The sequence below is a fragment of the Pseudomonas sp. 2995-3 genome (genome assembly GCF_002742565.1).
In the GTDB taxonomy this organism is placed as follows: Bacteria; Pseudomonadota; Gammaproteobacteria; order Pseudomonadales; family Pseudomonadaceae; genus Aquipseudomonas; species Aquipseudomonas edaphica.
This window is the reverse complement of sequence record NZ_LJSB01000176.1, coordinates 113,058-228,400: the sequence shown is the minus strand read 5'-3', so window position 1 is coordinate 228,400 and position 115,343 is coordinate 113,058. Positions and strand designations below refer to the sequence as shown.

The 115,343-nt window shown below is 58.9% G+C and carries 95 protein-coding genes and 1 other RNA gene (2 of these 96 cut by a window edge); 46 read left to right on the top strand and 50 right to left on the bottom strand.

Going from position 1 to position 115,343, the window contains the following annotated elements:
• From cysM to AOA62_RS13035, 4 genes are all read right to left on the bottom strand, one after another.
• Positions 1–884: the 5' portion of a cysteine synthase CysM gene (gene cysM / locus AOA62_RS13050; protein WP_017134870.1), read on the bottom strand. The gene continues 19 nt to the left of window position 1, outside the view; the window shows 884 of its 903 coding nt (coding positions 1–884); the start codon lies at positions 882–884; its stop codon lies beyond the left edge, outside the window.
• A gap of 105 nt (positions 885–989) precedes the next feature.
• Positions 990–6,983 (bottom strand): NEL-type E3 ubiquitin ligase domain-containing protein, encoded by a 5,994-nt coding sequence (locus tag AOA62_RS13045; protein WP_099548852.1) that lies wholly within the window; start codon positions 6,981–6,983, stop codon positions 990–992.
• Positions 6,984–7,045: 62 nt separating this feature from the next.
• Positions 7,046–7,645 (bottom strand): tRNA-uridine aminocarboxypropyltransferase, encoded by a 600-nt coding sequence (locus tag AOA62_RS13040; protein ID WP_017134868.1) that lies wholly within the window; start codon positions 7,643–7,645, stop codon positions 7,046–7,048.
• A 6-nt stretch (positions 7,646–7,651) separates the two neighbouring features.
• The gene (locus AOA62_RS13035) at positions 7,652–8,545 is read right to left on the bottom strand and encodes a LysR family transcriptional regulator (RefSeq protein WP_017134867.1); all 894 of its coding nucleotides are present in this window, start codon (positions 8,543–8,545) and stop codon (positions 7,652–7,654) included.
• Positions 8,546–8,774: 229 nt separating this feature from the next.
• Between AOA62_RS13035 and speB the strand changes: the two genes are divergently transcribed.
• The 4 genes from speB to AOA62_RS13015 are packed head-to-tail and all read left to right on the top strand — an operon-like array spanning position 8,775 to position 13,179.
• Complete coding sequence (gene speB / locus AOA62_RS13030) at positions 8,775–9,725, top strand: agmatinase (RefSeq protein ID WP_017134866.1); 951 nt, start codon at positions 8,775–8,777, stop codon at positions 9,723–9,725.
• Positions 9,725–10,144 carry a nuclear transport factor 2 family protein gene (locus AOA62_RS13025; RefSeq protein ID WP_017134865.1) on the top strand — a complete coding sequence of 140 codons (420 nt, stop codon included), beginning with the start codon at positions 9,725–9,727 and terminating at the stop codon, positions 10,142–10,144. Before speB ends, AOA62_RS13025 begins: the two co-directional genes overlap by 1 nt.
• A gap of 21 nt (positions 10,145–10,165) precedes the next feature.
• Positions 10,166–11,767, top strand: coding sequence for a cytosine permease (locus AOA62_RS13020; protein WP_099548851.1), 1,602 nt, complete (start codon positions 10,166–10,168; stop codon positions 11,765–11,767).
• A 29-nt stretch (positions 11,768–11,796) separates the two neighbouring features.
• Positions 11,797–13,179: a sodium:solute symporter gene (locus AOA62_RS13015; RefSeq protein ID WP_017134863.1), complete on the top strand. Its 1,383-nt coding sequence runs from the start codon at positions 11,797–11,799 to the stop codon at positions 13,177–13,179.
• A gap of 196 nt (positions 13,180–13,375) precedes the next feature.
• Here AOA62_RS13015 and AOA62_RS32470 read toward each other — a convergent pair whose 3' ends face one another.
• Positions 13,376–13,498, bottom strand: coding sequence for a PA1414 family protein (locus AOA62_RS32470; RefSeq protein ID WP_017134862.1), 123 nt, complete (start codon positions 13,496–13,498; stop codon positions 13,376–13,378).
• A 142-nt stretch (positions 13,499–13,640) separates the two neighbouring features.
• A complete protein-coding gene (locus AOA62_RS13010) occupies positions 13,641–14,534 on the bottom strand; it encodes a LysR family transcriptional regulator (RefSeq protein WP_017134861.1) in 894 nt (297 codons plus the stop codon).
• Between the two features lie 104 nt (positions 14,535–14,638).
• Between AOA62_RS13010 and AOA62_RS13005 the strand changes: the two genes are divergently transcribed.
• On the top strand, positions 14,639–15,838 hold the full coding sequence (locus tag AOA62_RS13005; RefSeq protein WP_099548850.1) for an MFS transporter: 1,200 nt from the start codon (positions 14,639–14,641) through the stop codon (positions 15,836–15,838).
• Here AOA62_RS13005 and AOA62_RS13000 read toward each other — a convergent pair.
• The 3 genes from AOA62_RS13000 to AOA62_RS12990 all read right to left on the bottom strand — a co-directional run bounded on the left by AOA62_RS13000 (position 15,750) and on the right by AOA62_RS12990 (position 18,678).
• Positions 15,750–17,192: an NCS1 family nucleobase:cation symporter-1 gene (locus AOA62_RS13000; RefSeq protein ID WP_017134859.1), complete on the bottom strand. Its 1,443-nt coding sequence runs from the start codon at positions 17,190–17,192 to the stop codon at positions 15,750–15,752. The two genes, AOA62_RS13005 and AOA62_RS13000, sit on opposite strands and share 89 nt — an antisense overlap.
• A gap of 198 nt (positions 17,193–17,390) precedes the next feature.
• Positions 17,391–17,789: a DUF2177 family protein gene (locus tag AOA62_RS12995; RefSeq protein WP_099548849.1), complete on the bottom strand. Its 399-nt coding sequence runs from the start codon at positions 17,787–17,789 to the stop codon at positions 17,391–17,393.
• A 52-nt stretch (positions 17,790–17,841) separates the two neighbouring features.
• Positions 17,842–18,678: a S1 RNA-binding domain-containing protein gene (locus tag AOA62_RS12990; protein ID WP_017134857.1), complete on the bottom strand. Its 837-nt coding sequence runs from the start codon at positions 18,676–18,678 to the stop codon at positions 17,842–17,844.
• A gap of 324 nt (positions 18,679–19,002) precedes the next feature.
• Between AOA62_RS12990 and AOA62_RS12985 the strand changes: the two genes are divergently transcribed.
• From AOA62_RS12985 to AOA62_RS12975, 3 genes are all read left to right on the top strand, one after another.
• Entirely contained in the window at positions 19,003–19,182 is a 180-nt protein-coding gene (locus AOA62_RS12985; RefSeq protein ID WP_003193095.1) for a hypothetical protein, read from the top strand.
• 207 nt (positions 19,183–19,389) lie between these two features.
• Positions 19,390–20,112 (top strand): TorF family putative porin, encoded by a 723-nt coding sequence (locus AOA62_RS12980; RefSeq protein ID WP_017134856.1) that lies wholly within the window; start codon positions 19,390–19,392, stop codon positions 20,110–20,112.
• A gap of 66 nt (positions 20,113–20,178) precedes the next feature.
• Positions 20,179–21,045 carry a DUF6279 family lipoprotein gene (locus AOA62_RS12975; protein WP_099548848.1) on the top strand — a complete coding sequence of 289 codons (867 nt, stop codon included), beginning with the start codon at positions 20,179–20,181 and terminating at the stop codon, positions 21,043–21,045.
• A gap of 48 nt (positions 21,046–21,093) precedes the next feature.
• On the opposite strand, the gene AOA62_RS12970 is transcribed toward AOA62_RS12975, so the two are convergent.
• The gene (locus AOA62_RS12970; RefSeq protein ID WP_017134854.1) at positions 21,094–21,483 is read right to left on the bottom strand and encodes a hypothetical protein; all 390 of its coding nucleotides are present in this window, start codon (positions 21,481–21,483) and stop codon (positions 21,094–21,096) included.
• 155 nt (positions 21,484–21,638) lie between these two features.
• Between AOA62_RS12970 and AOA62_RS12965 the strand changes: the two genes are divergently transcribed.
• Positions 21,639–21,914, top strand: coding sequence for a hypothetical protein (locus AOA62_RS12965; protein ID WP_099548847.1), 276 nt, complete (start codon positions 21,639–21,641; stop codon positions 21,912–21,914).
• Positions 21,915–22,028: 114 nt separating this feature from the next.
• Here the strand turns inward: AOA62_RS12965 and AOA62_RS12960 are convergent, their stop codons facing one another.
• Entirely contained in the window at positions 22,029–23,375 is a 1,347-nt protein-coding gene (locus AOA62_RS12960) for a DEAD/DEAH box helicase (RefSeq protein ID WP_026013512.1), read from the bottom strand.
• 193 nt (positions 23,376–23,568) lie between these two features.
• Here AOA62_RS12960 and AOA62_RS12955 point away from each other — a divergent pair, with 193 nt between their 5' ends.
• On the top strand, positions 23,569–24,867 hold the full coding sequence (locus AOA62_RS12955) for a mechanosensitive ion channel family protein (protein ID WP_099548846.1): 1,299 nt from the start codon (positions 23,569–23,571) through the stop codon (positions 24,865–24,867).
• 104 nt (positions 24,868–24,971) lie between these two features.
• Here the strand turns inward: AOA62_RS12955 and AOA62_RS12950 are convergent, their stop codons facing one another.
• The 3 genes from AOA62_RS12950 to AOA62_RS12940 all read right to left on the bottom strand — a co-directional run bounded on the left by AOA62_RS12950 (position 24,972) and on the right by AOA62_RS12940 (position 27,107).
• Positions 24,972–25,838 carry a carboxylate/amino acid/amine transporter gene (locus AOA62_RS12950; RefSeq protein ID WP_099548845.1) on the bottom strand — a complete coding sequence of 289 codons (867 nt, stop codon included), beginning with the start codon at positions 25,836–25,838 and terminating at the stop codon, positions 24,972–24,974.
• A 203-nt stretch (positions 25,839–26,041) separates the two neighbouring features.
• Positions 26,042–26,641: an FMN-dependent NADH-azoreductase gene (locus AOA62_RS12945; RefSeq protein ID WP_017134849.1), complete on the bottom strand. Its 600-nt coding sequence runs from the start codon at positions 26,639–26,641 to the stop codon at positions 26,042–26,044.
• Positions 26,642–26,792: 151 nt separating this feature from the next.
• Positions 26,793–27,107 carry a 3-phosphoglycerate kinase gene (locus tag AOA62_RS12940; protein ID WP_099548844.1) on the bottom strand — a complete coding sequence of 105 codons (315 nt, stop codon included), beginning with the start codon at positions 27,105–27,107 and terminating at the stop codon, positions 26,793–26,795.
• A gap of 49 nt (positions 27,108–27,156) precedes the next feature.
• On the opposite strand from AOA62_RS12940, the gene AOA62_RS12935 reads away from it, so the two are divergent.
• The 5 genes from AOA62_RS12935 (at position 27,157) to aqpZ (ending at position 32,363) form a co-directional block, all read left to right on the top strand.
• A complete protein-coding gene (locus AOA62_RS12935; RefSeq protein ID WP_017134847.1) occupies positions 27,157–28,080 on the top strand; it encodes a LysR family transcriptional regulator in 924 nt (307 codons plus the stop codon).
• 14 nt (positions 28,081–28,094) lie between these two features.
• Positions 28,095–28,898, top strand: a complete 804-nt coding sequence (locus AOA62_RS12930) for an alpha/beta fold hydrolase (protein WP_017134846.1) — start codon at positions 28,095–28,097, stop codon at positions 28,896–28,898.
• Positions 28,899–28,901: 3 nt separating this feature from the next.
• Positions 28,902–29,465 carry a peptidylprolyl isomerase A gene (locus AOA62_RS12925; protein ID WP_016979352.1) on the top strand — a complete coding sequence of 188 codons (564 nt, stop codon included), beginning with the start codon at positions 28,902–28,904 and terminating at the stop codon, positions 29,463–29,465.
• Between the two features lie 82 nt (positions 29,466–29,547).
• Positions 29,548–31,380: an ABC transporter ATP-binding protein gene (locus AOA62_RS12920; RefSeq protein WP_017134845.1), complete on the top strand. Its 1,833-nt coding sequence runs from the start codon at positions 29,548–29,550 to the stop codon at positions 31,378–31,380.
• Between the two features lie 281 nt (positions 31,381–31,661).
• The gene (gene aqpZ / locus AOA62_RS12915) at positions 31,662–32,363 is read left to right on the top strand and encodes an aquaporin Z (protein ID WP_017134844.1); all 702 of its coding nucleotides are present in this window, start codon (positions 31,662–31,664) and stop codon (positions 32,361–32,363) included.
• 11 nt (positions 32,364–32,374) lie between these two features.
• On the opposite strand, the gene AOA62_RS12910 is transcribed toward aqpZ, so the two are convergent.
• The gene (locus tag AOA62_RS12910) at positions 32,375–33,499 is read right to left on the bottom strand and encodes a GNAT family N-acetyltransferase (protein WP_026013510.1); all 1,125 of its coding nucleotides are present in this window, start codon (positions 33,497–33,499) and stop codon (positions 32,375–32,377) included.
• 282 nt (positions 33,500–33,781) lie between these two features.
• Between AOA62_RS12910 and AOA62_RS12905 the strand changes: the two genes are divergently transcribed.
• A complete protein-coding gene (locus AOA62_RS12905) occupies positions 33,782–35,104 on the top strand; it encodes a putative porin (RefSeq protein ID WP_017134842.1) in 1,323 nt (440 codons plus the stop codon).
• 120 nt (positions 35,105–35,224) lie between these two features.
• Here AOA62_RS12905 and AOA62_RS12900 read toward each other — a convergent pair whose 3' ends face one another.
• From AOA62_RS12900 to aceK, 5 genes are all read right to left on the bottom strand, one after another.
• Entirely contained in the window at positions 35,225–35,458 is a 234-nt protein-coding gene (locus AOA62_RS12900; RefSeq protein WP_017134841.1) for an anti-sigma factor, read from the bottom strand.
• Positions 35,452–36,066: an RNA polymerase sigma factor gene (locus tag AOA62_RS12895; protein WP_016973332.1), complete on the bottom strand. Its 615-nt coding sequence runs from the start codon at positions 36,064–36,066 to the stop codon at positions 35,452–35,454. Before AOA62_RS12895 ends, AOA62_RS12900 begins: the two co-directional genes overlap by 7 nt.
• 124 nt (positions 36,067–36,190) lie before the next feature.
• Complete coding sequence (locus AOA62_RS12890; protein WP_099548843.1) at positions 36,191–37,312, bottom strand: beta-ketoacyl-ACP synthase III; 1,122 nt, start codon at positions 37,310–37,312, stop codon at positions 36,191–36,193.
• Positions 37,313–37,553: 241 nt separating this feature from the next.
• Positions 37,554–41,465, bottom strand: a complete 3,912-nt coding sequence (gene hrpA / locus AOA62_RS12885) for an ATP-dependent RNA helicase HrpA (RefSeq protein ID WP_099548842.1) — start codon at positions 41,463–41,465, stop codon at positions 37,554–37,556.
• A 321-nt stretch (positions 41,466–41,786) separates the two neighbouring features.
• Positions 41,787–43,496 carry a bifunctional isocitrate dehydrogenase kinase/phosphatase gene (gene aceK / locus AOA62_RS12880; RefSeq protein ID WP_099548841.1) on the bottom strand — a complete coding sequence of 570 codons (1,710 nt, stop codon included), beginning with the start codon at positions 43,494–43,496 and terminating at the stop codon, positions 41,787–41,789.
• Positions 43,497–43,883: 387 nt separating this feature from the next.
• Between aceK and AOA62_RS12875 the strand changes: the two genes are divergently transcribed.
• Both AOA62_RS12875 and AOA62_RS12870 read left to right on the top strand, forming a co-directional pair.
• Positions 43,884–45,509, top strand: coding sequence for a methyl-accepting chemotaxis protein (locus AOA62_RS12875; protein ID WP_099548840.1), 1,626 nt, complete (start codon positions 43,884–43,886; stop codon positions 45,507–45,509).
• Between the two features lie 64 nt (positions 45,510–45,573).
• Positions 45,574–46,470: a DMT family transporter gene (locus AOA62_RS12870; protein ID WP_099548839.1), complete on the top strand. Its 897-nt coding sequence runs from the start codon at positions 45,574–45,576 to the stop codon at positions 46,468–46,470.
• A gap of 60 nt (positions 46,471–46,530) precedes the next feature.
• Here AOA62_RS12870 and rfbC read toward each other — a convergent pair whose 3' ends face one another.
• The 4 genes from rfbC to AOA62_RS12845 all read right to left on the bottom strand — a co-directional run bounded on the left by rfbC (position 46,531) and on the right by AOA62_RS12845 (position 50,384).
• The gene (gene rfbC / locus AOA62_RS12865) at positions 46,531–47,076 is read right to left on the bottom strand and encodes a dTDP-4-dehydrorhamnose 3,5-epimerase (RefSeq protein WP_099548838.1); all 546 of its coding nucleotides are present in this window, start codon (positions 47,074–47,076) and stop codon (positions 46,531–46,533) included.
• A 96-nt stretch (positions 47,077–47,172) separates the two neighbouring features.
• Complete coding sequence (gene rfbA, locus AOA62_RS12860; RefSeq protein ID WP_099548837.1) at positions 47,173–48,057, bottom strand: glucose-1-phosphate thymidylyltransferase RfbA; 885 nt, start codon at positions 48,055–48,057, stop codon at positions 47,173–47,175.
• A gap of 2 nt (positions 48,058–48,059) precedes the next feature.
• The gene (gene rfbD / locus AOA62_RS12855; protein ID WP_099548836.1) at positions 48,060–48,956 is read right to left on the bottom strand and encodes a dTDP-4-dehydrorhamnose reductase; all 897 of its coding nucleotides are present in this window, start codon (positions 48,954–48,956) and stop codon (positions 48,060–48,062) included.
• A 567-nt stretch (positions 48,957–49,523) separates the two neighbouring features.
• On the bottom strand, positions 49,524–50,384 hold the full coding sequence (locus AOA62_RS12845; RefSeq protein WP_099548835.1) for a DMT family transporter: 861 nt from the start codon (positions 50,382–50,384) through the stop codon (positions 49,524–49,526).
• A 423-nt stretch (positions 50,385–50,807) separates the two neighbouring features.
• On the opposite strand from AOA62_RS12845, the gene AOA62_RS12840 reads away from it, so the two are divergent.
• Both AOA62_RS12840 and AOA62_RS12835 read left to right on the top strand, forming a co-directional pair.
• Complete coding sequence (locus tag AOA62_RS12840) at positions 50,808–51,596, top strand: CPBP family intramembrane glutamic endopeptidase (protein WP_099548834.1); 789 nt, start codon at positions 50,808–50,810, stop codon at positions 51,594–51,596.
• A 306-nt stretch (positions 51,597–51,902) separates the two neighbouring features.
• Positions 51,903–53,093 carry an acyltransferase gene (locus AOA62_RS12835; RefSeq protein ID WP_099548833.1) on the top strand — a complete coding sequence of 397 codons (1,191 nt, stop codon included), beginning with the start codon at positions 51,903–51,905 and terminating at the stop codon, positions 53,091–53,093.
• A 304-nt stretch (positions 53,094–53,397) separates the two neighbouring features.
• Here the strand turns inward: AOA62_RS12835 and AOA62_RS12830 are convergent, their stop codons facing one another.
• From AOA62_RS12830 to AOA62_RS12780, 9 genes are all read right to left on the bottom strand, one after another.
• Positions 53,398–54,504, bottom strand: coding sequence for a glycosyltransferase (locus AOA62_RS12830; RefSeq protein WP_218244122.1), 1,107 nt, complete (start codon positions 54,502–54,504; stop codon positions 53,398–53,400).
• Positions 54,505–54,598: 94 nt separating this feature from the next.
• Positions 54,599–55,042: a DUF2808 domain-containing protein gene (locus AOA62_RS12825; RefSeq protein WP_099548832.1), complete on the bottom strand. Its 444-nt coding sequence runs from the start codon at positions 55,040–55,042 to the stop codon at positions 54,599–54,601.
• Positions 55,029–56,240 carry a glycosyltransferase family 1 protein gene (locus tag AOA62_RS12820; protein ID WP_143521826.1) on the bottom strand — a complete coding sequence of 404 codons (1,212 nt, stop codon included), beginning with the start codon at positions 56,238–56,240 and terminating at the stop codon, positions 55,029–55,031. The genes AOA62_RS12825 and AOA62_RS12820 overlap by 14 nt, the downstream gene beginning before the upstream one ends.
• Positions 56,237–57,193 carry a GDP-mannose 4,6-dehydratase gene (locus tag AOA62_RS12815; protein WP_099548830.1) on the bottom strand — a complete coding sequence of 319 codons (957 nt, stop codon included), beginning with the start codon at positions 57,191–57,193 and terminating at the stop codon, positions 56,237–56,239. The genes AOA62_RS12820 and AOA62_RS12815 overlap by 4 nt, the downstream gene beginning before the upstream one ends.
• A 97-nt stretch (positions 57,194–57,290) precedes the next feature.
• Positions 57,291–58,325, bottom strand: a complete 1,035-nt coding sequence (gmd, locus tag AOA62_RS12810) for a GDP-mannose 4,6-dehydratase (RefSeq protein ID WP_099548829.1) — start codon at positions 58,323–58,325, stop codon at positions 57,291–57,293.
• Between the two features lie 144 nt (positions 58,326–58,469).
• Complete coding sequence (locus tag AOA62_RS32225) at positions 58,470–64,484, bottom strand: glycosyltransferase (protein WP_218244120.1); 6,015 nt, start codon at positions 64,482–64,484, stop codon at positions 58,470–58,472.
• Positions 64,477–65,799 carry an ABC transporter ATP-binding protein gene (locus AOA62_RS12790; protein ID WP_099548828.1) on the bottom strand — a complete coding sequence of 441 codons (1,323 nt, stop codon included), beginning with the start codon at positions 65,797–65,799 and terminating at the stop codon, positions 64,477–64,479. The genes AOA62_RS32225 and AOA62_RS12790 overlap by 8 nt, the downstream gene beginning before the upstream one ends.
• Positions 65,796–66,590 (bottom strand): ABC transporter permease, encoded by a 795-nt coding sequence (locus AOA62_RS12785; RefSeq protein ID WP_099548827.1) that lies wholly within the window; start codon positions 66,588–66,590, stop codon positions 65,796–65,798. Before AOA62_RS12785 ends, AOA62_RS12790 begins: the two co-directional genes overlap by 4 nt.
• A gap of 129 nt (positions 66,591–66,719) precedes the next feature.
• The gene (locus tag AOA62_RS12780) at positions 66,720–68,162 is read right to left on the bottom strand and encodes a mannose-1-phosphate guanylyltransferase/mannose-6-phosphate isomerase (RefSeq protein WP_099548826.1); all 1,443 of its coding nucleotides are present in this window, start codon (positions 68,160–68,162) and stop codon (positions 66,720–66,722) included.
• 463 nt (positions 68,163–68,625) lie between these two features.
• Here AOA62_RS12780 and AOA62_RS12775 point away from each other — a divergent pair, with 463 nt between their 5' ends.
• The gene (locus AOA62_RS12775; RefSeq protein ID WP_056861515.1) at positions 68,626–70,191 is read left to right on the top strand and encodes a PAS domain-containing methyl-accepting chemotaxis protein; all 1,566 of its coding nucleotides are present in this window, start codon (positions 68,626–68,628) and stop codon (positions 70,189–70,191) included.
• A gap of 84 nt (positions 70,192–70,275) precedes the next feature.
• On the opposite strand, the gene AOA62_RS12770 is transcribed toward AOA62_RS12775, so the two are convergent.
• Complete coding sequence (locus tag AOA62_RS12770) at positions 70,276–70,968, bottom strand: alpha/beta family hydrolase (protein ID WP_099548825.1); 693 nt, start codon at positions 70,966–70,968, stop codon at positions 70,276–70,278.
• A 79-nt stretch (positions 70,969–71,047) separates the two neighbouring features.
• Here AOA62_RS12770 and ccoN (AOA62_RS12765) point away from each other — a divergent pair, with 79 nt between their 5' ends.
• From ccoN (AOA62_RS12765) to hemN, 16 genes are all read left to right on the top strand, one after another.
• Positions 71,048–72,472, top strand: a complete 1,425-nt coding sequence (ccoN, locus tag AOA62_RS12765) for a cytochrome-c oxidase, cbb3-type subunit I (RefSeq protein WP_099548824.1) — start codon at positions 71,048–71,050, stop codon at positions 72,470–72,472.
• Between the two features lie 10 nt (positions 72,473–72,482).
• On the top strand, positions 72,483–73,091 hold the full coding sequence (ccoO, locus tag AOA62_RS12760; RefSeq protein WP_017134815.1) for a cytochrome-c oxidase, cbb3-type subunit II: 609 nt from the start codon (positions 72,483–72,485) through the stop codon (positions 73,089–73,091).
• A gap of 3 nt (positions 73,092–73,094) precedes the next feature.
• A complete protein-coding gene (locus AOA62_RS12755; protein ID WP_099548823.1) occupies positions 73,095–73,295 on the top strand; it encodes a cbb3-type cytochrome c oxidase subunit 3 in 201 nt (66 codons plus the stop codon).
• Positions 73,292–74,239 (top strand): cytochrome-c oxidase, cbb3-type subunit III, encoded by a 948-nt coding sequence (gene ccoP / locus AOA62_RS12750; RefSeq protein WP_017134813.1) that lies wholly within the window; start codon positions 73,292–73,294, stop codon positions 74,237–74,239. Before AOA62_RS12755 ends, ccoP (AOA62_RS12750) begins: the two co-directional genes overlap by 4 nt.
• 448 nt (positions 74,240–74,687) lie before the next feature.
• The gene (gene ccoN, locus AOA62_RS12745; protein ID WP_099548822.1) at positions 74,688–76,130 is read left to right on the top strand and encodes a cytochrome-c oxidase, cbb3-type subunit I; all 1,443 of its coding nucleotides are present in this window, start codon (positions 74,688–74,690) and stop codon (positions 76,128–76,130) included.
• Entirely contained in the window at positions 76,130–76,738 is a 609-nt protein-coding gene (gene ccoO / locus AOA62_RS12740; RefSeq protein ID WP_053257425.1) for a cytochrome-c oxidase, cbb3-type subunit II, read from the top strand. Before ccoN (AOA62_RS12745) ends, ccoO (AOA62_RS12740) begins: the two co-directional genes overlap by 1 nt.
• A gap of 5 nt (positions 76,739–76,743) precedes the next feature.
• Complete coding sequence (locus tag AOA62_RS12735) at positions 76,744–76,929, top strand: CcoQ/FixQ family Cbb3-type cytochrome c oxidase assembly chaperone (RefSeq protein ID WP_005790274.1); 186 nt, start codon at positions 76,744–76,746, stop codon at positions 76,927–76,929.
• On the top strand, positions 76,926–77,903 hold the full coding sequence (gene ccoP, locus AOA62_RS12730; RefSeq protein WP_017134812.1) for a cytochrome-c oxidase, cbb3-type subunit III: 978 nt from the start codon (positions 76,926–76,928) through the stop codon (positions 77,901–77,903). The genes AOA62_RS12735 and ccoP (AOA62_RS12730) overlap by 4 nt, the downstream gene beginning before the upstream one ends.
• A 170-nt stretch (positions 77,904–78,073) precedes the next feature.
• The gene (locus AOA62_RS12725; RefSeq protein ID WP_017134811.1) at positions 78,074–78,328 is read left to right on the top strand and encodes a type II toxin-antitoxin system Phd/YefM family antitoxin; all 255 of its coding nucleotides are present in this window, start codon (positions 78,074–78,076) and stop codon (positions 78,326–78,328) included.
• Entirely contained in the window at positions 78,328–78,738 is a 411-nt protein-coding gene (locus AOA62_RS12720) for a type II toxin-antitoxin system VapC family toxin (RefSeq protein WP_099548821.1), read from the top strand. Before AOA62_RS12725 ends, AOA62_RS12720 begins: the two co-directional genes overlap by 1 nt.
• Positions 78,739–78,945: 207 nt before the next feature.
• The gene (gene ccoG / locus AOA62_RS12715) at positions 78,946–80,361 is read left to right on the top strand and encodes a cytochrome c oxidase accessory protein CcoG (protein WP_017134809.1); all 1,416 of its coding nucleotides are present in this window, start codon (positions 78,946–78,948) and stop codon (positions 80,359–80,361) included.
• 17 nt (positions 80,362–80,378) lie between these two features.
• Positions 80,379–80,918 (top strand): FixH family protein, encoded by a 540-nt coding sequence (locus AOA62_RS12710; RefSeq protein WP_017134808.1) that lies wholly within the window; start codon positions 80,379–80,381, stop codon positions 80,916–80,918.
• Between the two features lie 114 nt (positions 80,919–81,032).
• The gene (locus AOA62_RS12705) at positions 81,033–83,483 is read left to right on the top strand and encodes a heavy metal translocating P-type ATPase (protein ID WP_099548820.1); all 2,451 of its coding nucleotides are present in this window, start codon (positions 81,033–81,035) and stop codon (positions 83,481–83,483) included.
• 22 nt (positions 83,484–83,505) lie between these two features.
• Complete coding sequence (gene ccoS, locus AOA62_RS12700) at positions 83,506–83,718, top strand: cbb3-type cytochrome oxidase assembly protein CcoS (RefSeq protein WP_017134806.1); 213 nt, start codon at positions 83,506–83,508, stop codon at positions 83,716–83,718.
• The gene (locus tag AOA62_RS12695; protein WP_099548819.1) at positions 83,711–84,394 is read left to right on the top strand and encodes a sulfite exporter TauE/SafE family protein; all 684 of its coding nucleotides are present in this window, start codon (positions 83,711–83,713) and stop codon (positions 84,392–84,394) included. The genes ccoS and AOA62_RS12695 overlap by 8 nt, the downstream gene beginning before the upstream one ends.
• A gap of 103 nt (positions 84,395–84,497) precedes the next feature.
• Positions 84,498–85,880 carry an oxygen-independent coproporphyrinogen III oxidase gene (gene hemN, locus AOA62_RS12690; RefSeq protein ID WP_017134804.1) on the top strand — a complete coding sequence of 461 codons (1,383 nt, stop codon included), beginning with the start codon at positions 84,498–84,500 and terminating at the stop codon, positions 85,878–85,880.
• Between the two features lie 5 nt (positions 85,881–85,885).
• Here hemN and AOA62_RS12685 read toward each other — a convergent pair whose 3' ends face one another.
• Positions 85,886–86,371, bottom strand: a complete 486-nt coding sequence (locus tag AOA62_RS12685) for a hypothetical protein (RefSeq protein ID WP_017134803.1) — start codon at positions 86,369–86,371, stop codon at positions 85,886–85,888.
• 153 nt (positions 86,372–86,524) lie between these two features.
• Here AOA62_RS12685 and fnr point away from each other — a divergent pair, with 153 nt between their 5' ends.
• Entirely contained in the window at positions 86,525–87,259 is a 735-nt protein-coding gene (gene fnr, locus AOA62_RS12680; RefSeq protein ID WP_056861531.1) for a fumarate/nitrate reduction transcriptional regulator Fnr, read from the top strand.
• A gap of 81 nt (positions 87,260–87,340) precedes the next feature.
• A complete protein-coding gene (locus AOA62_RS12675; RefSeq protein ID WP_099548818.1) occupies positions 87,341–87,889 on the top strand; it encodes an adenine phosphoribosyltransferase in 549 nt (182 codons plus the stop codon).
• Between the two features lie 115 nt (positions 87,890–88,004).
• Here the strand turns inward: AOA62_RS12675 and AOA62_RS12670 are convergent, their stop codons facing one another.
• The 5 genes from AOA62_RS12670 to dnaX all read right to left on the bottom strand — a co-directional run bounded on the left by AOA62_RS12670 (position 88,005) and on the right by dnaX (position 93,637).
• Positions 88,005–89,153: an acyl-CoA dehydrogenase family protein gene (locus AOA62_RS12670; protein WP_099548817.1), complete on the bottom strand. Its 1,149-nt coding sequence runs from the start codon at positions 89,151–89,153 to the stop codon at positions 88,005–88,007.
• Between the two features lie 172 nt (positions 89,154–89,325).
• On the bottom strand, positions 89,326–89,928 hold the full coding sequence (gene recR / locus AOA62_RS12665) for a recombination mediator RecR (protein ID WP_017134798.1): 603 nt from the start codon (positions 89,926–89,928) through the stop codon (positions 89,326–89,328).
• 66 nt (positions 89,929–89,994) lie between these two features.
• On the bottom strand, positions 89,995–91,029 hold the full coding sequence (locus AOA62_RS12660; protein ID WP_017134797.1) for an NADP-dependent oxidoreductase: 1,035 nt from the start codon (positions 91,027–91,029) through the stop codon (positions 89,995–89,997).
• Positions 91,030–91,161: 132 nt separating this feature from the next.
• Positions 91,162–91,500 carry a YbaB/EbfC family nucleoid-associated protein gene (locus AOA62_RS12655; protein ID WP_003175481.1) on the bottom strand — a complete coding sequence of 113 codons (339 nt, stop codon included), beginning with the start codon at positions 91,498–91,500 and terminating at the stop codon, positions 91,162–91,164.
• A gap of 46 nt (positions 91,501–91,546) precedes the next feature.
• Positions 91,547–93,637 carry a DNA polymerase III subunit gamma/tau gene (gene dnaX, locus AOA62_RS12650; RefSeq protein WP_017134796.1) on the bottom strand — a complete coding sequence of 697 codons (2,091 nt, stop codon included), beginning with the start codon at positions 93,635–93,637 and terminating at the stop codon, positions 91,547–91,549.
• A 133-nt stretch (positions 93,638–93,770) separates the two neighbouring features.
• Here dnaX and AOA62_RS12645 point away from each other — a divergent pair, with 133 nt between their 5' ends.
• Both AOA62_RS12645 and AOA62_RS12640 read left to right on the top strand, forming a co-directional pair.
• Positions 93,771–94,547, top strand: coding sequence for an amino acid ABC transporter substrate-binding protein (locus tag AOA62_RS12645; protein ID WP_099548816.1), 777 nt, complete (start codon positions 93,771–93,773; stop codon positions 94,545–94,547).
• A 54-nt stretch (positions 94,548–94,601) separates the two neighbouring features.
• Positions 94,602–94,973: a VOC family protein gene (locus AOA62_RS12640; RefSeq protein ID WP_017134794.1), complete on the top strand. Its 372-nt coding sequence runs from the start codon at positions 94,602–94,604 to the stop codon at positions 94,971–94,973.
• Here the strand turns inward: AOA62_RS12640 and AOA62_RS12635 are convergent.
• Positions 94,887–95,846, bottom strand: a complete 960-nt coding sequence (locus tag AOA62_RS12635; RefSeq protein ID WP_099548815.1) for a DMT family transporter — start codon at positions 95,844–95,846, stop codon at positions 94,887–94,889. The genes AOA62_RS12640 and AOA62_RS12635 overlap by 87 nt on opposite strands.
• 102 nt (positions 95,847–95,948) lie before the next feature.
• Between AOA62_RS12635 and AOA62_RS12630 the strand changes: the two genes are divergently transcribed.
• On the top strand, positions 95,949–96,812 hold the full coding sequence (locus AOA62_RS12630) for a LysR family transcriptional regulator (protein ID WP_017134792.1): 864 nt from the start codon (positions 95,949–95,951) through the stop codon (positions 96,810–96,812).
• Here the strand turns inward: AOA62_RS12630 and AOA62_RS12625 are convergent.
• The 9 genes from AOA62_RS12625 to AOA62_RS12585 form a co-directional block, all read right to left on the bottom strand.
• Positions 96,809–97,402, bottom strand: a complete 594-nt coding sequence (locus AOA62_RS12625; RefSeq protein WP_099548814.1) for a hypothetical protein — start codon at positions 97,400–97,402, stop codon at positions 96,809–96,811. The two genes, AOA62_RS12630 and AOA62_RS12625, sit on opposite strands and share 4 nt — an antisense overlap.
• A 1-nt stretch (position 97,403) precedes the next feature.
• On the bottom strand, positions 97,404–98,450 hold the full coding sequence (locus AOA62_RS12620; RefSeq protein WP_017134790.1) for an N-acetylmuramidase family protein: 1,047 nt from the start codon (positions 98,448–98,450) through the stop codon (positions 97,404–97,406).
• Between the two features lie 156 nt (positions 98,451–98,606).
• On the bottom strand, positions 98,607–99,536 hold the full coding sequence (locus AOA62_RS12615; protein ID WP_017134789.1) for an N-acetylmuramidase family protein: 930 nt from the start codon (positions 99,534–99,536) through the stop codon (positions 98,607–98,609).
• A gap of 207 nt (positions 99,537–99,743) precedes the next feature.
• Positions 99,744–99,840: signal recognition particle sRNA small type (gene ffs, locus AOA62_RS12610), an RNA gene on the bottom strand.
• 240 nt (positions 99,841–100,080) lie between these two features.
• Entirely contained in the window at positions 100,081–101,247 is a 1,167-nt protein-coding gene (locus AOA62_RS12605) for a putative zinc-binding metallopeptidase (protein ID WP_017134787.1), read from the bottom strand.
• Between the two features lie 161 nt (positions 101,248–101,408).
• A complete protein-coding gene (gene ligA / locus AOA62_RS12600) occupies positions 101,409–103,766 on the bottom strand; it encodes an NAD-dependent DNA ligase LigA (protein ID WP_099548813.1) in 2,358 nt (785 codons plus the stop codon).
• Between the two features lie 87 nt (positions 103,767–103,853).
• Positions 103,854–104,723: a cell division protein ZipA gene (gene zipA / locus AOA62_RS12595; RefSeq protein WP_017134785.1), complete on the bottom strand. Its 870-nt coding sequence runs from the start codon at positions 104,721–104,723 to the stop codon at positions 103,854–103,856.
• A 284-nt stretch (positions 104,724–105,007) separates the two neighbouring features.
• Positions 105,008–108,496 carry a chromosome segregation protein SMC gene (smc, locus tag AOA62_RS12590; RefSeq protein WP_099548812.1) on the bottom strand — a complete coding sequence of 1,163 codons (3,489 nt, stop codon included), beginning with the start codon at positions 108,494–108,496 and terminating at the stop codon, positions 105,008–105,010.
• A gap of 2 nt (positions 108,497–108,498) precedes the next feature.
• Complete coding sequence (locus AOA62_RS12585; protein WP_017134783.1) at positions 108,499–109,158, bottom strand: GntR family transcriptional regulator; 660 nt, start codon at positions 109,156–109,158, stop codon at positions 108,499–108,501.
• A gap of 280 nt (positions 109,159–109,438) precedes the next feature.
• Here AOA62_RS12585 and xdhA point away from each other — a divergent pair, with 280 nt between their 5' ends.
• The 4 genes from xdhA to guaD all read left to right on the top strand — a co-directional run.
• On the top strand, positions 109,439–110,887 hold the full coding sequence (gene xdhA, locus AOA62_RS12580) for a xanthine dehydrogenase small subunit (protein ID WP_017134782.1): 1,449 nt from the start codon (positions 109,439–109,441) through the stop codon (positions 110,885–110,887).
• Positions 110,880–113,267 (top strand): xanthine dehydrogenase molybdopterin binding subunit, encoded by a 2,388-nt coding sequence (xdhB, locus tag AOA62_RS12575; RefSeq protein ID WP_099548811.1) that lies wholly within the window; start codon positions 110,880–110,882, stop codon positions 113,265–113,267. Before xdhA ends, xdhB begins: the two co-directional genes overlap by 8 nt.
• 120 nt (positions 113,268–113,387) lie before the next feature.
• Positions 113,388–114,227, top strand: coding sequence for a xanthine dehydrogenase accessory protein XdhC (gene xdhC / locus AOA62_RS12570; protein WP_099548810.1), 840 nt, complete (start codon positions 113,388–113,390; stop codon positions 114,225–114,227).
• A 15-nt stretch (positions 114,228–114,242) separates the two neighbouring features.
• On the top strand, positions 114,243–115,343 hold the 5' portion of the coding sequence (gene guaD / locus AOA62_RS12565) for a guanine deaminase (RefSeq protein ID WP_099548809.1). The gene runs 204 nt beyond the window's last position; 1,101 of the gene's 1,305 nt are visible here — the first part of the coding sequence; the start codon lies at positions 114,243–114,245; its stop codon lies off the right edge, out of view.

Here is a 115,343-nt window from a genome sequence, read left to right as displayed (position 1 = left end):
ATGCCGGTCGACAGGTAGCGGTCGCCTCGGTCACAGATGATCGCGACGATCACCGCGTTTTCAACTTCTTTGGACAGACGCAACATACCGGCCACAGCGCCACCGGAGGACACGCCACAGAAGATGCCTTCTTCACGCGCCAGACGGCGGGTGGTGTCTTCGGCTTCACGTTGGGCCATGTCGATGATGCGGTCCACGCGCGTCGCGTTGTAGATCTTGGGCAGGTACTCTTCAGGCCAACGACGGATACCGGGAATGGCCGCGCCTTCCATCGGTTGCAGGCCGACGATCTGGATCGCCGGGTTCTGCTCCTTGAGGTAGCGCGAGTTACCCATGATGGTGCCGGTGGTGCCCATGGAACTGACGAAATGGGTGATGCTGCCTTGGGTCTGGCGCCAGATTTCCGGGCCGGTGCTGGTGTAGTGTGCCTCGGGGTTATCGCCGTTGGCGAACTGGTCGAGCACCACGCCACGGCCTTCGGCGGCCATGCGCTCAGCGAGGTCACGCGCGCCTTCCATGCCTTCTTCCTGGGTGACCAGGATGAGTTGGGCGCCATAGGCGGTCATCGCCGCCTTGCGCTCGGCACTGCCGTTGTCGGGCATGATCAAGACCATCTTGTAACCCTTGATCGCCGCGGCCATGGCCAGGGCGATGCCGGTGTTACCCGAGGTGGCTTCGATCAGGGTGTCGCCCGGCTTGATCTGCCCACGCAGCTCGGCGCGGGTGATCATCGACAACGCCGGGCGGTCCTTGACGGAGCCGGCCGGGTTGTTGCCTTCGAGCTTGAGCAGCAAGGTATTGCTGGTTTCACCCGCCATGCGTTGCAAGCGGACCAGGGGCGTGTTGCCGACGCAATCGGCGATTGTAGGGTACTGCAAGGTCATGGCGTATTCGCAATCCAGACTGCGGGGGCGAACATCATACCGGGAAAGGCCGGCGGGCCATATCACGCAAAGTGTGGTGCTTATTCAATACAGATATAAGCGCAGTCAGTCGCTGCCGACAAATGCCGCCCATTCCTGCGCCGTCAACTGCAGAACGAGGTCATTCTTGGCTGAGAGCATTGCCACAGCAATCTCGCCCCCCTTGATAAGGTAGGCATTTTCGCTCAAATCCCCGACTTGGACTTGCTCTAAAGCCTGCTGATACCGCTCATCGTACGGGCTTCGCGCCGCCTCAAACATTAAAGGGTATTTGAGCTCCAGAAACGTCACCCAATATTCTTTATCCTTGAGTAAATCCGGCCAATTGATTCGAGCCTCATCACGAATAATGGCCAGGCGATATTCATTCAACACCTGCGGATCAATTTCCACGACGGGTGTAGAAAAACGCATCGTGAGCGGCAGGGGTAGATTCAGATCCTGCGCCAGGGCGAGCCGACAACCCAGCAAGAACATACTGTGTTCAACGCCTGAATGGGCTGGATAGTCTAAAGTGGCTCGCTGCTTGATGGACGCGATCCGATTAGATCCTCGGTAATAATTCAAAAAGTCTGCTGCCACGGCTTGACTGCCTGGTGCCAGCATCTGCAACGGCAACACTGCAAGCTCCAGATCATTCAGGCACAGCAGCCAGCCATCAGCCTGGGCCCGGATGTACTCCAAGGGCTGCTCAAACAAAACCCGTTCAATGTGTGTGTCATGGGTGGCGCAGTCAATCAATTGCCAGACTCTGCGGCTGATGTCCTCGCGCAATGCTCGATACTTGGCAGCTAAAAATGGCGGATAGGCGGCAAAAACCCCTAGCAGCACGCGAAAGTTCTGGGAATTACGATTCGCATCGATCAAAGACCAAAGCGCTCGACGTTGCGCTGTCTCGCCGGCGGGAATCGATATCAACCAGGGGTCAACGGAAGACAACACCGTGAGTGAAGCGTCCGACACGCCGAAATGAACATTCTGGTAACCCGGTCTTTGTTGGTATTGGCGGATTACCTCCAATGTGCTCGCAGCCAACTCGTTGCCCTGCAAATCCATTGCACGATGGACATTGAGGTTCAGGCCCAGATCCATTTCGGTCAGTACATGAAGCTGATTGTCGCGCAGATCGAAGCTACTCAGACGTCGCAGAGTCACCGCGCCCCGGGGCAACTGATGGATGTGTGTATTCTTGAGGTTGAGGACTTCCAACGCCTTCAGACGATACAGGTTCAGCCGGCTGCCTTGCCCCAGAGGGTTATAGGACAGGTCCAGCCAGGTCAGGCGTGTCAACTCTTTCAGACCCAGAACATCCTGCAAATTGGGCCGAATACGATTGTTCGACAAATTCAGTTGCTGCAAATACCGCAGCTCTGACAACCCTTGAGGCACATGATCCAACAGGTTGCCATCAACAGAGAGACTGCGCAGAAACCCAAAGCACCGGAGGAACTCTGTCGGCAGTGTTTGCAACTGATTGTTCCTCAAGCTCAGCAGATCGACGTGGGAAAAGCTCGCAGTCGTCTCAGGCAGGTCATTCAGGGCAAGGTCGTCGAGGTAAAGCTCATAGGGCATACCACGTACGGACTCCTGTCGGCTCCAGCAACGTCGAATACGTTCAGAGGCTTGAAGGTGTGCGCTCAAGTTCACACTATCGCCCAGCAAGCACCATCGCTCCAGGCTGGCATTCAAGGCCTCCTGTTCAGAAAAAAGTTGATTGATGGCGGACTGTCGCTCCGCGAAGGATTCCCCCAGGTTGAGGACTCTCTCACTCGCCTCTGCATCGGTCTTGGTCGGAAACAACTTGCGCCACTGCGCCACCTGCGCAGCCGCTACGCCACCTGAACCGCCATCGCCGCTCAGCGGATAACCAATACGCCCATCACTGAGCCGTTGCGGCGGGTTAAACCAGGGGCGTGGCTCCATACCGAGCAGCTTTTCAATATTAAACCGAGAGTCGCCGAGCGCTGGCTGGGTTTCCAGTCGCCGCGCAATTTCCTGTGTCAGTTCTTCAACACCCGTCACATGGGTGTAGCCCAAGGCCTGGCGCTCCGCCGTCGGCAGTGCATTTAACAAAACCACCAGAAACTCACCGTAGCCGCCTATCGGTTGGCGCCCGCCGTTGATTTGCACCGTGTACGCCTGGTACTGACCGTCCTGCACCTCCAGCACACGCTTATGCGGCGAGTCAGTGGCGCCGATGCTGTCAATCAGACGCCCTCTTTCCCACACCTCGACCCGCAGGTTCTTTGGCCATCCATTGATGTCCGACAGTGTCCGCAGGATTAATTTCGCGCTGTCTTCATCACCGGTGATAGGCATATGTACCCCCTCCAAGGCGCGCGCCTTGCGCAGAGAATGCAACCACCAACGCACGAGTGGCGTAAGCGTCAACGGCACGCGACCGGCCTCCAGACTACTTCGCTCAGCAGGCGTGGACTGACTCACCAAGTCTTGGGCAATGACCGCAGTCAAACCGGGAAAATCGCGCTGCAGCACTTGCGCCAGAGGGTCGGACGACTGCGCGCTTTTATGACACAACGCCTTGAAAAAAAGCCGCTCCATCCTGGGTTTATTGGTCATAACCTTGGCCTCCAGCACGGACACCTGGTCCGCCCTGCTGACTCCGGCGCGCCCGACCAGTGCATCGGCATTGGCCGGCCCAATCTCTCCCAGCAGCTCATCAAGGAAATCGCGCCCCAACGCGGTGCCCTCAAGCGTCTCCATACCTTCCAGATGCGTCTTGAGCCGCTGATGAATCGTGAAGCGCTCGACGGTCTCTCTCAAGATAGCGGGAGGCCGTTCATTACGTGCGTGCATCCGGCGCAGGATGTCCGGCGTCACTCCACTTATCTGCTGGATCTGCACAATGGCATCCGGCGTCAACGCACGAAACGATGGCCCCAGGCGATAAAACGGCTTCTGCCCGTCCCAGGTCAGCGGGTTCTCCCATTCGTGGCGCCAGGCGCCCGCGCCATTGTGGGTCAGCACGGGTGCATAGGCCTGCTCCAGCAATGGGTGTTGAATACGCCAGGGGACCAGCCCTTGCCCCTGGATGACTTTGAAATAATTTCCCTCGATAAACACGAAGCGATCGTTGCCCGGGCTGTAAAGGCCGAGCGCGTCAGGCTCGGGCACCATATTTGACGTCTCGACAACGCTGGCGTATTGCCCGATCTCACGGCGTGCCGGATAAAACCTGCCATCGGCCGTACGGTTATTGAGCAAGGCCTGGGCGACTGTGTGCCGGAACTGAGAGGCAGCGCCCTGCTCGTCCCACCCCAACCGTAACAGGTCGGTTTCAGAGATTTGGCTCACGACCGTTTGATATAAATCATCGGTTTCGGTCGACCTTGGTTTGGGGGATTGAATGTCAAACAACGAGAACTGTCCGCGCCCGTGATCGATCACGACGATGGTTTTGTCCAGCGGTCCCCGCGAAACATAAGGTATCGCTTGCGCTTCAGGGCTGATGACGAGTACCTGGCCGGTCAGGTCGCGCAGTGCGCGGACGGCAAACTCCGTAGCCCAGTTCTGAATTTTCTGACTGAAGCGCCGAGGATGGAGTACGCCGTCAACCATGGTTTCTGCGCGTGCCACCTGACGGGCAGAGCGCAGCGCGGTGTAAAGCGCTTCGGGTTGCAGTTGCGATTGCAGGAGTTGTGCCTGCTGATGTTCCGACAACGGATTTCGGCGCAGCACTTCCAGCAACCGTGCCCGGCTCAATCCGGGGTGCAAGGTATGTAACTGCTCAATCACGGGGTGCGGCGGGGTAGCGCTGGCAACGCTGTCAGGCAGTAATCGAAGCACTGATGCTGGTGCGCCCGTGGCCGCGGATCGACTGGTATCGGCATACACCGTGAGTGCCTCAAACAGATCAATGCGCAACGCGTCGGCTTTATCGGCAAGTTGCTCGACCAACGTCGACCTGCGCGATAAAAAAAAGTCGGGTAGCAAATCGACAATAGCCTGGGGCAAATGAGCGCTGATCCGGCGTGGCGTTGAATAAGCGAACAGTCCGCTTTCCAGCACGGTGACCATGACCACTGCCGTGGTCTTGTGATCCGCACGTTTGCTATAGCGCCGTACTTCCACGCCTTGCGGGTTTTGAATGCTCAAGGATGTGCTTTTCGGCCAATCCTTATGCTGGGTGAGTAGCGGAGCGAGAATCTCAACGGCACCGACCGCCTCGGGAAGGTTAGCGTCGGCCCCCTTGGCAGCCCAGTCGATCAGCTTGTCGACATTAAACCGATTCACCGCCTCAACCAGCGATGCCGAGGGCGGTGCTCCATCCCATACCTGGTCCAGGTCGGCTCGCGAGCTATTACTGAGGCTGACGATCCGCTCTAACGTTTGTGTGGGTACGTCGGTGGCGCCCATCATTTTTTCAACCAGTTGGCCGCCTGTCTGACTCTTGCGCTCAGTGGTCGTCATCAGTCTGCTTTGCTGGGCCAGCCGGCTATACAACGCTTGATGCCGGCGCCTGACCGTCGGGGCCAAACGTCGGTGCAAAAACCTGCTGCTGAGCAAGTCAGCGATATCTATCGCCAATTGCACCAAGTTTGCGCGGCTATCCTCTTGCAGCGCCTGGAAAAATGTCAGCCCTATTGAAGTGAACAGGGCGAACGCTCTCAACCGCCCAAGGCCTTTCAAAGGCCCTGGCACCGGGATCAACAGCAGGTTGATGATTTCACCGAACAGCGTCTGGGAAAACTCAAGCAAGGTGGCCATGGCGCCCGGCGTTTCATGCGCCAATACCTTGAGGTTGGCTCGGCAACGCTCGATGTAAAAACGATAGAGGCTGACTGTCGGCGCGTTGTAAACGCTATCGCGCTTGTAGCCGATGTGGTTGACCTGGGTAAGCCTGCTTGCACGCCCGCACAACCGGTATAAGAACTGCGCAAATGCATTGAGCTCCTCCGGCCTGCTTTCTTTCGCCGGCCTGGCGTTCAAGCGCGCGTAGTCGGACAGCGACATGGACTGATACAACCACCCCATTTCCTTTCGCGCATGAAACGCCTTGAAGCCGACATAAAATTCGTTGGCAGCCTCCGAAAACTTGTCGTAGTGCTTGAGGGCACCGCCAGGCCGGTCGGGGAAATAGCTGAACGCGCCTTTGCATCCTTTGACCGAGAAAATCACATAAGGAATACTCAGGTAGTCACCTCTTGGCAGGTCCGTGTATACGCCAAGCAGGCCATAGCGTTCGGTCCCATTGATATTGTTCGGGCCATAGGGAATGAACAGTTTCACTTCTTGAGTGACATCCCAAGGCGACTCGCCTGACAACGCACCCACCACAGCGTGGTATTTTTCCCGGTCAACCCGGCTTCGGTCGGTGGTCCTCAAGGCCTCTAGCAACGCGAATTCAAGTTCTGCAGTTGCCAGCGCCAACACCTGCGCCCCCAATAGCGTAGAGCTCTGCAGCGCGCTGTCCAGGCGGGTGCGCAATTGGGTGCCAAGATTGAGTTCGCGCACCAGCTCGATGAAATCCGCCGCGCTGATTCCGACATTCGAATCCAGATAGCTGGCCTCCTTCAGGCTGACATGCCCCGGAAAGCCCCACCCCGACAAACCGCTGTAGTTCATGCAGGCGGCCTCCCACAGGGTGACGCTGGACAGGCCCTCGCTGTCCACGCGGTCATCTATCGCGCGTGGAACTCGCAGGGTTGGGTTGTTTGGCGTCGATGTATCAGCCGGTTTCACATAGCGGGTATGGATACGCGCAACCTTGGGATCAACCTCTTTGCCGGCCAGTGCTTTCAGCCTTGCAGTCAGGCTCGCCAACAAGGTGGTTTCAAGGTCCGCGCCGAGTTGCTTGATAGCCGCTTCGAATGTGGTTTGTGCGCTGACGTAGGCCTTTTGCAAACGTATGTAGTCTTGCTGCTCTTGCTCATCAAGGCCGCCGAAAAAGCGCTCAAGTGTCTTGCGCAAAGGTAACAAGACGCGTGTTATGGACCACTCTGCGCCAGTCATCAACGGCCCTTGGGCTTGTTGTTCCTGGATATACGCAGACAACGTATCCATGGGTCGAAGTGGGAGTGTCTCTTCAGGCTCTGTCATTTTTCCCTCAAAGGGTGTGATAAATGACGAGCCTAATCAGCGGCGCTTACGCCAGGCGGTAGCTATGTAGCCTCTACGTGATTACGCTGGTAGACCGCCTCGCCCATGGCGGCAATCTGGCCTTCGATCAACGCATCGAAAGGCTTGAGCAACGCGTCAAATGAAGCCGGGGCTTCGAGTACCTGCAACGCTTGCACGATTGCTTCCACCGTCGACAAAGCGCCCGGGCCGGGTGCCTTGCGTAACCGATAACGCGACACGCGCTCGCCCGCCAGGGCCACGCGCGGCAAAGCCGCCAACAGCGGGTTGAGGTGCAGCAGCTTGCGCGCCTTGCGCCAAGTGCCATCGGGCACCACCAGCAACAGCGGTTGATCGCTCGGCGTATAGGTTTGCAACGGCTCAGCATCGTCCGCCGGGAACAGCAGGCGTGCCTGATAACCCGGCGGGCTCAACAGCATGGCCAGGTCATCAAACACCTCGCCCACCACCAACTGCGCATTGTTCAAGCCCAGTGCCGCCAAGCGCGCAGTATTGAGCGCGTGATTAACCTCACTCGGGTGCTGCAACAGCAAGATGCGGGTGCGGCTGTCGAGGCTGGGGATCAGCGCGCACAGACAGTGGGTAACGGGCCTGAGGCAGCGAGGGCATTGGGGTCTGGACATGGTTTATCAGGCCTGGTTGAGCTGCGCTTTGAGCAGATCGCGGAAAGTCTGGATCAGCGGTTCGCGACTGCGGCCACGGCGCATGATCATGGAAAACGGCGCCTGGTAGCCGAAGGTTGCCGGCAACAAAACGCGCAAGTCACCCTTGTCGGCCCAGGCCTGGGCGTAGTGCTCGGGCAGGTAGCCGATATAGGCGCCGGACAGCACCAGGATCAACTGGGCTTCCATACTTTCCACGGTGGCCGCGCTGTGTTTGAAACCATGCCGCGCCAGTTCGGCCTGGCTCCAATAGCCACGGCCGACCATGCGTTGCTGGGTGATCACTTGTTCGGGGATACGCCGCTCGTTGAACAGCGGGTGGCGCGTGCTGCAATACAGCCAGTGCTGTTCGCGATACAGCGGCATGTAGATCAGCCCGCTCATGCGGTTGGAGAACGCGCCGATGGCCAGGTCCAGTCGATTGTCCTGCACGCCCAGTTGCAGCTCGTAAGGGCTCATCACCGACAGATGCAGATGCACGGCCGGGTGTTCGAGGCTGTAGGCGCCGATCACTTCGGCGAACGGCAAGGCCTTGTCGCTGACGGTGGAGTCCAGCACGCCCAGCTTGAGGGTGCCGCGCAGCTCGCCTTTGAGGGCGGCGGCGTATTGCTCGAAGCCTTCGAGTTCACCTAAGAGACGCAAGGTTTCCTGATGGAACAGCTCGCCTTTGCTGGTCAGGCTGAATCCGCCCCGGCCGCGATGGCACAGCACCAGGCCCAAGGCCGATTCGAGTTGGCTCATGTAGGTGCTGATGGCCGACGTCGACAGGTTGAGTTCGTGCTGGGCATTGGCAAAACCCTGGTGGCGCACGACGCTGACGAAGATGCGCAGGAGTTTCAGGTCGGGCAAGGCGTTGGCCATTTGTTCTCCGCGGAACACAAAAATCCTGTGGGGGCTGGCTTGCCTGCGATAGCAACAGTGAAATCAACGCCGCCATCGCAGGCAAGCCAGCGCCCACATTTGGACCGAGTTTACCCCAAGCATTAGTTTAGAAAAATCTGAACTAAGTATTTGCCTCTGCCGATTCTTCCCGCCACGGGCTTTTCGCAGAATCGGCCCCTAATAAACAAAACAACGATGAGGCACTCCCGTGGACAAGATTTTCCACCAACCACTGGGCGGCAACGAAATGCCGCGCTTCGCCGGCATCGCCACCATGATGCGACTTCCCCACCTGCAAACGGCCAAAGGCCTGGATGCTGCCTTTATCGGCGTGCCTCTGGATATCGGCACGTCGCTGCGCGCCGGCACCCGCTTCGGGCCGCGTGAAATCCGCGCTGAATCAGTGATGATCCGCCCTTACAACATGGCCACCGGCGCCGCACCGTTCGACTCGCTGTCGGTTGCCGACATTGGCGATGTGGCGATCAACACCTTCAACCTGCTCGACGCCGTGCGCATCATCGAAGAAGCCTACGACGAGATCCTTGAGCACGACGTGATCCCGATGACATTGGGCGGTGACCACACCATCACCCTGCCGATCCTGCGTGCTATCCACAAAAAGCACGGCAAGGTCGGGCTGGTGCACATCGATGCCCACGCTGACGTCAACGACCATATGTTCGGCGAGAAAATTGCCCACGGCACCACCTTCCGCCGCGCCGTGGAAGAAGGCCTGCTCGATTGCGATCGTGTTGTACAAATCGGCCTGCGTGCCCAGGGCTACACGGCCGAAGACTTCAACTGGAGCCGCAAACAGGGCTTCCGTGTGGTCCAGGCCGAAGAATGCTGGCACCACTCCCTCGCCCCCTTGATGGCCGAAGTGCGCGAAAAAGTCGGTGGCGGCCCGGTGTACCTGAGCTTTGATATCGACGGCATCGACCCCGCCTGGGCGCCCGGCACCGGCACACCGGAAATCGGCGGGCTGACCACTATTCAGGCGATCGAGATCATCCGTGGTTGCCAGGGCCTCGACCTGGTTGGTTGTGATCTGGTAGAAGTTTCGCCGCCTTACGACACCACCGGCAACACCTCGCTGCTCGGCGCCAACCTGCTGTACGAGATGCTCTGCGTACTGCCCGGCGTGGCGCACCGCTGATGAGCGCCCAAGAGGTGCTGAAAGCCGCCGCCGACCTGGTGGCAGCCTTCGCCGCTAATGACCGCGAGGCTTACTTTGGCGCGTTCACGGCCGATGCCAGCTTCGTGTTTTACACCCTGCCCCAGCCTCTGCTCAGTCGCGACGCCTACCAGGCGTTGTGGGACAGCTGGCGCGCGGACGAGGGGTTTGAAGTGCTGTCCTGCAGCTCAAGCAATGCCGTGGTCAGCCTGCAGGGTGACGTGGCGATATTTATTCATGACGTGGCCACCGAGCTGCGCATGAACGGGGAGCAATTTTTTAGCCAGGAGCGCGAGACCATTGTCTTCAAACGGCAAGCGTCTCACCTAAAACAACAAGGCCTGTGGCTGGCCTGTCACGAACATTTGTCCGCTATGCCGGAAGGGCTGCCGCCCCCTTAGCCAATGTGATCGGAGCTGATCATGAATAATAAAAACAACGAAAACAGTATTCGCAGAATAGAAACCAACGGGGTCGAACAGATCCCGGACCACGAACGTACCGCCAGACCCAAGGATCTGTTTCGCCTGATCTTCGGCGGTGCCAACACCTTTGCCACCGCCGTGCTGGGCTCGTTTCCGGTGCTGTTCGGTTTGTCGTTCCAGGCTGGGGTCTGGGCAATTGTGCTGGGCGTGTTGGTGGGCGCGCTGATCCTGGCGCCCATGGGCCTGTTCGGGCCGATCAATGGCACCAACAACGCCGTGTCTTCCGGTGCGCACTTTGGTGTGCATGGGCGGATTGTCGGCTCGTTTCTGTCGCTGCTGACGGCGATTGCCTTCTTCTCACTGTCGGTGTGGAGTTCGGGTGATGCGCTGGTCGGTGGTGCGAAACGCCTGATTGGCCTGCCGGAAACCGACCTGACGCTGGGCTTGGCCTACGGCCTGTTTGCCTTGCTGGTGCTGACCGTGTGCATCTACGGCTTTCGCTTCATGCTGTGGGTCAACCGCATTGCGGTGTGGGCGGCGAGCCTGCTGTTTCTGCTGGGCATCTTCGCGTTCGCACCAGCGTTCGACAGCCACTTCGCCGGCAGCGTCGCCATGGGCCAGGCTGGTTTCTGGGCTGCCTTCATCGGCTCGGCGCTGGTGGCCATGAGCAACCCGATTTCCTTCGGCGCGTTCCTGGGTGACTGGTCGCGCTACATCCCGCGTGAGACGCCGAAAATGCGCATCATGCTGGCGGTCGTGCTGGCGCAGATCGCCACCTTGATTCCGTTCCTGTTCGGCCTCGCCACCGCGACCATCGTGGCGATCAAGGCGCCGGACTATATCGCGGCCAACAACTATGTCGGCGGTTTGCTGGCCGTATCACCGAGCTGGTTCTTCCTGCCGGTGTGCCTGATCGCGGTGATCGGCGGCATGTCCACCGGCACCACCTCGCTGTATGGCACCGGGCTGGACATGTCCAGCGTGTTCCCGCGCTTGCTGTCGCGGGTCAAGGCCACGTTGCTGATCGGGGTGATGTCGATTGCCTTCATCTTTATCGGACGTTTCGCCGCCAACCTGGTGCAGAGCGTGTCGACCTTCGCCGTGCTGATCATCACCTGCACCACGCCGTGGATGGTGATGATGATCATCGGCCTGATCGTGCGCCGCGGTTTCTACTGCCCGGATGACTTGCAGGTGTTCACTCGCGGTGAGACCGGCGGGCGCTACTGGTTCAGCCACGGCTGGAACTGGCGCGGCCTGGGCGCCTGGGTCCCGAGCGCACTGGTGGGCCTGTGCTTCGTCAACCTGCCGGGGCAGTTTGTCGGGCCGCTGGGCAACCTGGCCGATGGCATCGATATCAGCCTGCCGGTGACGCTGGGGCTGGCGTCGGTGGTGTACCTGACCTTGCTTCGTGCGTTCCCGGAGCCGGCCGAAGTCTATGGCCCGGCCGTAGTGGCGAGGGAGCTTGCTCCCGCTGGGGTGCTTGCTCCCGATGGGGTGCGGAGCGGCCCTAAAAAAGCCGGCTCCAGCTTCGCTGTCGAACGGGAGCAAGCTCCCTCGCCACAGCAAGTGCCCTTCCTGCAGAAAACCTCTCAATAGCCTAAAAAAATAAACGGAGAACCGCCGTCATGGCTTTGGATTTATTCGTCGTACTCATCTACGCCGCCGGCATGCTCGTGCTCGGCTATTACGGCATGCGCCGTGCCAAGACCCACGAAGACTACCTGGTGGCCGGTCGTAACCTGGGCCCGTCGCTGTACATGGGCACCATGGCCGCCACCGTATTGGGCGGTGCATCCACCGTCGGCACCGTGCGCCTGGGTTATGTGCATGGCATTTCCGGCTTCTGGCTGTGCGCCGCACTGGGCGCGGGGATCATCGCGCTGAACCTGTTCCTGGCCAAGCCGCTGCTCAAGTTGAAGATCTTCACCGTCACCCAGGTGCTGGAAAAACGTTACAACCCGATGGCCCGCCAAGCGAGTGCGGTGATCATGCTGGCCTACGCGCTGATGATCGGCGTGACCTCGATCCTGGCCATCGGCACCGTGCTGCAAGTGCTGTTCGGCCTGCCGTTCTGGGTGTCGGTGCTGCTCGGCGGTGGCGTGGTGGTGGTGTATTCGACCATCGGCGGCATGTGGTCACTGACCCTTACCGATATCGTGCAGTTCGTGATCAAGACCGTCGGCCTGATGTTTATTCTGCTGCCGATCTGCCTGTACCGCGTCGGCGGCTGGGATCAACTGGTGGCCAAGCTGCCGGCGTCGAATTTCAGCTTCACCGAAATCGGCTGGGACACGATCATCACCTACTTCATGATCTACTTCTTCGGCATCCTGATCGGCCAGGACATCTGGCAACGCGTGTTCACCGCCCGTGACGAAAAAGTCGCCCAGTACGCAGGCACGTTCGCCGGTTTCTACTGCATCCTCTACGGCCTGGCCTGTGCCCTGATCGGCATGGCCGCGCATGTGCTGCTGCCGAACCTGGACAACGTCAACAACGCCTTCGCCGCCATCGTCAAAGCCTCGCTGCCAGACGGCATCCGTGGCCTGGTGATCGCCGCCGCACTGGCCGCGATGATGTCCACCGCCAGCGCCGGCCTGCTCGCCGCTTCCACCGTACTGACCGAAGACCTGCTGCCACGCCTGCGTGGCGGCAAGCAGTCGAGCCTGAGCATCAACCGTCTGTTTACGATGCTGACCGGTATCGCCGTGCTGGGTATCGCGCTGGTGGTCAACGACGTGATCAGCGCCCTGACCCTGGCCTACAACCTGCTGGTGGGCGGCATGCTGATCCCGCTGATGGGCGCAATTTTCTGGAAGCGCGCCACCACCTCCGGCGCCATTGCATCCATGACATTGGGCTTTGTGACGGCGCTGGTGTTTATGTTCAAAGACGGCCTGGACGCGAATACGCCGATCTACTACAGCCTGGCGGTTGGGCTGGTGAGTTTTGTATTGGTGAGCTTGTTGTCACGTCGGCCAGAGGCTTCGGTGGCCAGGGCCATTTGACAGGTAACAGGATTTAAAGCGGTTTCTTCAGCGGGCGCGACGTCGGATGTCGCGCCCGTTTTTTTGCCTTGCACAAAACGACTGTGGGAGCGGGCTTGCCCGCGATAACTGTGTGTCAGTCAACTTTAAATCGACTGATACACCGCTATCGCGGGCAAGCCCGCTCCCACATTCTAAAACCTGTTGCTAACTGAGCTTAGCGGCGACGCGGACGACGCTGCTCGTCATCCGTGCGAATCGGTATCGGCTGCAGTGGCGGTTCAATCAGGCCCAGCGCAACGCCGAGGTCGTGGAGCCAGTTTTGAATTTTCTCTTTCATGGTTGCCCCCTTTGAGGGTAATGCGGCTAGGCGGGAGTTCTGTCGCCTTTTCCTACAGTGATAGTAGCTCTAAGTCTTACGTAATGCTTGAACGAAACCACAACGAACTATTACAGGATTGATCTGAATCCTGACAGATCGTTCAAGCAATCGCGCGCGCGTCTTGCAGGAAATCGGCCTTGCCCTCTTGTTGCAGATCGATCCATGCATTGAGGTTAGCGCCGAGCATGCCCTTGCGCCACATTAACCAGGTAGTAGCAGTGGCAAAAGGCCCGGTCAACGGATGAACGGACACGCTGTCCTTGCCTGGCAGGCTGTCGAGCATCGATTCTGACATCAATGCCACGCCGGAACCGGCGATCACGCAGGCGAGCATGCCTTGGTAAGACTCAATCTCGATGGCGCGGCCCATGGCCACACGCTCGTGGGAAAACCAGGTTTCCAGGCGCGCACGGTAGGCGCAACTGCGTCGGAAGGTGAACACCGAGCGGCCGGCGACGTCCTGGGGGCCACGCACGGGCGGGTGATCCGCCTCGCAAATGATCACCAGGCGCTCTTCGCACAGCGGCACGCCGTCCAGCGTCGCGATCGTTATCGGGCCATCCACAAAGGCCGCGTCCAGACGCCCGGTGATCAAGCCCTCTAGCAACTCGCCGCTGGGCGCCGATTGCACCTGGAGGTTCACCATCGGATACGCCTTGTGATAGCGCGCCAACAGTTTGGGCAAATGCACTGCGGCCGTGCTGTACATGCTGCCCAATACAAAATCGCCCGCCGGCTGCCCTCCTTGCACCGCGCCGTGGGCTTCATCATGCAGCGCCAGCAGTCGAGTGCTGTAGTCCAGCAACACTTTGCCTGCGGGAGAAAGCTGCAAGCGCTGGCGTTCGCGCACGAACAACTCGACGCCCAGTTGCTCCTCCATTTGCTTGAGCCGTGTCGACAGATTCGAGGGCACGCGATGCAGGCGCTCAGCCGCGCGGGTGATGGAGCCCTCTTCCGCCACGGCCTGGAAGATGCGCAATTGACTGAACTCCATACCTTTCTCCAAAACTGAACAAGTTACTCACTATTATTCATTTTTACAGAAAGTCAATCCGCTTTAGCCTACAGGTCATTCGCTTCCCCGTAGGAAACCTGCACATGTCACCGCTGATTCGCTTAACCGCCAGCTTTATCGCCCTGATGATGGCCATGGGCATTGGCCGCTTCGCCCTCACCCCGCAGATGCCGCATTTGCTCAGCGAGGGGCAGATTGACCTGACGGGCGCGGGCCTGATTGCCGCCGCCAACTACCTGGGCTATTTCGTCGGCGCGGTGGACTCGATCTTCGCCCGCAGCCATCACCACATAAAAGCGCGTTTGTATGGCGGGCTGTGGCTGTGCGTGCTGCTGACCCTGGGGTCGTACTGGGCGCATGGCTTCTGGCCGCATTTGCTGCTGCGCTTTGGTACCGGCGTGGCGAGCGCCTGGGCGCTGGTAATGATCACCAGTTTGAGCCAGCCGCTGGCAATAGCCGCCGAGCGTCCGCGTTTGGGAGCATTGGTGTTTGCCGGGCCTGGCCTGGGGATTCTGCTGACAGGATTGCTGGCACTGGGCTCCAATCTACTGGGCGAAGACTCTGCGACCTTGTGGCTGGTCTATGGCGTGGTGGCATTGGTGATGTTGCTGGCCATCCTGCCCTTTTTACCGAAACCGACCGTGACGGTGACCCATGCCACTAGCGCGGGCAGCAACGCCAGCATCGCGCACCTGTGCTGGATCTACTTCTTGTATGGCCTGGGCTACATCATCCCCGCAACCTTCTTGTCGCAGATGGCCAGCGCGCAGTTCCACGGCGCGTGGCAAGCCGACCTGTTCTGGCCGTGCTTTGGCCTGGCGGCGGCGCTGGGTGTGGTGGTGGCGAGCCTGCGTCGCAAGGACCCGAACACCACCCGCCGCTGGTTGATGACGACTTTGTGGCTGCAAGCGGCCGGGGTATTCGCCTGCCTGCTGGGCAATGGCTGGGGCCTGGCCCTGGGAGTGTTGCTGTGTGGTGCGCCGTTCCTGGCATGCATGCAACTGGTGATGGCGCGTTTGCGCGAGGTGGCGCCCCACGGCTACCAGCGCAGCACCGGGTTGCTCACCGCCAGCTTTGCCATTGGCCAATTGTGCGGCCCGTTGCTGGCCTCGGTGAGCAGCCACTTAAGCGGCGGCCTGCAACCGGCGCTGGTGATCGCCGGCTGTGGCTTGGTGGTGGCGGGCGCGGTGTTGGTCAACCGGCAACCAGCGACGTCGGCGCACGAACCTGCTCGCGCCGCGCCAGCACCAGGAAAAACAGCCCTCCCAGGAAGCACCCGGTAAACCAGGCAAAGTTGGCCATGCCCTGCAACGCGGGCGTGAAGGTGATAGCGACGCCCACCAGCGTCGCAGGCACCAAGGCTTTGACGGCGGTCCAGTTCACGCCGCCGTCGTAGTAATAACGGCCGTTGGGGCTGTCGTCGAACAGGGCATCCACGTCGATTTTCTGCTTTTTGATCAGGTAAAAATCCACAATCAAAATCCCGAACAGCGGGCCGATAAACGCAGCGAGAATGTCCAGGGTGTAGTGGATCATCAGCGGGTTGTTGAACAGGTTCCACGGCGTGATAAAGATTGAGGCCACAGCCGCGATCATGCCACCTGCGCGCCAACTGATCTTGCTCGGCGCGACGTTGGCGAAATCAAACGCGGGTGACACGAAGTTGGCGACAATGTTGATGCCGATGGTGGCGGTCACGAAGGCAAAGGCGCCGAGCAGCACGGCCATGCTGTTGTCGATGCGCGAAACCGTAGCGATTGGGTCATGCAACATTTCGCCAAACACCGGCAAAGTGCCCGAAACGATGACGACAGTCACCAGCGAGAACGCCAGAAAGTTAACCGGCAACCCCCAGAAATTGCCGCGTCGCACGTCGTGCATGCTGCGGCAGTAGCGGCTGAAATCACCGAAATTGAGCGTAGGCCCGGAGAAGTACGACACCACCAGCGCCGTCGCCACAATCACTTGGCCAAATGCCTGCCAGCCCGACAGGGATTTTTCCGCCAGGGTGAAACTGATGTTCGCCCAACCCGCCTTCCACACGATCCAGCCGGCCAGGGCAAACATTACCGCATAGACCACTGGCCCCGCCCAGTCGATAAAACGGCGGATGGACTCCATGCCGGCCCAGAATACGGCTGCCTGCAGCGTCCATAAGCTGAGGAAGCCAAACCAGCCCAGGTAAGACAGGCCCGCAAAGTGCGGCTCTGCATACACCGCCATCTGTGGGAAAAAGCGCAGCACTACGATAATCAAGGCACTCGACGCCAAGTACGTCTGGATGCCGTACCAGGCCACGGCGATCAAACCGCGAATCACCGCCGGAATATTCGCCCCAAACACGCCAAATGCCAGCCGGCAGATGACCGGGTATGGCACCGCCGCTTGCTGGCTCGGCTTGGCCACCAGGTTGGCAATCAACTGCACGATGCAAATGCCGGTGAGCAAGGCGATCAACACCTGCCAACTGGCCAACCCGAGGGCAAACAGGCTGGCGGCGAACACGTAGCCGCCGACGCTGTGCACGTCGCTCATCCAGAAGGCGAAAATGTTGTACCAGGTCCATTTCTGCGGCAGCGGCCCGAGGTCCTGGTTGTACAGGCGCGGGCTGTAGCCTTTGGGCAATTGTTCGGTCATCGCTTGGCTCCTCGAAATACCGGCCTGCGCTGCCGTAACGGTGTGCATACGGGAGGCGGCCTGGTTTGTATACGAGGTATTCAGCAGAATATGTGCCAATGGCACACAATCCCTCTGAAACGGTGTTCCAAAGAGATTTATGAAGGCTTGTTGGCGGGGGTTATGCTCAGCAACGGTGCACGTCAATCCTGTACACAATCAATGCCGCACCCGATGTGCACACAAATAGCCGACACTGCAACAGACGGCCGTCAGGAAGGTGCCCCAGGCCATGTCCATCAGGGCCAGCCCGGCTGACCAACCTTGCAATGTGGCCCAGTTGCTCAGGTCATACGTGCCGTAGGCCACCAGGCCGAGCAGAGCGCCAAGGCCTGCTGCACGTTGCCAGCTGCCGCTGGGCAAAACCACTAACACCACACAACCGAGGGCATACAGCAGATAAAACAGCACAGCAGGCAGCAAGCGAGGCTGATCAAGCATCAGCGAGCCGAGCAGGGATCTGTAGGTCTGGCCCATGAAAACGCCGAGCCAGAGGCCGTCGAGCACCAGAAACGCGAGTAAGGTGCCGAGGTAAGCGAAGCGTATTTTGCGGGTCATGGTTGCAGCCTCCATAGGCGCCGAGCGGCACCTACAGAAGAGCAAAACGCGATCAGCTTAGTTCAATGCGATCGGCGTGAATCACAATCTGGCCCTGCTTGTAGAGCGCACCAATGGCTTTCTTGAAGTTGCCTTTGCTGACACCGAACAAATTGCTGATCACCGCCGGGTCGCTCTTGTCGCTGACCGGCAGGGTGCCGTTGTTTTCACGCAACTTGGCGAGGATCTTCGAGTTCAGGCTCGAGGCCGCTTCCTGGCCAACCGGTTGCAGGCTCAGGCTGATGTTGCCATCGGCGCGAATCTCTTTAATGAAGCCTTTCTCTTCCTTGCCCGGGCGCAGGAACTTGAACACTTCGTTCTTGTGGATCAGGCCCCAGTGCTTGTTGTTGATGATCGCCTTGAAACCCATGTCGGTGGCTTCGGCCACCAGCAGGTCGACTTCCTGGCCCACCTGGTAGTTGGCAGGTGTCTTATCCAGGTAGCGGTCAAGTCGCGCGGTGGCGGTGATGCGTTTGGTGTGCTTGTCGAGGTAGACGTGCACCACGCAGTATTCACCTGCAGTCAGCTGGCGTTTTTCTTCCGAATACGGCAGCAACAGGTCTTTTGGCAAACCCCAGTCGAGGAATACGCCGATGCTGTTGACTTCGACGACTTTCAAACTGGCGAATTCGCCGACTTGAACTTTCGGCTTTTCAGTCGTCGCGATAAGTTTGTCATCGCTGTCCAGATAAATGAAAACGTTAAGCCAGTCTTCATCTTCACTGGGAATATCTTTGGGGATATACCGATTAGGCAAGAGGATTTCGCCATCTTGCGCACCATCCAGGTACAAACCAAAGTTAGTGTGTTTAACCACTTGCAAGCTGTTGTAGCGCCCGACTAAAGCCATTTCCAGATACCTTCGTTACGTGGGCGGCATTCTACCCGAGTTGCGCCCGCCACGCGCGTGCGCCTGAAAAATCGCGGGCTGGCGTGGCCTCGTAATGGCACCGCCCCGCTCGTCTGATCAATCGATCGAATTTTACCCGCGGGCAGCAGCCGAATAAACCCTGTGGTTTCGAGTTAAAACAGTAAGTTAGGGGCTTATTTCAAGGTCACATTTTGGCCGATTACATCGGCTTTGGTTATTCCCAGAGGATATTTGCCAAGCAATTGTCAAGTATTTCCTGTACGATGCCTGGCCAAGTTAATTTTCTACAGGTTAGTGGCCGCCATGCGCGTAAAAGCATCCAACAGCAAAGCAAAGCCAGCTCCCGCCGTTGAAACCAGCGAATCGATCAACAGCCAAATTGCTGCTTTCCTCAAGTCCGGGGGCGAAATCCAGCAAATTGCCAAGGGCGTGAGCGGCCAGACTTTCGGCCCGTCCAAGCAGATCAGCCTGGGCAAAAAGTAATACCCGCGCGTCGCATCTAGCTCCTAAGCGTCTTGCCTTCCAAGGCGCCAGGACTAGAGTCTGAAACACCCTCCTGCTACTTATCTTGATGTGCTAATCGACGAACGGGGCTCACCGCGAAGCATTCGCCGGTATGCTTGCACCCGTCTAGCACGGGCATCTGTCCGATTTTTTCATTACTGCTCCTCGCTTTTCATGGAGTGAAGCATGCTCAAGCCCTGCTTGTTTCTCATCGCAGCCCTTACAGCAAGTCCCCTCGCATACGCGCAGATTTTTCAGCGTGAACTGGGTGACTTCGACCTCAAATTAGGCACCACGCCCAGCCGCAGCATGGCCCAGGGCCTGGTCAAGCCCACCTCGCCGGGCAGCGATTCCTTCCACGGCGGCCTGGACCTGAGCCACGACAGCGGCCTGTATTTCGGCCAGTTTTCGCCCAATATGGGCCTGTCCTCGGCCAACAACCTCGAAGTCGACTCCTACATGGGCTTCAAGCGCCCCTTCGACCAGACCCTCGGCTACGAAGTCGGTATGATCCACTACAGCTACCCCAAGCTCAGCCCGCTCGACAGCCAGGAGTTCTACGGCGGCTTGAACCTGCTGGGCAATCGCTTCGGCGTGTCGTTCAGCAACGATCCGGATCGCCAGGACAGCACGCTGTTTGCCGACCTCGGCGGTACACAGCCCTTCGGCATCGGCGTCAGCATGAAGTACACCACTCACCAGCTCGGCACTCCAACTGCGGTGGAAGGCGGCTACATCAGCAGCTTCAGCGACTGGTCAGTGCAGTTCTCCCGCGCATGGAAAGGCGTTGACCTGGACCTGATCTATAGCGGCTCCAGCCTCAGCGGTGGAGACTGCTCGGCCTACTCCGGACACAATTCGCAATGCGACGGCCTGTTGACCTTGAAGGCCGCGCGGTCGTTTTATTGATGGGCTGAACTGTCGCGCCTCGCACAGGCTCACATGCATGAACCCTCCCTGCGAAAGGACACGCCCATGCTGCGTCGGCTCAAATTACTGGTGGTATTACTGACGTTGAGCCTGGTGCTCGCCGGCTGCAATCGCGTGGGCCTGGCCTACCGCAACCTTGATGTGATCATCCCCTGGACGCTCAACGACTACCTGGACATGAACGCAGGGCAAAAGAGCTGGTTCAATGACACACTCAAGGAACATCTGGCCTGGCACTGCACCACTCAACTGCCGGGCTACCTGGACTGGCTTGATCGCCTGCAACAAATGGTCGACAACAACCAGATCACCGACGCCGCGCTGCAAGCGCGCACCAGCGAAGCCAAGCAGGCGATCGCTGAAGTGGCCCGTGAGATCACCCCGTCAGCCATCCAGTTGCTGCAGGGCCTGGATGATCAACAAGTCAAAGACATGGGAGATGCGCTGGCCAAAGACCTGCGCAAGCGCCAGGACGAATACCTCAAACCGCCACTGGCTCAGCAGATCAAGGAGCGCGCCGAGCGCATGAGCAAACGCCTGGTTGCGTGGATAGGGCCGTTGAGTCCCAGCCAGCAGAACCGAGTGACGGCGTGGTCAATCGCGCTGGGCGAACAGAATCAGGAATGGATCGGTAATCGCGCCCATTGGCAGGCGCAATTTATCGACGCCTTGCAGCAGCGTCACAGCGTTGACTTCCCACAGAAAATCCAACAGCTGCTGGTCGACCGCGAGAGCCTGTGGACCCCGCAATACCGCACCGCCTATGCACAGACCGAAGCCGCTGCGCGCAGCCTCATCATCGACCTGATGGCCGAAAGCACGGCGCAGCAGCGCCAGATACTCACACAAAAAATCCGCAAGGTTCGCAGTGACTTCCTGGCCCTCAAATGCCTCAAGGCCGCGTCGATTTAAAATGTGGGAGCAATCCCGCTCCCACATTTTGGTCTGGGGTGCGCCCTTTTACGCAATCTGCGCCTTTGAAGCCACCTCAGCAAACGTCGCCGGGTCCAGCGCGTCTGCCTGCTCGTCCAGCACTTGGCGCGGGTGATCGTTGCCGGGGATTGAGCTGTCGATCAGGGCCAGCAGTTGCGCACCTAGCGCTGTGAGGATGAAGTTCTCACCATTGCCGCCCTCTTCTTCCGGGCGCGATTCAATGAAACCGCGTTTGAACAACAGCGCTTCGTAATCGGCGGCGGTCTTTTTCAACGCGTCCAGATTACCGGTGGATTCGCCCGCCGTGGCCTTCTCGGCGGCTTCCTGCTCGGCGTATTTGCGCGGCGCAAAGCTGCCTTCGCCGTTCTGCACTTCATGCAGTAGACGTTCGATCAGATCCCAGTTGTAAGTCGTCATCCTGATTACTCCCGCGGGCAGATTAAAAAGTGGCCCGTCATAGGTAGTGACATGACCTGACACTGGCCGTTCATCCCAATAGACGAGCGTCATTTCTCTGAACTTTCCAGACGTTCGCGCCCTCAACTGAACACCACTGCCAAGGAGGTCCGACCATGAAAACCCTGATGAACCTGGCCATCGCCGCCGCCCTGCTGAGCGCCCTGCCCGCCTGGGCCTGCACGCCGGAAGAGGCCACGGCCAAACGCGAACAACTGGCCAGGGAAGTGACCAAACTGACCCAGCAAAACCCGGCCAGGGCCAAGGAAATCAACGATGAGTTGCAACACATGAACCTGGAGACTGCCAGCGCGGATCTGCCAGACAAGTGCCAACTGATCGACCAGCGCCTCAAGGAGCTGGACGAGGCGGCCGCCAAAGCAAAGAATTAACCACCACAACGGGACGCGGAGCGCCCTTGGCGGCATTCCCACGCAGAGCGTAGGAACGATCAACTGAGGGCATAAAAAAACCGGACAGCGTCCGGTTTTTTTATATCAGCGGCCTTATTCGGCAGCTGGCGCTTCTGGCTTGCGGCGCTTGAGCGGCGCCATGCCGTCCTTGCTGACGAGCGACAGGTTGTCGGTCTTCGGCCGGTTGGCAATCTTGCGCTTGGTTGGCGACTTGGCGCCGGTTTTCTTCTTGTCACCCTTGGCGTCGGTCTTTTTCTTCTTCACGCCAACGGCTTTGCCCGACGCCTTGACCTTCTTCGGCCCGGTGTAGGTGCCTTTGACTTCCTTGATGGTGCGGCGCTCGAACGACTGCTTGAGGTAGCGTTCGATACTCGACATCAGGTTCCAGTCGCCGTGGCAGATCAGCGAGATCGCCAGACCATCATTGCCGGCACGCCCGGTCCGGCCAATACGGTGTACGTATTCGTCGCCGCTGCGCGGCATGTCGAAGTTGATGACCATGTCCAGGCCATCCACGTCCAGGCCTCGGGCGGCAACATCGGTGGCGACCAGGATCTTCACGCCGCCGGCCTTGAGGCGGTCGATGGCCAGCTTGCGGTCCTTCTGGTCTTTTTCGCCGTGCAGCACGAACGCCTTGTATTCCTGAGCCACCAGGCGACCGTAGATACGGTCGGCTGCTGCACGGGTATTGGTGAAGACGATGGCCTTCTGATAGGTCTCGTTGGCCAATAACCAGTTCAGGATCTGTTCTTTGTGTACGTTGTGGTCGGCCATCACGATCTGCTGACGCGTGGTCGCGTTCAGGTCGCTGACGTTATTGACCTGCAAGTGCTCAGGGTTGTTCAGCACCTTGGCAACCATATCGCGCAGGGTCGAACCGCCGGTGGTGGCGGAGAACAGCATGGTCTGCTGGCGATTGACGCACTCGGCAACAAGACGCTGCACGTCATCGGCAAAGCCCATGTCGAGCATGCGGTCGGCTTCGTCGAGCACCAGCACTTCGACTTCCTTGAGGTCGAGGTTGCCGGCGTTGAGTTGCTCGATCATCCGGCCTGGGGTGCCGATCAGGATGTCGGGCACCTTGCGCAGCATTGCGGCCTGGACCTTGAAGTCTTCACCGCCGGTGATGATGCCGGACTTGATGAAGGTGAACTGCGAAAAGCGCTCCACTTCTTTCAAGGTCTGCTGGGCCAGCTCGCGGGTCGGCAACAGGATCAGGGTCTTGATGCTCACGCGGACTTTGGCCGGGCCAATCAGGCGGTTCAGCACCGGCAAGACGAAAGCGGCGGTTTTACCGCTGCCGGTTTGTGCCGTCACCCGCAGGTCACGCCCTTGGAGCGCGAGCGGGATGGCCGCTGCTTGCACAGGCGTAGGCTCGACAAATTTAAGCTCGGCCACGGCTTTGAGCAGGCGTTCGTGCAGGGCGAATTGGGAAAACACGGGTGCTACCTCGAAGAAATACAAAATATCAGCTGCATAGGGTAACGGTTTCGGGCGCTCAAACCGAGTTTCTTTACGCGAACGAGGCTAATCAGCTGCTTTTTTGTCAGCAGATTTGTCCGCAAAACCAACTTTGTTGCACATAAATGCTCTAATCGACCCGTGTTGTCTTACAGAAGAATCGGTTTTACCCATGGATATCAAACAGCTCTGGCTCAACGTCCAAGACCTTTGGGGCGCCCTCGATGAACACCCGCTGCTGCATGCCAGCCTGGGTTTGCTGATATTGCTGGTAGTCGCCCTATTGGTCGGACGGGTAGCACGCTACCTCATCCTCCACGCCGTCAAACTGCTCGGCCGGCAACCGGCGCTGCACTGGCTCAATGACCTGCGGCATAACAAAGTCTTCCACCGCCTGGCGCAAATGACGCCCTCGCTGGTGATCCAGTTCGGCCTGTACCTGGTACCCGACCTGAGCAAGACCGCCACCCTGTTTATCGGCAATGTGGCGCTGGCGTTCACCATCCTGTTCATGACGCTGGCCGTGAGCGCCCTGCTCAACGCCTTGCTGGATATCTACGCGCGCACCGAACATGCCCGCACCCGCTCGATCAAGGGCTATGTACAGTTGGCAAAGATGGTGCTGTTCGTGTTCGCCGCGATCATCATCGTCGCCACCTTGATCGACCGTTCGCCGCTGTTGCTGCTCTCGGGCCTGGGTGCAATGTCAGCGGTGATTTTGTTGGTGTACAAGGACACGCTGCTGTCGTTTGTGGCCAGCGTGCAGCTGACCAGCAACGACATGCTGCGGGTCGGCGACTGGATCGAGATGCCTCAGGTCGGCGCCGACGGTGACGTGGTGGATATCACCCTGCACACGGTCAAGGTGCAGAACTTCGACAAAACCATTGTCTCGATCCCCACTTGGCGCCTGATGTCCGAGTCGTTCAAAAACTGGCGCGGCATGCAGGCTTCCGGCGGGCGCCGCATCAAACGCAGCCTGTATATCGACGCCAGCGGCGTGCGCTTTTTGCGCGACGACGAAGAAGTGCGCATGACCCAGGTACACCTGCTCACCGACTACATCAGCCGCAAGCAGGCCGAACTCAAGGCCTGGAACGAAGCTCAGGGCCATAGTGCGCAACTGTCGGCCAACCGCCGCCGCATGACCAACCTCGGCACCTTCCGCGCCTACGCCCTGGCGTACCTGAAAAGCCACCCGGACATCCAGCCGAACATGACCTGCATGGTGCGCCAGATGCAAACCACCGCCCAAGGCGTGCCGCTGGAAATCTACTGCTTCACCCGCACCACGGCGTGGGCCGATTACGAGCGCATCCAGGGCGATATCTTTGATTATTTGCTGGCGGTGCTGCCGGAGTTTGGCTTGAGCCTGTATCAGCAGCCGAGTGGCAATGATTTGCGCGCGGGGATGGTGCCGGCGGTGTTGGGGGCCAGCCATTTGCCAGCCCTGGAAAACGAATCTGCCTAACGCCATCCATTCCCTGTGGGAGCGGGCTTGCCCGCGATAGCGGTGTATCAGTCGAAATATTTGCCGACTGACACCCCCTATCGCGGGCCGCTCCCACATCTGGATCAGCTTATGACCGGCACCTTGCGCACACCCAAGCGACTGATCCACACCGCCCCCAGAATCACCAAACCTCCCAACGCCAAGCGCCCCAGCGGCTCGTGCTGATTCCAGATCAGCAGGTTCAGCAACAACCCCACCGGCACATGCAGGTTGTTCATCACCGCCAATGTACCGCCGTTGACCAGGCAGGCGCCTTTGTTCCACCAGTACATGCCCAGCGCAGTGCTGACCAGCCCAAGGAACACCAGCACGCCCCATTGCAGCGGCGCTTCGGGCAAAAAGTTGGTTTTTCCGAACAGCAAAAACGCCGGCAACACCACGATCAAGGCGCCCAGGTAGAAGTAGCCGAAGCGCCGGTAGTGCGGCAGGTCGCTCGGATAACGCGCCACCAGGTGCTTGTACATCACCTGCCCGGCGGCGTAGGTGAAGTTGGCCAGTTGCAGCAGCAAGAAGCCCATCAGGAAGTTCGGCGTGATCTGGTCGAAGCGAATCACCGCCGCGCCGCCCACGGCAACCAGCGCAGCAATCAGCGCCCAAGAGTTGAATCGGCGGTTAAGCGCGTCTTCGATCAGGGTCACGTGCAACGGCGTGAGGATGGTGAACAGCAACACTTCCGGCACCGTAAGTACGCGAAAGCTCAAGTAAAGGCATACATAGGTCACGCCGAACTGCAGCGCACCGATCAGCAACATGCCGCGCATGAAGGGTGGCGCCACCGAACGCCAACGGGTCAGCGGGATGAAGATCAACCCGGCCAATACCACGCGCACCAGCACGGCGAAGTAGCTGTCGACGTGACCGGCGAGGTATTCGCCGATCAAGCTGAAGGAAAATGCCTGAATCAGGGTGACAACCAGTAAGTAGCCCATGCGCGCCTCGTTTCGAATGGGCGGGACATTAAAGGTTTTCGGCGTTTACTGAAACTCAAGGCAAAAAAAACCCGACCTCGCTAAAGCGGCAGTCGGGCAGGAGCACTCAGGAGCAACAAGTGCAAAGGGAGGTTCGATACGCGTACTTGAAGGGTTTGCGTGGAGCGATATAAACACCACGCGATTATGTGACGATTAAAACGTCAGGCGACCTGTGCCAGCAGCGCTTTGGCGTGGTTGATGCCCTTCTCCTGGAAGTCACCGCTCAAGTTCACGCCTTCGGCATGAATGAAGGTGACGTCATGAATCCCGATAAAGGCCATGACCTGGCGCAGGTACGGCTCCTGATGGTCGGAGCTGGCGCCGGTGTGGATGCCACCGCGTGCGGTCAGCACAATAGCGCGCTTGCCGGTCAGCAAACCCTGCGGGCCGGTGGCGGTGTACTTGAAGGTCACACCGGCACGCAACACGTGGTCCAGCCAGGCTTTGAGGGTGCTGGGAATGGCGAAGTTGTACATCGGCGCGGCCATCACCAGCACATCGGCGGCGAGCAATTCGTCGGTCAGTTCGTTGGAGCGGTCCAGGGACGCCTGCTCGACGCGGCTGCGCTGGTCGGCGGGTTTCATCCAGCCGCCGAGCAGGTTGGCGTCCAGGTGCGGAACCGGGTTGAGGGCCACATCACGCACAGTGATCTGATCCGCCGGGTGGGCGGCCTGCCATTGGCTGATGAACTGTTGAGTCAGCTGGCGGGAGATCGAATCCTGCTGGCGGGCGCTGCTTTCGATGATCAGAACATTGGACATGGCTGGGTAGGCTCCATCTGTAAATGCTGTAAGACGATGGAGTGAAGATTAAACAGAGCCAATTCGATAAAAAAGCGTAAAAAACTGCTATAACCCATCTATAAATTTGTTTATAAGCGGAGTATTGCTGTGGGCATGCTCCGCTGCCGGTTTATTTTGGGGTGCAGGTCAGTGCGATACGCATCTTGATAATCGAGCGGGTGAATTTGACCGTGGTGTTGGTGCTTTTACCTGCCGGCACCGTGACCGTTCGGCGACGCGGCGATTCCGGGCCGTTGGTGAAGGTTACCGAGCACACCGCGTCATTGGTGCCGTAATTATTCAGCTGTATCGAACTGATGTCGTTGTCGACGTCGGACGCCGTGTAGTCAATGCTCACGCCCTCGATCTTTTTAGTAACGTCGGTGGAATAGGCAAACGCGCTCATCGGCAGCAGCGCCAGCAACACACAACAGAATTTTCTCATTCGGCAGTCTCCAATAAGGACCGCCAGCTTAGGACAAGAGGAGCTCATCTTGAAAGCGCCCCGCGTTACCCTCGATCAATGGCGCACGCTGCAGGCCGTGGTCGACCACGGCGGCTTCGCCCAGGCGGCTGAAGCACTGCACCGTTCGCAGTCCTCGGTGAGCTACACCGTGGCCCGCATGCAAGACCAGCTCGGCGTGCCATTGCTGCGCATCGACGGACGCAAGGCCGTGCTCACCGAGGCCGGTGAAGTGCTGTTGCGCCGCTCGCGGCAACTGGTCAAAAACGCCAGCCAACTGGAAGACCTCGCCCATCATATGGAACAGGGCTGGGAAGCCGAAGTACGCCTGGTGGTGGACGCCGCCTACCCGAATGCACGCCTGGTGCGCGCCCTCACCGCCTTTATGCCGCAGAGCCGTGGCTGCCGCGTGCGCCTGCGTGAGGAGGTGCTGTCGGGCGTTGAAGAGCTGTTGATGGATGGCATGGCGGACCTGGCCATCAGCGGCTTCATCATTCCAGGCTACCTGGGCACCGAAATGAGCGACGTGGAATTTATCGCTGTGGCCCACCCCGACCACTCACTGCATCGCCTGAACCGCGAGTTGAGCTTCCAGGACCTGGAAAGCCAGATGCAAGTGGTGATCCGTGACTCTGGCCGCCAGCAGCCGCGCGACGTCGGCTGGCTCGGCGCCGAACAGCGCTGGACCGTCGGCAGCTTGCCCACCGCCGCCACCTTCGTCAGCAGCGGCCTGGGCTTCGCCTGGTTGCCCCGACACCTGATCGAACGCGAACTCAAGGATGGCCTGCTCAAGCAGCTGCCATTGGAAAAGGGCGGCAGCCGCAACCCGACGTTCTACCTGTACTCGAACAAAGACAAACCCCTGGGGCCGGCCACGCAGATTCTTATCGATTTGTTGCGCACCTTCGACACCGCTCCCCTGGACGCACCTTTCGCCGCCCCCCAGCAAGCCTGAGACGGAGTTCACCCATGGCCTGGTTCGACCACGAAGGCTGCAGCCTGCATTACGAGGAATACGGTCACGGCGCTCCGCTGATCCTGATCCACGGCCTGGGCTCCAGCAGCCAGGATTGGGAACTGCAGATTCCGGTCCTGGCCCGGCATTACCGCCTGATCGTGGTGGATATACGCGGTCACGGTCGCTCCGACAAACCCCGCGAACGCTACAGCATCCAGGGTTTTACCTTCGATCTGGTGGCGTTGATCGAACACCTGAACCTGCCGCCCGCCCATGTGGTGGGTTTATCCATGGGCGGCATGATCGCATTCCAGCTGGCCGTGGACGACCCCGCTCAGGTCAAGAGCCTGTGCATCGTCAACAGCGCGCCCGAGGTCAAGGTGCGCAGCGCCGATGATTACTGGCAATGGGCCAAGCGCTGGAGCCTGGCGCGCGTGCTCAGCCTTGCCACCATCGGCAAAGCGCTGGGCGATCGGCTGTTCCCAAAACCCGAGCAAGCCGACCTGCGGCGCAAAATGGCCGAACGCTGGGCAAAAAACGACAAACGTGCTTATCTCGCCAGCTTCGATGCGATTGTCGGCTGGGGCGTGCAGGAACAACTTTCCAGAATTACCTGTCCTACCCTGGTCATCAGCGCCGACCACGACTACACCCCCGTGGCGCAGAAAGAAAACTATGTAAAACTGCTGCCCGATGCGCGGCTGGTGGTAATCGAAGATTCCCGCCATGCCACGCCCTTGGATCAACCCGAAGTCTTTAACGCTACCTTGCTCGATTTTCTAAAGACAGTCGAAACCACTACCCAGGATCACTGACCCATGCTGAAAAAAATCGCCTTCTTTGCCGGCTCCGTATTGTTCGCAGCCAACCTGATGGCTGCTGAGCCTGCCAAGGCCCCTCACGTCCTGATCACCACCACCAATGGCGACATTGAAATCGAACTGGACCCGGTCAAGGCGCCGATCAGTACCAAGAACTTCCTGGCCTATGTCGACAAAGGCTTCTACACCAACACCATTTTCCACCGCGTGATCCCGGGTTTCATGGTCCAGGGCGGCGGTTTCACCGCGCAGATGTCGCAGAAGCCGACCGAAGCACCGATCAAGAACGAAGCCAGCAACGGCCTGCATAACGTTCGTGGCACCTTGTCGATGGCACGCACCAACGATCCAAATTCGGCCACCAGCCAATTCTTCATCAACGTGGCTGACAATGCCTTCCTCGACCCTGGCCGCGATGCGGGTTATGCCGTGTTCGCCAAGGTGGTCAAGGGCATGGACGTCGTCGACGTCATCGTCAACTCGCAAACCACTACCAAGCAAGGCATGCAGAACGTGCCAATCGATCCTGTTGTGATCAAGTCGGCCAAGCGCATCGACTGAGGTCCGCAGCAAGCTCCGCACGCGGCCCACAACGCCGCGTGCGCATTTGAAAGGAGAGCCCGCAACGCGGGCGTCAGACTGAATGCTCTATCGTCGCTTTGAACAACTGATCGACATTTTCCGCGACGCTCCCAGCGCCGCCCCTCCTGATAAAGTCCTGCCCTTCTACCTCTACTACCTGCGCCAGGTGTGGCCAAGTTTTGCCGCCTTGCTGGTGGTCGGCCTGATCGGCGCGTTGATCGAAGTGGCATTGTTCAGCTACCTCAGCCGCATTATCGATTTGGCCCAAGGCACGCCGCCCGCCAACTTCTTCCAGATTCACAGCGCCGAGCTGATCTGGATGGCCGTGGTTGCCCTGCTGCTGCGCCCGATCTTCAATGGCCTGCATGACTTACTGGTGCACCAGACCATCAACCCAGGCATGACCAGCCTGATCCGCTGGCAGAACCATAGCTACGTACTCAAGCAGAGCTTGAACTTCTTCCAGAACGATTTCGCCGGGCGCATTGCCCAGCGCATCATGCAAACCGGCAACTCCTTGCGCGATTCGGCAGTGGCGACCGCGGAAGCCATCTGGCACGTGTCGATCTACGCCATCAGCGCCCTGGTGCTGTTTGCCGAGGCGGACTGGCGCCTGATGATCCCGCTGATCACCTGGATCATTCTTTACAGCCTGGCGTTGCGTTACTTCGTGCCTCGCGTGAAAGAACGCTCGGTGATTTCCTCCGAGGCGCGCTCCAAATTGATGGGCCGCATTGTCGACGGCTACACCAACATCACCACCTTGAAGCTGTTCGCCCATACGCAAAATGAGCAGGAATACGCCAAGGAAGCGATCATCGAGCAGACCGAAAAAACCCAGTTGGCCGCGCGCGTGCTCACCAGCATGGACGTGGTGATCTGCACCTTGAACGGCGTGCTGATCGTCACCACCACCGGCCTGGCGTTGTGGCTGTGGACGCAGTCACTGATTTCGGTGGGCGCCATCGCCCTCGCCACAGGCCTGGTGATCCGTATCGTCAACATGTCCGGCTGGATCATGTGGGTGGTCAACGGCATCTTCGAAAACATCGGCATGGTGCAGGACGGCCTGAAAACCATCGCTGCACCACTGGCAGTGACCGACCGCGACAATGCCCCGCGCCTGAACGTGCCGCACGGCGAAGTGCGTTTCGAGCAGGTGGATTTCCACTATGGCAAAAAGAGCGGGATCATTGGCGGCCTGAACCTTCAGATCAAGGCCGGTGAGAAAATCGGCCTGATCGGCCCCTCCGGCGCGGGCAAATCAACCCTGGTCAACTTGTTGCTGCGCCTGTACGACCTGCAAGGCGGGCGCATCCTGATCGACGGCCAGAACATCGCCGAAGTCGCCCAGGAGTCCTTGCGTGCACAGATCGGCATGATCACCCAGGACACCTCGCTGCTGCACCGCTCGATCCGTGACAACTTGCTGTACGGCAAGCCGGATGCCACCGATGAGGAACTCAACGCCGCCATCCACAAAGCCCGCGCCGATGAGTTCATCCCGCTGCTGTCGGATGCCGAAGGGCGCACAGGGCTGGATGCGCACGTGGGCGAGCGCGGGGTGAAACTCTCGGGCGGGCAACGTCAGCGCATTGCCATTGCGCGGGTGCTGCTCAAGGACGCGCCGCTTCTGATCATGGACGAGGCCACCTCGGCACTCGATTCGGAAGTGGAAGCGGCGATTCAGGAAAGCCTGGAGACCTTAATGCAAGGCAAGACGGTGATTGCGATTGCGCACCGGTTGTCGACCATTGCGCGCATGGACCGGCTGGTAGTGCTGGAGAAAGGCCAGATTGCCGAGACCGGCAGCCATGCCGAACTGCTGGCCCATGGCGGCTTGTATGCCAGGTTGTGGCAGCACCAAACGGGTGGGTTCGTCGGCATCGATTAAAAACACACCGCAAAACAGTGTGGGAGCTGGCTTGCCTGCGATAGCGCACTGTCAGTACCGAATTGGTTATCTGGCACACCGCAATCGCAGGCAAGCCAGCTCCCACCTTTAATCAGCGCCAAGCCCCTAATCCACGGGCCCCTGGCGCTTTTTTTATGGCCTGGATTTGTATCAAAAGCGTGCTGTAATCAGTGCAGTGCCTAGAGGGGCGCTGAAGTAAATCTGCAGGGAGCATCACTGATTTGCTGATTCGGTAGAGCTATCTATCAAGGACGTGTCGCATGTCTTTGTTCAAACGTTCAATCACAGAGGGGTTAGGTACGTTTTGGCTGGTGTTGGGCGGTTGCGGGAGTGCGGTGTTGGCCGCAGCGTTTCCCGCCGTCGGGATCGGGTTCCTCGGTGTGGCCCTGGCCTTCGGGCTGACGGTGCTGACCATGGCGTTTGCCATCGGGCATATCAGCGGGTGCCACCTCAACCCGGCAGTGTCAGTGGGGCTGGTTGTGGGCGGGCGGTTTCCGGCCAGGGAGTTACCGGCTTACATCGTCGCGCAGGTAATCGGCGCCACTGTCGCCGCTGCGCTGTTGTACTTCATTGCCAGTGGCAAGCCGGGGTTCGAACTGGCGTCGGGCCTGGCCTCCAACGGCTACGGCGAGCATTCGCCGGGTGGCTACTCGATGGCTGCGGGGTTTGTCTGTGAGCTGGTGATGACGGCGATGTTCGTGCTGATCATCCTCGGCGCCACCGACCGTCGTGCTCCGCCGGGTCTTGCACCCATCGCCATCGGCCTGGCCTTGACCTTGATCCACTTGATCTCCATTCCCGTGACCAACACTTCGGTCAACCCGGCCCGCAGTACCGGCCCGGCACTGATCGTTGGCGGATGGGCGATCCAGCAGTTGTGGATGTTCTGGCTGGCGCCGATCCTCGGTGCTGTAATCGGCGGCGTGACCTATCGATGGCTGGGCAAGGAGCAGCCAGCCTGAGGCAAACGGGTTCAGCCCTGCCGATAAGGCAGGGCTGCCCTTGCCTCTTCGGCATACGCCAGAATCCCAACCCGCTCGCGCTCCAGAAAGTCTTCCACGGCATTCTTCAAACCCGGATGGCGCAGGTAGTGCCATGACCGTGTGATCACCGGTTCAAAGCCGCGAATCAACTTGTGTTCGCCCTGGGCGCCAGCGTCAAAACGTTGCAGGCCGTGGGCGATGGCGTAGTCCATACCTTGGTAGAAGCAGGTTTCGAAGTGCAGGCGGTCGAACTCCGCCAGGCAGCCCCAGTAGCGGCCATAGAAACTGTCGCCACCGATCAGGCTGAAGGCCATGGCCACCGGGCGTGCGCCTTGTTTGGCCAGCACCACGCGGATCGCCTCGGGCATGCGTTCGGCCAGCAGGCTGAAAAAGGCGCGGGTCAGGTAGGGTGACTGGCGACGCACCGCGTAGGTGTTGGCGTAACAGGCGTAGACAAAATCCCACTGCGCCTCGCTTAACTCGTGGCCTTGCAACCATTCAAAATCGATGCCCTGCCCCGCCACTTGCTCGCGCTCTTTGCGCATTTGTTTGCGCTTGCGTGAACTCAACGCATCGAGGAAGTCCTGGAAGTCGCGATAGCCGCGGTTTTGCCAATGGAACTGGCAGCCCAGGCGCTGCAACCAACCCGCCTGCCCAGCCAATGCGGCATCGGCCAACGGGTCGGTGAAGTTGATATGGGCACTGGAGAGCCCTTCGATTTCCAGATACCCGGGCAAGCTACCCAGCAGTTCAACCCCGTCCTCGGCATTCCTGGCCAACAAACGTGGGCCACTCACCGGACTGAACGGCACCGCCGTCAGCAACTTGGGGTAGTACTCGATGCCCGCGCGCGCGCACGCATCCGCCCAGCCGTGATCAAACACGTACTCGCCGTAGGAGTGCCACTTGCGGTAGCTGGGCAAGGCCGCCACCAGCCGCTCGCCTTCCCAATGCAGCAAATGCTCGGGCTGCCAACCGGACTGCGGGCCCAGGCTGGCGCTGTCTTCCAGGGCACTCAGAAAGGCGTGCCGCACAAAGGGTTGGGCCTGCGGCACCAGGGCATCCCAGACTTGCGGGGCGATTGCAGACAGCTTGTCCAGGCGTTGCAGCGGCATCGGCATCCTCACTGTTTCTTGGCGTGAAAGCCTGGCGAGTATCGCCTATCGCGGCGCCAGGCACACCTCGAAACGAGCGCGACAAACCTCGAAACAATTAGTTCCATATTAAATAATTTGTCATCTAGGTGAAATCACTTAGCCACTACCCCGTCATAAACGATCGCGATACTGACGCCTGTTTTTAGAGCGCCTGGTTCTACCAGGCGGCTATTTTCCGTCCGTCATCGGTCGGTTGTGTCCTGGATGGTTTGCCATCCCTCCTCACTTTCGGAGATTGATATGCGTCTTGCTTCCACTAAAACTGCGGCGGCCCTGTGTGGCGGCCTGTTGCTGGCCCTGAGCGTTCCGGCCAGCGCTGCAGTCGACGCTAAATTGCTCGACATGCTCAAGGCCAACGGCCAGATCACCGCTGCGCAGTACACCGAACTGCAAACGGAATTAGCCAAGGACCAGAAAGAAAAGCAGATCGCACAGCAAGCTCAACAAGAGACCAACGAGCAGATCGCGGCCACCGCGAAAAAAACCAACGACCTCAGCGTCTTCGATCAGAAGCTGGCCTGGGCCGCACGCACTCAGCTCAAGGGTGATGTGCGCTTCCGTCAGGAAACCGTGAAGATCCAGGGCGAATCCAACAACGGCGGCCGCGACAAAGACCGTCAGCGCATCCGTGCCCGCCTGGGTGCCTACACCGAAATCAACTCCCAGGTCGACACCGGCATCCGCGTAGCCACCGGCAGCAGCGACGACGCGCGCTCCACCAACCAGGACCAGGACAACTACTTCGACAAGAAGTCGATCTGGCTGGACCTGGGCTACATCGACTACCACCCGGACCAGATCAAGAACCTGCACGTGATCGGCGGCAAGATGCTGCAGCCGTGGGTAAACATGGGCGACGTGATCTGGGATAGCGACATCAACCCTGAAGGCCTGGCCGTCACCTACAAGTACCCATTGGGCGGCAGCGCCGAGCTGTTCGGCAGCCTGGGCAACTACAACCTCAAGGACAACGTAGACGGCGACGGCGTGCAATTTCGCCACGACCTGCGCCTGACCTCCGGCCAGTTGGGCACGCGCTTCTCGCTCACCGACAACCTGAAAATGACCCTGGGCGGCAGCGTCTACGCCTACCAGAACGACAAGGACAGCCGCTGCACTACCACCACCACGCCGTGCGCGCTGGCGGTCAACGGCAACTCGGCCAACAACGAATTCCGTCTGTATGAAGGCTTTGCCCAAGCCGACATCGGCGGCCTTGCCGTGCCTTTGGCGTTCTACGGCCAGTACGTGAAAAACAACGATGCGGTGACCGACCAGGACACCGCCTGGTTGATCGGTGCCAAATCCAAGGTGTTCGGTTTCAACCTGGACTACAACTACCGCGATACGCAACGTGATGCAGTGGTTGGCGCCTTCACCGATTCGGACTTCGCCAACGGCACCACCGGTTCGCGCGGTCATAAGCTCAAAGTCAGCTACGACATCGACAAGAACTTCGCCCTCGGCGCCACGTACTTCCTGACCAAGGCTGACTACGCCAGCCGCACGCAGCGCGATGCCAACACCAATACCTTGCAGTTGGATGCTGAAGCCAAGTTCTAAATATGCATGCAATAACCCTTGGGCCAGGACGGCCCGAGGGGGTTTCAACAGCCTTGCGTGGGTGGGTCGATCCCCATCATCCGTTAGACTCACCCACGCGAGCCTGCCTCTTTCCCACCGTTACTGATCTTTGAGCCTTTCGGCCACCAGCCGATCAGCCAGTGCATCAGCGTCCTTTACCGGCTCCTCCGGCATGATCTTCAAAGTCGCCTGCATCAGGCGCATCTGACGAATAAATCGCCGGCAGTTGGGGCAGAACATCAAGTGATGACGCACCAGCAAACGCTCTCGAAAGGTCAATTGCCCATCGAGGTAGTCACTGGACCGCGCCACTTGTTCCTTACAGGTCAACATTCGCCCGTTTCCTCAAAATGCTCCACCGTGGCGAAGACTTTAAGCCGTGCTCGATGCAACAGCACACGGACATTGGAGAGCGAGAGGGTCAGAAGATTACAAATCTCCTCCAACTCCAGGCCCTGACGTTCACGCAACACCAGTACGCTGCTTTGCAGCTCCGACAAGCTCAGGATTGTATGCTCCAGGCATTTGCGCAGTTCATCCTCGGTCAGCAAGGCTTCCGGGGTGTCCTGGTGCCAGGCGTAAGGCGCAACGGCCCAGTGGCCGTCGTCGGGGACGAAGCGGTCATCGCCAATGGTGCCGTGGGGCGAAGGCAAATCGTCGAGCAATACTTCCCGGCGATTCTGTTTGTAGCGGCCCTTGGCAGAATTGGCGGTGATGGTCAGCAGCCAGGTTTTGAGGCTGGAGCGCCCTTCGAACTTGGCCAGGTTGCGTACCACTGACAACCAGGCGTCTTGCACCACTTCATCGGCGTGGCGCTGGCCGACAATGGCATAGGCAACCGCGCGCATGGCGCTCTGATAGGTAGTGACCAGTTCCTTGTAGGCCCGCTGCTCGCCCTTGAGCAGCCGTTCAAGCAGGTGCGCGTCGTCCGCTGCTGCCATTCAAACCTCGATCTTGCCTTGGAAATAGGATCAATGTGGGAGCTGGCTTGCCTGCGATGCAGGCACCTCGGTGGATCAGTCACACCACAGTGATGCCATCGCAGGCAAGCCAGCTCCCACAAGATTAGCGCTTGCGCAGGATCACGCTGCCGATCGAGTAACCCGCACCGAACGAGCTGAGCACTGCAACCGAGCCCTTGGGCAGATCGTCCTGATAGGTGTGAAACGCGATCACCGAGCCCGCCGAGCTGGTATTGGCGTATGTATCAAGGATCACCGGCGCTTCTTCCACCGAGGCTTCGCGGCCCAGCAGCTTCTTCACAATCAGGTGGTTCATGCTCAGGTTGGCCTGGTGCAGCCAGAAGCGCTTCACGTCGGTCACGCTCAGTTGGTTTTCTTGCAGGTGTACACCGATCAACTCGGCAACCATCGGGCAGACATCACGGAAGACTTTGCGGCCTTCCTGCACGAACAGCTTGTCCGGCGCGCCGATGCCTTCTTCGGCGGTACGGTTGAGGAAACCGAAATTGTTGCGGATGTTATTGGAAAACTTGGTCAGCAGCTTGGTGCTGACCACGTCGAACTGGTGCTCGGAGGTCGCCAGATCAGCACGCTCAAGAATCACCGCCGTGGCCGCATCACCGAAGATGAAATGGCTGTCGCGGTCGCGAAAATTCAAGTGGCCGGTGCAGACTTCCGGGTTGACCATCAGGATCGCCCGGGCCTGGCCCAGTTGGATGCTGTTGGCCGCGTTCTGGATGCCGAAGGTGGCCGAGGAACACGCCACGTTCATGTCGAAGCCGAAACCCTGGATGCCCAGGGCTTCCTGGACTTCAATGGCGATGGCCGGGTAGGCGCGCTGCAGGTTGGAGCAGGCGACAATCACGCCATCGATGTCGGCGGCGGTCTTGCCGGCGCGCTGCAGGGCTTGTTCGGCGGCGCCGACGGCCATCTGGCAGAGTACCGACCACTCGTCGTTGCTGCGCTCGGGCAGGCGCGGGGCCATGCGTTGTGGGTCAAGGATGCCGTCCTTGTCCATCACAAAGCGGCTCTTGATGCCCGACGCTTTCTCGATAAAGGCGGCGCTGGACTCGGTCAATGCCTGCACGTCACCGCGCTCAATGGCGGCAGCGTTGTCTGAATTGAACTGTTGCACGTAAGCATTGAAAGACTGCACCAGCTCTTCGTTGGAGATGCTGTTGGCCGGGGTGTACAGGCCAGTGCCGCTGATGACGACGTTATGCACGGTCGTTCCTCTAAATCTGTCAGGCAGAGAAGATATTGGTACCGTCGTACCAAACTTTAATTCGTTCGATACCCTCCAGCGGGCATCAAACTGGCAACGCTTTATCCCATCGCACCACAGTGTTTCGCGGCGTTACCGGTCTTTATGACTGCGAAGTTTGCCACAACCTCGCGCATTTGGCGCCATCCCCAGGATTAACCCCCACAGGGGTTGGGCGTTGCCTGGAGGATCGAGGAAGAACTCAGGCCTCGACCAGGCTCCACTGTTTGCTCAAACGCTTATCGGAAATCGGCACCTTGGTGCCCAACTGCTGGGCAAACAGCGACACCCTGTATTCCTCCAACCACCAGCGGTAAAGTTCCAACTGCGGGTCGCGCTTGCCTTCCTGGGCGTGTTTGTTCAGGCGGTTCTGGTACTGCGCCCACAAGCCGCCCAATTCCGAGCTCCAGACCCGATCCTTTTGCACCTGGCTTGGCAACTTCTCCAAGCGCAGCTCGATGGCCTTGAGAAAGCGCGGCAATTCCTTGAACCACTGCGCCGGGGTTTCGCGCACAAAACCGGGATACACCAGGTTGCTGAGTTGCTGTTTGATGTCGTTCAACGCCACCGCCTGGGCCAGGTCGATCTTGCCTTTGAAGCGTTTCTGCAAGCCATGCCAGAGTTTCAGCACGTCCAGGGTCAAGCGCGTCAGGCGTTCGGCGTGTTCGGTCCAACTGCCGCGCTTGCGTTCGGCCAACGCAGCCAGACCCGCGCCGTCACGCGGCAGGCTGGCTTCGCCTTCGAGCACGCAGGTGTCGAGGCTGGCCAACAGAATATCTTCCACCAGCGCATCAATGCGCCCCAGCTCGCGGTACATCAGGCCCAGCTCAGTCAACCCAGGCAATTTGCCGCGCAGGAATTTTGCCGGTTCCGCCAGTTGCTGCATGAGCAGGCGCTGCAAGGCGCGGCGGTGCTGAAACTCGGCTTCGGCGGCAGTGGAGAAACGCCCTTCCTTGACCGTGCCGTTTTCTTCGACCAGTGCCGGATACACCGTCATCGACAGGCCAGCAATCTTTTGCTGGGTCTTTTCCGCCACGGCGGCAAACACCTTGGCTTCCACCGGCTGTTGGCTTTTCGCGGTTTGCGGTACAGCCAATGCGGCCTGGCTGGCCTCGGCGAAACGTGCGGTCAGCTCGGCCAGGTCGCGGCCTTCGCCCAGGAACTTGCCCTGGCCGTCAACCACCTCCAGGTTCATCTTCAGGTGGCTTTCCACCTGCTGCGCCGCCTCGGCCCAGGCTTCATCGCTGACCCGCGCGCCGGTCATGCGCAGCAATTCGCGGCCCAGCGCCTGGGGCAACGAGCCCTGGCCAAATTCGATACGTTGCAGGGCGGCCTTGACGAAATCCGGCACCGGCACAAAGTTCTTGCGCAGCGCCTTGGGCAAGTTGCGCACCAGCGCAATGCACTTGGCTTCGATCACACCCGGCACCAACCACTCCAGGCGCTCGGGCGGCAACGCCGGCAGCAATGGCGCCGGTACGCGCAGGGTTACGCCGTCGCGGGGGTGGTTGGGTTCAAAGTGGTAACTCAGGGCCAGTTCCAGGTCGCCCAGGTGCAGGGTGTCGGGGTAATGCGCGGCCGTGACTTCACTGGCCTCGCGGGCCAGCACGTCCTCTTCACGCATGATCAGCAGTTGCGGGTCTTTCTGGCTGTTGACCTTGTACCAACTGTCGAACGTGGCGGTCTGGTGGATCTCTGCCGGCAAGCGCGCGTCATAAAAGGCGTACAGGGTTTCTTCATCCGCCAGAATGTCGCGACGACGGGCCTTGGCCTCCAGTTCATCGAGCTGTTCCAGCAGTTGCTGGTTGGCCGTGAGGCACTTGGCGCGGGATTGAATCTCGCCGCGTACCAACCCTTCACGAATAAACAACTCGCGGGACACCACCGGGTCAATCGGCCCGTAATGTACCGGCCGGCGCCCGACCACAATCAGCCCGAACAGGGTGATCTGCTCAAACGCCACCACTTGGCCGCGCTTCTTTTCCCAGTGCGGTTCGAAGTGGTTTTTCTTGATCAGGTGCCCGGCCAGCGGCTCGATCCAGTCGGCGTCGATCTTGGCGACCATGCGCGCATACAGCTTGGTGGTTTCCACCAGTTCGGCGGTCATCAGCCATTGCGGACGTTTTTTGCCGATGCCCGAGGACGGGTGAATCCAGAAGCGCCGCTGCCGTGCGCCGAGGTAATCGCCGTCTTCGGTTTTCTGGCCGATCTGGCTGAGCAAACCGGACAGCACCGCCTTGTGCAGTTTCGCAAAGTCGGCCGGTTCCTTGTTGAGGGTCAGCTGCATATCGCGGCAGATCAGGCTCAACTGGCGATGGGAGTCACGCCACTCGCGCAGGCGCAGGTAATTCAGGAAGTTCTTGCGGCACCAGTTACGCAACGGGCTGGCGGTCAACGCCTGGCGCTGTTCTTCAAAGCCACGCCACAGATTAACCAGCCCGGCGAAGTCCGAGTCTGCATCTTTCCACTGTGCGTGGGCCTGATCGGCGGCTTGCTGGCGCTCCGGCGGACGCTCGCGAGGGTCCTGAATCGACATGGCACTGGCCACAATCAACACTTCCTGCAAACTGCCGAGCTTGGCCGCTTCGAGCAGCATGCGGCCCATGCGCGGGTCCACCGGCAAGCGCGCCAACTGCCGGCCCAGGGGCGTGAGCTGGCTGTTGCGGTCGACTGCCGAGAGCTCTTGCAGCAGGTTAAAACCGTCGCTGATCGCCTTGCCATCCGGCGGCTCGATAAACGGGAAGTCAGTGATTTCGCCCAGGCGCAGGTGCAGCATCTGCAAGATCACGGCGGCGAGGTTGGTGCGCAGGATCTCCGGGTCGGTAAATTCCGGACGGCCGATAAAATCTTCTTCGCTGTACAAGCGAATGCAAATGCCCGGCTCAACCCGGCCGCAGCGGCCTTTACGCTGGTTGGCACTGGCCTGCGAAATCGCCTCGATCGGCAGGCGCTGCACCTTGGCGCGGTAGCTGTAGCGGCTGATGCGCGCGGTGCCGCTGTCGATCACATAACGGATGCCCGGCACGGTCAGCGAGGTTTCCGCAACGTTGGTCGCCAACACCACGCGGCGGCCTGGGTGGGACTGGAAAATCCGCTGCTGTTCGGCCGGCGACAGGCGCGCGTACAGCGGCAGAATTTCAGTGTGTTTGAGCTGGGCCTTGCGCAGCATGTCGGCGGCGTCGCGAATCTCGCGTTCGCCGGGCAAAAACACCAGCACATCGCCGGGGCTGCGGCGCTCACTGCGCTCATAGGCGGCAATTTCGTCGAGGGTGGCGAGAATCGCCTGGTCGACGGTCAAGTCATCCTCGACACGGTTACCCTCCTCGTCCTGCTCAAGCGTCAGTGGGCGATACCAGGTGTCGACCGGGAAGGTGCGGCCCGAGACCTCGACAATCGGCGCATCGTCGAAGTGCTTGGAAAAGCGTTCCAGGTCGATGGTCGCCGAGGTGATGATGACTTTCAGGTCCGGGCGGCGCGGCAGCAGGGTTTTCAGGTAGCCGAGCAGGAAGTCGATGTTCAGGCTGCGTTCGTGGGCTTCGTCGACGATGATGGTGTCGTAGCGTTCCAGATAACGGTCGTTCTGGGTTTCCGCCAGCAAAATGCCGTCGGTCATCAGCTTGATCAGCGTGTTGGAATCGCTCTGGTCTTCGAAACGCACCTGATAGCCGACCAGCGCGCCCAATGGCGTAGCAAGCTCTTCGGCAACCCGGCTGGCGACGCTGCGCGCAGCAATCCGGCGCGGCTGGGTGTGGCCGATCAGGCCGTACTGGCCGCGCCCAATCTCCAGGCAGATCTTCGGCAACTGGGTGGTTTTACCCGAGCCGGTTTCGCCGGCAATGATCAGCACCTGATGCTTGTTTAGCGCCTCTTTGATCTCGTCACGCTTGGCCGCGATCGGCAGGCTGTCGTCATAGCGAATCACCGGCAGGCTGGCACGCCGCGCGGTGACTTGGGCGCAGGACGCCTGCATACGCGTGACCCACTGCGCCAGCTTCTCCTCGTCGGGCTTCTTGCGCAGCTCAAGCAACTGGCGCCGCAAGCGGTGGCGGTCGGCGAGCATGGCGTGGTCGAGGTTTTTGAGCAGTTGGTCGATAGCGGGCGCTTGGTCAGTCATCAGGTACTTTGCAGGTCGTCTATTTATGCACGGCCGGCAAGTGTGGCAGAAAAGCGGCTGATCTGGCAGACGGCTAAGTAAACCGGATCAAATGTGGGAGCAACTGTCTTAACCCACGCTCCTCTGTGGCGAGCAGGCTTGCCCTGCGTTGGGCTGCGCAGCAGCCCCATTGTAGACACCGAGATACTCCTGAAAGAACTCTGAGTCTGTTTTTGGGGCCGCTGCGCAGCCCAACGCAGGGCAAGCCTGCTCGCCACAACAGCCCACTTCGCACAGACGTTGTTAAATTGGAGCAAGCCTCCTCCCAAACGGTATATGCGTTTACAGCGGGTCTTTGCGCCGATACGGAAACACATCAATCACCTTGCCCGCGCGAATCGCTTCCTGCAGGCCTTTCCAGTAGTCGGCGTTGTACAACTCGCCATGCAACTCGTCGAACAGCTTGCGCTGGCCGGCATCGGCAAACAGGAACGGCGGGAACTCTTCCGGGAATACGTCCAGTGGGCCGATGGAGTACCAAGGCTCCGAGGCCATTTCATCTTCGGGCGTGCGCGGTGCGGGGATGTGGCGGAAGTTGGCTTCGGTGAGAAAGCAGATCTCGTCATAGTCATAGAACACCACACGACCGTGGCGGGTGACGCCGAAGTTCTTCAGCAGCATGTCGCCGGGAAAGATGTTCGCCGCCGCCAGTTGCTTGATCGCCAGGCCGTAGTCTTCCAGGGCTTCACGCACTTGGGCGGGGTTGGCGTTGTCGAGGTAGAGGTTGAGCGGGGTCATGCGCCGCTCGGTCCAGCAGTGGCGAATCAGTACCGTATCGCCCTCCACCTGCACCGTGCCGGCGGCGACTTCCAGTAACTCGGCCAGGCATTCGGGCTCGAATTTGCTCAAGGGAAAACGGAAATCGGCAAACTCCTGGGTGTCGGCCATGCGCCCCACACGGTCAACACTTTTGACCAGCCGGTACTTCTCGATCACCGTGGCGCGGTTGACGTTCTTCGACGGCGAAAAACGGTCCTTGATGATCTTGAACACGGTGTTGAAGCCCGGCAGCGTGAACACACTCATGACCATGCCGCGCACGCCGGGCGCCATGATGAATTGATCATCGGTGGTCGCCAGGTGGTTGATCAACGCGCGGTAGAACTCCGACTTGCCGTGCTTGTAGAAACCGATCGAGGTGTACAGCTCGGCAATATGCTTGCCAGGCAGGATGCGCTTGAGAAAGCCGATAAACTCGGCCGGCACCGGCACATCGACCATGAAGTAGGAGCGCGTGAAGGAGAAGATGATCGACACATCGGCTTCGTCGGTGATCAGCGCATCGATCTGGATGCCGCGCCCTTCGCGGTGCAACAACGGGATCACCAGTGGCCACTGCTCGTCGCGGGTAAAAATGCGCCCAACCAGATAGGCGCCTTTATTCCGGTAAAGCACCGACGAAAACAGCTCGATGCTCAGCTGCGGGTCTTTGCACACCCAATCCGGCAGGTTTTCGCGCAACTGCGCCTGGAGGCGGCGCAGGTCGCCGTCGAGGTCGGCGTAGGCTTCGCTGAAGCGGTAATCGGCGAAGATCTGCGCCAGCGTCGCCGCCAGGTCGCCCGCAGGCTTATAGGTACGCGTTTGCGCCGCACGTGCCCGGCGCAGGCTGGGCCGCGTGGTGTGGATGAACATGCAGCCGTCGCTGATCAGGTCATGGCTGAACAGCCCGCAAAAGATCGAGTTGTACCAGGTCTCGGACAGCTCATCGTCAAAACGCAGGTCGATCAGGCCGATGTACGCGCTTTTGACCAATGGCCACTCGTCCACTGCCAGCAACGCCGCCTCATCGAAGTGGGCACGCAGACGCGCCGTGACTTCAGCGACCTTCTCTTCATACAAATTGATCCGCGCCGCCGATGCCGCCTGCCCTTGCTGCCACTGAGCCTTTTCGAAACGCTCGCGGGCGCCGTCGGTGATCTGGCGAAAATGCTCACGGTAATCGTCGAAGCCATCGAGGATCATGCGGGCAATGGCAGGGGCGGATGGCGACATGCGGGAAACCTCGAACGGGTATCTGGATGCCTGAGCTTAGCCAGTGAATCGAGGCAGGAGAAGGATGATTTGCACGGCCTGACTGTACAACATCATGCAATTTGTACATTTATTTTCAGTTTTCACCAATCGACCGTACGGTCAGCAAAAACACCATAAAGTCGCGCCGCCCACCGCTACAGGCCTGGAGCTGCGGGGCTTGACGCTCATTGCCAGGAAACCGCGCAAACCTGTGAGTTCTCAACGTATGTAACACCCTTGATACCACTTAGGGGAAACCCCGATTACCACCTTGATGGCACTTTGATATATAGCGCGCCCTTCCCAACCTAACAAGGTCTGAAGACCGACCCGGGAACCGGTTCAAATCGCCTAAGGAGCACTAAGATGTCATTGAGGAATATGCCGATCGGTCTGCGCGCCAGCCTGAGTTTTGGGGTGTTGGCCAGCATGCTGGTGATCGTCGGAATGTTTGGCCTGGGGCAGATGGCCAAGCTGCGCGAAAGCGCGTTGGTGATTGAAGAATCGTGGATGCCGAGCATCGAGAATATCCACGACGCTGCCGCCTGCATCGCCAGCATCCGCCTGGAGTCGATGCGCATGGCGACCACCGACGAATCACGGATCCGCGACAACAGCAAAAGCCTGATCGCCAACCAGCGCAGCGAACTCAACACCCTGCTGGAGCACCACGCAGACCTGCTCAGCGGCGACGACGAACGCGCCATGCTCAAGCAGCTCAACATCAATGTGAACACTTACAACAGTATCGTCAGCCAGATGGTGGAGCTGGTCGACAAGGACCAGCAGCAAGACGCCATCGACCTGCTCAGCACGCGCCTCGGCCCGCAGGGCACGCTCCTGAATAAAAGCCTGGAGGACATGATTACCTTCAACCAAAAAGGCGTGGAAACCGCAGCAGACGCGGCGGCGCAGATGTATACCAGCGCGCAGTGGGTGGTCGGCCTGATCATTGTGTGCGCGCTGATCGCGACCTTGTTGCTCGCCTGGCTGCTGACCCGCAGCATCACCGCCCCGCTCGGCCAGGCCCTGGCCGTGGCGCGCACCATTGCCGGTGGTGATTTGAGCCAGCCCGTCGTGGTCAAAGGCAGCGACGAACCGGCGCAACTGTTGACGGCCCTGGCCACCATGCAGGACCAGTTGCGCACCACCCTCCATGGCATCAGCGAGTCGGCGCAGCAACTGGCGTCCGCAGCCGAAGAGATGAGTTCGGTGATGGAGCAGAGCACCCGTGGCTTGCAAGCGCAGAACGATGAGATCGAACAGGCCGCCACCGCCGTCAACGAGATGAGCGCAGCAGTGGACGAAGTCGCGGCCAATGCAGTGTCCAGCGCCGAGGCATCCAAGGCCTCCGACGAAGACAGCAAGCACGGTCATTACCAGATCAGCGAAACCATCAGCTCGATCCAGAACCTGGTGGACGAAGTGCTCGGCGCCTCGAACAAGGCCGAAGGGTTGGCCGTACAAGCCCAGGACATCAGCAAAGTGCTGGAAGTGATCCGCGGCATCGCCGGGCAAACCAACCTGCTGGCGCTGAATGCCGCCATCGAAGCCGCCCGCGCAGGTGAGGCCGGGCGTGGGTTTGCAGTGGTGGCCGACGAGGTGCGCTCGCTGGCGCAACGCACCCAGGACTCCACCGAAGAAATCGAGCAGATGATCAACGGCATCCAGCAAGGTACCCAAGGCACCGTCGAAGCGCTCAACAGCAGCGCCGAGCACGCCGGCCAGACCTTGCAGCGGGCCAACAACGCCGGCAGCGCCCTGGAAAAAATCACCGCCGCCATCTCGCAAATCAGTGAACGCAACCTGGTGATCGCCAGCGCCGCCGAGCAACAGGCCCTGGTGGCCCGCGATGTCGACCGCAGCCTGGTGAACATCCGCGACCTGTCGACCCAGACCGCCGCCGGTGCCACCCAGACCTCGGCGGCCAGCCACGAATTGTCGCGCCTGGCGGTGGACCTCAACGGCATGGTCACGCGGTTTGTCCTGTAATTAGCGATTGTGTCGCGCAGGCCACTGGGCAACACTCGCCGCCTTATTGATGTAGGAGTGTTCCGTGAGACCTGTCGACACCCTGTACCTGTTGGGGCTGGCTGCCATTTGGGGCGCCAGCTTCCTGTTCATGCGCATCATTGCGCCGGAAATCGGCACGGTGCCGACTGCGTTTTTTCGCGTGTCGATTGCGGCAGCCGGCCTGCTGGTAATCCTCACCGTGATGCGCGTGAACTGGGACTTCCAGGGCAAGTTCAAGACCGTGCTGCTGCTCGGCGTGATCAACTCCGGGATTCCCGCGACTATGTATTCCGTGGCCGCCCAGGTGCTGCCAGCGGGATACTCGGCGATCTTCAACGCCACCACGCCGTTGATGGGCGTGTTGATTGGCGGGTTGTTCTTCAGTGAACGCCTGACCCCTTCGAAAATCGCAGGTGTGTGTTTGGGCCTGTTTGGCGTAGGAGTCCTGACCCGTGCCGGGCCGGTAGCCTTTGATCTGGACTTGTTGATGGGCGCACTAGCCTGCCTGCTGGCCACCACGTGCTACGGCTTTGCCGGTTTCCTTGCGCGGCGCTGGCTCGATCAACGTGGCGGCCTGGACAGCCGGCTTGCGGCGTTGGGCAGCATGCTCGGCGCTACCCTGTTCTTACTGCCGTTCTTTGCCTACAGCGCCATCAGCCATCCACCAGCGAACTGGGGTGGTTGGCAGGTATGGTCTTCGTTGCTGGGGTTGGGGCTGGTGTGTACGGCGTTTGCCTACATCCTGTACTTCCGTTTGCTGTCGTCCATTGGGCCGGTGAAGTCGATGACGGTGACGTTTATGATTCCGCCGTTTGGGGTGTTGTGGGGGGCGTTGTTGCTGGGGGAGCCGTTGTCGATGGCGCATTTGTATGGGGGGGTGTTGATTGGGGGGGCGTTGTGGTTGGTGTTGCGACCCGGAAAATTGGCGAAAGCGTTGTAGGAGATCGTGCCCAGCCCAGGACGGGTGTGGGCACGCTCAAGTGCCTGACAGGAAGGCCAACTAGGCGAAGGTTTCAGCCTCAGCAAAACGGGTGGCATTGGTATCTTTGGCCGACAGCGTAGGCGGCTCGGAAATCGGCCAATCGATAGCCACGTCGGCGTCATTCCAGGCAAGACTGCGCTCATGCTCTGGCGCCCAGAAATCGGTGGTTTTGTACAGAAACTCAGCACTTTCAGACAGCACTACGAAGCCGTGAGCGAAACCCTCGGGTATCCAAAGCTGGGCTCGGTTGTTCTCGCTGAGGTAAGTGCCCGCCCACTGGCCGAATGTGGGCGAGCTTTTACGCAGGTCCACTGCCACGTCAAAGACTTCTCCGCGTATCACACGCACCAGCTTTCCTTGGGCCTGCTTGATCTGATAATGCAGGCCGCGCAGCACGCCTTTTGCAGATTTTGAGTGGTTGTCCTGCACGAAGTGGACAGGTTTTCCGACAGCATCCTCGAAAACCTTCTGATTGAAACTTTCGTAGAAAAACCCGCGCTCGTCCCCGAATACTTTCGGTTCAAACAGAATAACGTCCGGAATGGCGAGGGAAGTGGCTCTCATTTTTACGGTATCTCCAACATGTTATCGGGCCAGCTTGGCGGTGCCACGGATCGACCTTAAGGCAGCAACTGGGGATGCCGCGTTCCACTCAGGCCATCAAAAAATCTTGTCACTGAGCAATCGCTTGAGATATTGGCCATAGCCATTCTTGGAAAGCGGCACCGCAAGTTTCTCCAACTGTTCGGCGTCAATCCACTTCTGGCGAAACGCAATTTCTTCAGGGCAGGCAACTTTAAGCCCCTGACGATGCTCAAGCGTTGCAATGAAGTGGCTGGCCTGTAGCAGTGAGTCATGCGTGCCTGTATCCAGCCATGCGTAGCCACGACCCATAATCTCAACCGACAGCTTGCCCTTCTCCATATAGAGACGGTTGAGGTCGGTAATCTCGAGTTCGCCACGCGGCGACGGCTTGATGCTTTTAGCCATTTCAACCACGTCCTGGTCGTAGAAATACAGACCGGTAACCGCGTAGTTTGACTTGGGTTGCAGCGGCTTCTCTTCCAGGCTGATCGCTTTGCCCTCAGTATCGAACTCTACGACGCCATAACGCTCCGGATCGGTCACGTGATACGCGAAGACACTGGCGCCGTCCTGACGCAACATTGCGCTCTTGAGCAGCTCATTAAAATCATGACCGTGATAGATGTTGTCACCCAGCACCAGTGCAGACAGATCATTACCGATGAAGTCCTCACCGATGATGAACGCCTGCGCGAGGCCATCCGGAGACGCCTGTACAGCGTAGGAAATGTTCAAACCCCAGTTGCTGCCATCGCCCAAAAGTTGCTCGAATCGCGGGGTGTCCTGTGGCGTGGAAATGATCAGAATGTCGCGAATACCCGCCAGCATCAACGTGGTCAGCGGGTAGTAGATCATCGGCTTGTCGTAAACCGGTAGCAACTGTTTGGAAATAGCCAAGGTTGCAGGGTGAAGGCGCGTGCCCGAACCGCCGGCCAAAATAATTCCTTTGCGTTTTAGCATAGTCATTTCTCTAGAATTTCTTTAAGCATCCGTGCCACACCGTCCTGCCATTCAGGCAGGCAAAGGGAGAAGGCATTCTGCAGTTTTTGAGTATTGAGTCGAGAGTTGCCAGGACGCTTGGCAGGCGTAGGATAAGCGGCCGTGGTTATCGCGCCGACGGATGCCGAAGCGACTTTGAGCTCCACACCTGCCGCCTGCGCCTGGTCGAGCACGAAACGGGCATACCGGTGCCAAGTGGTCTCACCGGCTGCCGCAAGATGGTAGATGCCTTGCAATTGAGGGTTCAAACGCACCGCACGGATAGCATGGGCGGTGACGTCCGCCAGCAGGTCCGCCCCGGTAGGGGCGCCAAATTGGTCGTTGATCACATTCAGGCTGTCACGTTCTGCTGCCAGGCGCAGCATGGTCTTGGCGAAGTTATTACCGCGCGCCGCATACACCCAACTGGTGCGCAAGATCAGGTACGTGCAGCCGGAGGCCTGGATCGCCTGCTCACCTTGCAGTTTGGTCGTGCCATAGACGCTCAGCGGGCCCGCTGGGTCGCTTTCCTGCCAAGGCGTATCACCCTGGCCGTCAAACACATAGTCCGTGGAGTAATGTACCAGCAAGGCATTCAGCTTTCGGGCTTCTGTTGCCAGCACCGCGGGGGCTTCAACATTCACGCGCAGCGCTTGGCCCGGCTCACTCTCGGCCTTGTCGACGGCGGTGTAAGCCGCTGCGTTGACGATTACGTCAGGCGCAAACCGCTGCACGGTAGCCGCCAGCCCTTGCAGATCGTTCAAGTCACCGCAGTAGTCCGGGCTTTTGGAGTGCAACGCCAGGACTTGCCCCAAAGGCGCCAAGCTACGTTGGAGTTCCCAGCCTACCTGGCCATTTTTGCCAAGCAGTAAGATTCTCATACAGAACGCTCGGAGTAGCGCTTCACTACCCGGCCCAATGCCACGTTTGCACCGATAAAGCCTGCACCGCCGGTTACTAAGATAGTCATTGAGTTAAATCTTTTCAGTAATGTCGCAAGGATGGGCCCGAAGTTTCCCATCAACGTCTGCCGATTCACACCCGCCAACCGAAACCCTAGCACTCGTCTGATAAAACCGCCTCGACGATTAACAGGCAAGCAACACGCTGAGTGAGCGCTTGAAACACGAAGAGGTCGGCGAAACGGGGAAAATTAGGCGTTGCACCAGCGAAACCGCCACTTTCAATACGACGAGAGTATAGAGAGCGATTTTAAACAAATACGGCCTGCAACCACGACTTTGTCACTAGAGAGAAACCCTCGACCGAAGCCGGCAGCGTTGCTCAGCCAGCCGCCACCTGCAGACGCACCGATTACCCCATATAAAAATAACTTACATTCTAAAGGGCGGAATTATTACAGCATCGCCCTACAGGTACAACATGACCCTCTGATGCCCAAGGGGGCGTTTCGGCGTGCGATCTACCGCCCCCTTGGTGCTCACCTTCTAGTGTTTACGGAAGACAAACGCCAAGCCGATGATGATCAAAACCATCCCTAGCACACTCAATACCGCGAGCCGATTGCCAAAGATCAGATAGTCCATCACGGCCGTTACCGCCGGCACCAGGTAAAACAGGCTGGTGACATTTACCAGATTGCCTCGCGCAATCAGGCGGTACAGCAACAGCGTCGCCAGCAATGACACCACCAACCCCATCCACAACACTGGCAGGTAAAAGCCGGCGTTGTGCTCAAAGTGGAAGGGCTGGAATGGCACAAATACCGAGCACAGCAACAGCCCGGCCAGGTACTGCACCGGCAGCGTGCCCAAGGGGTTGTCAGTAATGCGCTTCTGCATGATGGAACCAAAGGTCATGCTCGCCAGCGCCAGCAGCCCGAACAGCATCCCTGCCAGAGACATGCCCGACAGCCCAATGCCCTGGTAGACCACCATGATCAACCCCGCCAACCCCAGCGTCAGGCCGAACATGCGGCTTAACGAACGCTGACGTTCCATCAGCACCACCGTCAGGATCGGCTGCACGCCCATGACGGTTGCCATCACGCCGGGCGTCACTTTGAGGTCTAGGGCCAGCAGATAGAAAATCTGATACGCCCCCAACAGCACCAGCCCGGTTGCCGCCGCATACAACATCGACTTGCGGGTGCGGGGTAGCTTCAGCTTGAGGATCGGCACCAAGATCACCAACCCTGCCAGGGCGATGGCAAAACGGATCAACAGAAAGGCAAAGGGCGAAGCATGGGCCAGGCCCAACTTGGAGAAAATCGCCCCGCTGCTCCACAGCAGGACAAACAGGCTCGTCGTGGCCGCCGCGGCCACGGATTGTTTCGAAAGGACGGACATGGTTACCACCTGTAATCAGGCAAAAAAAGCCGATTCAGCAAACGCTGAAATTCAGTTGATTTTTTTCAGGCAGGCAGACGGGAACAGCGATTCGCTGATCAGCCCGAAATGCCAACACCCGGCGGTGATACGACTGCGTACACCGGCGTGCTACTGACAGGTGGGGGGTAGTGACTGATCTGCGCAGGCTGCTTGTTCCCGCACGGCACGACCACAGCGTTGAGCGCTGAATCGATTACCGCTATGCAAGGGAAAGCTGGCATGGGCTGATCTTGTATGAAGGAATGAACAAGCCGCGACTATAACCAGCCGCCTGCATGTTTTGCAATCATCATGACCTGAGCCGGGCGCGTGGATGACTTTTCATTTTAAGGCGAAGGTAGGATCGCTATAATGCCGACCAGTTTTTTCCAAGGATTACACATGCTCGCTCTGCCCTGGCTGTACCTGGCGCTTCTTTCCATTGGCTATGTAATCGCCTTGAGCTATGGACAACTGGGCGTACTGGCAGCGATCTCGGTCGCCCTGCTGCTGATCGCCGGTTATGCCGTCTGTCAGCAACGCACACCTTGGGCGCGCTACCTCGGCCACGGCTTGTTCATCGTGATGGCGCTAGGCCTGGCGATGCATTGGTTGCCGGGCTTCTACAACGGACGCGGGATTGATCCTCAGCGTTTTACACCTGACGCCGTACCCTTCTCGCTGTACTTGAACCAGGACAAACCGCTGATTGGTTTCTGGTTACTGCTGGCCTGCCCATGGATCGTGGCGCGGCGTTCGTTGCGTCTGACGCTGTGCGTCACCGCACTGGCGTTGACTCTCACAGCCGTGGCGGCATTGGGTGGCGCAGTGTTGTTGGGGATGACTCAATGGGCACCGAAATGGCCGGAACAGGCGTGGTTATGGGTATTGAATAACCTGTTATTGGTAACACTGGTAGAGGAAGCACTGTTTCGAGGCTATATCCAAGGCGGGTTGAGTCGACGCTTTAAACAGCTGCCTTACGGTGAAAACCTCGCGCTGTTACTCGCATCCTTACTGTTCGGACTGGTTCATGTCGGTGCAGGCTGGCAGTGGACATTGTTGGCAGCCATTGCGGGAGTGGGCTATGGGTTGGCCTATCGTTTGGGAGGGCTGGGGGCTGCGATCGCTACGCATTTTGGTTTGAATTTGCTTCATTTTGCGTTGTTTACTTACCCGATGCTGGGATGAGATCAAGGCTCATGATTGACGGTTCTTGTAAACAAGCACGGCGCGCAAGAAACATTCCAAATCACACCACAAGCTGCGATGATTGCGCCTTGACTCGAACACTGCTGTACAAATGAGTGGCCTGGGGCAGCACGACGTGATCGAGAAAGCGTATCTCGCTCCGCGGCCTTCGTACTAGGTAAAGTATCAGGGCCTCCAAAACCTGTTGCTGGATAGATACATTCGAGTGCGAGTGACAGTTCCACACTAGATCCTACGCGCTACCGCCAGTAGCCTTTTTATGATTCACCACTAAAAGACTTATGCATGACAACAATCAAATCTTGTTACGCTAGTAGCTTAACGACAGCCCCTTCCTCAGACAAACTTGAATTCATCCAAGCCCTTAGAGGTTTTGCTGCCTTGATCGTGGTTATATTCCACGGGAGCCGGTTTATCAGCCCCTATGGAACAGGCCTGGGCGACCAACTTTTTGGTGAAATGGGTTCGCTGGGCGTATCGGTATTTTTTATTATCAGCGGCATCATCATGACCATCACGACCACAAAATCTGACGGCTCCGTCAGCTACGTGAAGGAGTTTTTAATAAAACGTTTTTCTCGGGTATGGCCGGCCTATATCATTGCGTCATTAGCCTTTGTATTCATCGTTCGATATGGCTTTGACTTCTTTAGCGACCCGACCCATCTTAGAAGTCTTTTCTATAGTCTTGTCTTCCTACCACCGAGCGGTAGTGATGGAGCCCCCGTGTTTGGCTTCCCCGTGCTGTCCGTCGGCTGGTCGCTGAGTTATGAAATGTACTTCTATATCGTGTTTGGCTTATCCATGCTCTTTGGACGCGCACGATGGATCGCATTTTTTTCCTGGATTGGTTTAACCCTGCTGCTGATACCCTACTTACACGGTGCGGTGACCCTCAGCACAACAACCAACTATGGCTTCAGCCATGTGTACCTAAACCTGATCACATCCCCCATTATCTGGCTGTTCGCTGTCGGCGTAATGATAGGGCTTGTTTACAAGTCTCGAATAGAAATAAAAAGCGTTAACACCCTTCAGCTTTTGATTTTTACAGCGTTTTCGCTGGTCATATGGCAATACCTGGCGCGTTTCAAAATGGGTCACGGTATATCAGAATGGGGCCTCAGCTTGATTCCGATGATGCTAATCCTAATGATCGCCAGCAAAAGAATTAATCTTTCGGTACCGGGCTGGACTATTTTCCTGGGTGACATTTCGTTTTCCTTGTACTTATGGCACCCCTTTGTTCAAGAATACCTTCCAAACCTGATGACAAAAATGGGTTATGGAAACTTCACCAACGGCTTTTCTTTTCTATTTTTGACGACGCTCGCTTCGATACTCTTAGCAACGGCTTCCTACAAACTGCTGGAGCGTGGACTGTCCGAATATATCAAACACTCATTGCTGAAGAAAAAACTATCCCGTGAGGGTTCAGTCCCTGGGAACGTTCCCTTGAAGCCCTACTCTTTATGACGTGCTCTGATACCGACGACCTAAAGAAGGTCGATGTTCACCCCAACATCCGCCGGCTCCCCTCGTATTTTGACGAAGTTTTACCTACAGTTTCAGCATTATCTGAATATCGTAATCAGTCATGAAGGGGACAACGTTGAACCGGCTAATAGTGCCACGCTATCGGCTCGGGTCCTCACGGCTTTAGAATCATATCGAGACAGGAGCTTTTCACAAAAGCTCCTTGGTGGATGCCTTTCCCATGTCATAACATCGAGAAGCAGGCGGGTGAAAGATGCCAGGTACGTTGTCGCTTAACAGTCAATCAGCGGTTAAGCAGCTCAGCATACAGTTGCACGTAGGCCTCTCCCATCGAACGAGAAGTAAAAACCTGCAAATAGCGTTCTCTGGCAGCCTGACCGTAACGCGTAGCCAGAGACGGCGACTCCCACAGCGTACTCATTGCAAGTCGCATTGCAAGTGCATCACGCGGAGGGACTACCAGACCAGAAACTTGATGCTTATTAATGTAACTAGTACCTGTGCCTATTTCGCTGCATATCATCGGCTTTCCAAACATAGCCGCTTCGAGCAGGCTGATACCGAATGCTTCAGATCGCAAATGTGACGGAAATACCACAGCATACGATGCTTCAAGCAAATTTACTTTTTCTTGCTCGGAAACCTGCCCGATAAAATGCACGTTGTGCAACTGTTTGTCGGCAGCCATCTGCATCAACTCTTGCTCCAACGGCCCTGCTCCAACCACCAATAAAGGCCACTCGGTACCCTCTATGGCACGAAGCAAGAACTCCAAGCCCTTGTAGTAACGCAGCACACCAACAAAAAGAAAGAAGCGCCCATAACGTTCGCGTAACTTCGCCACTTCGCCCGCATCAGACTCCGGATACATCGACTGTTCCAAGCCGATAGGAATGGCCGTCGACTTATCTCGATAGCCTGCTAAAACAGGTGAGCTTTCGAGGTAATTTGGACTTGTCGCAACAATCGCATCTACACTTTTTAAAAAAGCACTTTGAAGCGGACTGTACACACTCTTCAGAAACTTCTGCCGAACAATGTCAGAGTGATACGTGACCACTGACGGTTTCTTGGAACGCGTTGCAAAATGAACCAGGTCCATAAAGGGCCAGGGAAAATGATAGTGCACAATATCGGCCGATTTAGCCAGACGTGCAAAAACCTTAAAGGCCGAAAAAGAAATCCCGGTGGACGCCAGGTTAAAATTTTCTTTTGCCTGCACTAAGTCATAATCTAGCTCTTGTGTAGAAGACGAACTTTCTTTGGCTAACGAAAGCACCACATTTTCACACCCTTGCTTGCTCGTAGCATGAGTTAAGTGACGGATAAACATCTCAACACCGCCATGCTGGTCGGCGGCAAAGGTTTTGTAAAAATGTAATATCTTCAAAAAAACACCTATTTAGAGAACGGTGGATCTTATTAAAAAATAAGAGATGGCGCATGCCTCCACCGTTACTCGAATACTAATTAACCGACAACGACTACTTAACCTTTACACTTATTTCCAGCGGCTTGACATTCTTAGCCTCAAACCACACCACACCCTCTTGCAACAGGCCCGCCTGAAGGACATAAGTACCTGCTGCTTTGGGCGCCTCGACTTTCAATTGCATCGTTACTTGCGAACCCGGCTTTACAGGCTCAGCAAACAACGTCCGATCACCGTCTTGAACCACCAGTTTTCTATCAGCATCCAACCAGTGGTAGGCCGCCACGACAGGATCTTTAGCTGCTTTGGAGTCCCAGGTGGCCGTGCTCGTATTTTTAACGGTAAACGGCACAGCAAAAGTGCTGCCAGCTGATACGTCCAACGTCGATTGCGGCACGCTATATTGCGCGGCGAACATGGTTTCTGGCTTGCTATTATCACATGCGCTCAGTGCGGCTACACATGTCATTGCCAATGCAATCTTACCTAGTTTCATCATAACTACCTTGTGAGTGATTTTTTCCAGCTTCCACGTAGACCTGAATAGTCTCCCGCGCACAGCGAGCCCATGAGAAGCGATTTGCTTGAACCGTGCCAAAATGGGCCATCTGCGCATTTTGGGTCGGGTCCTCAAGTAACTCCGAGATTGCCAGTGCCAGTGCTTGCGAGTCACCTACTTGAAAAAGCTTGCACGCCCCTTCGGCGAATTCAGCCATCGAGGTACCCAAGCCACAGATGACAGGCACACCACTGGCCATCGCCTCCAGCACTGGCAAACCAAAACCTTCATATATAGAGGGGTAAACAAAGGTTGCCGCCCCGGCGTATATAAAGGGTAAATCGTGAGAGCTGACGAATTGTAGAAACTTCACGTCACCTCTAGCTTGCATCGCCATGACCCGGCTCATTAATTCAGCATTGCGCCAACCTGGTGCACCTGCGATCACTAATGGCCAGTTATTACGCACGGCTGATGGCAACTGCTCCCATGCATCCAGCAACACTGATAGACCTTTGCGCGGTTCAATAGTGCCGACAAATGCCAGATAGCGACCATGTACCAGTCCATACTTGGATAACACCGATACGGTGTCATCTGCCGAACGCGGCATAAACCGAGCATCGGCCCCTAAATAAATAGCCCTGACCCGGTCTGAAGGCACACTGAACTGTTCGATCAGTTCTGCGCGCACCACCTCTGAGTCGGCAATCACAAAATCGGCTCGATCAAGGGTTCGTGGTAGCTGCCGACTCAGCCATGCCACCCGTTCTGCAGGGTGGAACTCCGGGTGCCGGATAAACGACAAGTCGTGCACCGTGGTCACACTTGGGCCGTCATGGGGTTTTAAGATAAAGTTGGGTTCGTGATATATAAAGTCTTTACGACTCCGGCAACCCCGTTTGAAGCGTGTATTTGACCAGGTCGACTTCAACCGGTAAGTCAAAGGCATAGAACGCAACACCTTGCGCAACTGAGCCTTCCATAAGCGGGTAGAACCGCTATGCAGCACAGGCTCAGGCGCCTGCCCCATACTGGCTAAAACTTCCTTCGCGTCTGAAAACCGATCGCCGTTAAAACAATCCACCGCCTCAATATCCGACAGTGTCTGAAACTCACGCAAAAGATTGAGAGTGTAATTGCCTATGCCGGTCAATGGCGGACGCAGCGACTCGCTCCCCATCAGTACTTTCACTGCTCGGCTGCCACACGGATACGCCAGTCAACCAACAGCGACATCAAGGTTTCCTTCAAAGGAATCTTCTGCTGCCAGTTCAAGACGTCACGGATACGCTCACAGTCACCGACAGCAAACGGAATGTCCGAAGGTCGCAGACGTTGCGGATCCAACTCTACCGTAATGCTAACGGCACTTTGGCTGATCATTTCGTCCAGAATGTCGCGAATTTTACGTGCCTGCCCGGATGCGATATTAAACAGTCGCGGATGCCCTTGAGCGTCATTGAGTTCTAACAACTGAACATAAGCCGCACAGACGTCTCGCACATCCAGGAAATCGCGACAGGCATCGAGGTTTCCTACTTGCATGACCGGCGCTTGCTTTCCACCTTCGATCAAAGCGATCTGCCTGGCAAACGAGGCAGTCACGAAGTCCGGCGATTGTCCAAGCCCGATATGGTTGAACGGGCGCGCAATGACACCGCGTACGCCCTGCTTGAAATACTGTTCGAAAGCGAGCTCTGCCGCCAACTTGCTGGCCGCATAAGGATTCATCGGCAAGCACGGGCTGCTTTCATCCAACGCAACGCCAGCCTTGAAAGCTTCACCATAGACTTCGGAAGAACTGGCGAACACCACAAATGCGTCAGGGGCCTGTTGCTTGATCGCTTCGAGCAAATTCAGGCTGCCAATGACGTTGGTATTCCAAGTCAACAACGGGTCGCGAAAACTGGTCGGCACGTGGGAAATGGCGGCCAGGTGAATAATATGGGTAGGTTTAATTTGTCCGAGCGTAGTGGCGCAGGCGCTGGCATCTCGAATATCCAACACAACCTGTTCTACACCCGCACGCGGTGACGGGCTGGCATGAGTACAGGCACAACTTACTCGATAACCTGCTGCGAGAAGCTGATCCAGCAGTACTTTACCGACAAAGCCGTTAGCTCCAGTCAACAGAACATGTTTCAACGCTTACCACCTTTGTCCTGAACAACATAAATAGGACGAAGCGGGTTCTAACAAGAACCCGCTCGTTTAGGACGCTGATAATGGCGTCCTATTGGCCTCAGAACGAAAAGCCTTGCTCGTTACGACGCAAGTCTTCCTGAACCATCATTCGGCACAGCTCTTCCAGGCTGGTTTTTGGCTCCCAACCCAGTACTGCCTTGGCTTTTGCAGGATCGCCAATCAACAGCTCAACTTCAGCCGGGCGGTAGAACTTCGGATTGACCTGAACCACAGTCTTGCCGCTGGCTGCGTCAATAGCGTGCTCTTGGTCACCCTCGCCTTTCCAGTCGAGGTTAATATCAACTGCCTTGAATGCCAGCGACACGAAGTCACGTACGGTTTCAGTACGGTTGGTCGCCAGAACGAAGGTATCCGGCTCGTCGGCTTGCAGCATGCGCCACATGCCTTCAACGTATTCCTTGGCAAAACCCCAATCGCGCTTGGCGTCCATGTTGCCCAACTCAAGGACGTCCAGCTTGCCCTGAGTGATCTTGGCCACGGAGTCGGTGATCTTGCGGGTTACGAACTCACGGCCACGTAGCGGCGACTCGTGGTTGAACAAGATACCGCTGGCACCAAAGATGCCATAGGACTCACGGTAGTTAATGGTCATCCAGTGCGCGTACAACTTGGCGACGCCATAGGGGCTGCGTGGATAGAACGGCGTGGATTCGATCTGCGGGATCGCTTGAACCTTACCGAACATTTCCGAGGTAGACGCTTGGTAGAAGCGAACTTTCGGGTTAACAATGCGAATGGCTTCCAGCAAATTGACAGCGCCCAGGCCAGTGATCTCGGCAGTCGTCATCGGCTGGTCGAAGGACACGCCCACGAAGCTCTGTGCAGCGAGGTTGTAGACCTCGGTAGCTTCGGTGGTCTGCAGCAAGCGAATGCTGGAGGACAGATCGGTCAGATCGTATTCGACCAGGTGCAGGTTAGGGTGCTGGGTAACACCCAGCTCATCCATGCGCCAGAAGTTGACCGAGCTGGTACGGCGGTAAGTGCCATACACGGTATAGCCTTTTTCCAGCAACAGCTGAGCAAGGTAGGCACCGTCTTGGCCGGTGATGCCGGTGATAATTGCTTTTTTCATAAAACTCCCCATCGAAAATAAAATCCTTAACGAGCGAGGCCGGTGGCCTGTTCATACCGTGGTGATGAAGACAGCCCAGCACCCGCTCTATCCGAAAATATGCACACACCAGCAAGCTGTGCGCATACCAAAGAATCGACTGTGTTACCCCAACAAGAACCCGCCGGCAAAATTGCCCCATGAGTTTTCTTGGGCGTGCGCAATAGAATTTTGTTCAAGCGTTACATAAAGCTCAGGGCGGGAGAGCACTTCAATGATCCCCGCCGATATTGCTTTTACATTCGGCTGAACTGTAAATGCCACCGCGCGAACCTCATCGAAAATCTCAGCATCTGAAACAATCAAGGGAAGCCCTACGCACATACAATCGGCAGCGGTAGCACTCCCTCCCTCATTGCTTTGCTCATAAGGCAGTACGGCAAGATCGGCCTTAGCCAACTCGGCCAGCACCACGTCCTTGTCCAAAAAGCGGGTATCCAGCCTGATCGCATCCGCCAGTTTCAGCCGCTTGATTTCTGACTCACATGCCATCACTTCGCTTTCGGAATCCTCGCTAGGATACAGCGCGCATTGAATGACTAACTGCGCCCCAGGGAATTTCTCCAGCACATCGGGCATTGAACGAATCAAGGACACAACACCTTTGTGTCGACGCAAAAACCCGGTGGTGACGATGACCGGCGGTTGCAGTCTCCAATCCCGAGGCGCCAAGCCTTGGGCACGTGCGCCCTCTTTGAACTCCATGGCCAATGGTACTTTTTCCAACTGCACCCCTACGGCTTTGGCTTGAAGGACTTCTGTGGTGCGGTGCGAAAACAAAGTAACACCCAGCGCATTGAGCCTGCGCATAACGGCGGCTGTCTCATCAACGAAGTTATGCACAATGACAGTGACGGCAACACCATTAGACTTAGCGGCCTTGGCAAAATCAATAAGCATTTCAGACGGATAGTAGCCAGGGTGATACTGAATCACCAGATGAGTGGCTTGCCATTCCAGCAATCGCTGTAATGCTCGCGGATCAATGCGGCTGCTGTTCCAAGTAACGTTATCGAAGAACCAGACGGTATCAACGGGAATATCAAGACCGGAAAGTGTCGGCTTTTCATTCGCCGCTTCAGCTGCCAGCAAAAAGTTGGAAACCCCGCGCGCCTGATAAACCGCTATCAACTTTCTAGTGTATTCGCCAATCCCGCACTTGAGACCTACAGTGCTTAAGTGAGCCACCCGAATTGCGCTGGCTTGGTCCGTCGAAGACAGCAGGGCCACGCCCTGTTTACGCAGGTGAGTCGTGCGTACTGTTTTGCCCAGCGCCGGAGAGATAGCCTCCCAGGAAAAGCGCTCTTTTACGACACGACGATTTTCTTCGCCGCCCGCCGCCAATGCCTCGGGGTCGTTCAGTACGCGTCCAAGCAGAGCACTGACGCCTGCACGCTCGGCCAGGTAAATCCCATCGGTACTTATCGACGTTATACCGCGCGCGCCAGTAGGTGTGGTAACCACAGGCAAGGCCGCCGACATGAAGTCGAACATCTTGATGTTGGTACCTGAGCCGGAAAACATCGGGTTGATCGCAACATCACTGGCATGCAACCAGCGAACTTTGTCTTCTTCTTCAAGAAAGCCAATGGAACGAACGTTTTTCGGTAGTTTTTGCGGCAGCTTGCTGCACACGCCGCCTCCGATGGCAAACAAGCAATCTGGGTGCTCGTGCGCTAACTCCTCGACGATAAACAAGCCTGCTTCAATGTTGGGCGCGTAATTGCTCCCAATAAAAAAAGCTACTTTTTCGTCAGAAGAAAGGCCCAGCGCCTGACGGGCAGCCGCTTTCTGCTGTTGGGTCGGCGGCTGAATCACATCACTGAATACGCCATTGGGAACCAGCTTCAGCTTGCTCGCACGCCAGCCGAAGCGCGTAACGAAACCGTCGATATCTTCCTGCGAGCACGCGAGGACAATATCAGCACGATCACCCACCAGCTTTTCGGCACGAATAACTTCGTCCAACACGCTTTTTTCGAACGGGCGGTTCAAATCCAGCAATTGGGAGCGCAGCTCCGACTCAACGTTCTGCGAGTCATAAATAACCGTCTTACCGGCCAGTCGGGCATCGCTGACAAGCGGTGCAATCCAGGGATGGGAGAAGACAACCACTTCGGCCCACTCGACTGCGTCAAATACTTCCTGCAGATACTCTGGAGACAAATGGCCCTGCTGAGGGAACAGCATATCGATGACGGTCTTGCCACCTGCCTGCCGAGCCGACTCGGCTGCCGCAGCATGGTGCTCGGCACTCAAAGGCACATCAATCTCTTCAAACGTTGGGGTGATGCTATGGCGGCGGTACTTCTCACCTGGCCAATCATACGAGCCAATGTAGCGAGCCTGTACGTCTTCACCCAACGCGTGGTAGAGACCCAGCAATCGCAGTCTTCCGCCGCCAACCGCCGGGATAATCGGTTGCATATCAAGCACTGCAACTTTGAGCGGTGTTTTGATGTTCACAACCGGCGTTTTTATCTCCGGGAAACCTGCGCGCAACAAACTACCCGAGACTGTTTTCCAGTTGATGCTGGAAACACGTTCACGACCCGCGTTGCCCATGCGTGCCGCAAGTGTGCGGTCTTGCCAAAGGCGCTCAAACGCATCGCAGACTGACTGCGGCTCAGGCGCACAAACAAAACCTGACACCCCATGCTCGACAAACACCTGAGGCTCGCCGGAGTCTGTACACGTGATGACAGGCTTGCCGGATGTAAATGCCTCCAGAGTGATGTAACCGTAGTCTTCCCTTATCGGCAGGAACGGAACGGCCAAAGCACCCGCGTACAAACGCTTGAGCGTTTCGTCGTCCACTCGCCCCGCAAATTCGATACGTGAGTCGCCGGCAGCGAGGTCACGAAGCTGCTGCTCGGCATCCCCCATCCCGGAGATAATCAGTTTCATAGGCAACGAAGAGCACTTGATCGCCTTGATCGCCAAGTCGACTCGCTTCCATGCATGCAGGCGACCTGGCATATAGAAATAGTCGCCGGTACCTGCGTTATAAAGCCCATCCAAATCCATCGGAGGATGAATAACTTCGGCATCATAGTTGTTCCACTCAACCAGACGCTTGGAGACTTCGGTACCAATGGAAAAGCGTTGCTTGATCTGGGCAAGCGCTTTGTTGTCTTCTTGATGAATCCAACTTTGCTGCGCCTTTAGTTCCTCACCAGCATGAGGGAAGACATCAGCAAACATGTCATAGAAAACCCTGACCGTGTGCACCAGATACAGCACATGATTAGGGTGACTCGCCGCATAGGAAGGCGCCTTGGTCGAAATCACCAAGTCGTAGGCGCTCAGGTCCAGCTCAGCAAAGTCCCGATACCCCTGCTGAATGCCTTCGAAAGTAGACTCATCGACAGGCAAACATACCAGTTCTGCGTCACAGCCCTGATCGAGCAAGGCCTTGAGCAAGCCGGAATTGAAACGTTCTGCGCCACCGGCCACACCCGAGCTTGATGCAGGTGCTAATACGGCCACTTTTTTGCCGTAATAGTCCTTATCTATAAAGTCCAGCGACGTGATCTTTTCCATCGGAACATCGCTCGGGAGCGCTGAAGGCGCCTGCTCGTTTTTTTTCTGCGGAGGATGAAAAGGCGCACTGACAGAAGGCGTCATGTCCGGGCGAATAAGCCCGCGATGACGCGCAAATTGCAGAAGGTGTGCATGAATGCGTGGGTAACGCTTAAGTAATGCACTGGCCGGTTTACGCAAAGCTGGCACAGCCAGCAGAAAACGAATCAGGAAGGCAGTGCCCTTGCGCGTGACCAACTTCAACACACGGACCGGAAGCATCAACGTCCAACGCAGCGCGCGGGTAATTGCACGCATCGGCCAAGTGATGCGCCAGGAGGTACTGCGGCGAAGCTCACTGACCAGTTTTTCATTGGCCATTGCCTGAGCGTACCAATGGTGAGCATTGGCCAAAGCGTCATCCAGAGACTTGCGTAACTCTTCCTGGGAAGCCTCGATCGCCCCTGCTTTCTGATACCAGGTATAGGCATCATGCAATGCGGCATCCAGACGTTGCTTGGCGTCATGCAACTGTGTCTCAAGGCTAGATGTGTGGCCTGCATGGCTGGCCAACTCGTCACTGAGATTTTGTTTGTGATGTTCCACAACCAACAGTTGCTCAGTCAACGCCTCAATTTGCTGCCCTAAGTGACTCGGATGACCCTCAAGGTATTCGACCTGAGCCAGTGCACTGATCGCCTCTATCCGCACAGCGTCGCGCTCAGCTTCCAACTCGCTGGCGCGAGCCTGGAGCCCTTGAATCTGCGTCTCCAGATTCAAACGCTGTTGCTGTTCGAATTCAAATTGACTGGTGAGCTTTTGATGGATTTTGTACAGGTCAAGCAACTCACTGGTTGCTTGACGTGACTGCTCGCGCAGCAAATCGTTCGCAGACTCTGCCGCGGATCGTTTGATCTCCGACTGAGCCGCTCGATTGATACTTTCGCGCAACGACAGCTCTGTTTCATGGCTGCGCCGTTCAGCCGATTGAATTCTCAAGCCCGCGTCCTGAAGCTGAAGGCGCAGTTGCTCTGCGACAGCTTCTACATAAATCGCGCGACGCTCGGTTTCTTTCATCCCCCCCTGAACATCCAGAGCAATCTCGGCTACCCGCTCCACCCGGGCCCGAACTCTCTCAAGCTGCAATTCCATATCCTGACTTTTCCCTAAAAATTGCCCACCTAAATCTCGGATACGCCCACTGTGCAGGTCTATTGCCTCTTCAATGGCTTGCATCCAAAACTCTTCCGTTTTTTCCGGATTCCCATCTAACGGGTCTTCAACCAGAGCATCCAGATGCTCCAGCATCAGCCGAAAACTCCATTGCTGCACAGGCACCGCCCACATACCCGCCGCCCAGCTACGGAAAGGCTGTGGCAAATTGAACGGCGTAATTGAAACTTGCCTCATGGGTGCAGGATCGGCAACGTGCCCCGTTGCCAGTTCATGTACGAACACGAGGAAAGCGAGATAGACATTGTGTGGCCATACACAGTCTTTGAACTCCTGCGATATGGCACCATAATCAATCAATCTTGCCTGGGATGATCCAGAAACCAATATGTTCCAGGAACGGACATCGCTGTGGCATAACCCGAAAGACTCGAGCGTCACGAGTTGTTCCAAAATGTCCCTGAGAATGGCTTTCCGGTCGAGCGCCGGTTCCGCCAGTAACTCAAGCAGCAGACGGCCAGGAAAACGCTCCATGACAACCCAGCCCTCTTCCTCTCCTTCCAGGATGACAAGAGATTGAGCAACCGGATAACCCGCAGGCGGATTGCTCAAGAAGATTTTTTCTCGAAGAAATTCAAGACGGTTGTGTTCTTCGCGCGGCCCAGTAAAACGGTAGAGCTTTGCAATTTCTTTCGGGCCAAAAAAGTAGCGCCGACTGCCTTCATGGGTGTTGTTGGCCAGCGCGTGCGACTCATTGCTCCATGTATCAAACTGGCCAGCCTTATCCCCGATGACCCAATAGCAGTTGCTAGCCACATAAAGCGGGCGTTGCACCGTCGTAAGGTGCGTTTTGCAACGAATAACCTCACGAACGAAATTCAACGAATCGAGTAGAGAGCGAGGGTCCTCTGGCTGCGAGGCGGCCCAAAAAAGATCACCTTCCTGCAGCGCAATTTCCAGTATCAGAGCACCCGATACACTGGCTGCATATTGGAAAAGACGCTTAACCTCATCAATGCCACGCTCATGAATAACGTGATGAAAAACGCTGAGCCCTAAAATAAGGTCATATTGACCAGGTTGCAGCCGATCAATGACGTCTTCGACTCGCCCTACTTCGAACGTTGCATCCAATTGCGGGTTTTCTTCAGCGAGCGCAGTACACACCGCAACGTTTTTATCCAGGAAGTCGACGCCCAGCACGCTCGCGCCACGACTGGCGAGGTTCAGGCTGAAAAAACCTTGTGCACAACCAAGGTCCAGAACCCTCAATGGCCGGCCAATGACGTTCTGCAGCGCATCATAAATGCCCAGGATGACTTCTAGTCGGTCCGCGCAGGGACGAGAGGCGTGATCCGCGAAGTCCGAGTGGCCGAAGATAGGCTGATAGACCTCAGGTAGCTGCGCCACCAAACTTTCAATCATGCTTTACAACCTCAATTTCAGAAGCGCCTGGATATTCCACATTAAACGTAGCCGCCATGTCTGCTATCCCCCAAAACTGGATAGCCCGGCTAACTTTCAGCATTATTGAGTCATAACGCCTATCCAATGGCACCAAGTCTCCTATCGACGGATCACCCGACGATATCCCAAAAGAAACGAGAAAATCACCCGCATTCAGGCTCAGTGACAGCGAGAATTTAAAAATCCTTACATCGCCCGCCTTGACGGAGATTAACGCCTGGCCTCGGCTTGAAACGAACGAATTCGTTCCGTACAAAAATATACCTTCCAAGGTTTTTATCAGGAACCCGGGGACGACACTTTCAAAGTCCGAGTCAAAGCGGACTTTAAAATAAAAGTCGCAGTGTGAATTACTTTCGATATGTGAAGGGAAACGCTCGTTATCAACGACCAACAAATAATCAATAATCGCCGCGCCACCATGCCCCCAACGATACTCGGCTGGGTTATAGCCTCCGCGCGTTGCAAAGACGTCTTCCGTGGCAGTGAAGTCGTTCTCGGCAAGCACTTGGGTGACCACATCTTGTTCCTGCGAGTCGGTTTTCTTCTTGCCGAACAACTCATCCAAGTAGTGATTGGTCACATCCCGTGAAGGCCCGTCAAGTTTTATGCGGCCGTCTTTCAGAAGAATCGCCCTCTCACAATGTCGAACCACGTCATCGGCACTATGAGAAACCAAAATAAGGGTCATCCCTTCTTCTCGATACTGCTTGATTCGCTTGAAACACTTTGCTTGAAAGTAGCTGTCCCCTACGGAGAGGGCTTCATCCACTATCAACAAGTCAGGACGAAACGCTGTAGAGACCGCAAACGCAACGCGCATCTGCATCCCGCTGGAATACGTCCGCACAGGTTCATCGAAGTACTCACCCACTTCGGCAAACGCTTCGATGTCGTTCATAGCTTCGGTAATCTGGGCAACGCTAAAGCCCATCAAGCCCGCAGAATGAAACACATTCTGGCGACCGCTCAACTCCGGGCTGAAGCCCATGCCCAACTCAAGGATCGCAGCAATGCGACCATTGACCTGAACACTACCTTCCGTTGGCTGCAACGTTCCGGTAATCATCTTCAACAGCGTCGACTTGCCGGCGCCATTTTGCCCGACAATACCAATGGACTCACCAGGCTGGATCGTAAAACTCACATCCTTCATCACCCAGTGTTCTTCAGTGGGCTTGATGGGCAAGCCGAACCAGCGCCCTACGCGTTGGAACTCAGAGGCATAGACCCGGTACGACTTACCCAGTTGATTGACTGTTAAAAGGCTCATAATACGTCCACCATTTCAGGTGCCGCGCGCCTGAACATAACAAGCCCTAACAGCAACAGCAGAACAGCCACCAGCCCAGGCACTATGAGCCCTTCGACATTGGGCATCCGCGAATACACCAGCGCATCGTGAAACGCAGTGGCAATAGGATACATGGGGTTGAAGGCCATAAAGCCTTTAAAATCTTCAGGAATAATAGTGGCTGGGTACACTATCGGCGTCAGCCAAAACCACGCCTGCATGACAATGGGCACGACTTGCCCAGTATCACGAACAAAAACATTGAATATGCCTAATACCAAACCAATCCCCACCGCCAGAGCAGTGACAATGACGGTCAAAGGGATAATCCAAAACAGCTGCAGACTCAGTTTTTGCCCAAACAAGGCAAACACAAGTAATAAAGCCGCAAACAGCAGTAGATAATTTAACAAGCAGGAACCCACCACAATCACTGGCAATGTGATACGCGGGAAACGCATCTTTTTCATCAGGTTACCCTGATCAATAAAGAGCGTGAGACAGCGGCCGACGATCTCAGAAAACAAACTCCACGCCAAGATGCCAGCCATCAGGTACAACGCATATGAGTATTTATTATCAATACCCGGCAACTTAGCCGCCAGCACGTTGGACAGCACCAGCGCATAAATCGCCACCTGCGCCAGCGGGTTAATAATCATCCACAGCCCACCCAAGCGACTCCGGGCAAAACGGGCAACGAACTCGTTACGAATGGACGACCAAACGAAGCCCCGGTATTCCCATAGGCTTCTAAACAACCCCAACATCGCTGACTCCTGAAAAAAGTCAGGCGTATGCCTGACCTGCTGCAAACCCTACTCTCGGTTTTGCACCTTCATGCAAAGCATCCAAGGCGCAAAACACGAGCCATCAGCAAACCTCTAAAGGCGCATTAGTCAGACACCGGCCCGACCGTAGATATCTTCAAACCGAACGATGTCGTCCTCGCCCAAATAATCGCCACTTTGCACCTCAATCAACACCAGATCGATAACCCCTGGGTTCTCCAGGCGGTGTGTATGACCAGCGGGAATGAAGGTTGATTCATTTGTATTGAGCAAAAACTCACGATCGTTGTTAACCACGCGCGCCATACCGCTCACTACAATCCAGTGTTCACTGCGATGATGGTGCATTTGCAGCGAAAGCGATGCCTGAGGCTTAACCACGATTCGTTTGATTTTGAAGCGCTGATCCTCTTCCAAGGTCGTGTAAGCACCCCAAGGGCGTCGGACCGTGGTGTGATCAAGGTGTGCGCCATGACCATTTTTCTTCAACTGAGCCGTGATCGCTTTGATGTCTTGTGCATGATCTTTATGCGCGACCAGCAGAGCATCCGGCGTATCGACGATGATCAGATCCTCAACCCCAACCAAGGCGGTCAAGCGACGCGGGCTACGCACATAGTTGTTGTTGGCACCGTGAAAAATCGCCTCGCCCTCAACGCGGTTGCCCTGCTCATCTGCCGGCGACAACTCGCTCATGGCGTTCCAGGAACCGATATCACTCCAGCCGATGTCGCAAGGGACAGTGGCGACTTTGCTGGAGCGCTCCATCAGGGCGAAGTCGATGGAAATATCGGGAACCTTGGCAAAACTTTCAGGCTCCAGGTGCAGGCTGCGATGGCTGCTACCTGTCATCGTGCCGGAACCGGCCAGGCACAGGTCAACGGCACTGGACACATCCGGTGCGCACAACGCCATTTCTTCGATCAACGTGCCGGCGCGGAAACAGAACATGCCGGAATTCCAGAAATACTCGCCTGACGCCAAATAGCCTTGAGCTGTTTCCAGGTCCGGCTTCTCAACAAAACGCTTGACCTTGAAACCGCTGCCAACCGGGCTGTCGTTGTCTTTTTGGATATAGCCGTAACCGGTTTCCGGGTACTCCGGCTTGACGCCGAAAGTCACCAGCAAACCAGCTTTGGCCAGCTCGGTCGCAGCCGCAACCGCTTCTGCGAACGCCGCTTGATTATCGATCAAGTGATCAGCGGGCAGCACCAGCATGATGGCATCAGGCCCATGAGTCCGAGCAACTTCTTGAGCTGCCAAGGCAACGGCGGCGGCGGTATTACGCCCGAACGGCTCAAGAACAAAACTGAGATTCGTGAATTGGGGGGCTTGCGCGCCGTATTCGTCGAGCGTTTTGAAATAGAGGTCACGATTAGTGATTGTCAGTACTTCGCTGACCGCACCAAGAGCCAACGCCCGGCCGTAGGTTTTGCGAATCAGATTGCCGCCGTCCGGCAGTTCGATAAACGGCTTAGGATGTGCTGAACGTGAGACAGGCCACAGGCGGCTGCCTGCACCGCCGCAGATAATGACTGGAACAAGTGTCACATTGTACTCCTTTACGTACTGCCACCTCATTTCGACTGCCGCTCTCGCCCCCTCCGATGCGGCAGATTCGAATACAAAGTGACGTAGAGTCTTTCAGCTATAGAAGAGTCAAATCGCCGAAGCGTCTGGGGGATGAAATATGGTATTTTTCTTACAGAATAACCCGATCATTCTCAATTAAATGGTCATTTATGTCTAGAAAAACAGGGAATATTCCTACACGCAGAAGCCTTTTTGATCATTCCGCAGTGCCCGCGCGCCCAGAACATGTCACTTTTAAAACCCCACACCACCACACACATTCATAAAAGGCTCTGTAAAAACACGCAGCCCTGATCTAGAGCCTTCGCAACAGCTGTCGGTTTTCAGCCTGTAGCCCCGACTACACTGTTCATCGGAAATTTCCCTCAACAAATACGCACAAGCGTCGATAACCCCTGAAAGCCTTGCGGATTGAACAACCATGCGTAATAACCAACCCGTTACCCAGCGCGAACGTACCTTCCCCGCTCAGCAACGGTTGATCTCCACCACAGACGCCAAAGGTGTGATCACCTACTGCAACGACGCTTTCGTCGAAATCAGTGGGTTCACCCGCGACGAACTGGTCCGAGCGCCGCACAACCTGGTGCGTCACCCGGATGTTCCGTCGGCTGTGTTCGCGCACATGTGGTCCACGCTCAAACAAGGCTTGCCATGGATGGGCATCGTCAAGAACCGCTGCAAGACCGGCGATCACTACTGGGTTAACGCCTATGTGACGCCAGTCTTCGACGGCAACCAGGTGATCGGCTACGAATCGGTGCGCATCAAGCCCACCGCCGAGCAGATCCGCCGGGCCGAAGCGCTCTATCAACGCATCAACCAGGGCAAGTCCGCCGTGCCGCAGCGCGACAAGTGGCTGCCGGTGTTGCAGGACTGGCTGCCGTTTATCCTGGTCAGCCAGCTGAGCTTTATGATTGGTGCATCGCTCAATTCCCACTGGGGTTTTGCCCTGGCGGCGGGCCTGTCGGTGCCACTGGGCCTGCTGGGCCTGAGCTGGCAGCAGCGCGGCCTCAAGCGTTTGCTGCGTTTGGCCGAGCAGACCACGTCTGACCCGTTGATCGCGCAGATGTACACCGACAGCCGAGGCGCGCAGGCGCGGCTGGAGATGTCGATTCTCAGCCAGGAAGCGCGGCTGAAGACCTGTCTGACACGCTTGCAAGACACGGCTGAACACCTGAACGACCAAGCGGCGCAGTCCAATACCTTGGCGCATAACAGTTCCAGCGGCCTGGAACGCCAGCGTGTAGAGACCGAACAAGTAGCCACGGCGGTCAACCAGATGGCAGCGACCACTCAGGAAGTCGCCAGCCATGTACAGCGCACGGCGGACGCCACCCAGGAAGCCAATCGCCTGACCGGTCGCGGCCGCGACATCGCCGGGGAAACCCGCGAGGCGATCCAGCGTCTGTCGGTGGCCGTGGGCGAGACGGGTGTGACCGTCACCCAACTGGCCAAGGACAGCGATGAAATCGGCGGTGTGGTCGATGTGATCAAAGGCATTGCCGACCAGACCAACCTGCTGGCACTGAACGCGGCCATCGAAGCGGCGCGCGCCGGTGAGATGGGCCGAGGTTTTGCGGTGGTGGCTGACGAAGTTCGCCAACTGGCGCAGCGCACTGCCGAGTCCACCGGGCAGATCCATACGCTGATCGCCAAGCTGCAACACACCGCAGCGGCGGCCGTGCAAACCATGGACGCCGGGCATCGCCAGGCCGAAGAAGGTGTGGCGCGGGTGATGGAGGCGGATCAGGCGCTGGTGGGCATCAGTGAGGCGGTGGCCAATATCACTGACATGACCACGCAGATTGCCGCAGCTACCGAAGAGCAAAGCGCAGTAGCCGAAGAGATCAGCCGTAACATCAGCACGATTGCGCTGTTGGCGGACCAGACCTCGGAGCAGGCGATGAACTCGGCGCAATTGAGTGAGGAGCTGACGCATACGGCCAATACCCAGTATTCGCTGGTAGAGCGTTTTAACCGGTAAATCGCTATCGCAGGCAAGCCAGCTCCCACATTTGAAGGTATTCACAATTCAAAATGTGGGAGCTGGCTTGCCTGCGATGGGGCCCTAACAGGCGCCCAAAAACCCAGCAACCTTCACCGCAGCCGCCTCCAAATGCTGCTCATGACCAAACCCCGAAGCCTTCAACGGCTTCAAATCATGATCCCCCGCCACCAGCCACATCACCTCGATGCTCGGTGACAGCGCATACCCTTCCACCGCCGCCCGATTACCCAGCGCATCGCGCTCGCCCTGCACAATCAAAGTCGGCGTCTTCAACCCGGCCAGATGTTCGACTCGAGGTTTTTCCGGCTTGCCCACCGCATAAAACGGATAACCCAAACACACCAGCGCGTCAGCCCCCAGCTCATCGGCCAACAAACTGGCCATGCGCCCCCCCATGGACTTGCCGCCAACCGCCAGCTTCCCAGCGACATGACGTCGCACCTCGGCATACACCTCGCGCCAGCATTCGAGCAGTTTCGGCGCCGGGTTCGGCGGGCGTTTACCGTCGTCCACGCGGCGTTGAGCCATGTACGGGAACTCGAAGCGCAACACGTTCACGCCATGTCCGGCAAGGCGTGCAGCCATGTCGCCCATGAAGGCTGAGTCCATCGGTGCACCGGCGCCGTGGGCCAGGATCAGTGTCGCCGGCGCACGCGCGATAGACCCCGTCGCGGCATTCCACAACCAGCCATGTTCCCGTACACACTGCGCCCATTGATCCCCGTCAATACTGGCCTTGTGCTCTTTGCCCATGCTTGCCTCGCTTTTTAGTCTGCCTATAACTCCAGCCCAAGTGCCGCATTTGCTTGGGTTGAACCGTGGATGGGGAACCATGAACACTACTTTAAGTACCGCCTATAACTACAAGGTGGTCCGCCAATTCGCCATTATGACGGTGGTGTGGGGCATCGTCGGCATGGGGCTCGGGGTTTTTCTCGCCGCCCAATTGGTATGGCCTGCGCTCAACTTCGATTTACCCTGGACCAGCTTCGGCCGTTTGCGCCCGCTGCACACCAACGCGGTGATCTTTGCCTTTGGTGGCTGCGCACTGTTCGCCAGCTCGTTTTACTCGGTGCAACGCACCTGCCAAACCCAGCTGTTCGCGCCGAAAATCGCCGCGTTCTGCTTCTGGGGCTGGCAGCTTGTGATTGTGCTGGCCGCTATCAGCCTGCCACTGGGCTACACCACATCCAAGGAGTACGCCGAGCTGGAATGGCCGATCGCCATTCTTATCGCCGTGGTCTGGGTCGCCTACGGTGTGGTGTTCTTCGGCACGGTGATGAAGCGCAAGACCAAGCACATCTATGTCGGCAACTGGTTCTTCGGTGCGTTTATCATCACCGTGGCCATTCTGCACATCGTCAACCACGCGTCCCTGCCAGTGAGTTGGACCAAGTCCTACTCGGCCTATGGTGGTGCGACGGATGCGATGGTGCAGTGGTGGTACGGGCATAACGCGGTAGGCTTTTTCCTCACCGCAGGCTTCCTGGGGATGATGTACTACTTCGTACCCAAACAGGCCGAGCGTCCGGTGTATTCCTATCGCTTGTCCATCGTGCACTTCTGGGCGCTGATTACCCTGTACATCTGGGCCGGCCCCCACCACTTGCACTACACCGCGCTGCCGGACTGGGCACAGTCGCTGGGCATGGTGATGTCACTGGTACTGCTGGCACCCAGCTGGGGCGGCATGATCAACGGCATGATGACCCTCTCGGGCGCCTGGCATAAGTTGCGCAGCGACCCGATTCTGCGCTTCCTCGTGGTCTCCCTGGCCTTCTACGGCATGTCGACCTTCGAAGGGCCGATGATGGCCATCAAGACGGTCAACGCCCTCTCCCACTACACCGACTGGACCATCGGCCACGTACACGCCGGGGCGCTGGGTTGGGTAGCGATGATTTCCATCGGCGCGCTGTACCACATGATCCCGAAAGTCTTTGGCCGCGAGCAGATGTACAGCCTCGGCCTGATCAACGCGCACTTCTGGCTGGCCACCATCGGCACCGTGCTCTACATCGCTTCGATGTGGGTCAACGGCATCGCCCAGGGCCTGATGTGGCGTGCGGTCAACGAAGACGGCACCTTGACCTACTCCTTCGTCGAAACCCTGGTGGCCAGCCACCCTGGCTTCATCGTGCGGCTGGTGGGCGGTGCGATCTTCCTCAGCGGCATGTTGCTGATGGCTTACAACACCTGGCGCACCGTGCGTTCGGCGCAACCTGTCGAAGCCACTACCACTGCGCAGCTGGCCTGAGGAGTCGATGATGAAACACGAAACGATTGAAAAGAACGTCGGCCTGTTGATGCTGCTCATGGTGCTTGCCGTGAGCATCGGCGGCCTGACCCAGATCGTCCCGCTGTTCTTCCAGGACGTCACCAACAAACCGGTGGAAGGCATGAAGCCCTACACCGCGCTGCAGCTTGAAGGCCGCGACATCTACATCCGCGAAGGCTGTGTGCAGTGCCACTCGCAGATGATCCGCCCGTTCCGCGCCGAAACCGAACGCTACGGCCACTACTCGGTAGCCGGTGAAAGCGTGTGGGACCACCCGTTCCTGTGGGGTTCCAAGCGCACCGGGCCGGACCTGGCACGCGTCGGCGCACGTTACTCGGACGACTGGCACCGCGCGCACTTGTACAACCCGCGCAACGTGGTGCCGGAGTCGAAAATGCCAGCCTACCCATGGCTGGTCACGGCCCCGGTCGACAGCAGCCACACCGAGACCAAGTTGAAGGTGATGCGCACCCTCGGCGTGCCGTACACCGACGACGACATCAGTGGCGCCGTCGCCAGCCTCAAGGGCAAGACCGAGATGGACGCGCTGGTTTCGTACCTGCAAGTGCTCGGCACTGCCATCAAGAGCAAGAGGTGAGCCATGGGATTTGAATTCTATGCGGGCACCATCCGCGGCCTTGGCACGCTGGTGGTCGCCATCGCCTTTATCGGCCTGTCGCTGTGGGTGTTCAACAACCGGCGCAATGCGGACTTCGAGCAGGCCCGCCTGCTCCCGTTTGCCGATGAACCTTCTCCATCCGACGCTCAAGAAGAGCCTGCAACAAGGAGCACCCGCCCATGACTACCTTCTGGAGTACATGGATCTGCGTACTGACCCTCGGCAGCCTGATCGGCCTGACCTGGCTACTGATCGGCACCCGCAAGGGCGAGACCAAGGGCAGCGTGGACCAGACCATGGGCCACGCCTTCGACGGTATCGAGGAATACGACAACCCGCTGCCCCAGTGGTGGTTCATGCTGTTCGCCGGCACCCTGGTGTTTGCCGTCGGCTACCTGATCCTCTACCCGGGCCTTGGCAACTGGAAAGGCGTGTTGCCGGGCTATGAAGACGGCTGGACCCAGACCAAGGAATGGGACAAGGAAATGGCCAAGGCTGATGCCAAGTTCGGGCCGATCTTCGCCAAATTCTCGGCCATGCCGGTGGAAGAAGTGGCCAAAGACCCGCAGGCGCTGAAAATGGGTGGGCGCCTGTTCGCCTCCAACTGCGCGGTGTGCCACGGCTCGGATGCCAAGGGCGCGTATGGTTTCCCGAACCTGGCGGACAACCTCTGGCGCTGGGGCGGCTCGGCTGAGGCGATCAAGGCCACGATCATGAGCGGGCGCCATGCGGCGATGCCGGCCTGGGGTGAAATCCTCGGTGAGGACGGCGTGAAGAACGTCGCCGCCTATGTGCGTCATGACTTGGCCAAGCTGCCATTGCCGGCTGACAACACGGCCGACCTGGTAGCCGGCCAAGCCGCGTTCAACACCACCTGCGTGGCGTGCCACGGCCCACAAGGCCACGGCATGGAAGCCATGGGCGCGCCGAACCTGACCGAGCCTGCCGGCTTCATCTACGGCACCAGCCTGGCCCAGTTGCAGCAGACCATCCGCCATGGTCGCCAAGGGCAGATGCCAGCGCAGGATGTACTGCAAGGCAATGACAAGGTGCACCTGCTGGCAGCCTATGTGTACAGCTTGTCCCACACCGCTGATGGCGCAACGCCAGAAAGCCAACCTGAGTAACTGCTGAATGCCTCCCCCTGATCAGGGGAGGCCCGCTTAACTGTGGCGAGGGAGCTTGCTCCCGCTGGGCGGCGAAGCGGCCCAAAAATCCTGGGAGCGCTACGCACTCCAGCGCGAGCAAGCTCCCTCGCCACAGGTTCACCTCGCGGCCAAGTGTCGCACCCTTCCCAAGTCCAACTTTCCCCTCCTCACTTTCGGGTCTACGCTTGTTCCCACAGTGGACCAATCCTGGCCTACGCGACGGTATTCGTTGCGCCCCTGAAAATTCCTGTCCACTTGATCAGCTTTCCATTTCCGATTTTGTCCCTACGTAAAACATGGAAAGGGCGCAGAATCTGGCTCGGAACGCATTGATACAGGTCAGTCATTGCGTTGCAATGGCCCCTCGCTTTCTACATACTTGCGGCCGATTTTACCTATAAAAAAACCTAAACCGTGGAACCTTAGAATGAGCACAGCAATCAGTCCGACTGCTTATAACTATAAGGTCGTCCGCCAGTTCGCCATCATGACGGTGGTCTGGGGGATCCTTGGCATGGGGCTCGGGGTGTTTATCGCCTCGCAACTGGTGTGGCCGGAATTGAATTTCGGTTTGCCCTGGACGACCTTCGGCCGCCTGCGCCCGCTGCACACCAACCTGGTGATTTTCGCCTTCGGTGGTTGTGCGTTATTTGCCACTTCCTACTATGTCGTGCAGCGAACCTGCCAGACGCGACTGATCTCCGATGGCCTCGCCGCCTTCACCTTCTGGGGCTGGCAAGCCGTAATCCTCGGCGCCATCATCACCCTGCCGCTGGGCTACACCACCACCAAGGAATACGCCGAGCTGGAATGGCCGATCGCGATTTTGCTCGCCATCGTCTGGGTGACCTACGCCCTGGTGTTCTTCGGCACCATCGTCAAGCGCAAGACCAAGCACATCTATGTCGGTAACTGGTTCTACGGTGCCTTCATCCTGGTGACGGCGATGCTGCACATCGTCAACCACGCTTCCCTGCCGGTGAGCTGGTTCAAGTCCTACTCGGCCTATGCCGGGGCGACCGATGCGATGATTCAGTGGTGGTACGGCCACAACGCCGTGGGGTTCTTCCTCACCACCGGTTTCCTGGGGATGATGTACTACTTCGTGCCCAAGCAGGCCGAACGCCCGATCTACTCGTATCGCCTGTCCATCGTGCACTTCTGGGCACTGATCACCCTGTACATCTGGGCCGGTCCTCACCACCTGCACTACACCGCGCTGCCGGACTGGGCGCAGTCGCTGGGCATGGCGATGTCGATCATCCTGCTGGCGCCAAGCTGGGGCGGCATGATCAACGGCATGATGACCCTGTCGGGCGCCTGGCATAAGCTGCGCACCGACCCGATCCTGCGTTTTCTGGTGGTATCGCTGGCGTTCTACGGCATGTCGACCTTCGAAGGGCCGATGATGGCCATCAAGACGGTCAACTCCCTGTCCCACTACACCGACTGGACCATCGGCCACGTACATGCCGGCGCCCTCGGTTGGGTGGCGATGATCTCCATCGGCGCGCTGTACCACATGATCCCCAAACTGTTCGGCCGCCCACAGATGCACAGCGTTGGCCTGATCAACACCCACTTCTGGCTGGCCACCATCGGCACCGTGCTCTACATCGCCTCGATGTGGGTCAACGGCATCACCCAGGGCCTGATGTGGCGTGCCATCAACGATGACGGCACCCTCACCTACTCCTTCGTCGAAGCGTTGCAAGCCAGCCACCCGGGCTACATCGTCCGCGCCATCGGTGGTGCGTTCTTTGCCAGCGGCATGCTGTTCATGGCCTACAACGTCTGGCGCACCGTGCGTGCTTCCGACCCGGTAGAAGCCGAAGCCGCCACCAAGATCGCCGTTGTGGGAGCTCACTGATGAAGCATGAAGTAGTCGAGAAGAACATCGGCCTGCTGGCCTTCTTCATGGTCATCGCCGTGAGCATCGGCGGCCTGACCCAGATCGTTCCGCTGTTTTTCCAGGACGTGACCAACAAACCCGTAGAAGGCATGAAGCCGCGCCCAGCGCTTGAAGTTGAAGGCCGTGACGTGTTCATCGCCAACGGCTGTGTGGGTTGCCATTCGCAAATGATCCGTCCGTTCCGTGCCGAAACCGAACGCTACGGCCACTACTCGGTTGCCGGGGAAAGCGTCTGGGACCACCCGTTCCTGTGGGGCTCCAAACGGACCGGCCCGGACCTGGCCCGTGTCGGTGGTCGTTACTCCGATGACTGGCAGCGTGCGCACTTGTACAACCCGCGCAACGTAGTGCCTGAGTCGAAAATGCCGGCGTACCCGTTCCTGGTGGAAAACAAGCTCGACGGCAAGGACACCGCCAAGAAGCTCGAAGTCTTGCGCACCTTGGGCGTGCCCTACACCGATGAAGACATCGCCGGTGCAGCCGCTGCCGTGAAGGGCAAGACCGAAATGGACGCACTGGTGGCCTACCTGCAAGGCCTTGGCACCATCATCAAAAGCAAACGGTGATCTTCATGGATATCGGGATGATTCGTGGCCTGGGCACCGTTGTGGTGATGGTGGCCTTTGTCGGCCTGGCGCTGTGGGTGTTCAGCCCGCGCCGCAAGTCGGAGTTTGACGACGCGACCATGCTGCCCTTTGCAGATGATCCCGAGGCCATCAAGCACGTCGAGCAAGCTTCTAGGAGTAACAAAGAATGACTACGTTCTGGAGTCTGTACGTCACAGTCCTCAGTCTGGGTACCATTTTCGCCCTGACCTGGCTGCTGCTGTCGACCCGCAAGGGCCAGCGCACCGAGCAGACGGACGAGACCGTCGGCCACTCGTTCGACGGCATCGAGGAGTACGACAACCCGCTGCCCAAATGGTGGTTCATGCTGTTTGTCGGCACCATCATCTTCGCCCTCGGCTACCTGGCGCTGTACCCCGGCCTTGGCAACTGGAAAGGCCTGCTGCCAGGCTATAACTACCTCGACAACGACAAGCAAACCCCTTTCGCCAACGGCCAGACCGGCTGGACCGGCGTGCACGAATGGGAAAAGGAAATGGCCAAATCGGACGCCAAGTTCGGCCCGATCTTCGCCAAATTCGCTGCAATGCCGATTGAAGACGTCGCCAAAGACCCGCAAGCCTTGAAGATGGGTGGCCGTTTGTTCGCCTCCAACTGCTCGGTGTGCCACGGCTCCGACGCCAAGGGCGCCTACGGCTTCCCTAACCTGACCGACGCCGACTGGCGCTGGGGCGGCGAACCAGCCACCATCAAGGAAACCATCATGAAAGGCCGCCATGCGGTGATGCCGGCCTGGGCCGATGTCATTGGCGAACAAGGCGTGGCCGACGTGGCGGGCTTTGTGGTGACTAACCTCGATGGCCGCAAACTGCCGGAAGGCGCCAAGGCCGACGTGGCCAACGGCGCGAAACTGTTCGCCGCCAACTGCGTGGCCTGCCACGGCCCGGCCGGTAAAGGCACGCCAGCAATGGGCGCGCCGGACCTGACCCACCCGGGTGCATTCATCTACGGCTCAAGCTTCGCGCAATTGCAGCAGACCATTCGTTATGGCCGTCAGGGCCAGATGCCGGCGCAGGAGTTGCTGCAAGGCAATGACAAGGTGCACTTGCTGGCAGCGTATGTTTACAGCCTGTCCCATGGGGATAAGCAGGCTGAGGAGCAGTAAGCTCTCGGCAAACGACAAAGCCCCGCAGTGCGGGGCTTTTTTTATGCCGGGCTGGTTTTCTGCCGGGCTGGGGCGATTGCAGCGCATGACCATTCGGAACCTTGCACTTGCTGCGCGCCGACGCAAAGTAGTAACGTTACTACATTAAATTTGCCGAAGGGGAATACCCCATGACCATCACTACCATTTCCAGCCGTGAATTCAATCAAGACACAAGTGGTGCCAAAAAAGCCGCCAGTAAAGGTCCGGTTTTTATCACCGATCGCGGCAAGCCTGCCCATGTACTGCTAAGCATTGAGGACTACCAGAAACTGACAGGTTTGAACGTCGACATCGTTGACCTGTTGGTGATGCCGGAAGCGGCCGAAATCGACTTCGAAACCGAACGCGCCGTGATCACCCACCGACCTGTGGACCTCTCTTGATGTATCTACTCGACACCAACGTAATCTCCGAACTTCGCAAACCCAAGGCCGACGCTAGAGTAGTAGCCTGGGCAAAAAGTGTTATCGCTCCGCGCATGTTCATCTCGGCAATTACGCTGAAGGAATTGGAAACCGGTGTACTGCGCATGGAACGCCGAGACCCGGTTCAGGGGAAAGTGTTACGAACATGGCTCAAACTCCACGTGATGCCAGCGTTCGATGCCAGGATACTGCCGGTTGATGCCGCCGTTGCGCTGCGTTGTGCCCATCTGCATGTGCCGGACCAGTCCAACGAGAGTGACGCGTTGATTGCCGCAACGGCTCTGGTGCACGGGCTCACCGTGGTGACGCGCAACGTCAGTGACTTCATGTCCAGCGGTGTGCCTCTGATCAATCCATGGGACGAATGACCTGCCTAGCGGCAAAAACCGGCCATACTTCACAAGTCAATTGATCCAGATCACGTACACCATCAATTGATTTCCCCCAACGCGACCAAAGGTCGCACCTGTTCAGCTGTACTAGAGGCGTATCATTACGCCACTGCAACACCCCCAATTTGACCACGGTTGGCACGTACTGGCCGAGGCAAATCTCCACCGCCGTGGGATGCAATGATGAGCAACCAGATACCGGTACATGACGTTACCCCGCCTGCCAAAAACGCCAGCAGCACTGTCGACCTCTACGCCTCGCGCGAGAAAATCTACACCCGCGCCTTTACCGGCCTGTTCCGCAACTTGCGCATGGTCGGTGGCGCCGCTCTGTTCTTGTTGTACTTCGGCACCGTGTGGCTGAACTGGGGTGGCCACCAGGCCGTCTGGTGGAACCTGCCGGAACGCAAATTCTTCATTTTTGGCGCCACTTTCTGGCCTCAGGATTTCATCCTGCTCTCGGGCATTCTTATTGTGGCGGCGTTCGGCCTGTTCTTTATCACCGTGTATGCCGGGCGTGTGTGGTGCGGCTATACCTGCCCGCAAAGCGTATGGACATGGATCTTCATGTGGTGCGAAAAGGTCACCGAAGGCGACCGCAACCAGCGCATCAAGCTCGACAAGGCGCCCATGGGCGCGAACAAATTCCTGCGCAAGTTCAGCAAGCACACGCTGTGGCTGCTGATTGGCTTTGTCACCGGCATGACCTTCGTCGGCTACTTCTCGCCCATCCGCGAGCTGGTGTTCGACTTCTTCACCGGCCAGGCCGATGGCTGGTCGTATTTCTGGGTCGGGTTCTTCACCCTGGCCACCTACGGTAACGCCGGTTGGCTGCGTGAGCAGGTGTGCATCTACATGTGCCCGTATGCGCGTTTCCAGAGCGTGATGTTCGACAAAGACACCCTGATTGTTTCCTACGACCCGCGCCGTGGCGAAGTGCGTGGCCCGCGCAAAAAAGGCATCGACTACAAGGCCCAGGGGTTGGGCGATTGCATTGACTGCACGATGTGCGTGCAGGTGTGCCCCACCGGCATCGACATCCGTGACGGCCTGCAAATCGAGTGCATCGGTTGCGCCGCGTGTATCGACGCCTGCGACAACATCATGGACAAAATGGACTACCCGCGCGGCCTGATCAGCTACACCACCGAGCACAACCTGTCCGGGCAGAAAACCCATAAGTTGCGCCCGCGCCTGATCGGTTATGCCTTGGTGCTGCTGGCGATGATCGGCCTGTTGGCCGGTGCATTTTTCATGCGCTCGCTGGTGGGCTTCGACGTCAGCAAAGACCGCGTGCTCTACCGCGAAAACGCCGAAGGCCGCATCGAAAACGTCTACAGCCTGAAAATCATGAACAAGGACCAGCGCGACCACACTTACGTGCTCGATGCCTCGGGCCTGCCGGATCTCAAGCTGCAAGGCCGACGCGAGATCAAGGTCGCCGCCGGGGAGATCTTCACGATGCCGGTAGAGCTGTCCAGCGCCCCTGAGCAACTGCCATCGAGCACCAACGAGGTGAAATTCATCCTCAAGGATGCCGACGACGACAGCGTCCACATTGAAGCCAAGAGCCGATTCATCGGCCCACAAGTCCGCTAATAACAGAGAGCACAACAATGCCCGCAGCTACTGCCGCAAGCCCTTGGTACAAGCACCTCTGGCCCTGGATCATCATTGGGATCCTGGCCTGCTCGGTGACCTTGACCCTGTCAATGGTGACCATTGCGGTGAAGAACCCGGACAACCTGGTCAACGACAACTACTACGAGGCCGGCAAAGGCATCAACCGCTCCCTGGACCGTGAGCGGCTGGCCCAGACCCTGCAACTGCGCGGCAAATTGCACTTGGACGAGTTGACCGGTGAAGTCGAGTTGCAACTGACGGGCTACAGCAACCCGAACACTCTGGAACTGAACCTGATTTCCCCGACCCAGCCGCAGAAGGATCGCAAGATCAACCTGACCCGCAGTGACAGCGAACCCGGCCGCTACATCGGCCAGGTCACCGACAAGGTAGAGGGTCGGCGCTTCGTGGAATTGCTCGGCGTGGAGGGCGACAAGACCTGGCGCCTGTTCGAAGAAGAAGAGGTCAGCCACGACAAGGACTTGCTGCTGGGTGATGAACCGTTGCAGGGTGCCGAAGACCTGAAAAAGTAAACACATGCGCTTCGCGCATCGCGGGCAAGCCCGCTCCCACAGTGGATCGCGGTCTCCTGTGGGAGCCGGGCTTGCCCGCGATGAGGCCCTCCCAGCCGATATAGATTTCACACCATGACCAGCCCAACCCCCTGCTACCACTGCGCCCTGCCCGTCCCGCCCGGCAGCCGGTTCACCGCCGAAATCCTCGGCGAGCGCCGCGAACTCTGCTGCCCGGGCTGTCAGGCAGTGGCCGAGGCGATTGTGGCCGGCGGGTTGCAAAGCTATTACCAGCACCGCAGCGAAGCCTCGGCCAACCCCGAGGCGCTGCCGGTGCAACTGGTCGACGAACTGGCGCTGTACGACCGCGCCGACGTGCAAAAACCCTTTGTGCGCCACGAAGGCGATCTGGCCGAAACCACCCTATTGATGGAAGGCATCAGCTGCGCGGCCTGTGGCTGGCTGATCGAAAAACACTTGCGCAGCCTGCCCGCCGTGGCCGAGGCGCGGCTGAACCTGTCCAACCATCGCCTGCACGTGCGCTGGGCCGATGGGCAATTGCCGCTGAGCCAGGTGCTCAGCGAACTGCGCCATATCGGCTACGCCGCCCACCCTTACCAGGCCGATCGCGCCGCCGAGCAATTGGCCAGCGAAAACCGCCGGGCCTTGCGCCAGCTGGGCGTGGCGGGGGTGTTGTGGTTCCAGGCAATGATGGCGACCATGGCGACCTGGCCGGAATTCAATATTGACCTGAGCCCGGAGTTGCACGTGATCCTGCGCTGGGTGGCGATGTTTCTGACTACGCCCATCGTGTTCTACAGCTGTGCGCCGTTCTTCAAAGGCGCCCTGCGCGACCTGCGCACGCGCCACCTGACCATGGATGTGTCGGTGTCCCTGGCGATTGGCGGCGCGTACCTGGCGGGCATCTGGACCGCCATAACTGGCACTGGCGAGTTGTACTTCGACGCGGTGGGCATGTTCGCGCTGTTCCTGCTCGCCGGGCGCTACCTGGAGCGTCGGGCACGTGAGCGTACGGCCGCCGCCACCGCGCAGTTGGTCAACCTGCTGCCGGCGTCATGCTTACGCCTCAAAAGTGATGGTCAGAGCGAGCGCATCCTGCTCAGCGAACTGGCCGTAGGCGATCGCGTACTGGTGCATCCCGGCGCCGTGCTGCCGGCCGATGGGCTGATTCTTGATGGCCAGTCGAGCATTGACGAGTCCCTGCTCACCGGCGAATACCTGCCGCAGCCGCGCAACGTCGGCGACGCGGTTACCGCCGGCACGCTCAACGTCGAAGGCGCGCTGACCGTCGAGGTGCGCGCCTTGGGGCATGACACCCGCCTGTCTGCCATCGTGCGCCTGCTGGAACGTGCCCAGGCCGAGAAACCGCGCCTGGCGCAAATCGCCGACCGTGCTGCTCAATGGTTTCTGCTGTGCTCGCTGATCGCGGCCGCGCTGATCGGCCTGCTGTGGTGGGAACTGGACGCGTCACGCGCATTCTGGATTGTGCTGGCGATGCTGGTGGCAACCTGCCCTTGCGCGTTGTCGCTGGCGACACCGACCACCCTCACCGCCGCCACCGGCACATTGCACAAACTCGGGCTGTTACTCACTCGTGGGCACGTGCTGGAAGGCTTGAACCAGATCGACACGGTGATTTTCGACAAGACCGGCACCCTGACCGAAGGCCGCCTGGCCCTGCGTGCCATCCGCCCGTTGGGCACGTTGAACAGCGACGACTGCCTGGGCCTCGCCGCCGCGCTGGAAAACCGCTCCGAGCACCCGATTGCCCGCGCCTTCGGGCGTGCGCCGCTGGCCGCCGAGGAAGTCCTGAGTTTCCCAGGCTTAGGCCTGGAAGGTCGTGTGGGCGAGCATCAATTGCGCATCGGCCAGCCGGGCTTTGTGTGCCAATTAAGCGGCTGCGCGATTCCCGCCTCGCCGGACGAAGCAGGCCAATGGTTGCTGCTGGGCGATCGTGAAGGCGCCCTCGCCTGGTTCGTGCTCGATGACCGCCTGCGCAGCGATGCGCCCGCCCTGCTGGCCGCGTGCAAAGCGCGAGGTTGGCGTACGCTGTTGCTGTCGGGTGACAGCTCGCCGATGGTCGCCAGTGTCGCGCTTGAGTTGGGGATTGACGAGGCCAAGGGCGGCTTGCGCCCCGACGACAAACTGCAGGTGCTGCACCAGTTGCACCAGCAAGGCCGCAAGGTGCTGATGCTTGGCGACGGCGTCAACGATGTGCCTGTGCTCGCCGCCGCCGATATCAGCGTGGCGATGGGCTCAGCCACCGACTTGGCAAAAACCAGTGCCGATGCCGTGCTGCTGTCCAACCGTCTCGACGCGCTGGTGCAGGCGTTTACCCTGGCGCGGCGCACGCGGCGGGTAATCATTGAAAACCTGCTGTGGGCCGGGCTGTACAATGGCCTTATGCTGCCGTTTGCCGCCCTCGGTTGGATCACCCCGATCTGGGCCGCGATCGGCATGTCCCTCAGCTCGTTGACCGTGGTGCTCAACGCCTTGCGCCTGACTCGGCTGCCGAGCACGCAGGCAAACAGTGCCACCTTAGTAACCCGCCCGCTGCCGGCTTGAGCCGCGTGGGCATGGAGTACCGATGCCAGCTCTCTACGTGATGATTCCGGCGGCGCTGCTGTTAGTCGGCGTGGCCATTTACATTTTCTTCTGGGCGGTGGACAGCGGCCAGTACGACGACCTCGACGGCCCGGCCCACAGCGTGCTGTTCGACGACCAGGACCCGAACCACCTGGCGGGCGTCGACGAAGCCAACCGGGCCGAGCAACCGCCCAAAGACCCACCCCATGCTTGAGCTGGCGCCATCGCTGGTCTCGGCCTTGATCCTCGGGCTACTGGGCGGCGGCCATTGCCTGGGCATGTGCGGCGGGCTGATGGGCGCGCTGACGCTGGCAATCCCCAAAGAACAACGCAGCCGCCGTTTTCGCCTGCTGCTCGCCTATAACCTGGGGCGCATCCTCAGCTATGCCGCTGCCGGGTTATTGATCGGCCTGGCCGGCTGGGCGGTGGCCAACAGCCCGGCGGCGATGTTCATGCGCGTGCTCGCCGGGTTGTTGCTGATCAGCATGGGCTTGTACCTGGCCGGTTGGTGGAGCGGCCTCACCCGTATCGAAAGCCTGGGGCGCGGCCTGTGGCGCTACGTACAGCCGGTCGCCAACCGTTTGCTGCCGGTGTCCAGCCTGCCACGCGCATTACTGTTGGGCGCGCTGTGGGGCTGGTTGCCATGTGGGTTGGTCTACAGCACGCTGCTGTGGGCGGCGAGCCAGGGTAATGCGCTGGACAGCGCAATGCTGATGCTCGCCTTTGGGCTTGGAACCTGGCCAGTACTGCTGGCGACTGGCTTGGCGGCGGAACGTGTCACGGCGGTGCTGCGCAAACGCAGCGTGCGTGTGGCCGGTGGCGTGCTGGTTATGCTCTTCGGCGTTTGGACGTTGCCAGGCCCGCATCAACACTGGCTAATGGGCCATTAAATCGCCATGTGGCATAGCGCCGCTCCCCGTTGATGCAAATCAAGATGGTACCTGCGGCGCGCCCCTAGACTCGGCCCACTAGCCAATCCCGGGGACCGCCCGCATGCTCGACGCCATTCGTTGGGACACAGATCTGATTCACCGCTACGACTTGGCGGGGCCGCGCTACACGTCCTACCCCACCGCCGTACAATTCGACAGCCAGGTCGGCACCTTCGACCTGCTCCACGCCCTGCGCGACAGCCGCAAGGCCGTACGGCCCTTGTCGCTGTATGTGCATGTGCCGTTCTGCGCAAACATTTGCTACTACTGCGCCTGCAACAAGGTCATCACCAAGGACCGTGGCCGAGCCCAGGCCTACCTGCAACGCCTGGAGCAGGAAATCCAGTTGGTGGCCTGCCACCTGGACCCGAAACAGCCCGTGGAGCAACTGCACTTCGGCGGCGGCACGCCGACTTTTCTCAGCCACGACGAACTGCGCCAGGTGATGACCCGCCTGCGCCAGCACTTCAATTTGCTCAATGATGATTCCGGCGACTACGGCATCGAGATCGACCCGCGTGAAGCCGACTGGGCGACCATGGGGCTGCTGCGCGAACTGGGCTTTAACCGCGTAAGCATCGGCCTGCAGGACCTTGATCCCGAGGTGCAGCGTGCGGTCAACCGCCTGCAAAGCCTGGAAGAAACCCGTGCGGTGATCGATGCGGCGCGCACCCTGCAATTTCGCTCGATCAATATTGATTTGATCTACGGCCTGCCCAAGCAGACGCCGCTGAATTTTGCGCGCACCGTTGAAGAGGTGATCAACCTGCAACCGGATCGCCTGTCGGTCTTCAACTACGCGCACCTGCCCGAGCGCTTTATGCCGCAGCGGCGCATTAATGCCGACGATTTGCCCTCGCCGGAAGAAAAACTGCTGATGCTGCAAACCACCATCGAGCAGTTGACCCGTGCCGGCTACCGCTACATCGGCATGGACCACTTTGCCCTGCCGGATGACGAACTGGCCGTGGCCCAGGAAGAAGGCACGCTGCAGCGTAACTTCCAGGGCTACACCACCCACGGGCATTGCGATTTGATTGGGCTGGGCGTGTCGGCGATCAGCCAGATCGGCGACCTGTATTGCCAGAACAGCAGCGACCTCAATCACTACCAGAACTCACTGGCCGGCGCGCAACTGGCCACCAGCCGTGGCCTGGTCTGCACCACGGATGATCGTTTGCGCCGGGAAGTGATTCAGCAGTTGATCTGCAATTTCAGCCTGGCATTCGAGCGGATCGAACAGGCCTATAACATCGATTTTCGCGGCTATTTCGACGAACTCTGGCCACAGCTGGAGACAATGGCCGCCGACGGCCTGATCGAACTGGATGCCCACGGCATTCGCGTTTTACCGGCCGGGCGCTTGCTGGTGCGCTCGGTGTGCATGGTGTTCGATGCCTACCTGGAGCACCAGAACAGGCAGCGATTCTCGCGGGTGATCTAAGGGCTTTATTTCGCCATCAGGCTCATGGCTTCCATCTGAGCTTCAGGCGACTCATCTTTCAGCGATTTGGCCAGTTGTGATTGGGCGGTCATTAAACCGGCCTGTATCGTCGCCACGTCGCCCTGCAAACCCGCCACTTTGGCTTGGCGTGCTTGCGGGGTCAACGTGGTGTCATTCATGACTGCCGAGAGCTGAGCCATCTTTTCGGCAAGCTGCTTTTTCAGCTCGCGGATCATCTTCAGCAACTGTTTGATGTTGTCTTTCAGATTGCTTTCATCAATATCGCTATTGGAGGATTTCTCAGCCGAAGCCATGCCCATCCCCGCGCCGGAAATGACCACCTTCACACCTTCAGCCGCATTAGGTTCAGCGGGCTTGTCCTCGGTGGCGGCCTTGGGCGCGGCGTCTTTATCCCTGGCCGCATCGGCGGCCTTCCAGACCGATACCGTTGCAACGTTGATCGATGGGTTTGAGACAGTGCTGACTGACATGATCTGAGCTCCAGCTCATAGAGAGACACCTGTGTATCGGCACCGATACAAAGAGCTTTATACCGTTGCTGCTTTTTTGTACACGCTGGCCTCAGCCACCCTCGGTGCGTTACCCTTACGTCTTATGTGTGTTTTCCCACAAGGATTTAAGAAATGTCCGAGCCAGTTAAACTGCGCGCTCACAGCCAGGCTCACTGCAAGGATTGCAGCCTGGCCCCCCTCTGCCTGCCACTTTCGTTGAATTTGGAAGACATGGAAGCGCTGGACGAAATCGTTAAACGCGGCCGACCGCTGAAAAAAGGCGAGTTTCTGTTTCGCCAGGGCGACAAGTTCGATTCCGTTTATGCAGTACGTTCAGGCGCGTTGAAGACCTTCAGCCTTAGCGACGGCGGCGAAGAGCAGATCACCGGCTTCCACCTGCCCAGCGAACTGGTCGGGTTGTCCGGCATGGACACCGAAATTCACCCGGTGTCGGCCCAGGCCCTGGAGACGACCTCGGTGTGCGAAATCCCCTTCGAGCGCCTGGATGAATTGGCCCTGCAGCTGCCGCAACTGCGCCGCCAATTGATGCGGGTGATGAGCCGCGAGATCCGTGACGACCAACAGATGATGTTGCTGCTGTCGAAGAAAACCGCCGACGAGCGCATCGCCACGTTTTTGGTCAACCTGTCGGCACGCTTCCGTGCCCGTGGGTTCTCGGCCAACCAGTTCCGCCTGAGCATGTCGCGCAACGAAATCGGCAATTACCTGGGCCTGGCGGTGGAAACCGTGTCCCGCGTGTTTACCCGTTTCCAGCAAAACGAACTGATTGCCGCCGAAGGCAAGGAAGTGCATATCCTCGACCCGATCCAGCTGTGCGCGCTGGCCGGGGGCTCTCTGGAAGTCTGAGACAGACACTTGCGGCCGCGCCAATCGGCAGGGCCGCAGGTATACTTCGAGTCCGTTTTCCGCTCCCAGGACTCTTCGACGATGACCTTCGATTCGTTCGACATCAAATCCCTGATCCGCCCCGTCATCGACTTCCCCAAGCCTGGGGTGATCTTTCGTGACATTACCCCGCTGTTCCAATCGCCCCGCGCCTTGCGCCTGGTGGCCGACAGTTTTGCCCAGCGTTACGTCGAGGCCGACTTTACCCACATCGGCGCGATGGATGCCCGTGGCTTCCTGATCGGTTCGATCATCGCCTACCAATTGAACAAACCACTGATCCTGTTCCGCAAACAGGGCAAGCTGCCCGCTGACGTGCTGGCCGAGGGTTACCAGACCGAATACGGCGAAGCCTTTCTCGAAGTACACGCCGACAGCCTGTGTGACGGCGACTCGGTGCTGATGTTCGATGACCTGATCGCCACTGGCGGCACCTTGATTGCCGCGGCGAACCTGGTGCGACGTATGGGCGCGAAGATCTTCGAAGCGGCGGCGATCATTGATCTGCCTGAGCTGGGTGGTTCGCAACGCCTGCAGGATATGGGCATTCCGACGTTTTGCCTGACGCAGTTTGGGTTGACCGACGTTTAAAAGTTGCCTGGGCCGGCGCTATCGCAGGCAAGCCAGCTCCCACATTTTGATTTGCAAACACAGTCAAAGGTGGGAGCTGGCTCGCCTGCGATAGCGCCTGAAAGAACACCACTAATCACAACCCCATCTGCTTGCTGATGATCTCGTTCATCACCTCACGCGTGCCCCCGCCGATAGACAGAATGCGGTTATCCCGATACAGCCTCTCCACCAGGCTGCCACGCATATACCCCTGCCCACCCAGTATCTGCACCGCGTCATAGGTCACCCGATCCGCGGTATCAGTGGCCAGGTTCTTGGCCATGGAAATCTCCTTGATCACACTCTTGCCGGCCGCCATCTTCGCCGCCTGGCGGTAGGTGAACTCGCGGGAGACTTCCACTGCGGTGGCCATTTCCGCCAGCCGATGCTTGAGCACCTGGAATTTGCCGATAGGTTTGCCGAAGGCTTCGCGCTGGCTCGCCCACTTGAGGCTTTCTTCAAGGGCGAGCTGCGCGGTCATGTTCGCCATCAGCGCCAGCGCCAGGCGCTCGCTCTGGAAATTGCCCATGATGCAGGCAAAGCCAATGTTCTCGACGCCGATCAAGTTGCCTACCGGCACGCGGCAATCGTCGAAGAACAACTCAGCCGTGTCCGACGCCCACCAGCCCATTTTCTTCAACGGTTGGCCGACTGTGAAACCTGGCGTGTGCTTTTCGATCAGCAACAGGCTGATGCCGCCGAAGCCCGGCCCGCCGGTGCGTACGGCTACCGTATAGAAGTCGGCGCGGATGCCGCTGGTGATAAACGTTTTGCTGCCGCTGACGCGGTAACAGTCGCCATCGCGAATGGCGCGGGTTTGCAGGTTGGCTACATCGGAGCCGCCACCGGGCTCGGTGACGGCCAGGGCGATGATCTTCTCACCGGTCAGCACTTGAGGCGCAACGCGCTCACGCACCTCGGGGCGCGCCCATTTGACTACCGGCGGCAAGCCGATATCCAGCGAACCCAGGCCCGCGACCACGCCACCCGAACCGCAACGCATCAACTCTTCGCTGGCGGCGACCTTGGCGAACAGGTCGCCTTCATGGCTGCCGCCCAGGCTTTCGGGGTAGCCGATGCCCAGGACCCCCGCCGCGCCCGCCTTGAGGTACAGCTCACGGGGAAAGCTCTCGCCCTCCTCCCATTGCTCGATGCCCGGCAACATCTCGCGCTCGACGAAACGGCGCACGCTGTCGCGGACCAATTGGTGGCTGGGGTCGAAGTAGTCCTGATAGGCAGACATCGGCAAGCTCCACGGTGAGGTGGAGAGAACTTACCAAGCGCTTGCTTGGTTATCAAGATATCCCTGACAACACAAAACCACTGTGGGAGCTGGCTTGCCTGCGATAGCGGAGTGTCAGGCGACATCAATGTCACTGATCCACCGTTATCGCAGGCAAGCCAGCTCCCACATTTTAGAGCGCGATCGGCTTGCGACCGGCAAAAGAGTGCGCCAACGTGCCGCCATCCACCAATTCCAGCTCGCCACCCAACGGCACGCCATGGGCGATACGCGAGGTAATCAAGCCTTTGTTGGTCAGCAATTGGGCGATGTAATGCGCCGTCGCCTCGCCTTCCACCGTCGGGTTGGTTGCCAGGATCACCTCGGTAAACGTGCCCTGCTCCTCAATGCGCGTCACCAGTTGCGGAATGCCAATGGCTTCCGGCCCCAGGCCGTCCAGCGGCGAAAGATGCCCCTTGAGCACAAAGTAGCGCCCGCGATAGCCGGTCTGCTCGACGGCGTACACGTCCATCGGCCCTTCAACGACGCACAGTAAAGTGTCGTCGCGACGTGGGTCGGCGCATTGCGGGCACAGGTCTTCTTCGGTCAGGGTGCGGCACTGGCGGCAGTGGCCCACGCCGGTCATGGCCTGGCTCAAGGCCTGGGCCAACCGCGTGCCGCCGCTGCGATCACGCTCCAGCAGTTGCAGCGCCATACGCTGGGCGGTTTTCTGGCCCACACCCGGCAAAGTGCGCAGGGCGTCGATCAGTTGGCGAATCAGGGGGCTGAAGCTCATGGGCGAAGGGTCCGACAAAACAACGAGACGCGGTTTATACCCGCGCCTCGGATTAGCGTCAAATGCTCAATCCTGTGCGACGCGCACCACCAACTTGCCGAAGTTGCGCCCCTCGAGCAAACCGATAAAGGCTTCGGGTGCCTGTTCCAGGCCATCGACCACGTCTTCGCGGAACTTGATCTTGCCGTCGCGCACCCACGGCGCCATGGCGCTGAGGAATTCGGGCTGGCGATCGCCATAATCGTCGAACACGATAAAACCCTGGATGCGCACGCGCTTGGTCAACAAGGTACGTTGCAGTGCCGGCAGCCGATCAGGACCGCTGGGGGCTTCATGGGCGTTGTAACCGGCGATCAGGCCGCACAGCGGAATGCGTGCCTTGGGGTTGAGCAGCGGCAGCACGGCGTCGAAGACTTTGCCGCCGACGTTTTCAAAGTAGATATCCACGCCTTTGAAACAGGCCAACGCCAGCTCATGGGCAAAATCGGCGCTCTTGTGGTCGATACAGGCGTCAAAGCCCAGCTCATCGACCACGTAGCGGCACTTGTCCGCGCCGCCGGCAATACCCACCACGCGCAAACCCTTGAGTTTGGCCACCTGCCCGACCACCGAACCCACCGCGCCGGAGGCAGCCGCCACCACCAGGGTTTCGCCGGCCTTGGGCTGGCCGATATCCATCAGGCCCATGTACGCGGTCATGCCAGGCATACCCAATACACCCAGCGCCATCGAGGGGCTGGCCAGGCCTTTGGGCAGCGGGATCAGGTTGTTTCCGTCTGAGATGCTATGGCTCTGCCAGCCGGTGGAACCCACCACAAGATCACCCGCCGCGAATTTCGGGTTACGCGATTGCTCGATACGGCTGACAGCACCACCGGTCATCACTTCGTCGATTTCCACCGGAGCTGCGTAGGACGGCGCGTCACTCATGCGCCCACGCATGTAGGGATCGAGGGACAGGTACAGGGTTTTGAGCAGCACCTGGCCATCTGCCAATTCCGGCAGGTTCACGCGTTCCAGGCGAAAGTTTTCAGGTGTCGGCGCGCCTTGCGGGCGCGAGACCAGGACAATGCGCTGGTTAAGAATGGGTTCTTGAGGCATGAGGGGCTCCTTTAACGAATCTTTCGGTATAGGGTGCAGACCCTGCTTGCCATGCCAGGGTTCGATCGGATTAGCACAAACAAAAATGCCAGGCGCGATGCCTGGCATTTGAGTCTAGCTAACGCTGCACGATCAAAACGGCAGTTTCATGCCCGGCGGCAGTTGCATGCCAGCGGTCACGCCACCCATTTTTTCCTGGCTGTTGGCTTCGATCTTGCGCACGGCGTCGTTGACGGCCGCGGCGAACAGCGCTTCGAGCATTTCCAGGTCATCTTCGCCGACGCCAGGCAATACGCTTGGGTCGATGCTCACGCGCTTGATGTCGTGACGACCGGTCATCACCACGCTGACCATATCGCCACCGGCTTTACCGGTGACTTCGGCGTTGGCCAGTTCTTCCTGCATCTTGGCCATCTTTTCCTGCATCTGCTGCGCCTGCTTCATCAGGCCGGCCATGCCACCTTTCATCATGGGAATCACCTCAAAGTACGTGGATCAATCAATTAGTAGCCCGGTTTTATGACGCTTGGGGCACCGGGGCTTCGACAGGTTCAATAGTATCGTGACGCACCACCGCACCGAACTGTTGCATCAACTGTTGGATGAGCGGATCGCCATGGATCGAGTCTTCAGCCTCGCGCTGACGGTTGATGCGCTTACGAGTCGCCGCCTGGGCCGGGGTTTCCTGCTCAGGCTTGATCAGTTCGATGGCGATGGTCAACGTGCGTTCATGGTACTGGTTGAGCGCATCGTTGAGTCGGCGTTGCTGAGTGGCGTTGAACAAGGCGCTGTGGGCCGGGTCCAGGTGCAACAGCCAGTGGTCGCCCTCGATGGAGATCAAGGTGCAGTTGGCGGCGATGCTGCCGGTCATGCCGGAGATCGGCAATTTCGGAAACAACTCCAACCATTGCAACGCCAGGCCAGTGGCCGGGGCCGCAGCGGGTTCCGCTTCGGGCTCGGGGGCCGGTTCGGCGGTGTGCTCGCTGGCCAGGTCGTCCAGGTAGCTGTAGGCCGAATCCATGTCCGGCTCGATGTAATCTTCGTCCAGCGGCGGCTCGTCATCAAGGTCGATGCCCGGCGTAGCGGCGTCCACCTGCGCAACGGTCGGCTCGGGGACCGGCGCCGACACCCATTCCGGCGCGTCCGGCACCGCACTGTCCGGAGTCGGCGTGGGCATCGGCGTCAGCTCGGGCTGCTCGCCGGTGGTTTCCAGCACGGGCTCCACGGCGGGCACTTGCTCGACTTCAGGTTCAGGCTCAGGTTCAGCTTCTGCGTCGACCGGATCGTTCCAAGGCAGGTCAACCACCGGCGCGGGAGCAGGTTCAGGCTCAACCACGGGCGCAGGTTCGACCACCGGCGCGGCAACCGCAGGCTCGGGTGCTGGCGCAGGTGCAGGCGGCGCAGGTTCAGGTGCAGCAACTACTGGCGCGACTACCGCCGCGCCAGCCACTGGTTTGGCGGAATCAACTGTGGCCTGGCTGATCCCCACTGGCTTTAGCGGCTGTCTCGGTGCGTCCGCCGAGTCGGCGGGCCGGAAGGCCAGCATCCGCAGCAAGACCATTTCAAAGCCACCGCGCGGGTCTGGCGCCAGAGGCAAATCCCGGCGACCGATCAGGCCCATCTGGTAGTAGAACTGCACATCTTCGGCTGGCAACGCCTGGGCCAGCGCCAATACGCGGTCGCGGTCGCCATGGCCGTTGTCGACACCTTCGGGCAACGCCTGGGCGATGGCCACGCGGTGCAGCACATTGAGGATTTCCGAGAGTACGCCGTTCCAGTCCGGGCCTTGCTCCGACAAGTGGCGCACGGCTTCGAGCAACGCCTTGGCGTCACCTTCGATCAGCGCGTGCAACACGTCGAACACCTGGCCGTGGTCCAGCGTGCCGAGCATGGCGCGCACATCCGCGGCCATGACCTTGCCTTCACCGAAGGCGATGGCCTGGTCGGTGAGGCTCATGGCGTCACGCATCGAACCATCGGCGGCGCGGCCGAGCAGCCACAACGCGTCGTCTTCGAACGGCACGTTCTCGACGCCGAGCACATGGGTCAAATGCTCGACCACGCGCTCGGGCGTCATGTTTTTCAGGGAGAACTGCAGGCACCGCGACAAAATCGTTGCAGGAAGTTTCTGCGGGTCGGTGGTGGCCAGGATGAACTTAACGTAGGGCGGCGGCTCTTCCAGGGTTTTCAACAGGGCGTTGAAGGAATGGCTGGAGAGCATGTGCACTTCGTCGATCAGGTAGACCTTGAAGCGCCCACGGCTCGGCGCGTACTGCACGTTGTCGAGCAGCTCGCGGGTGTCTTCGACCTTGGTGCGGCTCGCGGCATCGATCTCGATCAGGTCGACAAAACGCCCTTCGTCGATCTCGCGGCATACCGAACAGGTGCCACAAGGCGTCGACGTGATGCCGGTTTCACAGTTCAGGCACTTGGCAATAATGCGCGCGATAGTGGTCTTGCCGACCCCGCGAGTACCGGTGAACAGGTAGGCATGGTGCAGCCGTTGGCTGTCCAAGGCATTGATCAGAGCCTTGAGCACATGGGTCTGGCCGACCATTTCGCGGAACGAGCGCGGGCGCCATTTACGTGCAAGAACCTGATAACTCATCGAAAACCGTCGCAACTGGGAAGCGGAAGCCGGTAATGCTAGCGGAGCAAGGGGGAAATTGCATCCGGCACGCTCGTCTAATCTGACTAAGCTTGCCTGACTGGCCCCACAAAGGCCTGAACCCGGAGAGTGTATGCGTGTAGTCCTGGGCGCTTTATGGATGATTTCCGTTGCTTGTCTGGCGGCGCCCGCACCGTTGCGTTTTTCGGTTTCCGACAGCTGGGCAATGCCCATGGCACAGATAGAGGGTGACCAGCCCACACAGGGCATTTTGTATGACTTGATGTTGAGCCTGGCCACCCAGGTCGGGCGGCCAGCCGAGTTCCACGTGCTGGCCCGGGCGCGACTCGCCGGTGCCATGGCACGCGCAGAGGTCGATGTGCGCTGCTATGTCGCCCAGGATTGGCTCGGCGAATTGTCCGGCGACTACAGCTGGAGCGTACCCTTGATGGTGCAGCGCAATGTGTTGGCCAGTGTCCACGCACCGCCCGTTCAGGTGGCCAGGTTGGCACCGCAGGCCATTGGCACGGTGCTCAACTACCGCTATGTCGTCCTCGAACCGCTGTTCGCCAGTGGCCAATTGACCCGCGACGATTCGCGCAGCGAGGAGTTGGTGCTGCACAAGCTGGTGGCCGCGCGTTTCGAATACGCCGTGATCAACGAATGGACCCTGGACCGTTTCAACCTGAAAGTGCCCCCAAGCCTGCGGCTGCACAACGTCGCGGTGATCGACGAACAAAACCTGGGCTGCATCGTGCGCAATGACCCGAGCGTGCCGGTGCAACGGATCTTGCGCACGCTGCTGCGGATGAAAATGTCGGGCGAGATCGATGACCTGATCAAACTATACACCGGGGAGAACGCGCGACCGCTGCGCACTCCTGACAAGAACGCTCCTGACAAGAACTGACAGGGCCGTCCCCTAGACTGGGCTCACTTAACCGCCCGTAATCAAGGAGCCTGCATGCACACCGTCGCCCATTACTTCCTGCTCTACGTCGACAGCCCGGCCACCAGCGCCAACTTCTATAGCCGCCTGCTGGGCAAGCCGCCGGTGGAACTGAACCCGACGTTCGCCCTGTTCATTCTCGACAACGGCGTCAAGCTGGGGCTGTGGTCGCGTCACACCGTAGAGCCTGCGGCTCAGTTTACCGGCGGAGGCGGTGAGGTAGGTTTTTCGCTGGGGGACCCAGCCGCCGTAGACGCCCTTTACGCTCAATGGGTAGAGCGCGGCGCGACCATCATTCAGTCACCGACCCACCTTGACTTCGGCTACACCTTTGTCGCCGAGGACCTCGACGGCCACCGCCTGCGCGCGTTCAGCCTGAGCGATTGAGCGCCAGCGCCCTTCAAGGCTGATGGCGGCGACACTGGCCAGCACGATCACCGCGCCCAATATCACTTGCAGGGCAATGTGCTCGCCCAGCAGCGTCGCCGCCATCAGCATGGCCACCGGCGGAATCAGGTACATCGCCACCGAGGCGCGGCTGACGTCCACGTGCTTGAGCACATAGCCCCAGGCCAGGTAGGCCAGGGCGCTGGGGAAAATCCCCAATACCAGCACCGACAGATTCTCCGGCATTGGCGCCTGGGCCACCGCAGCCGGCAAGCCCGGCAGGTTCACGCACAGCATCAAGGTGCCCGCCCACACCATGTAACACGCCATGGTCAGCGGGCTGTAGCGATGGGCGTAGTGTTTCTGGATGACGAAATACACGCTCCACGACACGGCTGCCAGCAAGATCAGCAAGCCGCGCGGGTCGATATCACCGACGCCATGATCACCCCAGATCACCACCAGCACACCCAGCAAGCCGAGCAAGACGCAGCCCCAACGCCAGAGGCTGACCCGTTCCTTCAAACAGAAAAACGCGATCACCACACTGAACAGCGGCACCGACTGTGCCAGTACACTCGATGCCGCCGCCGTCACCCACTGTTGCCCGTAGTTGAGGCTGGTGTGGTGCAGGAACACGCCGAAAAAACCCAACACCAGCAACCACGGCAGATCCCGCACACGCGGGCAGCCGATGCCTACCGCCAGGGCGATGCCGCCCATGAACACCGAGGCGATCAGAAACCTCAGCAACGCCAACTGGCCAGGGCTGTAGCTGTGCAGCCCCATGTGCACGCCAATCGGCGAATAGGCCCAACAGAGAATCACGCCAGCGATGACTAGCGTAAGCTTTACGGGTGACGGGGCATTCATCGACGGCATCCAGATACTGAGAAGGAATACCGTCAGTCTTGAGCCGCGCAAGGCGCAGGACAATTAAGCGTTTCTGACTTCTGAAATCATTGGAACTGAGCAATGGAACTGGCCCAACTGAAAATGGTGCGCGCCGTGGCACAAACCGGCAGCGTGGCCCAGGCCGCGCTGCAACTGCACTGCGTGCCGTCCAACATCACCACGCGCATCAAGCAGCTGGAAAGCGAGTTGGGCACACCGCTGTTTATTCGCGCAGGCCGTGGGTTGGCCATCAGTGCCGCCGGGGAAATCTTCCTCGATTACTGCGAGCGCATCCTGGCCCTGGTGGATGAGTCCAAACGCGCAGTGGATGCCAACGCCATCCCGCGCGGCACGCTGCGCATCGGCGCGGTGGAATCCAGCGCCAGCGGCCGCCTGCCGCCGCTGCTGGCCGAATATCACCGGCGCTACCCGGACGTCAGCCTGGAACTGGTCACCGGCGCCTGGGCGCAACTGCTCGACGACCTGCAACACCATCGCCTCGATGTGGCGCTGGTGGCCTCGGGCGGCAAGCGCGCCAAGCTCGAACACAGTGTGGTCTACAGCGAACGCCTGGTGCTGATTGCCAGCGCCTCCAGCGCGCCGATCAACAGTGCCGAAGACTTGGCAGGCCGCACCTTGCTGGTGTGGCCGCCCGGTTGTCCGTATCGCGCGGCGCTGGAGAACTGGATCAAACCGCACGCCTTCAAGCCAAGCATCGCCAGCTATGCCAGTTGGGGCACCATCATTGGTTGCGTCAGTGCAGGGATTGGCGTGGCGTTGGCGCCGGAAGGCATCCTGGCCCGCTACGAGCAGGCCAATCAACTGGCCTCCTACCGGTTCGAGGAGTTGCAGGCCGTGGACAACCTGCTGTTCTGGCACACGGACACCCAGCGCCACCTGGCGCGGGATGCGTTTGCCGGGCTGCTGCGGGAGACGTTTGGCTAGTTGGCTTGCGGCACCGCCAAGCGTGCGTACTGGTCCTGGCTGATCCAACCGGTGTAGGTATGGTCTTTGGCATTGGTGAACTCGACCTTGGCCCAGCCGTCCTTGAACGCCAGCACGCCGACCACATCGTCCTTGACGATATACGCGCGTTTGGCCGCTTCAGCACCTGGTTTTTTCAGCAGGTAAGCCTTGTCGGCCGTCACGGTCACCAGGCCGATCCATTGCTTGCTGGCCGTTTGGGCCAGGTCCAGGCCGGTGGCTATTTCCGGCATCAGCACGCTGATGCAACCGGGATGCTCGCGCCCCTGCTCCACCGTCAAGGTCACGCCGTCGGAGGACGCTGCGACGCTGCCAGGGTAGGCCTTGTCTAGCCAGGTGGTGAGCGCTTCAGGCTGGCCTTGCAGGTAAAACGTGCAGCTGCGGGTCACACCCTCGCCCAGTTCTTCTGCGTAGTAGCCTTCGACCTGATGCTCAGGGGTGACCGCCAGCATCAATCCCTCGTATTTGCCAGAATGCAGCTCAGCGGCACCTGCCAACGCGGGCACCAAGGCGCACAACGACAACACACTCATCGCTAGAAAACGGCTCATCTTATTTCTTCCCTTCCAATGCTTCGTAGGCCTTTTTGATACGGCTGTCGTAGTCGCCGTAATCCTTGCCGTTATAGTTACGCGCCATGGCCACGTAGTCTTTATCTTTCATGGCCTTGATCAGGGCCGGGCTCTGGCTGCAAAAACCAATAAACGCTTTTAATTGGTTACCGGCATTGACCTTCAGGGCAGCAGCAAATTCAAACACCGTCTTGTAACCGCAGGAGGTGTAGTTGAACCCCATTATTTGAAACATGCCCCAGGACGCCGACATCAATGCCGCCTCCTGGTCCAGCGCAAACGCTGTGGCCATGGTCTCCCAGGCTTTGGTCTGGTCCTTGTTATTGACCTGCCACTGCGGCCCGGCCTTTCTCACGTAGATATAAGACAGCAGCGGGTGCGCCTGATCGTAGATGTGCTTGGTGTACTTGCGAAACAAGTGGCCTTCAAAGGCAATCACCGGCAACTTGGCCGGCCCGAACCCGGAACGCCCGCCGGATTCGACCGTGGCGAAAGCCTTGATGATATTCACCGAAATGCCGCTGCCCAACTGGGTGGCAGCGCTTTGAAAGTCGGTATCGGTCAGCGTCATGCCACCATCGCACGTGGCCTGGAGCATCAACTGGCGGTTACGCCGCTCGGCCTCGATAGTCGCGCGCATGCGCTCCAGGTACACATTGACCGTGGCCTGTACCGCATCGCCGCCGTTATTGCCAAACGCGTTGAGAAAGCTCGGAATGCGCATCGTCGGAAACGCCTTCACCGGCACTTTGACCGCCTCTTCTATCAGGCTATTGAAGGTTCGGCCGGTCGGGTCGATCACGCCATCAGGATGTGCATACTTGAGGTGCCGGAACTGATACTGGCTGATGCACTGCACCAATTGCCCATCGCACTTACCGTTTTCGGCCAGCGCAAAACCCATCTTGGGAATGATCAGATTAAATAGATACTGGATGCACTGAACATCGGCGGGCAAGTTGCGCGCTTTACCCGGCGCGCCCACTGAAGCACTGATAAGACGGGGCAACCCTTGCAGGCTTTTCATCATGGACATCCTTGTTAGTTCAAGAAGTGATAGCACTTCAATATCAGCACCGCACACCTGTCATAACTTGAAACAAGTGGCTGGCGGAAACTAACAAGATGATTTTGGGTTGTCCAGTGGGCCACCTCAACGATGTGAGGCAGCCAGCAGGTGCGGCTATTTTTTCCGTTCCAGCGCCTCGAAGGCTTTTTGGATACGCCTGTCGTAGTCGCCATAGCTTGAGCCATTGTAATTGCGCGCCATGCCGGCAAAGTCCTTGCTTTTCATCGCTCTGAGCAAGGCTGGATTCTTGCGGCAAAAGCCGCAGAACGCCATCAATTGCTGGCCGGCGTTAAGCTTCAGTGCAGCCACAAACTCGAACACGTTCTTGTAACCACAGGCAGCAAAATTAAAGCCCATGACCTGGAACATACCGTAGGACGCCGACATCAGCGCTGCTGCCTGGTCCAACGTATAAGCATCGACCAGAGTCCGCCACGCAATCGCCTGGGTTTTATTGTTGGCTTTCCATTGCGGGCCAGCATTGACCAAAAAGGGGTAGGACAAAAAGGGGTAGGTCCTGTCGTACTTATGTTGAGTGTACTTGCGAAAGATATGGCCCTCGAAGGCGATAACCGGCATGTTGGCCGGCCCGAACCCGGATCGCCCACCAGACTCAACGGCGGCGAACGCCTTGATCAGGTTCACCGAAATACCGTTGCCCAGCGCTGCAGCCGCGCGCTGAAAATCAGCCTCGGTCAGGGCGATTTGACCGTCACAGGTGGGCCTGGTGACTAACGACTGGTCGGGAAGAACAACGGCATTGGCTTTGCCTGCATCGTCGACCAGGCTATTGAACGTCCGACCGCCCGGGTCAATCACCCCATCAGGTTTGCTGACCTTGAGACGATTCGCCTGATAGTCGCTGATGCGCCGCAACAACAGCGGGCCGCACTTTCCGTCCTCCACAAGGCGCGAAGCGGATTCTGGCGTGATCAGATTAAACAGATGCTGGATAAAGCGAACATCAGCAAGCACATTCTGCGCTTTGCCTGGGGCGCCGACTGAAGCACTGAGCGTTCTGGGTAAAACGGGAAGGCTGGGCATGGCAATCATCCTTGTTGATCAAAGGAGTGCCATCACTTCTTTACTACTCCAGCACAGGGTCGCTTACAAGAATGACGCTAGCAGGCCGCTGAAAGTTTTCCAGCACAACGCCGTCATCGCTGCGCAAAAAATGGCAGATGGGCGAGTAAAACAATGTTTGATTTGAAACAGGAAGGGTAGAAACAAAGGAGAGCGTTATGGAGGCAACCCCACCAGCCACACCCCGGCACACAATGTTCCCGCTGTGGCTGCTGCCTTCCGGCTCTGACCAGGTTCACGGGTAATCGTTGCGGGGGGACCGATGGGGTCACCATAACGACGCTGGCCTCTCGGCAAGCCGCGCCATTGTACCGATCTCATCGGAACTTACAACCGTTGTTCCGGATTAAAAATATGAAGGAGCTCAAGCACTTGTCCACAACCTCGATAACCTGCCAGAACCTTGTGGGAGCCGGGCTTGCCCGCGATTGCGGTGCATCAGTTGGGGCATTCACTGGATGATGCACCGCAATCGCAGGCAAGCCAGCTCCCACATAGGGGCGGATTACTGTGCTTGTACGACTTCGTCGGCCCTGCCGCCCTCCTCCTGAATCACCAAGTGAATGAAGTGCAGCTTGGCGATCACGGCCGGCGGCAACACAAAGGGGTAGAAATCCGGCTGGCCCATGCTGCGCGACAGTTCGTTGAGCATGCCGGCCAGTTCGATCCAGGCGTTGACGAACGACAGGAAGGCCGGGCCGCCAGGGTGTTCGGGGTCGTAGAGCGTGGTCAACGGGAAGGGCTGGTAATCCAGGTCCATCTCGCGGGCACTCATGCCAAAGCCCAGTGCGGTGTCGACGGCGTCCATCATGTGCAGGTAGTGAGCCCAGGTTTCGGCCCAGTCTTCCCAGGGGTGCATGGTCGCGTAGGCGCTGACACAGGTTTGCTGCCAGTCGGCGCGCGGGCCGTTCTGGTAGTGCTGCTCGAGTGCCTCGGCGTAACTGGCGCGTTCGTCGCCGAACAGGCTACGAAACGATTCAAGCCAATGGCTGTTGGCAATCAGCCGATCCCAATAGTAGTGGCCGACTTCGTGGCGAAAGTGGCCGAGCAACGTGCGATACGGCTCGCGCATTTGCACACGGACTTTCTCGCGATGGGCGTCGTCCGCTTCCTTGATATCGAGGGTGATCAGGCCGTTGGCGTGGCCGGTGGTGGGTGCGTTGCCTTCAAGGTCAATGCCGACGAAATCGAAGGCCAGGCCGCTGTTTTCGTCAACACTTTTGGGCACCACTTGCAGGCCCAGGCTGATCAGTTGCGCCACCAACCGGCGCTTGGCGGTTTCGACTTTGCGCCAGCGTTCGGGGTTTTCCGGCACCGATAAGTCGGGAATGGTGCGGTTCAGGCTGCACGCCACGCACAGCGTTGCGGTGCTGTGGGCAGGAATCAGCCAGTTACAGGCGGCCGGGGTGTCGAGGTTGGCGCAGCGGCGGAAGGTGCCGGCGTCAAGGTTATCGTCCTGTAGCCATGTGCCATCGACTGGGCCGGGCTGTAGCGACGACAGCCGGCTTTGCTGGGGCTGATAGCCCAACAGCGCAGAACAGACCAGGCACTGGCTGTTGCGAAAGAACAGCGACTGGCCGCACCGGCACTGCCACACCTTGCTGCTGCGCGAGGATCCGGCCATGAACGGTGCGGCGATGCGCGTGCTGAGTTGCTCGAAGTAGCGGAACATGGCGATCTCTCCCTGGGTGACCAAGACTAGATCATTTACCGTGAAAGATCGTTCCCACGCTCTGCGTGGGAATGCCTGCGGTGACGCTCTGCGTCACGAGGTTCAAGAGCCGACGCAGAGCGTCCAGGGCTGCATTCCCACGCGGAGCGTGGGAACGATCGTCAGACGCTGATGTTGTGTCTGGCCAGGAAGGCGACGAAGGCCTCCTCGTCCAGCACCTTGAGGCCCAGCTCGGTGGCCTTGGCCAACTTGGAACCCGCGCCCGGCCCGGCAACCACGCAGTGAGTCTTGGCCGAGACGGAACCTGCCACCTTGGCGCCCAGGCTTTCGAGCTTGTCCTTGGCCACATCACGGCTCATCAGCTCAAGAGAGCCGGTCAGCACCCAGGTATGCCCCGCTTCCGGCAAGCCCTCGACGACCTTCTTCTCGCTCTGCCAGTGCATACCGAAGTCCTTGAGCTGCTGCTCGATGGCCAGGGCACGGTGGGCATTGTCCGGGTTATCAAAAAACTCGCGCACCGCCTTGGCCTGCTTCTCGGGCAACGCCTGGCGCATATCCAGCCAGTCGGCCTTGATTACGCCTTCGAGGCTTACGAACTTGTCGGCCAGTTTTTGCGCGGCGCCAGGCCCTACGCTGGGCACGTGCAGCTTGTCGAGCAGGCCGCCGAGGGTGGTGCTGGCGGCAAACTCGGCGCTCAGGTCGCCCTGATCCTGCAACTGCAGGCCGCATTCATCCGGCGACAGCAGCGCGCCAATCACCTCCTGGTTATGGCTGTCTTCAAAGAAGCTGTGAATCTCGTGGGCGACTTCAAGGCCCACGTCCGGCAAGTACGTCAGCACTTCCGGCAAGGCCTGCTGCACGCGCTCCAGGGACGCCAGCGAGCGCGCGAGCACCTTGGCCGTCTCTTCGCCCACGTCCGGAATGCCCAAGGCGTAGATAAACCGCGCCAGGGTTGGAGTCTTGCTGTTTTCGATGGCGGCAATCAGCTTCTTGCTGGAAATATCGGCAAAGCCTTCCAGGTCGATGATCTGCTCGTATTTGAGCTTGTAGAGGTCAGCCGGCGAGCCGATAAGCTTTTCATCCACCAACTGCTCGATGGTTTTGTCGCCCAGGCCGTCAATGTCCATGGCGCGGCGCGACACAAAATGGATGATCGCCTGCTTGAGCTGCGCGCCACAGGCCAGGCGCCCGACGCAGCGGTAAACCGCGCCTTCGCTGACGGTTTCCTTGCCCTTGCTGCGCTTGACCAGTTGCGTGCGCTCCACATGGGAGCCGCACACCGGGCAGCTTTGCGGAATGTGCACGGCGCGGGCGTTTTCCGGGCGGCGTTCGGTGACCACCGAGACGACTTGCGGGATCACATCACCGGCACGGCGAATGATCACAGTGTCGCCGATCATCAAGCCCAGGCGCGCCACTTCATCCATATTGTGCAAGGTTGCGTTGGACACCGTCACACCCGCGACCTTGACCGGCTTCAAGCGCGCCACCGGCGTTACAGCACCGGTGCGGCCGACCTGGAATTCCACATCGAGCAGCTCGGTCAGCTCTTCCATGGCCGGGAATTTATGCGCGATGGCCCAGCGTGGTTCGCGGGCGCGGAAGCCCAGCTCACGTTGGGAAGCAATGTTGTTGACCTTGAACACCACGCCGTCAATCTCATACGGCAGGCTGTTACGCCGCTCGCCGATATCGCGGTAGTACGCCAGGCAATCCTGAATGCCCTTGGCCAGCTTCAGCTCATGGCTGATGGGCATGCCCCACTTCTGCAATTGCTGCAGGTTACCGATATGGGTGTCGCTGATGTCGGTAGTCACGCCGTAGCAGCAAAACTCCAGCGGGCGGCTGGCGGTGATCTTCGAGTCCAGCTGGCGCAAGCTGCCTGCGGCGGCATTACGCGGGTTGGCGAAGGTCTTGCCGCCCACTTCCAGTTGCGAGGCATTAAGGCGCTCGAAGCCAGCCTTGGACATGAACACTTCGCCGCGCACTTCCAGGGTCGCCGGCCAGCCGCTGCCGTGCAGTTTCAACGGGATATTGCGCACCGTGCGCACGTTGACGCTGATGTCTTCACCGGTGGTGCCATCGCCGCGCGTGGCACCGCGCACCAGCTCGCCGTCCTGATACAACAGGCTGACCGCCAGGCCATCGAGCTTGGGCTCGCAGCTGTATTCCACCGCTGCGCCGCCGCCAAACAGATCGCCCACCGGCAGGTCGAGACCTTCGGTAACCCGGCGATCAAATTCGAGCATGGTGGTTTCATCAAAGGCGTTGCCCAGGCTGAGCATCGGAATCTCGTGCTTGACCTGGGTGAACGCCGACAGCGCCGCACTGCCAACCCGCTGCGTCGGCGAATCACGCGTTACCAAATCCGGGTGCTCGGCTTCCAGAGCCTTTAGCTCATGGAATAACCGGTCGTACTCGGCGTCCGGAATGCTCGGCTCGTCGAGGACGTGGTAGCGGTAATTGTGCTGATCCAGTTCAGCGCGCAGTTCGAGAATGCGGGTGTGGGCGGCGGTCATGGGTGTTCTCTCATAAAGCAAAAGAGCAGCCGAAGCTGCTCAATATGTTAGTGCACGGATTCTACAGGCAACGCTTAAGATCGAACCTCAGCGTTTCTGTGTCAGGGCGCGACGCTCGAACTCGACGATGCGCTGACGGTAATGCTCGATGGTCTGGGCAGTGAGCACGCTGCGTTGGTCGTCCTTGAGCTCGCCGTTGAGCTCTTGGGACAGCTTGCGCGCAGCAGCCACCATCACGTCGAACGCTTGTTTCGGGTGACGCGGGCCTGGCAAACCGAGGAAGAAGCTCACCGCCGGGGTGCTGAACAAGTCGATATCGTCCAGATCGAAAGTGCCCGGCTTGACCGCGTTGGCCATGGAGAACAGCACTTCGCCGTTACCGGCCATGCTTTCGTGGCGGTGGAAAATATCCATCTCGCCAAAGCGCAGGCCGCTTTCGAGGATATTCTGCAAGAGTGCCGGGCCTTTGAAGCCGGCGGCGTCGCGGCAGATCACGCTGATCACCAAGACTTCTTCGGCAGCCGGCTGGTCGTTGACCGATTGGCGCGGCGCACTGGATGCCTTGCCGATATTTTCATCCGGGAAATCGTCGTCGCGGCTGCTGAAGCTCGGGCCTTCGTCGACGTCGAGGTTCAGGTCGCCCTGATGCGGCTCGGCGACGGCGGCACTGGCGCGCTTGCCACGCTTGGACGACGGCTCGCGGGCTTCACGCACCGGCGCACTCATCGACGGCAAGTCGTGCTCGTCCAGTTGTGGTTCTTTATGGTTATCCAGCACACGAGGCGGCCCCAGCAGCTCGGCGCTGCCGTCGTCGTCGGGCAAGTTGGACAGGTTACGGTCCAAACGGAATTTGAGCTTGCCCTTGCCACCGCGCATGCGGCGCCAGCCATCAAAAAGAATACCGGCAATGACAATAATGCCGATGACGATCAGCCACTCGCGCAGACCGATTTCCATGTAATCCCGTGCCTCTAATAAAAAATGCTGAAAAATAAGGGGTTTAGCAACGTCCAAACCGCTTTAAAACGTGGCGCCAACTCTATGTTCTGACTGACGTTTTGCCCACGCATACGAGGAATTGACAATAAACTAGCACGACCTTCGATAACTTTACACAGTTGGCGCGAAATGTATCGGTTTGCCATCTTTCGGCGACATGGGAGATCTCTTACGCAAGCCGCCAACTGTGAGCTACACACTGCAAGCTATAGCCTCACACACTTGCAGCTTGCAACTCGCCGCTAGGCGTCCACCATCGCCATCGCTTCTTCGACATCCACCGCCACCAACCGCGAACAACCCGGCTCATGCATCGTCACGCCCATCAACTGATCGGCCATTTCCATGGCGATCTTGTTGTGGGTGATATAGATGAACTGCACGGTCTGGGACATCTCTTTCACCAACCGAGCGTAGCGTCCAACGTTAGCGTCATCCAGCGGCGCGTCAACTTCGTCGAGCATGCAAAACGGCGCCGGGTTCAACTTGAAGATCGCAAATACCAGGGCCAATGCCGTGAGTGCCTTTTCGCCACCGGACAACAAATGGATGGTGCTGTTCTTCTTGCCCGGGGGCCGCGCCATAATCGTCACCCCTGTATCGAGTAGATCTTCGCCCGTCAGTTCCAAGTAGGCGCTGCCGCCACCGAAAACTTTCGGGAATAACGCCTGTAAACCGCCATTAATCTGATCAAAGGTATCTTTGAAGCGATTACGGGTTTCCTTGTCGATCTTGCGGATCACGTTCTCCAGAGTGTCCAGCGCTTCGACCAGGTCGGCGTCTTGAGCATCCAGATAACGTTTACGCTCGGACTGTTGCTGGTATTCGTCGATGGCCGCCAAGTTGATCGCGCCCAGGCGCTGGATACGCGCGGCGATGCGCTCAAGTTCTTCTTCGGCGTCTTTTTCATTGGCCTGGGCGGTCAATGTATTGAGCACGCCGTGCAAGTCATAGCCGTCTTCGAGCAACTGGTCTTGCAGGGTTTTGCGGCGCACGGTCAGGGCTTGCCATTCCATGCGTTGCTGTTCGAGTTGGCCGCGAATCAGTTGGGATTGCTGCTCGGCCTGGGTACGGCGTTTCTCGGCGTCGCGCAGTTCGCGGTCTGCGTCTTCCAGGGCGATTTGCGCGGTCTTGAGTTCTTCATCAACGGTCATGCGCTTGTCGAGCAACTCTTCGAGCTTAAGGCGCAACTCTTCCAGCGGCGCCTCGCCCTCCTCCAGGTTGAGGCTCAGTTGCTCGCGCTTTTCGGTGAGGCGTTCGGACTGCATCTCCAAACGCTCAAGCGCCTGGCGCGTGGAGGTGTGCTGGGCCTGCAACGAGCCCAGGCGCACGGCCAATTGGTGGGCGTGATCCTTGTGCTGACGGGCTTCCTGGCGCACGCGATCGAGGCGCTCACGCAGGCTGTCGCGCTGGGCCAGCAGCAGTTCGCGCTGCTCGGTATCCAGCGCCATGCTGTCGAGGGCTTCCTGCAAGTGCAGGCGCGCTTCGCCGATCTGCTCGTGTTCGAGGGCGCGCTGCTCGCCCATCTCGGCCACTTCTTCGTCAAGGCGGGTGCGGCGCAGGGTCAGTTGCTCGGCCTTGGCCTTGCTCGCCGACAGTTGGGCTTTCAATTCGCCTTGCTGGCGCGCTTCGTCCTGCAAGAGGCGGCGCAGGTGTTCGCGGCCAGTCTCTTGTTGGCGCTGAGTGGCACGCAGGGTTTGCAGTTCGGTTTCCAGGCTTTCGAGGGTGGCCTCGCGTTCTTCGCGTTCGGCGCTCAGGTTGACGATTTCCTGGCCACGGGCCAATACGCCGCTCTCGGCCTCACTGGCGCGACGCACGCGCAGGAAGTGCCGGCCAACCCAGTAACCGTCTCGGCTGATCAGGCTTTCACCGGCGCCCAATTGGCCACGCAGGGACAAGGCTTGCTCCAATGATTCAACCGGTTTGACCTGGCCCAGCCACGGCGCCAGATCGATCGCGGCCTCAACCTTGTCGAGCAAACTGCCCGGCACTCGCGTGCCATCGACTGCGGGGCTGAGCAAACGCAAATCGCCCTGGGCAAAACCGGCCAGGTCGAAACCGCCAAAATCATCCACCAGTACGGCTTGCAGGTCGGCACCCAACACGGTCTCGACCGCCAACTCCCAACCCGCTTCGACTTTTAAGCCTTCGGCCAGGCGCGGGCGCTCGGCCAGGTGCTGGTCACGCAGCCATTCGGCGGTGCCGGTGCCTGGGTCCAACGCTGCCTGCTGCAAGGCTTCAAGCGACGCCAAGCGCCCGTTCAGCCGCTGCAAATCGCCCTGGGCCTGCTGCTGGGCCTGGGTCGCCTGTTGCAGTTGCTGACGCAATTGCTCCAGGCGCTCCACTTGCTGTTCTTCGCTGGCCTCGAGTTCTTCCAGGGTCATTTCGCTTTCGGCCAGTTGTTCGCTCAACGCCATGATCGCCGCGTCTTCCGGGTCGGCGGCGAGCAACGCGCGCTCCTCCTGCATGCGGCGCTGGCGCTCGGCCAGGCGCTCCATGCTGGTTTCCAGTTGCTGGATGCGCGATTGCTGCACCTCAGCCTGGCGGCGCGGCTCGGCGGATTGCAGGTTGAAAGCGTCCCACTGTTCCTGCCAGCCGTGCATGGTGGTTTCGGCTTCTTCCAGGGCGGCCGCGGCCTCTTCGGCGGCGGCGCTGGTGATTTCCTGCTCGGGCGTGAGCATGTCCAGCTCTTCGCCCAACGTCAGCAGCAACGTACGGTCGTGGCCCAGGTGCGACTCGGTTTCCAGCCGCGCGCGTTCGGCTTCTTTCAAATCGTCCTGCAACTGGCGCAGGCGCTGCTGGCCGTGCTGGATGCTCTGTTCGACCCGAGCAATATCGCCGCCTACCGAGTAGAACCGCCCCTGCACCAGATTGAAGCGCTCGGACAGGTCATGGTGACCGTCACGCAAGCGCTCGATGCTCGCGTCGGCATTACGCTGCTCGGCCACCAGCGCTTCGAAGCTGATTTCCTGGGTGCCAATGATCGCTTCGCGCTGGCCGACCTGATCATTCAGCGCCTGCCAGCGCAGGGCCGAGAGCTGCGCCTTGAGCTGGCGCTCCTCGCCCTTGTATTCCTGGTACTTCTCGGCCGCCTGGGCCTGGCGGTGCAGGCGTTCGAGTTGACGCTCCAGCTCTTCGCGCAGGTCGGTGAGGCGGGCAAGGTTTTCGTGGGTGCGGCGGATACGGTTTTCGGTCTCGCGGCGGCGCTCCTTGTACTTGGAGATGCCGGCCGCTTCTTCGATAAAGTTGCGCAGGTCTTCGGGCTTGGCTTCGATCAGCTTGGAGATCATGCCCTGCTCGATGATCGAATAGCTGCGCGGGCCTAAGCCGGTGCCAAGGAAAATATCGGTGATATCGCGTCGACGGCATTTGGTGCCGTTGAGGAAGTAACTGTTCTGGCTGTCGCGCGTCACTTTGCGTCGAATCGAGATTTCCGCGTAGGCCGCGTATTCGCCGATCAAGGTGCCATCGGAGTTATCGAACACCAGTTCGATGCTGGCCTGGCTCACCGGCTTGCGGCTGGTGGAGCCATTGAAGATGACGTCGGTCATCGACTCGCCACGCAGGTTTTTTGCCGAGCTCTCGCCCATCACCCAACGTACGGCGTCGATGATGTTCGACTTGCCGCAGCCATTGGGCCCGACCACCGCCGCCATGTTACTGGGGAAGTTCACCGTGGTCGGGTCGACGAAGGATTTGAACCCCGCCAGTTTGATGCACTTGAGCCGCACGTTTAGGCGCCCGCCAACGCAGCGATGACCAACGAGCTGCTGCGCTCGCAGTAGGCCGACAGTACCTGGCGGATCTGCGGCAGATCACGGGCGAGCACCGCCGCGAGCAGCTGCTCGAACAGTGCCAGGTACTCACTCATCTCCGCCTTGCGCTGGTCCAGGGCCAGGTAATAGGCACGGTTCATCGCCGGCTGCAGGTTTTCGACGGTTTCCTGCAAGTACGGGTTGTTGGCGAAGGGGTACGCGGCGCGCATCACACTGAAGCTTTCTTCGACGAAGGCACGCACGTCCTCACGTTCGAAACTGGTCATCAGGCGTTGCTGGATCTGCAGGAACGGCGCCATGTCAGCCTGGACCTTCCAGCCCTCAGCCACCGAATTGCCGAGCAGGATGTACAACTCGCCCATCAGCGTGCACAGGCTCTGCACCTTGTGCGCGGTGAGTTCGGTGACGTGGGCGCCACGGCGCGGCAGGATCGCGATCAGGTGGCGGCGCTCGAGGATCAACAAAGCTTCACGCACGGAACCACGGCTGACATTGAGTGCCAGCGTGACTTTCTGTTCCTGGATCCGCTCCCCAGGCTTGAGATCGCCGCGAATGATACGTTCGGCGAGGTGGTGAGCAATTTGCTCGGCGAGACTGTCCGGCGCCTTGAACGTCATGTTTTCCCTTCAAAATCTTCTATCGGTACAAGCGCGGCAGTGTAGCGCATTGGCTGGCTGATGGCGCTACGCCCACAGGCGCGAATTTGGCATGAAATAAGCAGCGATGAAAAGCCAAAAGCCAGCAAAAACACCGGTTCCAGAAGACTGGACCATAATTAAAAGTGTTGCGATCGCAATTTCTTGACCTTCTGGTCAGAAAATCGTTGACCGAAAAGTCAGACATGACTAGATTCGGCGCAAAGCGGTTAACAACAATAATGAGTCTGCGAGGCCTTCCGTGATCCAGTTTTTACTTAACCAGGAACTCCGTAGCGAGCACGCCCTGGACCCCAACCTGACCGTGCTCAACTATTTGCGCGAGCATTTGGGCAAATCCGGCACCAAGGAAGGCTGCGCCAGCGGCGATTGCGGTGCATGCACCGTGGTGGTCGGCGAATTGCACACCGACACTCAAGGCGCGGAGCAGATCCGCTATCGCAGCCTCAATTCCTGCCTGACGTTTGTGTCGTCATTGCACGGCAAACAGCTGATCAGCGTCGAAGACCTCAAGCATCAAGGCCAACTGCACAGCGTGCAACAGGCCATGGTCGAGTGCCACGGCTCGCAATGCGGCTTTTGCACCCCAGGCTTTGTGATGTCGCTGTTTGCCCTGCAAAAGAACAGCGACGCCCCCGATAGCCAGAAAGCCCATGAAGCCCTGGCCGGTAACCTGTGCCGTTGCACCGGTTATCGACCGATCCTCGCCGCCGCCGAACAGGCCTGCTGCAACAAGCCGGCGGATCAGTTCGACAGCCGCCAACCCGAGACCATTGCCCGTCTCAAAGCCATCGCGCCCACGCAAACCGGTGAACTCAACAGCGGCGACAAACGCTGCCTGGTGCCGCTCACCGTTGCCGACCTGGCCGACCTCTACGACGCCTACCCGCAGGCGCGTTTGCTGGCGGGCGGCACTGACCTGGCGCTGGAAGTCACGCAGTTTCACCGCGTGCTGCCGGTGATGATCTACGTGGGCAACATCGAAGAGATGAAACGCATCGAGTCGTTCGACGACCGCCTGGAAATCGGCGCGGCTACACCGCTGTCCGACTGCTACAGCGCGCTGCACCACGAATACCCGGACTTCGGCGATTTGCTGCACCGCTTCGCTTCGCTGCAAATCCGCAACCAGGGCACGCTGGGCGGCAATATCGGCAATGCGTCGCCCATCGGCGATTCGCCACCACTGCTGATCGCGCTCGGCGCGCAGATCGTGCTGTGCAAGGGCAACACCCGTCGCACCCTGGCGCTGGAAGATTACTTTATCGACTACCGTGTCACTGCGCGCCAGGACAGCGAGTTTATCGAGAAGATCATCGTGCCCAAGGGCCACGCGCTGTTTCGCGCCTACAAGGTTTCCAAGCGCCTGGACGATGATATTTCCGCCGTGTGCGCCGCCTTCAACCTGAAGCTCGACAACGGTGTGATCAGCGACGCCCGCGTGGCGTTTGGCGGCATGGCCGCCACGCCCAAACGCGCGAAAAGCTGCGAAACCGTATTGGTCGGCGCCACCTGGAACGCCGCCACGGTGGAGAAAGCCTGCGCCGCCCTCGCCCAGGATTTCACCCCGCTGTCGGACTTCCGCGCCAGCAAGGAATACCGCCTGCTCAGCGCGCAGAACCTGCTGCGCAAATACTTCATCGAACTGCAAACACCGCACATCGAGACTCGGGTGACCGCTTATGTCTAACCATCACGCCGTCGTTAAAACCCAGGCCGAACTCGCCGAGCTGTTTGCCCAGGACCTGACCACCGGGGTCGGCCGCAGCGTCAAGCATGACAGCGCCGCCAAGCACGTCAGCGGTGAAGCGCAGTACATCGATGATCGCCTTGAATTCCCTAACCAGTTGCACCTGTATGCGCGCATGTCCGACCGTGCACACGCACGCATCATCAGGATCGACACCGCGCCCTGCTACGCCTTTGACGGCGTGCGTATCGTCATCACCCATGAAGATGTGCCGGGCCTCAAAGACATTGGTCCATTGATGCCCGGCGACCCGTTACTGGCCATCGACACCGTGCAGTTTGTCGGCCAAGTGGTGCTGGCCGTGGCCGCCCGCGACCTGGAAACCGCGCGCAAAGCGGCCATGGCGGCGGTGATCGAATACGAAGACCTGGAGCCGGTGCTGGACGTGGTCGAGGCCTTTCGCAAGAAGCACTTTGTGCTCGACAGCCACACCCACCAACGCGGTGATTCGGCGGGCGCACTGGCCACCGCGAAAAACCGTATCCAGGGCACCCTGCATATCGGCGGCCAGGAACACTTCTACCTGGAAACCCAGATTTCCTCGGTAATGCCCACCGAAGACGGCGGCATGATCGTCTACTGCTCCACGCAAAACCCCACCGAAGTGCAAAAGCTGGTGGCCGAAGTGCTCGACGTGTCGATGAATAAAATCGTCGTGGACATGCGCCGCATGGGCGGGGGTTTTGGCGGCAAGGAAACCCAGGCCGCCAGCCCCGCGTGCCTGTGCGCGGTGGTCGCGCGCCTGACCGGCCAGCCGACCAAGATGCGCCTGCCGCGTGTCGAAGACATGCTGATGACCGGCAAGCGCCACCCGTTCTATATCGAATACGACGTGGGCTTTGACGACAACGGCCGCCTGCACGGCATCAATCTGGACCTGGCAGGTAACTGCGGCTGTTCGCCGGACCTGTCCAACTCGATTGTCGACCGCGCCATGTTCCACTCCGACAACTCGTATTACCTGGGCGACGCCACCGTCAACGGCCACCGCTGCAAGACCAACACCGCGTCCAACACAGCGTATCGCGGCTTTGGCGGCCCGCAAGGCATGGTGGCCATCGAAGAAGTCATGGACGCCATTGCGCGTCATCTGGCTCTGGACCCGTTGGCGGTGCGCAAGGCCAATTACTACGGCAAGACCGAGCGCAACGTCACCCACTACTACCAGACCGTCGAGCACAACATGCTCGAAGAAATGACCGCCGAGCTTGAAGCCAGCAGCCAGTACGCCGAGCGTCGCGAGGCGATCCGCCTGTACAACGCCCACAGCCCGATTCTGAAAAAAGGCCTGGCGCTGACGCCGGTGAAATTCGGTATTTCGTTTACCGCCAGTTTCCTCAACCAGGCTGGCGCGTTAATCCACATTTACACCGACGGCAGCATCCACCTGAACCACGGCGGCACCGAGATGGGCCAGGGCTTGAACATCAAGGTCGCGCAGGTGGTGGCTGAAATATTCCAGGTCGAGATCGACCGCGTGCAGATCACCGCCACCAACACCGACAAGGTGCCCAACACCTCGCCGACCGCCGCCTCCAGCGGTGCCGACTTGAACGGCAAGGCCGCGCAGAACGCTGCCGAAACCATCAAGCAGCGCCTGGTGGAATTTGCCGCGCGCAAGTACGACGTGAGTGAAGCGGACGTGGAGTTCCACAATGGCCACGTGCGCGTGCGCGATCAGATCCTGACTTTTGAGGCGTTGATCCAGCAGGCGTATTTCGCTCAGGTTTCGCTGTCGAGCACCGGCTTTTACAAAACCCCAAAAATCTTTTACGACCGCAGCCAGGCACGTGGCCGGCCGTTCTATTATTTCGCGTTCGGCGCGGCCTGCTGCGAAGTGATCGTCGACACCCTGACCGGCGAATACAAGATGTTGCGCACCGACATCCTCCACGATGTGGGCGCCTCGCTGAACCCGGCCATCGACATCGGCCAGGTCGAAGGCGGCTTTATCCAGGGCATGGGCTGGCTGACCATGGAAGAGCTGGTGTGGAACAACAAGGGCAAGCTGATGACCAACGGCCCGGCCAGCTACAAGATCCCGGCCGTGGCGGACATGCCACTGGATTTGCGTGTGAAGCTGGTGGAAAACCGCAAAAACCCGGAAGACACGGTGTTCCACTCCAAGGCCGTGGGCGAGCCGCCGTTTATGCTCGGGATTGCTTCGTGGTGTGCGATCAAGGATGCCGTGGCAAGCTTGGGTGACTATCGCCATCAGCCGAAGATTGATGCGCCGGCGACGCCGGAGCGAGTGTTGTGGGGCTGTGAGCAGATGCGGCAGTTGAGCGCTGCAAAAACCGTTGAGACTGAACTGGCTTGATCGTTCCCACGCTCTGCGTGGGAATGCCGCCTTGGACGCTGTGCGTCCGCTGTTGTGACGCAGAGCGTCACGGTATGCATTCCCACGCGGAGCGTGGGAACGATCTGACTGGAGGTGACTATGAACAACTGGATCAGCGCCCTCGCCGACCTGCAGAACCAGGGTGAACCCTACGTGCTAGTGACCATCATCGAAGAGCTCGGCTCCACGCCGCGCAACGCCGGCTCAAAAATGGTCATCAGCGCCGCGCACACCTTCGACACCATCGGCGGCGGGCACCTGGAATACAAGGCGATGCAGATCGCCCGTGACATGCTGGTGCGTGGCCAGCAGAACACCCATCTGGAGCGCTTCAGCCTCGGCGCCAGCCTGGGCCAGTGCTGCGGCGGCGTGACGGTGTTGCTGTTCGAACCCATGGGCCAGGTGCAGGCGCAGATCGCGGTATTTGGCGCCGGCCATGTCGGCCGCGCGCTGGTGCCGTTGTTGGCAAGCCTGCCGTGTCGGGTGCGCTGGATTGATTCGCGTGATCAGGAGTTTCCAGAACACATCCCTCAGGGCGTGCGTAAAATCATCAGCGAAGAGCCGGTCGACGAAATTGCCGACCTGCCGGTGGGCAGTTACTGCATCGTGATGACCCACAACCACGCGCTGGACCTGGAACTGACTGCCGCCCTGCTCAAGCGCAATGACTTTGCCTATTTCGGCCTGATCGGTTCAAAGACCAAGCGGGTCAAGTTCGAACACCGCCTGCGTGATCGCGGCTTCGACACCGCGCAACTGCAACGCATGCGCTGCCCCATGGGCCTCACCGAGGTAAAGGGCAAACTGCCGGTGGAGATCGCCATCTCCATCGCCGGTGAAATCATCGCCACCTATAACGCGAATTTCGGCCAGCACAGTGCGAGCGCCGAACCTATTGCCAAACTGCTGCCGGCCTCGCGTCGCAGCCAAGCTATCTAACACATTGAGATCACCATGCCTTTGACTCGCAAAGCCTACCGCGCCGCCATTTTGCACAGCATCGCCGACCCCGCCGAAGTGGGGATCGAAGCCTCTTATGAGTATTTCGAAGACGGCCTGCTGGTGATCGATAACGGCCAGATCAGCGCCCTGGGCCACGCCAGCGATTTGCTGCCAACCCTGCCCGCCGACATCGACGTGACCCATTATCAGGATGCGCTGATCACGCCCGGCCTGATCGACACCCATATCCACCTGCCGCAAACCGGCATGGTCGGTGCCTATGGCGAGCAGTTGCTGGATTGGCTCAACACCTACACCTTCCCGTGTGAACGCCAGTTCGCCGACAAGGCCCACGCCGAGGAAGTCGCGGGTATCTTTATCAAGGAACTGCTGCGCAACGGCACCACCACGGCGTTGGTGTTCGGCAGTGTGCACCCGCAGTCGGTGAACGCGTTCTTTGAAGCCGCCGAGAAACTCGACCTGCGCATGATCGCCGGCAAGGTGATGATGGACCGCAACGCGCCGGACTACCTCACCGACACTGCCGAATCCGGCTATCAGGAAAGCAAGGCGCTGATCGAACGCTGGCACGGCAAGGGCCGTTTGCACTATGCCGTCACGCCACGTTTTGCGCCGACCAGCACCCCGGAACAACTGGCGCTGGCCGGGCAACTGCTGGGCGAATACCCGGACCTGTACATGCAGACGCACATCAGCGAGAACAAGCAGGAAGTCGAGTGGGTAAAAGAGCTGTTCCCGGAGCGCAACGGTTACCTGGACGTGTACGACCATTACAAGCTGCTGGGCGAGCGCTCGGTGTTTGCCCACGGCGTGCACCTGTGTGATGACGAGTGCGCACGGTTGGCCGAGACCGGTTCGGCGGTGGCGTTCTGCCCGACGTCGAACTTGTTTCTTGGCAGTGGCTTGTTCAACTTGCCGATGGCCGAGAAGCACAAGCTGAATGTCGGCCTGGGCACTGACGTGGGCGGTGGCACCAGCTTCTCGCTGCTGCAAACCCTGAACGAAGCCTACAAGGTCATGCAACTGCAGGGCGCGCGTTTGAGCCCGTTCAAGTCGCTGTACCTGGCCACCTTGGGCGGTGCGCGGGCACTG

What these genes read in the sequence shown, in the direction of transcription:
- AOA62_RS12710 (WP_017134808.1), top strand. Translation starts at nt 80,379, where the DNA reads ATGCCCGCAGCTACTGCCGCAAGCCCTTGGTACAAGCACCTCTGGCCC.
- ccoG (WP_017134809.1), top strand. Translation starts at nt 78,946, where the DNA reads ATGAGCAACCAGATACCGGTACATGACGTTACCCCGCCTGCCAAAAAC.
- AOA62_RS12735 (WP_005790274.1), top strand. Translation starts at nt 76,744, where the DNA reads ATGGATATCGGGATGATTCGTGGCCTGGGCACCGTTGTGGTGATGGTG.
- AOA62_RS12955 (WP_099548846.1), top strand. Translation starts at nt 23,569, where the DNA reads ATGGATATCAAACAGCTCTGGCTCAACGTCCAAGACCTTTGGGGCGCC.
- AOA62_RS13005 (WP_099548850.1), top strand. Translation starts at nt 14,639, where the DNA reads ATGTCACCGCTGATTCGCTTAACCGCCAGCTTTATCGCCCTGATGATG.
- rfbD (WP_099548836.1), bottom strand. Translation starts at nt 48,956, where the DNA reads ATGAGAATCTTACTGCTTGGCAAAAATGGCCAGGTAGGCTGGGAACTC.
- AOA62_RS12655 (WP_003175481.1), bottom strand. Translation starts at nt 91,500, where the DNA reads ATGATGAAAGGTGGCATGGCCGGCCTGATGAAGCAGGCGCAGCAGATG.
- AOA62_RS12775 (WP_056861515.1), top strand. Translation starts at nt 68,626, where the DNA reads ATGCGTAATAACCAACCCGTTACCCAGCGCGAACGTACCTTCCCCGCT.
- AOA62_RS12965 (WP_099548847.1), top strand. Translation starts at nt 21,639, where the DNA reads ATGAAAACCCTGATGAACCTGGCCATCGCCGCCGCCCTGCTGAGCGCC.
- AOA62_RS12875 (WP_099548840.1), top strand. Translation starts at nt 43,884, where the DNA reads ATGTCATTGAGGAATATGCCGATCGGTCTGCGCGCCAGCCTGAGTTTT.
- aqpZ (WP_017134844.1), top strand. Translation starts at nt 31,662, where the DNA reads ATGTCTTTGTTCAAACGTTCAATCACAGAGGGGTTAGGTACGTTTTGG.
- AOA62_RS12990 (WP_017134857.1), bottom strand. Translation starts at nt 18,678, where the DNA reads ATGGCTTTAGTCGGGCGCTACAACAGCTTGCAAGTGGTTAAACACACT.
- AOA62_RS12675 (WP_099548818.1), top strand. Translation starts at nt 87,341, where the DNA reads ATGACCTTCGATTCGTTCGACATCAAATCCCTGATCCGCCCCGTCATC.
- AOA62_RS12930 (WP_017134846.1), top strand. Translation starts at nt 28,095, where the DNA reads ATGGCCTGGTTCGACCACGAAGGCTGCAGCCTGCATTACGAGGAATAC.
- AOA62_RS12785 (WP_099548827.1), bottom strand. Translation starts at nt 66,590, where the DNA reads ATGTTGGGGTTGTTTAGAAGCCTATGGGAATACCGGGGCTTCGTTTGG.
- xdhC (WP_099548810.1), top strand. Translation starts at nt 113,388, where the DNA reads ATGAACAACTGGATCAGCGCCCTCGCCGACCTGCAGAACCAGGGTGAA.
- AOA62_RS13020 (WP_099548851.1), top strand. Translation starts at nt 10,166, where the DNA reads ATGAATAATAAAAACAACGAAAACAGTATTCGCAGAATAGAAACCAAC.
- AOA62_RS12895 (WP_016973332.1), bottom strand. Translation starts at nt 36,066, where the DNA reads ATGGCAGCAGCGGACGACGCGCACCTGCTTGAACGGCTGCTCAAGGGC.
- aceK (WP_099548841.1), bottom strand. Translation starts at nt 43,496, where the DNA reads ATGTCGCCATCCGCCCCTGCCATTGCCCGCATGATCCTCGATGGCTTC.
- AOA62_RS12685 (WP_017134803.1), bottom strand. Translation starts at nt 86,371, where the DNA reads ATGTCAGTCAGCACTGTCTCAAACCCATCGATCAACGTTGCAACGGTA.
- ccoP (WP_017134812.1), top strand. Translation starts at nt 76,926, where the DNA reads ATGACTACGTTCTGGAGTCTGTACGTCACAGTCCTCAGTCTGGGTACC.
- AOA62_RS12985 (WP_003193095.1), top strand. Translation starts at nt 19,003, where the DNA reads ATGCGCGTAAAAGCATCCAACAGCAAAGCAAAGCCAGCTCCCGCCGTT.
- AOA62_RS13010 (WP_017134861.1), bottom strand. Translation starts at nt 14,534, where the DNA reads ATGGAGTTCAGTCAATTGCGCATCTTCCAGGCCGTGGCGGAAGAGGGC.
- xdhB (WP_099548811.1), top strand. Translation starts at nt 110,880, where the DNA reads ATGTCTAACCATCACGCCGTCGTTAAAACCCAGGCCGAACTCGCCGAG.
- ccoO (WP_017134815.1), top strand. Translation starts at nt 72,483, where the DNA reads ATGAAACACGAAACGATTGAAAAGAACGTCGGCCTGTTGATGCTGCTC.
- AOA62_RS12720 (WP_099548821.1), top strand. Translation starts at nt 78,328, where the DNA reads ATGTATCTACTCGACACCAACGTAATCTCCGAACTTCGCAAACCCAAG.
- AOA62_RS12660 (WP_017134797.1), bottom strand. Translation starts at nt 91,029, where the DNA reads ATGCCTCAAGAACCCATTCTTAACCAGCGCATTGTCCTGGTCTCGCGC.
- ccoO (WP_053257425.1), top strand. Translation starts at nt 76,130, where the DNA reads ATGAAGCATGAAGTAGTCGAGAAGAACATCGGCCTGCTGGCCTTCTTC.
- AOA62_RS12835 (WP_099548833.1), top strand. Translation starts at nt 51,903, where the DNA reads ATGACAACAATCAAATCTTGTTACGCTAGTAGCTTAACGACAGCCCCT.
- zipA (WP_017134785.1), bottom strand. Translation starts at nt 104,723, where the DNA reads ATGGAAATCGGTCTGCGCGAGTGGCTGATCGTCATCGGCATTATTGTC.
- AOA62_RS12945 (WP_017134849.1), bottom strand. Translation starts at nt 26,641, where the DNA reads ATGTCCAATGTTCTGATCATCGAAAGCAGCGCCCGCCAGCAGGATTCG.
- ligA (WP_099548813.1), bottom strand. Translation starts at nt 103,766, where the DNA reads ATGACCGCCGCCCACACCCGCATTCTCGAACTGCGCGCTGAACTGGAT.
- AOA62_RS13045 (WP_099548852.1), bottom strand. Translation starts at nt 6,983, where the DNA reads ATGACAGAGCCTGAAGAGACACTCCCACTTCGACCCATGGATACGTTG.
- AOA62_RS12840 (WP_099548834.1), top strand. Translation starts at nt 50,808, where the DNA reads ATGCTCGCTCTGCCCTGGCTGTACCTGGCGCTTCTTTCCATTGGCTAT.
- AOA62_RS32225 (WP_218244120.1), bottom strand. Translation starts at nt 64,484, where the DNA reads ATGATTGAAAGTTTGGTGGCGCAGCTACCTGAGGTCTATCAGCCTATC.
- AOA62_RS12920 (WP_017134845.1), top strand. Translation starts at nt 29,548, where the DNA reads ATGCTCTATCGTCGCTTTGAACAACTGATCGACATTTTCCGCGACGCT.
- recR (WP_017134798.1), bottom strand. Translation starts at nt 89,928, where the DNA reads ATGAGCTTCAGCCCCCTGATTCGCCAACTGATCGACGCCCTGCGCACT.
- AOA62_RS12615 (WP_017134789.1), bottom strand. Translation starts at nt 99,536, where the DNA reads ATGCCCAGCCTTCCCGTTTTACCCAGAACGCTCAGTGCTTCAGTCGGC.
- AOA62_RS12900 (WP_017134841.1), bottom strand. Translation starts at nt 35,458, where the DNA reads ATGTTGACCTGTAAGGAACAAGTGGCGCGGTCCAGTGACTACCTCGAT.
- AOA62_RS12980 (WP_017134856.1), top strand. Translation starts at nt 19,390, where the DNA reads ATGCTCAAGCCCTGCTTGTTTCTCATCGCAGCCCTTACAGCAAGTCCC.
- AOA62_RS12925 (WP_016979352.1), top strand. Translation starts at nt 28,902, where the DNA reads ATGCTGAAAAAAATCGCCTTCTTTGCCGGCTCCGTATTGTTCGCAGCC.
- dnaX (WP_017134796.1), bottom strand. Translation starts at nt 93,637, where the DNA reads ATGAGTTATCAGGTTCTTGCACGTAAATGGCGCCCGCGCTCGTTCCGC.
- AOA62_RS12585 (WP_017134783.1), bottom strand. Translation starts at nt 109,158, where the DNA reads ATGACGTTCAAGGCGCCGGACAGTCTCGCCGAGCAAATTGCTCACCAC.
- AOA62_RS12670 (WP_099548817.1), bottom strand. Translation starts at nt 89,153, where the DNA reads ATGTCTGCCTATCAGGACTACTTCGACCCCAGCCACCAATTGGTCCGC.
- AOA62_RS12645 (WP_099548816.1), top strand. Translation starts at nt 93,771, where the DNA reads ATGCGTGTAGTCCTGGGCGCTTTATGGATGATTTCCGTTGCTTGTCTG.
- rfbA (WP_099548837.1), bottom strand. Translation starts at nt 48,057, where the DNA reads ATGCTAAAACGCAAAGGAATTATTTTGGCCGGCGGTTCGGGCACGCGC.
- ccoP (WP_017134813.1), top strand. Translation starts at nt 73,292, where the DNA reads ATGACTACCTTCTGGAGTACATGGATCTGCGTACTGACCCTCGGCAGC.
- rfbC (WP_099548838.1), bottom strand. Translation starts at nt 47,076, where the DNA reads ATGAGAGCCACTTCCCTCGCCATTCCGGACGTTATTCTGTTTGAACCG.
- AOA62_RS13035 (WP_017134867.1), bottom strand. Translation starts at nt 8,545, where the DNA reads ATGGCCAACGCCTTGCCCGACCTGAAACTCCTGCGCATCTTCGTCAGC.
- AOA62_RS12995 (WP_099548849.1), bottom strand. Translation starts at nt 17,789, where the DNA reads ATGACCCGCAAAATACGCTTCGCTTACCTCGGCACCTTACTCGCGTTT.
- gmd (WP_099548829.1), bottom strand. Translation starts at nt 58,325, where the DNA reads ATGAAAAAAGCAATTATCACCGGCATCACCGGCCAAGACGGTGCCTAC.
- AOA62_RS13040 (WP_017134868.1), bottom strand. Translation starts at nt 7,645, where the DNA reads ATGTCCAGACCCCAATGCCCTCGCTGCCTCAGGCCCGTTACCCACTGT.
- AOA62_RS12825 (WP_099548832.1), bottom strand. Translation starts at nt 55,042, where the DNA reads ATGAAACTAGGTAAGATTGCATTGGCAATGACATGTGTAGCCGCACTG.
- AOA62_RS12790 (WP_099548828.1), bottom strand. Translation starts at nt 65,799, where the DNA reads ATGAGCCTTTTAACAGTCAATCAACTGGGTAAGTCGTACCGGGTCTAT.
- ccoN (WP_099548824.1), top strand. Translation starts at nt 71,048, where the DNA reads ATGAACACTACTTTAAGTACCGCCTATAACTACAAGGTGGTCCGCCAA.
- hrpA (WP_099548842.1), bottom strand. Translation starts at nt 41,465, where the DNA reads ATGACTGACCAAGCGCCCGCTATCGACCAACTGCTCAAAAACCTCGAC.
- AOA62_RS12770 (WP_099548825.1), bottom strand. Translation starts at nt 70,968, where the DNA reads ATGGGCAAAGAGCACAAGGCCAGTATTGACGGGGATCAATGGGCGCAG.
- ccoS (WP_017134806.1), top strand. Translation starts at nt 83,506, where the DNA reads ATGCCAGCTCTCTACGTGATGATTCCGGCGGCGCTGCTGTTAGTCGGC.
- fnr (WP_056861531.1), top strand. Translation starts at nt 86,525, where the DNA reads ATGTCCGAGCCAGTTAAACTGCGCGCTCACAGCCAGGCTCACTGCAAG.
- AOA62_RS12970 (WP_017134854.1), bottom strand. Translation starts at nt 21,483, where the DNA reads ATGACGACTTACAACTGGGATCTGATCGAACGTCTACTGCATGAAGTG.
- AOA62_RS12975 (WP_099548848.1), top strand. Translation starts at nt 20,179, where the DNA reads ATGCTGCGTCGGCTCAAATTACTGGTGGTATTACTGACGTTGAGCCTG.
- AOA62_RS12705 (WP_099548820.1), top strand. Translation starts at nt 81,033, where the DNA reads ATGACCAGCCCAACCCCCTGCTACCACTGCGCCCTGCCCGTCCCGCCC.
- AOA62_RS13000 (WP_017134859.1), bottom strand. Translation starts at nt 17,192, where the DNA reads ATGACCGAACAATTGCCCAAAGGCTACAGCCCGCGCCTGTACAACCAG.
- AOA62_RS12845 (WP_099548835.1), bottom strand. Translation starts at nt 50,384, where the DNA reads ATGTCCGTCCTTTCGAAACAATCCGTGGCCGCGGCGGCCACGACGAGC.
- AOA62_RS12635 (WP_099548815.1), bottom strand. Translation starts at nt 95,846, where the DNA reads ATGAATGCCCCGTCACCCGTAAAGCTTACGCTAGTCATCGCTGGCGTG.
- AOA62_RS12940 (WP_099548844.1), bottom strand. Translation starts at nt 27,107, where the DNA reads ATGAGAAAATTCTGTTGTGTGTTGCTGGCGCTGCTGCCGATGAGCGCG.
- AOA62_RS32470 (WP_017134862.1), bottom strand. Translation starts at nt 13,498, where the DNA reads ATGAAAGAGAAAATTCAAAACTGGCTCCACGACCTCGGCGTTGCGCTG.
- AOA62_RS12725 (WP_017134811.1), top strand. Translation starts at nt 78,074, where the DNA reads ATGACCATCACTACCATTTCCAGCCGTGAATTCAATCAAGACACAAGT.
- AOA62_RS12605 (WP_017134787.1), bottom strand. Translation starts at nt 101,247, where the DNA reads ATGTTCCGCTACTTCGAGCAACTCAGCACGCGCATCGCCGCACCGTTC.
- hemN (WP_017134804.1), top strand. Translation starts at nt 84,498, where the DNA reads ATGCTCGACGCCATTCGTTGGGACACAGATCTGATTCACCGCTACGAC.
- ccoN (WP_099548822.1), top strand. Translation starts at nt 74,688, where the DNA reads ATGAGCACAGCAATCAGTCCGACTGCTTATAACTATAAGGTCGTCCGC.
- AOA62_RS12625 (WP_099548814.1), bottom strand. Translation starts at nt 97,402, where the DNA reads ATGAGCCGTTTTCTAGCGATGAGTGTGTTGTCGTTGTGCGCCTTGGTG.
- AOA62_RS12950 (WP_099548845.1), bottom strand. Translation starts at nt 25,838, where the DNA reads ATGGGCTACTTACTGGTTGTCACCCTGATTCAGGCATTTTCCTTCAGC.
- AOA62_RS12630 (WP_017134792.1), top strand. Translation starts at nt 95,949, where the DNA reads ATGGAACTGGCCCAACTGAAAATGGTGCGCGCCGTGGCACAAACCGGC.
- AOA62_RS12755 (WP_099548823.1), top strand. Translation starts at nt 73,095, where the DNA reads ATGGGATTTGAATTCTATGCGGGCACCATCCGCGGCCTTGGCACGCTG.
- AOA62_RS12695 (WP_099548819.1), top strand. Translation starts at nt 83,711, where the DNA reads ATGCTTGAGCTGGCGCCATCGCTGGTCTCGGCCTTGATCCTCGGGCTA.
- AOA62_RS12910 (WP_026013510.1), bottom strand. Translation starts at nt 33,499, where the DNA reads ATGCCGCTGCAACGCCTGGACAAGCTGTCTGCAATCGCCCCGCAAGTC.
- AOA62_RS12620 (WP_017134790.1), bottom strand. Translation starts at nt 98,450, where the DNA reads ATGAAAAGCCTGCAAGGGTTGCCCCGTCTTATCAGTGCTTCAGTGGGC.
- AOA62_RS12905 (WP_017134842.1), top strand. Translation starts at nt 33,782, where the DNA reads ATGCGTCTTGCTTCCACTAAAACTGCGGCGGCCCTGTGTGGCGGCCTG.
- AOA62_RS13025 (WP_017134865.1), top strand. Translation starts at nt 9,725, where the DNA reads ATGAGCGCCCAAGAGGTGCTGAAAGCCGCCGCCGACCTGGTGGCAGCC.
- AOA62_RS12640 (WP_017134794.1), top strand. Translation starts at nt 94,602, where the DNA reads ATGCACACCGTCGCCCATTACTTCCTGCTCTACGTCGACAGCCCGGCC.
- AOA62_RS13015 (WP_017134863.1), top strand. Translation starts at nt 11,797, where the DNA reads ATGGCTTTGGATTTATTCGTCGTACTCATCTACGCCGCCGGCATGCTC.